Origin of the sequence: Bacillus sp. FSL R5-0576, assembly GCF_038004765.1 — a bacterium.
In the GTDB taxonomy this organism is placed as follows: Bacteria; Bacillota; Bacilli; order Bacillales; family Bacillaceae; genus Bacillus; species Bacillus subtilis.
In genome coordinates, this window is the sequence record NZ_JBBORU010000001.1 from 1,920,389 (window position 1) to 2,032,618 (window position 112,230).

129 protein-coding genes, 1 other RNA gene and 8 pseudogenes (1 of these 138 running past the window's edge) are annotated in these 112,230 nt (G+C 41.7%); 48 read left to right on the forward strand and 90 right to left on the reverse strand.

Going from position 1 to position 112,230, the window contains the following annotated elements; all coding sequences use genetic code 11:
* The 3 genes and pseudogenes from NX903_RS09495 to NX903_RS09505 form a co-directional block, all read left to right on the forward strand.
* Positions 1-34: the end of a DUF2975 domain-containing protein gene (locus NX903_RS09495; protein WP_077671332.1), read on the forward strand. Its footprint begins 449 nt before the window's first position; 34 of the gene's 483 nt are visible here — the last part of the coding sequence; its start codon lies beyond the left edge, outside the window; it ends in the stop codon at positions 32-34.
* A 9-nt stretch (positions 35-43) separates the two neighbouring features.
* Positions 44-300: pseudogene (locus NX903_RS09500) on the forward strand (helix-turn-helix domain-containing protein).
* Positions 301-405: 105 nt separating this feature from the next.
* The gene (locus NX903_RS09505; protein ID WP_086343922.1) at positions 406-1,200 is read left to right on the forward strand and encodes a DUF817 domain-containing protein; all 795 of its coding nucleotides are present in this window, start codon (positions 406-408) and stop codon (positions 1,198-1,200) included.
* Positions 1,201-1,308: 108 nt separating this feature from the next.
* Here NX903_RS09505 and NX903_RS09510 read toward each other — a convergent pair whose 3' ends face one another.
* The gene (locus NX903_RS09510) at positions 1,309-2,181 is read right to left on the reverse strand and encodes a LysR family transcriptional regulator (protein WP_144486655.1); all 873 of its coding nucleotides are present in this window, start codon (positions 2,179-2,181) and stop codon (positions 1,309-1,311) included.
* Between the two features lie 100 nt (positions 2,182-2,281).
* Between NX903_RS09510 and NX903_RS09515 the strand changes: the two genes are divergently transcribed.
* The gene (locus NX903_RS09515) at positions 2,282-3,160 is read left to right on the forward strand and encodes a DMT family transporter (RefSeq protein ID WP_086343924.1); all 879 of its coding nucleotides are present in this window, start codon (positions 2,282-2,284) and stop codon (positions 3,158-3,160) included.
* Positions 3,161-3,333: 173 nt separating this feature from the next.
* Here the strand turns inward: NX903_RS09515 and NX903_RS09520 are convergent, their stop codons facing one another.
* Both NX903_RS09520 and NX903_RS09525 read right to left on the reverse strand, forming a co-directional pair.
* Entirely contained in the window at positions 3,334-3,765 is a 432-nt protein-coding gene (locus tag NX903_RS09520; RefSeq protein WP_086343925.1) for a hypothetical protein, read from the reverse strand.
* Positions 3,766-4,009: 244 nt separating this feature from the next.
* A complete protein-coding gene (locus tag NX903_RS09525) occupies positions 4,010-4,642 on the reverse strand; it encodes a type 1 glutamine amidotransferase family protein (RefSeq protein WP_086343926.1) in 633 nt (210 codons plus the stop codon).
* A 264-nt stretch (positions 4,643-4,906) separates the two neighbouring features.
* Between NX903_RS09525 and bla the strand changes: the two genes are divergently transcribed.
* Entirely contained in the window at positions 4,907-5,827 is a 921-nt protein-coding gene (gene bla, locus NX903_RS09530; RefSeq protein WP_086343927.1) for a class A beta-lactamase, read from the forward strand.
* Between the two features lie 436 nt (positions 5,828-6,263).
* Here bla and NX903_RS09535 read toward each other — a convergent pair whose 3' ends face one another.
* Positions 6,264-6,614: a DUF3221 domain-containing protein gene (locus tag NX903_RS09535; RefSeq protein WP_131227491.1), complete on the reverse strand. Its 351-nt coding sequence runs from the start codon at positions 6,612-6,614 to the stop codon at positions 6,264-6,266.
* Between the two features lie 162 nt (positions 6,615-6,776).
* On the opposite strand from NX903_RS09535, the pseudogene NX903_RS09540 reads away from it, so the two are divergent.
* Positions 6,777-7,009, forward strand: a pseudogene (locus NX903_RS09540) (hypothetical protein).
* A 393-nt stretch (positions 7,010-7,402) separates the two neighbouring features.
* Positions 7,403-7,666, forward strand: coding sequence for a hypothetical protein (locus tag NX903_RS09545; protein ID WP_024571439.1), 264 nt, complete (start codon positions 7,403-7,405; stop codon positions 7,664-7,666).
* Between the two features lie 375 nt (positions 7,667-8,041).
* Here NX903_RS09545 and ppsA read toward each other — a convergent pair.
* The 3 genes and pseudogenes from ppsA to NX903_RS09560 all read right to left on the reverse strand — a co-directional run bounded on the left by ppsA (position 8,042) and on the right by NX903_RS09560 (position 12,825).
* Positions 8,042-10,643 (reverse strand): annotated as a pseudogene (gene ppsA, locus NX903_RS09550) (phosphoenolpyruvate synthase).
* A 670-nt stretch (positions 10,644-11,313) separates the two neighbouring features.
* Entirely contained in the window at positions 11,314-11,955 is a 642-nt protein-coding gene (gene xynA / locus NX903_RS09555) for an endo-1,4-beta-xylanase XynA (RefSeq protein ID WP_003231377.1), read from the reverse strand.
* A gap of 630 nt (positions 11,956-12,585) precedes the next feature.
* Positions 12,586-12,825, reverse strand: coding sequence for a TM2 domain-containing protein (locus NX903_RS09560; RefSeq protein WP_003231362.1), 240 nt, complete (start codon positions 12,823-12,825; stop codon positions 12,586-12,588).
* Positions 12,826-12,995: 170 nt separating this feature from the next.
* Here NX903_RS09560 and NX903_RS09565 point away from each other — a divergent pair, with 170 nt between their 5' ends.
* Positions 12,996-13,334 (forward strand): helix-turn-helix domain-containing protein, encoded by a 339-nt coding sequence (locus NX903_RS09565; protein WP_086343929.1) that lies wholly within the window; start codon positions 12,996-12,998, stop codon positions 13,332-13,334.
* 33 nt (positions 13,335-13,367) lie between these two features.
* Here NX903_RS09565 and NX903_RS09570 read toward each other — a convergent pair.
* Positions 13,368-13,731: pseudogene (locus NX903_RS09570) on the reverse strand (hypothetical protein).
* A 26-nt stretch (positions 13,732-13,757) separates the two neighbouring features.
* Between NX903_RS09570 and NX903_RS09575 the strand changes: the two are divergent.
* The 7 genes and pseudogenes from NX903_RS09575 to NX903_RS09605 form a co-directional block, all read left to right on the forward strand.
* Positions 13,758-13,889: pseudogene (locus tag NX903_RS09575) on the forward strand (SAR2788 family putative toxin); the annotation flags it as partial.
* 29 nt (positions 13,890-13,918) lie between these two features.
* Positions 13,919-14,284 carry a hypothetical protein gene (locus tag NX903_RS09580; RefSeq protein ID WP_086343930.1) on the forward strand — a complete coding sequence of 122 codons (366 nt, stop codon included), beginning with the start codon at positions 13,919-13,921 and terminating at the stop codon, positions 14,282-14,284.
* A gap of 180 nt (positions 14,285-14,464) precedes the next feature.
* A pseudogene (locus tag NX903_RS09585) lies at positions 14,465-14,761 on the forward strand (SOS response-associated peptidase family protein); the annotation flags it as partial.
* Between the two features lie 253 nt (positions 14,762-15,014).
* Positions 15,015-15,389 (forward strand): YoqO family protein, encoded by a 375-nt coding sequence (locus tag NX903_RS09590; RefSeq protein ID WP_144499921.1) that lies wholly within the window; start codon positions 15,015-15,017, stop codon positions 15,387-15,389.
* Between the two features lie 861 nt (positions 15,390-16,250).
* Entirely contained in the window at positions 16,251-16,328 is a 78-nt protein-coding gene (locus NX903_RS20975) for a phage holin (protein WP_227057947.1), read from the forward strand.
* A gap of 72 nt (positions 16,329-16,400) precedes the next feature.
* On the forward strand, positions 16,401-16,787 hold the full coding sequence (locus NX903_RS09600; RefSeq protein ID WP_250635016.1) for a hypothetical protein: 387 nt from the start codon (positions 16,401-16,403) through the stop codon (positions 16,785-16,787).
* The gene (locus NX903_RS09605) at positions 16,777-16,920 is read left to right on the forward strand and encodes a hypothetical protein (protein ID WP_153801665.1); all 144 of its coding nucleotides are present in this window, start codon (positions 16,777-16,779) and stop codon (positions 16,918-16,920) included. Before NX903_RS09600 ends, NX903_RS09605 begins: the two co-directional genes overlap by 11 nt.
* 153 nt (positions 16,921-17,073) lie before the next feature.
* On the opposite strand, the gene NX903_RS09610 is transcribed toward NX903_RS09605, so the two are convergent.
* The 4 genes and pseudogenes from NX903_RS09610 to NX903_RS09625 form a co-directional block, all read right to left on the reverse strand.
* On the reverse strand, positions 17,074-17,274 hold the full coding sequence (locus tag NX903_RS09610) for a hypothetical protein (protein WP_021481449.1): 201 nt from the start codon (positions 17,272-17,274) through the stop codon (positions 17,074-17,076).
* 221 nt (positions 17,275-17,495) lie between these two features.
* A pseudogene (locus tag NX903_RS09615) lies at positions 17,496-17,665 on the reverse strand (hypothetical protein); the annotation flags it as partial.
* Positions 17,663-17,818: pseudogene (locus tag NX903_RS09620) on the reverse strand (T7SS effector LXG polymorphic toxin); the annotation flags it as partial. The pseudogenes NX903_RS09615 and NX903_RS09620, both read right to left, overlap by 3 nt.
* A 100-nt stretch (positions 17,819-17,918) precedes the next feature.
* Positions 17,919-18,476, reverse strand: coding sequence for an SMI1/KNR4 family protein (locus NX903_RS09625; RefSeq protein WP_144486659.1), 558 nt, complete (start codon positions 18,474-18,476; stop codon positions 17,919-17,921).
* Positions 18,477-18,604: 128 nt separating this feature from the next.
* Here NX903_RS09625 and NX903_RS09630 point away from each other — a divergent pair, with 128 nt between their 5' ends.
* Positions 18,605-20,041, forward strand: coding sequence for a flavin monoamine oxidase family protein (locus NX903_RS09630; protein ID WP_144486661.1), 1,437 nt, complete (start codon positions 18,605-18,607; stop codon positions 20,039-20,041).
* Positions 20,042-20,288: 247 nt separating this feature from the next.
* Here the strand turns inward: NX903_RS09630 and csaA are convergent, their stop codons facing one another.
* From csaA to NX903_RS09665, 7 genes are all read right to left on the reverse strand, one after another.
* The gene (csaA, locus tag NX903_RS09635; protein ID WP_085187532.1) at positions 20,289-20,621 is read right to left on the reverse strand and encodes a chaperone CsaA; all 333 of its coding nucleotides are present in this window, start codon (positions 20,619-20,621) and stop codon (positions 20,289-20,291) included.
* A 64-nt stretch (positions 20,622-20,685) separates the two neighbouring features.
* Positions 20,686-21,411, reverse strand: a complete 726-nt coding sequence (locus NX903_RS09640) for an AraC family transcriptional regulator (RefSeq protein WP_085187529.1) — start codon at positions 21,409-21,411, stop codon at positions 20,686-20,688.
* Positions 21,412-21,425: 14 nt separating this feature from the next.
* On the reverse strand, positions 21,426-22,169 hold the full coding sequence (locus NX903_RS09645; RefSeq protein WP_033884020.1) for a GNAT family N-acetyltransferase: 744 nt from the start codon (positions 22,167-22,169) through the stop codon (positions 21,426-21,428).
* A 77-nt stretch (positions 22,170-22,246) separates the two neighbouring features.
* Complete coding sequence (locus NX903_RS09650; protein ID WP_086343934.1) at positions 22,247-22,822, reverse strand: TetR/AcrR family transcriptional regulator; 576 nt, start codon at positions 22,820-22,822, stop codon at positions 22,247-22,249.
* A gap of 6 nt (positions 22,823-22,828) precedes the next feature.
* The gene (locus tag NX903_RS09655; RefSeq protein ID WP_086343935.1) at positions 22,829-23,530 is read right to left on the reverse strand and encodes an MBL fold metallo-hydrolase; all 702 of its coding nucleotides are present in this window, start codon (positions 23,528-23,530) and stop codon (positions 22,829-22,831) included.
* A gap of 76 nt (positions 23,531-23,606) precedes the next feature.
* A complete protein-coding gene (locus NX903_RS09660) occupies positions 23,607-24,089 on the reverse strand; it encodes a GyrI-like domain-containing protein (protein ID WP_086343936.1) in 483 nt (160 codons plus the stop codon).
* A gap of 53 nt (positions 24,090-24,142) precedes the next feature.
* Complete coding sequence (locus tag NX903_RS09665) at positions 24,143-25,084, reverse strand: helix-turn-helix transcriptional regulator (protein ID WP_086343937.1); 942 nt, start codon at positions 25,082-25,084, stop codon at positions 24,143-24,145.
* A 206-nt stretch (positions 25,085-25,290) separates the two neighbouring features.
* On the opposite strand from NX903_RS09665, the gene csk22 reads away from it, so the two are divergent.
* Complete coding sequence (gene csk22 / locus NX903_RS09670; protein WP_042976022.1) at positions 25,291-25,836, forward strand: mother cell-specific sporulation protein Csk22; 546 nt, start codon at positions 25,291-25,293, stop codon at positions 25,834-25,836.
* Between the two features lie 26 nt (positions 25,837-25,862).
* Here csk22 and czrA read toward each other — a convergent pair whose 3' ends face one another.
* Positions 25,863-26,186, reverse strand: coding sequence for a Zn(II)-responsive metalloregulatory transcriptional repressor CzrA (czrA, locus tag NX903_RS09675; RefSeq protein ID WP_003231284.1), 324 nt, complete (start codon positions 26,184-26,186; stop codon positions 25,863-25,865).
* A gap of 193 nt (positions 26,187-26,379) precedes the next feature.
* Here czrA and NX903_RS09680 point away from each other — a divergent pair, with 193 nt between their 5' ends.
* Positions 26,380-27,057 (forward strand): lysozyme family protein, encoded by a 678-nt coding sequence (locus NX903_RS09680; protein WP_003231283.1) that lies wholly within the window; start codon positions 26,380-26,382, stop codon positions 27,055-27,057.
* An 89-nt stretch (positions 27,058-27,146) separates the two neighbouring features.
* Here NX903_RS09680 and NX903_RS09685 read toward each other — a convergent pair whose 3' ends face one another.
* Together NX903_RS09685 and NX903_RS09690 are read right to left on the reverse strand one after the other, a co-directional pair.
* On the reverse strand, positions 27,147-27,683 hold the full coding sequence (locus tag NX903_RS09685; RefSeq protein ID WP_003231280.1) for a DUF420 domain-containing protein: 537 nt from the start codon (positions 27,681-27,683) through the stop codon (positions 27,147-27,149).
* Between the two features lie 136 nt (positions 27,684-27,819).
* Positions 27,820-28,602 carry a VLRF1 family aeRF1-type release factor gene (locus NX903_RS09690; protein WP_086343938.1) on the reverse strand — a complete coding sequence of 261 codons (783 nt, stop codon included), beginning with the start codon at positions 28,600-28,602 and terminating at the stop codon, positions 27,820-27,822.
* 170 nt (positions 28,603-28,772) lie between these two features.
* Between NX903_RS09690 and NX903_RS09695 the strand changes: the two genes are divergently transcribed.
* The 5 genes from NX903_RS09695 (at position 28,773) to desR (ending at position 33,381) form a co-directional block, all read left to right on the forward strand.
* Positions 28,773-29,270 (forward strand): N-acetyltransferase, encoded by a 498-nt coding sequence (locus NX903_RS09695; protein ID WP_024573291.1) that lies wholly within the window; start codon positions 28,773-28,775, stop codon positions 29,268-29,270.
* A gap of 63 nt (positions 29,271-29,333) precedes the next feature.
* Entirely contained in the window at positions 29,334-30,311 is a 978-nt protein-coding gene (locus NX903_RS09700) for a S66 family peptidase (RefSeq protein WP_086343939.1), read from the forward strand.
* A gap of 161 nt (positions 30,312-30,472) precedes the next feature.
* Positions 30,473-31,531: a fatty acid desaturase DesE gene (gene desE / locus NX903_RS09705; protein ID WP_004399588.1), complete on the forward strand. Its 1,059-nt coding sequence runs from the start codon at positions 30,473-30,475 to the stop codon at positions 31,529-31,531.
* 119 nt (positions 31,532-31,650) lie between these two features.
* Positions 31,651-32,763 (forward strand): two-component sensor histidine kinase DesK, encoded by a 1,113-nt coding sequence (desK, locus tag NX903_RS09710; RefSeq protein WP_015251908.1) that lies wholly within the window; start codon positions 31,651-31,653, stop codon positions 32,761-32,763.
* Positions 32,764-32,781: 18 nt separating this feature from the next.
* Entirely contained in the window at positions 32,782-33,381 is a 600-nt protein-coding gene (gene desR / locus NX903_RS09715) for a two-component system response regulator DesR (protein WP_144486666.1), read from the forward strand.
* 601 nt (positions 33,382-33,982) lie between these two features.
* On the opposite strand, the gene NX903_RS09720 is transcribed toward desR, so the two are convergent.
* From NX903_RS09720 to NX903_RS09745, 6 genes are all read right to left on the reverse strand, one after another.
* The gene (locus NX903_RS09720) at positions 33,983-34,846 is read right to left on the reverse strand and encodes a LysM peptidoglycan-binding and 3D domain-containing protein (protein WP_003231267.1); all 864 of its coding nucleotides are present in this window, start codon (positions 34,844-34,846) and stop codon (positions 33,983-33,985) included.
* A 246-nt stretch (positions 34,847-35,092) separates the two neighbouring features.
* A complete protein-coding gene (recQ, locus tag NX903_RS09725) occupies positions 35,093-36,868 on the reverse strand; it encodes a DNA helicase RecQ (RefSeq protein WP_086343940.1) in 1,776 nt (591 codons plus the stop codon).
* Positions 36,869-37,009: 141 nt separating this feature from the next.
* Positions 37,010-37,196, reverse strand: a non-coding RNA gene (gene ssrS / locus NX903_RS09730) — 6S RNA.
* 236 nt (positions 37,197-37,432) lie between these two features.
* Positions 37,433-38,059 carry an FMN-dependent NADH-azoreductase AzoJ gene (gene azoJ / locus NX903_RS09735; protein ID WP_003231260.1) on the reverse strand — a complete coding sequence of 209 codons (627 nt, stop codon included), beginning with the start codon at positions 38,057-38,059 and terminating at the stop codon, positions 37,433-37,435.
* Positions 38,060-38,209: 150 nt separating this feature from the next.
* Positions 38,210-38,701: a TraR/DksA family transcriptional regulator gene (locus tag NX903_RS09740; RefSeq protein ID WP_003231259.1), complete on the reverse strand. Its 492-nt coding sequence runs from the start codon at positions 38,699-38,701 to the stop codon at positions 38,210-38,212.
* A gap of 74 nt (positions 38,702-38,775) precedes the next feature.
* A complete protein-coding gene (locus NX903_RS09745) occupies positions 38,776-39,108 on the reverse strand; it encodes a hypothetical protein (RefSeq protein WP_024573296.1) in 333 nt (110 codons plus the stop codon).
* A 77-nt stretch (positions 39,109-39,185) separates the two neighbouring features.
* Between NX903_RS09745 and NX903_RS09750 the strand changes: the two genes are divergently transcribed.
* Positions 39,186-39,413, forward strand: a complete 228-nt coding sequence (locus NX903_RS09750; protein WP_015383862.1) for a hypothetical protein — start codon at positions 39,186-39,188, stop codon at positions 39,411-39,413.
* Here the strand turns inward: NX903_RS09750 and yocM are convergent.
* Positions 39,400-39,876, reverse strand: coding sequence for a salt stress-responsive protein YocM (gene yocM / locus NX903_RS09755; RefSeq protein ID WP_042976035.1), 477 nt, complete (start codon positions 39,874-39,876; stop codon positions 39,400-39,402). The genes NX903_RS09750 and yocM overlap by 14 nt on opposite strands.
* 66 nt (positions 39,877-39,942) lie before the next feature.
* On the opposite strand from yocM, the gene NX903_RS09760 reads away from it, so the two are divergent.
* Together NX903_RS09760 and NX903_RS09765 are read left to right on the forward strand one after the other, a co-directional pair.
* On the forward strand, positions 39,943-40,206 hold the full coding sequence (locus NX903_RS09760) for a hypothetical protein (RefSeq protein WP_004399338.1): 264 nt from the start codon (positions 39,943-39,945) through the stop codon (positions 40,204-40,206).
* Between the two features lie 4 nt (positions 40,207-40,210).
* Positions 40,211-40,444: a hypothetical protein gene (locus NX903_RS09765; protein WP_003231251.1), complete on the forward strand. Its 234-nt coding sequence runs from the start codon at positions 40,211-40,213 to the stop codon at positions 40,442-40,444.
* A gap of 85 nt (positions 40,445-40,529) precedes the next feature.
* Here NX903_RS09765 and NX903_RS09770 read toward each other — a convergent pair whose 3' ends face one another.
* Entirely contained in the window at positions 40,530-40,874 is a 345-nt protein-coding gene (locus NX903_RS09770) for a PH domain-containing protein (RefSeq protein WP_003220141.1), read from the reverse strand.
* A 356-nt stretch (positions 40,875-41,230) separates the two neighbouring features.
* Positions 41,231-41,434, reverse strand: a complete 204-nt coding sequence (locus NX903_RS09775; RefSeq protein WP_003231245.1) for a DUF6501 family protein — start codon at positions 41,432-41,434, stop codon at positions 41,231-41,233.
* A 229-nt stretch (positions 41,435-41,663) separates the two neighbouring features.
* Here NX903_RS09775 and dhaS point away from each other — a divergent pair, with 229 nt between their 5' ends.
* From dhaS to NX903_RS09790, 3 genes are all read left to right on the forward strand, one after another.
* Positions 41,664-43,151 carry an aldehyde dehydrogenase DhaS gene (dhaS, locus tag NX903_RS09780; RefSeq protein WP_015714095.1) on the forward strand — a complete coding sequence of 496 codons (1,488 nt, stop codon included), beginning with the start codon at positions 41,664-41,666 and terminating at the stop codon, positions 43,149-43,151.
* Between the two features lie 100 nt (positions 43,152-43,251).
* Positions 43,252-45,150, forward strand: a complete 1,899-nt coding sequence (sqhC, locus tag NX903_RS09785; RefSeq protein ID WP_086343941.1) for a sporulenol synthase — start codon at positions 43,252-43,254, stop codon at positions 45,148-45,150.
* The gene (locus tag NX903_RS09790) at positions 45,140-45,985 is read left to right on the forward strand and encodes a superoxide dismutase (RefSeq protein WP_015251901.1); all 846 of its coding nucleotides are present in this window, start codon (positions 45,140-45,142) and stop codon (positions 45,983-45,985) included. Before sqhC ends, NX903_RS09790 begins: the two co-directional genes overlap by 11 nt.
* Before the next feature lie 32 nt (positions 45,986-46,017).
* On the opposite strand, the gene NX903_RS09795 is transcribed toward NX903_RS09790, so the two are convergent.
* Positions 46,018-47,355, reverse strand: a complete 1,338-nt coding sequence (locus NX903_RS09795) for a sodium-dependent transporter (protein WP_014480024.1) — start codon at positions 47,353-47,355, stop codon at positions 46,018-46,020.
* A 218-nt stretch (positions 47,356-47,573) separates the two neighbouring features.
* Between NX903_RS09795 and NX903_RS09800 the strand changes: the two genes are divergently transcribed.
* A complete protein-coding gene (locus NX903_RS09800) occupies positions 47,574-48,539 on the forward strand; it encodes a bile acid:sodium symporter family protein (protein WP_024572776.1) in 966 nt (321 codons plus the stop codon).
* Positions 48,540-48,588: 49 nt separating this feature from the next.
* On the opposite strand, the gene odhB is transcribed toward NX903_RS09800, so the two are convergent.
* The 8 genes from odhB to cdaS all read right to left on the reverse strand — a co-directional run bounded on the left by odhB (position 48,589) and on the right by cdaS (position 60,210).
* Positions 48,589-49,842 carry a 2-oxoglutarate dehydrogenase complex dihydrolipoyllysine-residue succinyltransferase gene (odhB, locus tag NX903_RS09805; protein WP_033884553.1) on the reverse strand — a complete coding sequence of 418 codons (1,254 nt, stop codon included), beginning with the start codon at positions 49,840-49,842 and terminating at the stop codon, positions 48,589-48,591.
* Positions 49,843-49,857: 15 nt separating this feature from the next.
* Positions 49,858-52,692 (reverse strand): 2-oxoglutarate dehydrogenase E1 component, encoded by a 2,835-nt coding sequence (sucA, locus tag NX903_RS09810; protein ID WP_086343942.1) that lies wholly within the window; start codon positions 52,690-52,692, stop codon positions 49,858-49,860.
* 228 nt (positions 52,693-52,920) lie between these two features.
* Positions 52,921-54,837 (reverse strand): nitric oxide reductase activation protein NorD, encoded by a 1,917-nt coding sequence (locus tag NX903_RS09815; RefSeq protein WP_086343943.1) that lies wholly within the window; start codon positions 54,835-54,837, stop codon positions 52,921-52,923.
* A gap of 10 nt (positions 54,838-54,847) precedes the next feature.
* Complete coding sequence (locus NX903_RS09820) at positions 54,848-55,762, reverse strand: AAA family ATPase (protein WP_010886530.1); 915 nt, start codon at positions 55,760-55,762, stop codon at positions 54,848-54,850.
* Between the two features lie 62 nt (positions 55,763-55,824).
* Positions 55,825-56,415, reverse strand: coding sequence for a superoxide dismutase family protein (locus tag NX903_RS09825; protein ID WP_015251895.1), 591 nt, complete (start codon positions 56,413-56,415; stop codon positions 55,825-55,827).
* 92 nt (positions 56,416-56,507) lie between these two features.
* Positions 56,508-57,752 (reverse strand): D-gamma-glutamyl-meso-diaminopimelic acid endopeptidase CwlS, encoded by a 1,245-nt coding sequence (gene cwlS / locus NX903_RS09830; protein ID WP_086343944.1) that lies wholly within the window; start codon positions 57,750-57,752, stop codon positions 56,508-56,510.
* A 381-nt stretch (positions 57,753-58,133) separates the two neighbouring features.
* Positions 58,134-59,351, reverse strand: a complete 1,218-nt coding sequence (locus NX903_RS09835) for a macrolide family glycosyltransferase (protein WP_086343945.1) — start codon at positions 59,349-59,351, stop codon at positions 58,134-58,136.
* A gap of 235 nt (positions 59,352-59,586) precedes the next feature.
* Positions 59,587-60,210, reverse strand: coding sequence for a cyclic di-AMP synthase CdaS (gene cdaS, locus NX903_RS09840; RefSeq protein ID WP_072174170.1), 624 nt, complete (start codon positions 60,208-60,210; stop codon positions 59,587-59,589).
* A 265-nt stretch (positions 60,211-60,475) separates the two neighbouring features.
* On the opposite strand from cdaS, the gene NX903_RS09845 reads away from it, so the two are divergent.
* Both NX903_RS09845 and rsbRC read left to right on the forward strand, forming a co-directional pair.
* On the forward strand, positions 60,476-61,834 hold the full coding sequence (locus NX903_RS09845; RefSeq protein WP_086343946.1) for an MATE family efflux transporter: 1,359 nt from the start codon (positions 60,476-60,478) through the stop codon (positions 61,832-61,834).
* Between the two features lie 15 nt (positions 61,835-61,849).
* Positions 61,850-62,698: an RsbT co-antagonist RsbRC gene (gene rsbRC / locus NX903_RS09850; RefSeq protein ID WP_085187497.1), complete on the forward strand. Its 849-nt coding sequence runs from the start codon at positions 61,850-61,852 to the stop codon at positions 62,696-62,698.
* Positions 62,699-62,723: 25 nt separating this feature from the next.
* Here rsbRC and bshB2 read toward each other — a convergent pair whose 3' ends face one another.
* The 4 genes from bshB2 to rarD all read right to left on the reverse strand — a co-directional run bounded on the left by bshB2 (position 62,724) and on the right by rarD (position 65,005).
* Positions 62,724-63,389 (reverse strand): bacillithiol biosynthesis deacetylase BshB2, encoded by a 666-nt coding sequence (gene bshB2 / locus NX903_RS09855; protein WP_003231215.1) that lies wholly within the window; start codon positions 63,387-63,389, stop codon positions 62,724-62,726.
* Between the two features lie 18 nt (positions 63,390-63,407).
* Complete coding sequence (locus NX903_RS09860; RefSeq protein WP_003231213.1) at positions 63,408-63,758, reverse strand: YojF family protein; 351 nt, start codon at positions 63,756-63,758, stop codon at positions 63,408-63,410.
* Positions 63,755-64,033: a hypothetical protein gene (locus NX903_RS09865; protein WP_003231211.1), complete on the reverse strand. Its 279-nt coding sequence runs from the start codon at positions 64,031-64,033 to the stop codon at positions 63,755-63,757. The genes NX903_RS09860 and NX903_RS09865 overlap by 4 nt, the downstream gene beginning before the upstream one ends.
* 75 nt (positions 64,034-64,108) lie before the next feature.
* Complete coding sequence (rarD, locus tag NX903_RS09870) at positions 64,109-65,005, reverse strand: EamA family transporter RarD (protein WP_041849928.1); 897 nt, start codon at positions 65,003-65,005, stop codon at positions 64,109-64,111.
* 98 nt (positions 65,006-65,103) lie between these two features.
* Here rarD and gerT point away from each other — a divergent pair, with 98 nt between their 5' ends.
* Positions 65,104-65,577, forward strand: a complete 474-nt coding sequence (gene gerT, locus NX903_RS09875; protein ID WP_015383878.1) for a spore germination protein GerT — start codon at positions 65,104-65,106, stop codon at positions 65,575-65,577.
* Positions 65,578-65,610: 33 nt separating this feature from the next.
* Here gerT and NX903_RS09880 read toward each other — a convergent pair whose 3' ends face one another.
* Both NX903_RS09880 and NX903_RS09885 read right to left on the reverse strand, forming a co-directional pair.
* On the reverse strand, positions 65,611-65,847 hold the full coding sequence (locus NX903_RS09880; protein ID WP_004399366.1) for a hypothetical protein: 237 nt from the start codon (positions 65,845-65,847) through the stop codon (positions 65,611-65,613).
* Between the two features lie 84 nt (positions 65,848-65,931).
* On the reverse strand, positions 65,932-67,266 hold the full coding sequence (locus NX903_RS09885; RefSeq protein WP_015251887.1) for a gluconate:H+ symporter: 1,335 nt from the start codon (positions 67,264-67,266) through the stop codon (positions 65,932-65,934).
* Positions 67,267-67,630: 364 nt separating this feature from the next.
* Between NX903_RS09885 and NX903_RS09890 the strand changes: the two genes are divergently transcribed.
* Complete coding sequence (locus NX903_RS09890) at positions 67,631-68,020, forward strand: tautomerase family protein (RefSeq protein WP_014477090.1); 390 nt, start codon at positions 67,631-67,633, stop codon at positions 68,018-68,020.
* Positions 68,021-68,398: 378 nt separating this feature from the next.
* On the opposite strand, the gene yodB is transcribed toward NX903_RS09890, so the two are convergent.
* The gene (yodB, locus tag NX903_RS09895; protein ID WP_004399427.1) at positions 68,399-68,737 is read right to left on the reverse strand and encodes a transcriptional regulator YodB; all 339 of its coding nucleotides are present in this window, start codon (positions 68,735-68,737) and stop codon (positions 68,399-68,401) included.
* Between the two features lie 129 nt (positions 68,738-68,866).
* Between yodB and NX903_RS09900 the strand changes: the two genes are divergently transcribed.
* Positions 68,867-69,475 (forward strand): nitroreductase family protein, encoded by a 609-nt coding sequence (locus tag NX903_RS09900; RefSeq protein ID WP_014477092.1) that lies wholly within the window; start codon positions 68,867-68,869, stop codon positions 69,473-69,475.
* Positions 69,476-69,517: 42 nt separating this feature from the next.
* Here the strand turns inward: NX903_RS09900 and NX903_RS09905 are convergent, their stop codons facing one another.
* Positions 69,518-70,120 (reverse strand): alpha/beta hydrolase, encoded by a 603-nt coding sequence (locus NX903_RS09905; protein ID WP_003231194.1) that lies wholly within the window; start codon positions 70,118-70,120, stop codon positions 69,518-69,520.
* A gap of 15 nt (positions 70,121-70,135) precedes the next feature.
* The gene (locus NX903_RS09910; RefSeq protein WP_086343947.1) at positions 70,136-71,047 is read right to left on the reverse strand and encodes a ring-cleaving dioxygenase; all 912 of its coding nucleotides are present in this window, start codon (positions 71,045-71,047) and stop codon (positions 70,136-70,138) included.
* Positions 71,048-71,230: 183 nt separating this feature from the next.
* Here NX903_RS09910 and NX903_RS09915 point away from each other — a divergent pair, with 183 nt between their 5' ends.
* Positions 71,231-71,431, forward strand: coding sequence for a DUF3311 domain-containing protein (locus NX903_RS09915; protein ID WP_003231189.1), 201 nt, complete (start codon positions 71,231-71,233; stop codon positions 71,429-71,431).
* Positions 71,431-72,135, forward strand: a complete 705-nt coding sequence (locus NX903_RS09920; RefSeq protein WP_144486670.1) for a sodium:solute symporter family transporter — start codon at positions 71,431-71,433, stop codon at positions 72,133-72,135. Before NX903_RS09915 ends, NX903_RS09920 begins: the two co-directional genes overlap by 1 nt.
* A gap of 34 nt (positions 72,136-72,169) precedes the next feature.
* Here NX903_RS09920 and ctpA read toward each other — a convergent pair whose 3' ends face one another.
* Positions 72,170-73,570: a carboxy-terminal processing protease CtpA gene (gene ctpA, locus NX903_RS09925; RefSeq protein WP_015714111.1), complete on the reverse strand. Its 1,401-nt coding sequence runs from the start codon at positions 73,568-73,570 to the stop codon at positions 72,170-72,172.
* A 152-nt stretch (positions 73,571-73,722) separates the two neighbouring features.
* Between ctpA and NX903_RS09930 the strand changes: the two genes are divergently transcribed.
* On the forward strand, positions 73,723-74,424 hold the full coding sequence (locus NX903_RS09930) for a class I SAM-dependent methyltransferase (protein ID WP_015714112.1): 702 nt from the start codon (positions 73,723-73,725) through the stop codon (positions 74,422-74,424).
* A gap of 87 nt (positions 74,425-74,511) precedes the next feature.
* Positions 74,512-74,763 (forward strand): hypothetical protein, encoded by a 252-nt coding sequence (locus tag NX903_RS09935; protein WP_014477099.1) that lies wholly within the window; start codon positions 74,512-74,514, stop codon positions 74,761-74,763.
* Between the two features lie 70 nt (positions 74,764-74,833).
* Here NX903_RS09935 and ldcB read toward each other — a convergent pair whose 3' ends face one another.
* On the reverse strand, positions 74,834-75,655 hold the full coding sequence (gene ldcB / locus NX903_RS09940) for an LD-carboxypeptidase LdcB (protein WP_014480046.1): 822 nt from the start codon (positions 75,653-75,655) through the stop codon (positions 74,834-74,836).
* 82 nt (positions 75,656-75,737) lie between these two features.
* A complete protein-coding gene (gene deoD / locus NX903_RS09945) occupies positions 75,738-76,439 on the reverse strand; it encodes a purine-nucleoside phosphorylase (RefSeq protein WP_047182754.1) in 702 nt (233 codons plus the stop codon).
* A gap of 201 nt (positions 76,440-76,640) precedes the next feature.
* Between deoD and NX903_RS09950 the strand changes: the two genes are divergently transcribed.
* Positions 76,641-76,766, forward strand: a complete 126-nt coding sequence (locus NX903_RS09950; RefSeq protein ID WP_003231174.1) for a hypothetical protein — start codon at positions 76,641-76,643, stop codon at positions 76,764-76,766.
* 39 nt (positions 76,767-76,805) lie between these two features.
* Here the strand turns inward: NX903_RS09950 and yodL are convergent, their stop codons facing one another.
* From yodL to NX903_RS09965, 3 genes are all read right to left on the reverse strand, one after another.
* The gene (gene yodL / locus NX903_RS09955; RefSeq protein WP_004399431.1) at positions 76,806-77,120 is read right to left on the reverse strand and encodes a shape determination protein YodL; all 315 of its coding nucleotides are present in this window, start codon (positions 77,118-77,120) and stop codon (positions 76,806-76,808) included.
* 60 nt (positions 77,121-77,180) lie between these two features.
* A complete protein-coding gene (pgpB, locus tag NX903_RS09960; protein WP_024572726.1) occupies positions 77,181-77,792 on the reverse strand; it encodes a phosphatidylglycerophosphatase PgpB in 612 nt (203 codons plus the stop codon).
* Positions 77,793-77,869: 77 nt separating this feature from the next.
* Positions 77,870-78,046 (reverse strand): YozD family protein, encoded by a 177-nt coding sequence (locus NX903_RS09965; protein WP_003231166.1) that lies wholly within the window; start codon positions 78,044-78,046, stop codon positions 77,870-77,872.
* A gap of 118 nt (positions 78,047-78,164) precedes the next feature.
* Between NX903_RS09965 and NX903_RS09970 the strand changes: the two genes are divergently transcribed.
* On the forward strand, positions 78,165-78,308 hold the full coding sequence (locus NX903_RS09970) for a hypothetical protein (RefSeq protein ID WP_003231164.1): 144 nt from the start codon (positions 78,165-78,167) through the stop codon (positions 78,306-78,308).
* On the opposite strand, the gene NX903_RS09975 is transcribed toward NX903_RS09970, so the two are convergent.
* The 14 genes from NX903_RS09975 to cgeC all read right to left on the reverse strand — a co-directional run bounded on the left by NX903_RS09975 (position 78,305) and on the right by cgeC (position 88,739).
* Positions 78,305-78,985, reverse strand: a complete 681-nt coding sequence (locus tag NX903_RS09975) for a hypothetical protein (RefSeq protein WP_014480050.1) — start codon at positions 78,983-78,985, stop codon at positions 78,305-78,307. The genes NX903_RS09970 and NX903_RS09975 overlap by 4 nt on opposite strands.
* 150 nt (positions 78,986-79,135) lie before the next feature.
* Entirely contained in the window at positions 79,136-79,360 is a 225-nt protein-coding gene (locus NX903_RS09980) for a YozE family protein (RefSeq protein ID WP_003231160.1), read from the reverse strand.
* Positions 79,361-79,446: 86 nt separating this feature from the next.
* Complete coding sequence (locus tag NX903_RS09985) at positions 79,447-79,725, reverse strand: YokU family protein (RefSeq protein WP_086343948.1); 279 nt, start codon at positions 79,723-79,725, stop codon at positions 79,447-79,449.
* On the reverse strand, positions 79,722-81,137 hold the full coding sequence (ablA, locus tag NX903_RS09990; protein WP_004399420.1) for a lysine 2,3-aminomutase: 1,416 nt from the start codon (positions 81,135-81,137) through the stop codon (positions 79,722-79,724). Before ablA ends, NX903_RS09985 begins: the two co-directional genes overlap by 4 nt.
* Positions 81,138-81,165: 28 nt before the next feature.
* Positions 81,166-81,993 (reverse strand): putative beta-lysine N-acetyltransferase, encoded by an 828-nt coding sequence (gene ablB, locus NX903_RS09995; protein WP_086343949.1) that lies wholly within the window; start codon positions 81,991-81,993, stop codon positions 81,166-81,168.
* A complete protein-coding gene (locus tag NX903_RS10000; protein ID WP_086343950.1) occupies positions 81,971-83,281 on the reverse strand; it encodes a peptidase in 1,311 nt (436 codons plus the stop codon). Before NX903_RS10000 ends, ablB begins: the two co-directional genes overlap by 23 nt.
* A gap of 8 nt (positions 83,282-83,289) precedes the next feature.
* On the reverse strand, positions 83,290-83,943 hold the full coding sequence (locus tag NX903_RS10005; protein WP_144486672.1) for a 3-oxoacid CoA-transferase subunit B: 654 nt from the start codon (positions 83,941-83,943) through the stop codon (positions 83,290-83,292).
* Positions 83,928-84,617, reverse strand: coding sequence for a CoA transferase subunit A (locus NX903_RS10010; RefSeq protein ID WP_003230839.1), 690 nt, complete (start codon positions 84,615-84,617; stop codon positions 83,928-83,930). Before NX903_RS10010 ends, NX903_RS10005 begins: the two co-directional genes overlap by 16 nt.
* Before the next feature lie 6 nt (positions 84,618-84,623).
* Positions 84,624-85,958: an aspartate aminotransferase family protein gene (locus NX903_RS10015; protein ID WP_086343951.1), complete on the reverse strand. Its 1,335-nt coding sequence runs from the start codon at positions 85,956-85,958 to the stop codon at positions 84,624-84,626.
* The gene (locus NX903_RS10020; RefSeq protein ID WP_015714119.1) at positions 85,939-86,094 is read right to left on the reverse strand and encodes a hypothetical protein; all 156 of its coding nucleotides are present in this window, start codon (positions 86,092-86,094) and stop codon (positions 85,939-85,941) included. The genes NX903_RS10015 and NX903_RS10020 overlap by 20 nt, the downstream gene beginning before the upstream one ends.
* Positions 86,088-86,237, reverse strand: coding sequence for a YjcZ family sporulation protein (locus NX903_RS10025; RefSeq protein WP_015251877.1), 150 nt, complete (start codon positions 86,235-86,237; stop codon positions 86,088-86,090). Before NX903_RS10025 ends, NX903_RS10020 begins: the two co-directional genes overlap by 7 nt.
* Before the next feature lie 43 nt (positions 86,238-86,280).
* Complete coding sequence (gene cgeE, locus NX903_RS10030; RefSeq protein ID WP_015383898.1) at positions 86,281-87,060, reverse strand: spore maturation N-acetyltransferase CgeE; 780 nt, start codon at positions 87,058-87,060, stop codon at positions 86,281-86,283.
* Positions 87,061-87,088: 28 nt separating this feature from the next.
* Complete coding sequence (gene cgeD / locus NX903_RS10035; RefSeq protein ID WP_086343952.1) at positions 87,089-88,369, reverse strand: spore maturation glycosyltransferase CgeD; 1,281 nt, start codon at positions 88,367-88,369, stop codon at positions 87,089-87,091.
* A gap of 64 nt (positions 88,370-88,433) precedes the next feature.
* Positions 88,434-88,739: a spore maturation protein CgeC gene (cgeC, locus tag NX903_RS10040; protein ID WP_003230826.1), complete on the reverse strand. Its 306-nt coding sequence runs from the start codon at positions 88,737-88,739 to the stop codon at positions 88,434-88,436.
* Between the two features lie 204 nt (positions 88,740-88,943).
* Between cgeC and cgeA the strand changes: the two genes are divergently transcribed.
* Positions 88,944-89,345: a spore crust protein CgeA gene (gene cgeA, locus NX903_RS10045; RefSeq protein ID WP_003230824.1), complete on the forward strand. Its 402-nt coding sequence runs from the start codon at positions 88,944-88,946 to the stop codon at positions 89,343-89,345.
* Between the two features lie 6 nt (positions 89,346-89,351).
* Positions 89,352-90,305 (forward strand): spore maturation protein CgeB, encoded by a 954-nt coding sequence (cgeB, locus tag NX903_RS10050; protein WP_024572013.1) that lies wholly within the window; start codon positions 89,352-89,354, stop codon positions 90,303-90,305.
* 70 nt (positions 90,306-90,375) lie between these two features.
* Here the strand turns inward: cgeB and NX903_RS10055 are convergent, their stop codons facing one another.
* On the reverse strand, positions 90,376-91,524 hold the full coding sequence (locus NX903_RS10055; RefSeq protein WP_024572012.1) for a phytase: 1,149 nt from the start codon (positions 91,522-91,524) through the stop codon (positions 90,376-90,378).
* 370 nt (positions 91,525-91,894) lie between these two features.
* Between NX903_RS10055 and NX903_RS10060 the strand changes: the two genes are divergently transcribed.
* Entirely contained in the window at positions 91,895-92,920 is a 1,026-nt protein-coding gene (locus tag NX903_RS10060; RefSeq protein WP_042976315.1) for an SDR family NAD(P)-dependent oxidoreductase, read from the forward strand.
* A gap of 43 nt (positions 92,921-92,963) precedes the next feature.
* Here the strand turns inward: NX903_RS10060 and msrB are convergent, their stop codons facing one another.
* Both msrB and msrA read right to left on the reverse strand, forming a co-directional pair.
* On the reverse strand, positions 92,964-93,398 hold the full coding sequence (gene msrB / locus NX903_RS10065; RefSeq protein WP_024572009.1) for a peptide-methionine (R)-S-oxide reductase MsrB: 435 nt from the start codon (positions 93,396-93,398) through the stop codon (positions 92,964-92,966).
* On the reverse strand, positions 93,399-93,932 hold the full coding sequence (gene msrA, locus NX903_RS10070; RefSeq protein ID WP_042976318.1) for a peptide-methionine (S)-S-oxide reductase MsrA: 534 nt from the start codon (positions 93,930-93,932) through the stop codon (positions 93,399-93,401). It abuts the gene before it with no gap.
* Positions 93,933-94,063: 131 nt separating this feature from the next.
* Here msrA and NX903_RS10075 point away from each other — a divergent pair, with 131 nt between their 5' ends.
* Positions 94,064-94,489, forward strand: a complete 426-nt coding sequence (locus NX903_RS10075) for a MarR family transcriptional regulator (protein ID WP_004398634.1) — start codon at positions 94,064-94,066, stop codon at positions 94,487-94,489.
* Positions 94,490-94,538: 49 nt separating this feature from the next.
* Here the strand turns inward: NX903_RS10075 and NX903_RS10080 are convergent, their stop codons facing one another.
* The 7 genes from NX903_RS10080 to ilvA form a co-directional block, all read right to left on the reverse strand.
* Positions 94,539-95,876, reverse strand: a complete 1,338-nt coding sequence (locus tag NX903_RS10080; RefSeq protein ID WP_024572007.1) for an MATE family efflux transporter — start codon at positions 95,874-95,876, stop codon at positions 94,539-94,541.
* Between the two features lie 71 nt (positions 95,877-95,947).
* Positions 95,948-96,142 (reverse strand): protein YpmT, encoded by a 195-nt coding sequence (ypmT, locus tag NX903_RS10085; RefSeq protein WP_017696912.1) that lies wholly within the window; start codon positions 96,140-96,142, stop codon positions 95,948-95,950.
* Positions 96,143-96,154: 12 nt separating this feature from the next.
* Complete coding sequence (locus NX903_RS10090; protein WP_015251867.1) at positions 96,155-96,718, reverse strand: YpmS family protein; 564 nt, start codon at positions 96,716-96,718, stop codon at positions 96,155-96,157.
* Positions 96,719-96,727: 9 nt separating this feature from the next.
* Complete coding sequence (locus tag NX903_RS10095; protein WP_003245956.1) at positions 96,728-97,495, reverse strand: SGNH/GDSL hydrolase family protein; 768 nt, start codon at positions 97,493-97,495, stop codon at positions 96,728-96,730.
* A gap of 77 nt (positions 97,496-97,572) precedes the next feature.
* Entirely contained in the window at positions 97,573-98,154 is a 582-nt protein-coding gene (gene scuA, locus NX903_RS10100) for a cytochrome c oxidase assembly accessory protein ScuA (protein WP_076458040.1), read from the reverse strand.
* A 147-nt stretch (positions 98,155-98,301) separates the two neighbouring features.
* Complete coding sequence (locus NX903_RS10105) at positions 98,302-98,553, reverse strand: YpmP family protein (protein WP_046381123.1); 252 nt, start codon at positions 98,551-98,553, stop codon at positions 98,302-98,304.
* An 85-nt stretch (positions 98,554-98,638) separates the two neighbouring features.
* The gene (gene ilvA / locus NX903_RS10110; RefSeq protein WP_086343993.1) at positions 98,639-99,907 is read right to left on the reverse strand and encodes a threonine ammonia-lyase IlvA; all 1,269 of its coding nucleotides are present in this window, start codon (positions 99,905-99,907) and stop codon (positions 98,639-98,641) included.
* Between the two features lie 248 nt (positions 99,908-100,155).
* On the opposite strand from ilvA, the gene NX903_RS10115 reads away from it, so the two are divergent.
* A complete protein-coding gene (locus NX903_RS10115; RefSeq protein ID WP_033884735.1) occupies positions 100,156-101,151 on the forward strand; it encodes a sigma 54-interacting transcriptional regulator in 996 nt (331 codons plus the stop codon).
* A gap of 20 nt (positions 101,152-101,171) precedes the next feature.
* A complete protein-coding gene (trhA, locus tag NX903_RS10120; RefSeq protein ID WP_004398522.1) occupies positions 101,172-101,813 on the forward strand; it encodes a PAQR family membrane homeostasis protein TrhA in 642 nt (213 codons plus the stop codon).
* Between the two features lie 38 nt (positions 101,814-101,851).
* Here the strand turns inward: trhA and NX903_RS10125 are convergent, their stop codons facing one another.
* From NX903_RS10125 to NX903_RS10175, 11 genes are all read right to left on the reverse strand, one after another.
* Complete coding sequence (locus NX903_RS10125; RefSeq protein WP_024572094.1) at positions 101,852-102,472, reverse strand: lysophospholipid acyltransferase family protein; 621 nt, start codon at positions 102,470-102,472, stop codon at positions 101,852-101,854.
* Positions 102,473-102,979: a dihydrofolate reductase DfrA gene (dfrA, locus tag NX903_RS10130; protein ID WP_042976322.1), complete on the reverse strand. Its 507-nt coding sequence runs from the start codon at positions 102,977-102,979 to the stop codon at positions 102,473-102,475.
* Positions 102,976-103,770 carry a thymidylate synthase gene (locus NX903_RS10135; protein WP_024572096.1) on the reverse strand — a complete coding sequence of 265 codons (795 nt, stop codon included), beginning with the start codon at positions 103,768-103,770 and terminating at the stop codon, positions 102,976-102,978. Before NX903_RS10135 ends, dfrA begins: the two co-directional genes overlap by 4 nt.
* A gap of 83 nt (positions 103,771-103,853) precedes the next feature.
* Positions 103,854-104,387 (reverse strand): phosphatidylglycerophosphatase A family protein, encoded by a 534-nt coding sequence (locus NX903_RS10140; RefSeq protein WP_086343994.1) that lies wholly within the window; start codon positions 104,385-104,387, stop codon positions 103,854-103,856.
* A 17-nt stretch (positions 104,388-104,404) separates the two neighbouring features.
* Entirely contained in the window at positions 104,405-105,016 is a 612-nt protein-coding gene (locus NX903_RS10145; protein ID WP_080529448.1) for a YpjP family protein, read from the reverse strand.
* 259 nt (positions 105,017-105,275) lie between these two features.
* Complete coding sequence (locus NX903_RS10150) at positions 105,276-106,049, reverse strand: class I SAM-dependent methyltransferase (RefSeq protein WP_086343995.1); 774 nt, start codon at positions 106,047-106,049, stop codon at positions 105,276-105,278.
* A gap of 41 nt (positions 106,050-106,090) precedes the next feature.
* Positions 106,091-106,525 carry a bacilliredoxin BrxA gene (gene brxA / locus NX903_RS10155; protein ID WP_003230794.1) on the reverse strand — a complete coding sequence of 145 codons (435 nt, stop codon included), beginning with the start codon at positions 106,523-106,525 and terminating at the stop codon, positions 106,091-106,093.
* Between the two features lie 108 nt (positions 106,526-106,633).
* Positions 106,634-108,310 (reverse strand): dihydroxy-acid dehydratase, encoded by a 1,677-nt coding sequence (gene ilvD / locus NX903_RS10160; protein WP_009967560.1) that lies wholly within the window; start codon positions 108,308-108,310, stop codon positions 106,634-106,636.
* A gap of 288 nt (positions 108,311-108,598) precedes the next feature.
* On the reverse strand, positions 108,599-109,732 hold the full coding sequence (locus NX903_RS10165; protein WP_086343996.1) for a conserved virulence factor C family protein: 1,134 nt from the start codon (positions 109,730-109,732) through the stop codon (positions 108,599-108,601).
* Positions 109,733-109,791: 59 nt separating this feature from the next.
* Entirely contained in the window at positions 109,792-110,409 is a 618-nt protein-coding gene (gene hdhQ, locus NX903_RS10170; RefSeq protein ID WP_086343997.1) for an Mn(2+)-dependent (deoxy)ribonucleoside pyrophosphohydrolase, read from the reverse strand.
* Between the two features lie 15 nt (positions 110,410-110,424).
* Positions 110,425-110,907, reverse strand: a complete 483-nt coding sequence (locus NX903_RS10175) for a glutathione peroxidase (RefSeq protein WP_015383916.1) — start codon at positions 110,905-110,907, stop codon at positions 110,425-110,427.
* Positions 110,908-111,249: 342 nt separating this feature from the next.
* Here NX903_RS10175 and metA point away from each other — a divergent pair, with 342 nt between their 5' ends.
* Positions 111,250-112,155 (forward strand): homoserine O-acetyltransferase MetA, encoded by a 906-nt coding sequence (gene metA, locus NX903_RS10180; RefSeq protein WP_024572336.1) that lies wholly within the window; start codon positions 111,250-111,252, stop codon positions 112,153-112,155.
* The last annotated feature ends 75 nt before the right edge of the window (positions 112,156-112,230 follow it).

The window sequence follows — 112,230 nt, forward strand, 5'->3', positions numbered from 1 at the left end:
AGATATAAAATCAGAAAATGACTTAACGGTCTGAGGTGATGACATGGCGATTATTATCAATATTGATGTGATGCTAGCTAAGAGGAAAATGAGCGTAACAGAGCTTTCAGAGAGAGTTGGCATCACCATGGCTAATCTTTCGATATTGAAAAACGGAAAAGCAAAAGCTATTCGATTATCAACTTTAGAAGCGATTTGCAAGGCTTTAGAATGTCAGCCCGGGGATATATTGGAATACCGAAGTGATGAAGACACACAGGATTCGTAAAGAAAAAATATGTAGGATCAACAGAAAAATAAAGTGATTGGCGGTGAGCTTATGGACATAAACTTATATCCATCTAGCTGCTATACTAAGCGTCCCTTTCATACACGAAGAACACAACTATGGAGGAGGCATGCATCATGAGAGCAATAAAACAAATCGTTCATTTTGGCTGGGAACAAGCCCTTTCATGTTTGTTTCCTGCCGTTATTTTTGCCTCTTTGGCTATTACGCAAATCATCCCACTGCCCTTCTTGCCGCGGTATGACTGGCTGCTCATTATCTGCGTTCTCATGCAATTGTGGATGGTGCGTTCCGGTCTTGAAACACGGGATGAATTAAAAGTGATCACATTATTCCACCTTATTGGGCTTGCTCTGGAACTTTTTAAAGTCCATATGGGCTCCTGGTCTTACCCAGAAGAAGGATACTCCAAAATATTTGGAGTACCTTTGTATAGCGGCTTTATGTACGCAAGTGTAGCCAGTTATTTGTGCCAGGCATGGAGAAGGCTTAAGGTTGAACTGGTTAAGTGGCCGCCTTTTTTTGCAGTTGTTCCGCTTGCCGCAGTGATTTATTTGAATTTTTTCACCCACCATTTTTCTATAGACATTCGATGGTGGTTATCTGGGCTTGTCATCATTGTCTTTTGGCAAACATGGGTTACATACGAGGTGAATGGAGCTCGTTACCGTATGCCGCTCGCACTTTCTTTTGTACTCATCGGATTTTTTATATGGATAGCGGAAAATATCGCTACGTTTTTTGGAGCTTGGAAATATCCAAACCAAATCGATACATGGAGTCTCGTACACCTTGGAAAGGTAAGTTCATGGCTCTTGCTAGTGATTGTTAGCTTTCTTATAGTAGCATCATTAAAACAAGTTAAGGAGCAGAATCCCACAAAGGCAGAGATTGGTGAATCTTTTTCTTAGCATTCAAGTCCCAAATAGAGTGAAAAGCAACGTTCAAATGGTTGCTTTTTTCTACTCTGCCGCTGAGTATTCATCTTCTTCAAATTTCATCGCACCACGATAACTGATTCAGATTACAACTGCTTTCAACACCTTGACAAACTCATGCGCCGCCGGCGTTATCTCTTCAATTGAATGTGCGATGACGCCAATATCGCGTGTGACCCTAGGAAAGATGTCCTTTTTAATCAATTGATGCGGGACGGATGAAAGTGTAAAGTTTGAAATGATGCCGATACCCAAGTTATTTTTGACCATATTAATCAAGGTTTCGGCATTTTGCACAGTTAAGCTTTCCTTTAATTCGATGTTGTATTGCGAAAATGCGTTTGACATCGCGATTTCATGACCGCCTTTACAAAAAATTAGGTCATCTTGATATGTTTCAAGGTCGACATGCTTTTCAAGTTTTAATTCGTCACGCTGCGGCGGGATGACGGCCACCATATAGTCGTTACACAATAGCTGATTTTCAAACGGTTCAAATGGAGATGCTGCGATCCCGATATCAACCGTCCGATCCTCAACCCATCCTTTTATTTGGTCAGAGGTTCCTTCGATCAATTCTATGCGGATCAGCGGGTAGTTTGATCTGAATGCCGCAATCGCCTGTGGCATAATATTTGTTGAAACTGCAGGAAATGAACCAATTTTCACCTTCCCGTTTAACAGCTTGTTTTCCCGGTTGGCTACTTGATATATTTTGCTTTCAATTCCCTTCATTTGCCTCGCCAGCAGCAAAATTTCTTTTCCGATGTCAGTCAGCATTAAACCATGATGTTTATCCCTGATCAATAATTTGAGCTGCAGTGAGCTCTCCAGGTTTTTTATCGCTTTACTTACCGCCGGCTGAGAGATGAACAATTCTTTTGCCGCTTCTGTAATATTCAATTTCTCCCCGACTTTTACAAATATGTGAAGATGGTTCATGTTCATAACCATTTGGTTATACCCCCAATAATAAAAATGTATTTCAGTTATACATAAATGTAACATATGATAGAAACCAGCACGATATTTAAACAAGAAAGGCGGCTTCATTATGGTAAAAGTTATGCTGGGAATCATATCTGTCACACTTATTTGGGGTTATACTTGGGTTGCGATGAAAGTAGGAATTCATGACATCCCCCCGCTTTTATTTTCGGGTTTGCGCCTGTTCATCGGAGCGGTTCCTTTATTTCTCATTCTCTTCATCCAAAGAAAAAAGCTTTCAATTAAAAAAGAACATCTCAAAAGCTATATCATCATGAGCCTCTTGATGGGGCTGGGCTATATGGGGATCTTGACGTATGGAATGCAGTTTGTCGATTCAGGGAAAACCTCTGTTTTGGTATATACAATGCCTATATTTGTTACGGTGATCAGCCATTTTACATTAAACGAGAAAATGAATGTGTATAAAACGATGGGACTGGTCTGCGGCCTCTTCGGACTGTTATTTATATTTGGAAAGGAAATGCTCAATATCGATAAAAGCGCTTTATTTGGGGAGCTGTGCGTCCTTGCGGCAGCGCTTAGCTGGGGAATCGCGAATGTGTTCAGCAAGCTACAATTCAAGCATATCAATATTATTCACATGAATGCCTGGCACCTTATGATGGGAGCCGTCATGTTATTGGTGTTTTCCTTTATATTTGAGCCGGTCCCTTCAGCCGAGTGGACATATCAAGCGGTGTGGTCATTGCTGTTTAATGGCTTGCTTTCCACCGGCTTTACCTTTGTCGTATGGTTTTGGGTGCTCAATCAAATCGAAGCGTCAAAAGCATCCATGGCATTAATGTTTATTCCCTTATTAGCCCTATTCTTTGGATGGCTGCAATTGCACGAACAGATCACCATCAACATTATCCTCGGCGCACTGCTGATATGCTGCGGGATTTTTATGAAAACATTTACATTTTCACGACGGAAAGTGTGAATGATATACATTTCCCCTGTCATTTGGGCTTCATGTGACAGGAGACGACTATTATGAGAAAGTCTTCTAGAATCCTGACGACAGCCTATTAAACAATGAAAAAAGCTAGTGTCTGCATGTGAGACATTAGCTTGGCTGGCGTTTAGGCCGGTGAGAATCTAGATTCTTTTTTATTACCATTCTGGCTGATCAAACTGAAAACCGTATAGACCTTTTACTATAACATCTCCGCAATCTGGATCTTTTGTCAAAATCAAATAATGAGTCTTATAAGGCATCGTCTCAACTCGATCAGTTGCACTCAAATCAAAATGATCCCCTGAAAAGTTTTTTTCACTAACGGTTATTTCATATCCTGACAAAGTCATTCGCATGATTCTTGCATTAATTGTACATCCTTCAGTATCGAAAATGGTGAATCTGTACTCAAAGTGAGATGTCCAATGGTTTGAATTTAGGTCATCAGACTTCATAAACCATTTTTCATTTTCTGTCATTGTAAAACTCACTTTCTCCTCATCTTTGACGATAACGGCCGAAGCTTCCCCTACATGGATAGTCAAAGCCAAAAGAAATGTAAAAGCTAACATCAACATCTTTTTCAAAAGAGTTCCTCCCGATATCTTTTTACTTCAATATATTGGAAGGGTCTTTTCTGATCAAGACAGTCTTCTCCAAATGAATCTTTAGCACCATGAAATGAGCCTTAATAAGAACAGTTTTAACCCAAATCAAACTCTATTCGAATTCTTTTTTAGAGTTTCTGCATTTCTTTATTTAGCTCCTAGACACATATAAAAAATGCTCCTATAAGTTCAGGAGCATTACAAAAAACTGCTAAAGTGTTTTCTATCGATTTATTGTATTCATTAGCTCAAAGAAGTATTCAGGCTTTTGAGTCTTATTTAGCTTATACCATGAACGCAATGTATCTGGTGCAAATACATCTAATTTTTTCAATACTTCTACCGCAAATTCCAGAGGAGCAATTCCTGATGCAGTAACCAAATTTTCATCAGATACTGCAGGCCCGTTTTCATATAATGTTTCTCCTTTGTAATTAGGGCAGACCATTTTCATATACTCTAGGTCATTGCTTGTGTGCTTTCTCGAATCTAAGTATCCTTCATTCGCGAGGCCCAAGGTTGCACCACAAATTGCAGCAATAGTCGTGCCAAGCTTTAAAGCGTCGTCAACTTTTTTTAAGATTGGCTGATGAATATCTTCTCCCCAAGTGTTTCCTCCGGGTAAAATGATAAGATCTTGACTCTCAAGAGTACACTCATCAAGAGAAATATCTGGTTTTATGCTTAGTCCTCCCAACGTAGTTATCATTTCTTTATTAGCCCCTACTGTAACTACTTTTAAAGATGCTGCATCCTGTTTAAAATATCTCCCTGAGTTTAGTTCAGCAATTAAATATCCATATTCCCAGTCTGACATTGTGTGAAATACGTAGAGATAAACTTTTCTCGTTTGCATCCAATAACACTCCAATCACAATTGATAAAGCCTTCTAATAGATGACCTCGCTGACAGCCATTTTCAGCTTTTTTGTTGTTTCATATGTAATCGCCTATTCTTATATAATACCATGTAGGTGGGCAATTGCCCCTTGTTCTCCCAACTTATTAAAAATATAAGATAAATTGATTCTATGTTTACTAGCGCAAAGGGGTTTGTTACACTAACTGTCATGGGAAACATTTCAAAGGTAATACAAAATCATTTGAATGAGGAGGCCTGATGAAGTTGAAAAATAAAGCGTCAATAAAATTCGGAATATGTGTTGGGCTTTTATGTTTAAGCATTACTGGTTTCACACCTTTTTACAGCTCAACACATGCCGAAGCAAAATCCATAGAAGACACAAACATGGCAAGCTGTATAACGAATAAAAAATTTGTTCAACTCGAGAAAAAATTTGATGCCAGGCTTGGTGTTTATGCCATTGATACAGGTTCAAACAAGACAATCGCCTATCGGCCGAATGAGCGATTTGCTTACGCATCAACCTATAAAGTTCTAGCCGCAGCTGCTGTCCTGAAGAAAAACTCAATTGAAAAACTTAATGAAGTCATCCACTACAGCAAGGACGATCTTGTTACATATTCTCCAATCACAGAGAAACACCTGGATACAGGCATGAGCCTAAAAGAAATCTCGGAAGCGGCTATCCGTTACAGCGATAATACCGCTGGGAACATCTTGTTGCAACAGCTTGGCGGCCCTAAAGGTTTTGAAAAGTCACTGAAACAGATTGGGGATCATGTAACGAAAGCTAAACGATTCGAGACGGATCTAAACTCTGCGATTCCTGGTGATATTCGTGACACCAGCACCGCAAAAGCACTGGCAACCGATCTTAAAGCTTTCACTTTAGATAACACGCTCACGACTGACAAACGCACGATCTTAACCGATTGGATGCGAGGCAATGCTACTGGTGACGAACTGATTCGGGCAGGCGCTCCAATAGGATGGGAAGTTGGCGATAAATCCGGAGCCGGAAGTTACGGGACACGAAACGACATTGCTATCGTTTGGCCGCCTAACAGAGCTCCTATTGTTTTGGCAATTCTGTCAAACCGCTTTACGAAAGATGCTAATTATGATAATGCTCTTATCGCTGAGGCTGCAAAAGTCGTCCTTAACGATCTCAAATAATATGTTTAGCCTTTTGCCACAAAGGAAAAGACATTACTTTTTTAACCCCTACCGTTCATTTTTTGATGAACGGTTCTTTCATAGGACCTCTAGAATCATATATTTAAACACCACAAAATTAAACGTTATTATAATTAACGGCAAGTTTTCATTTTATGGAACAAGTAAAGTTTGACCTGACAAGAATTAAGATTAAGCACCCTAAAATCCGTTTTCTTTCCTTCCAAGAATATACTCCTTAGTGCAAGCTATTATAAAGAAGTGAACATACAATGCAGACAACTCCCTTAAGTCTCTTATTCTGTGACCAATTTGTAATACTCATAAATATCCGGACTCACTTCCAATATTTCGTCTCGAAGACACTAACATATCAAACCACTTGAATTGGTCTTGTTGACTCAGAGGTTATCTATATGAGAATTCAACAATTTTTTTATAATAATTCATATTTTTGTATCGTTGCACTTGGTGGATTTGACTCTTTTAATGTATGGAACCACACTTTTATTTTTTCACCTCTTTTGAGATCATCTGTGTTATCAATCTCACTTAATCCTACAATTACTATGTTATTTTTAAACTTGTTCATAAGTTGTCCTTCAGAAAGATCGTAATCTTCTTTTACTGGAGCTTTTGTATCGGTAATGAGAATTGCCCTTTCATTGTCTTTAAGCACGACATAGCCTACTAGGCTCTGCATCTTTGTTTCTTCTCCGTGTTGTTCATTTTTGCAGCCTGCAAGGAAAATAATGAGCACTATCAAGCTTACTCCGATTTTAGGCAACTTTCTCCCTCCCGTCATGTTAAACAATCTCACTCCATAACTGCATATCAATAAACTGTAGTGTAAATCTATCCAGAAACTTCTTCATTTTCTCATATTGAATCTTTTACAAGCTGTTAATACACAGACTAAATCGGGTAAAAATTCGTAGAGGTGATTTCTTTGAATGATGATCATAAAGTAACTCATTACTCTTCATTTATTTTTTCAACAATCATGGTATGGCGGTCGCCACCTTTCCACAATACACTTCTTGGTTTGTAACAGTTTTCTTCTTGGGTTTTGCACTTATCTATACATACGAAAAACATAAAACAAGTTCTTCAAAAACAATATCTTATATCCCGTATTTTTTATTCATTGTTTCATTGACTTACACTTTAGTTAATATGTAATAGTAATCCTCCCTTTGTGGGAGGATTATTTGTTTAAGCTTATTTCTAGGCTGCTTTTGGGCCACCTCTATCTATAATGATAAAACTATCTGAACCATTTTTTTCTTCCGATCTTTGTCTTCGTAAATAGCAACATTTTGGCGTGTCATTAATGTAATACCGGCCATTTTAAACTCTTTTTGATCTTTAAAATAAACAACAGGGACATTCACCAAACGGATCTACTTCTTTTTGTTCTTTCTCAAATGTTTGTATGTGGTTGTCTTCGAACCATACCCTTACTCTTATTCCGCTAAAATCGAGATTTTTACTTTTTATGATCCATTATTCACTTCTAAAAAACTTCCAATTACAACATAATATATGTATAAATTGTAAATGGAGTTGATATAATTGAAGATTAGGAAAATCTTATTGAGTTCTGCTTTATCCTTTGGCATGCTAATATCCGCGGTTCCCGCATTGGCTGCTGGCACTTCGTCTGAGGTTGCAGTAAAAAATGAAGAATATGATTACGATACTATATACCGCATTAGTCCTCTGCCAATGGACCTCCAGCCAACAATAGAATACAACGGTTATACTTATACGCTTACACGTCATTATTTTGATTACTCAATCGGGTTTTACACGGCTATTTATACAAAAGTTGTTTAAACTTATAAAGGAGCTTTTTAGCTCCTTTTTCTCTTGTTTTAAGCAAGGTATTTCTTTCTATGTCGTCCCCTATCAAATACAATATCAACATTCTCCAGTTCTCTTTGACACGAACAAAATCTAAAGTTTGGTTTTAAATGCTGGTAATAAAAAATTCATTTTAAAGAAGTGCCGCCCGCAAAATGCGGCTTTTGTACACTACGCCAATTTTATATAGAAAAGCCAGACCTCCTCCAAGAGGTTCCAGCTTTTCTTAATGTGCTATCGATCTTCGTTAGTTCAACGGAACTTTATCATTCGGTACAATTGCAGCCTCCCGACTTCTAGTTAGGGCTGATGGGGGGATATCTGATGGCTCTCTACACACATCAGACATTATAAGATTTCAATGTAGCCTTCTGTACCGTGAACGCGAATTCGTTGCCCATCTTTTATCAGCTTGGCAGCATTTTCAACGCCAACAACTGCAGGTAAGCCATATTCACGGGCTATAACAGCTCCATGGGTCATCAGACCCCCAACTTCGGTGACTAGGCCTTTTATGGATACAAACAATGGTGTCCAGCTTGGATCGGTAAAGGAGGTAACTAATATATCTCCATCTTCTAAATCAGCATCTTCCATGTTTAAAATGACACGCGCTCGCCCCTCTATAACTCCGGAGGAAACAGGTAGACCTACAATCGCTCCGGCTGGGAGATTTTCTCGTTTATACTCACCTGTAACGATTTCACCATCAGACGTGATAACACGTGGTGGAGATAGTTTTTCATATAATGTGTACTCGTCTTTTCGTGTACTGATGATTTGATAATCCAGTTTATGTGTGCGCACGACTTCGTGAAGTTCTTCAAAAGTGAGATAGTATATATCTTCTTTTTCATGAATAACGCCCGCTTCTATGAGTTGTTCGGCTTCTTTCAGTAAAGCCTGCTTATAAACGAAGTATCGATTAACCATGCCGTATTTTGGATATTCCCTAAACCCGCTGAAATTCCGGATGATATCTATCATTCGTTTTGTTTCTTTGGCTTTTTGTTCACCATCCGGTAATTGCTTCAATCGATCTAATAACTCTTGTTCTTTCTTCAAAGCTTCCTGTCGCCCTTGCTCAAATTTCCGATGGCCGACATTAGGCTCAAAATTTTTAATATTATTAAGAATCATTGGGACAAGTGTAGTTGGTTTTTCGCTCCATCGAGTTCTTGTGATATCAATTTCTCCGGTACATCGCATTCCGTATTTGCTGAGATAATCATAGATCGCGTCTCGGGTTTTGCTTCCGCCATCAAACTTAGCCAGTTCATCCAAAAAATTATCATCTTTTACATGTTGTAAGTAATCAATTACCTCTGGATAAGGACGAATCACATCTGCGACGTCTAATAGCGCAAGACCCATTTCTGAAGTAATATTATGGGGTACAGATTGAGAAAGCGTATCTGCTGCGTTTTTTTTCACCTAACCACTTGTTCATTTTTTCGTTAATCCATAATGAAGCATTCATAGCAGTTCGAATCACAACCGAACTTTCGGGGTTAAATAAAATCTTCTTTAATTCCTGGATATCTTCCAGAATAAAACGAAATAAATCTGATCCTGATTTCGTGTGGATGTTTTGTTTTAACTCTTCTATCGATATTTGACTGCTCTTAATCAAATCAGACACGATTGTCGGATCGTTTTCAACTTGAGCCGGCATATCTGCATTGCCTCTGCTGGGATTTGGTGCTGTTTTATCATTTGGTATCGACTTTATGAAATCTCGTCGCTTTATTATGGTCATAAGTGCGTCTTTTAAGAGCTGATCGTGCTGCCCCATGCCTTTTAAGAAAACTTCTCTGCTGTCAGGGGATGCCAGATGATGTGTGACATCAACAAATAGCCTTCCACCGGCTTTACGCATGGGTGCAGCAGTCGTCAACAGAAAAAAAGACAATCCCAGTGGTTTTATGGGATCCGTCATCATTTGTTGATGACCAACAGAAATATAGACGTGATTTTCTTGGTCACTCGCTTCAGGGATGGGGAATAAAGTAGTGATTGGACGACTCTGTACAATATAAAAAGTATCGCGGGCCAAACACCATTCGATATCTTGAGGCTGGCCGAAATGAGCTTCGATCTGTCTTCCAATGCGTGCCAGCTGTAAAATTTGTTCATTAGTCAGTGTTTGAGCCTTTTGCTGATCAGAATCGATCTGCTGTGTTTCTGTTCCGCCTTCTTTTCGTCCGTAGATAGCCATTTTTTTAGTTGCTATTCTCTTATCGATGATTTGCCCATCCTGTACTTTATAACAATCGGCAGATACCAAGCCGGAAACCAGTGCTTCTCCAAGTCCAAAACCGGCATCGATGGATAACACCTTTCGGCTTGAGGTAATCGGATCAGCGGTAAATAAAATCCCCGAAGCCTGAGGGAAAACCATCCTTTGAACGATAACGGATAAATAGACTTGGCTGTGGCCAAATCCATTTTGCATACGGTAAATAACCGCGCGATCCGTAAATAGGGACGCCCAGCATTTACTGATATGCTGCAAGATTGCATCGACGCCGATAATATTTAAATAGGTGTCTTGTTGACCGGCAAAAGAAGCATGTGGTAAATCTTCAGCAGTTGCACTAGAACGCACGGCATAGGCATGTTCCTCGCCGAACTGGGAGAGATAGTGAGCCACTGCTTTCACAACATCGGAAGGAATGTCTACTTCCATAATGATTTGCCGAATCTTCCGGCTGATGTTACCAATCTGATCTCGGTCCTCAACTTTTAGCATCGCCAACTGATCCAACAACACTTGTAACGTTTCGTTTTGTTCGATGGCTTTTTGATATCCTACTGTTGTGACACAAAATCCTTCTGGTACTTGTATACCTTGAACTTTTGATAATTCCCCTAAATGTAACCCTTTTCCTCCAACGAGCGAAAGCTGTGTTTTTTCAATTTCATGTAAACCGAGAACCAAAGAACTCATTCTACACCTCCCCTTCAAAAAATAAATATTGACAAGAGCTTCCCAGCAGGATATAATAAAATTATAAGATGGGTATCTATAACTTTTTAACCAGGAAGCGCACGTAGTATGATTATATCACCGTGTCTGTTTTTGTGCAATATAAAAAGAACCTGGGCAATTTCACCAGGTTCTTTTCTTAATTTCCGTAACTAGTCACATTAAAAAACTTGGTTCGAGATGATTCAATCCTCTTAGGAAATCCTAAAGTTGGGTTCTTTTTGGAACTAACCTGCTTTATTCGTAGATCCCCATTTATAAATTAGACTTTTTGTTTTTAACAGTCCCACCTTTAACTAGTATAAAGTTATGAGGATCTGGTTAACTACCAGATATTTTTATTTTGAAAAAGGCTTATGTTTGATAAAGAAGGGTTATGTAAAGGTATCTGTTGGGAGCAAGCGCTGACTACAAAAAATTGATAGCATTCTCATTTAAATACCATTCTATTAACCTATAGGGAAAGTTTTAAAACCAGATGGAGAATACCCTACCTCCAGCAATTCCAAGGCCGTTCACCTAGTAGAAAACAACCTTTAACCATTACTAACGATTTTAATAATCATTGATTATAAAACTTCTCAAGGAACGATCAGCAGCCCGTTAGCTACCCCTGATTAAGGATGATCTGCTACCACACTGTTACGTTAGAACTTCCACTACTTTGATATCCTTCTGTCGCCATGACTTGGTAAGCCCAATTACTGCCCAGATTCATTCCATGGCTCTTCCATGCGTTAACATGATTGCTGAAAGTGATTGTAGCGTTGCTTCCGGTTGGTCTCTTCGACTGGCGAACACTCCAGTACTGCGTAAAAGTAGTGCGATCGCCATCAATGGAAGGTGCGTTATAACGTGTAGTTGTATATATGTCATATGTACCCCCATCACTTTTTACAGTACCCTTATACGTTCCAGTAGGTCTATAAGTACCCCATGAATCCACTACATAATATTCTATGAGCGGTGATCTCGTCCAACCATATAAAGTTAAATATCCATTGCCATTCGGTGCCCAAACTCCGGCATTATAGTTTATCGTCCTAAATGGCGAACCTGTAGTCCAACCTTTACCAACAACAAAATTTCCGGTATTAGACCAATTAACACTGTAATTCCCGCCAGACCCATTGACAGCGTTTACTATACCGCCCCCATCAGTCCAATTTTGCCAGTAGTCTGTGCTAGCTGCAGAGGCGGTTGCCGAAAACAAGCTAATACTCATTAAAGCTGCCGATAATCCAACTAAGAAATTCTTTTTAAACTTAAACATATGTTACCTCCTATAATATTTTTTTCCGACTTTGAGGTAGCACTCGTATATATTTAAAACATTCTTAATTACTAACGCCAAAGCTTTTGATCGTCCTCTTCAGTATAATAACACGAATTCACGAGCGAATATTAAAAGTATTTGTAATTTAATTACAAATACCTAGAAACACATTATAAGTGGTCTTCTTCCACCATATCCTGATCCTTTTTTCGCAGGATCACAATTCTTGTTTCTAATTCAGATGGAGTAATATCTGTAATGAATTCCCATTGAATCTTTTCGTATAAAGGAGATATATATTAGAGATTGTGAAGTCATTGTTGCTGCCGCTTGTCTAATGAAGGGAAGCAAATTTATGAAGAATATGAAGAACTGAAGAAGAAAACAATTAAGGTTATACTAAGAAAGAATCGCTCAATTAGAATTATTGACCAAAAATTTGAGGATGATAGCTTAGGTCAGTTTTACAAAGAAGTTGCAAGATTGTTATTTGAAAGGGCTCTGAAAAAGAAAAATAAGAATTGACAATCAGGGTAACTGTGGAATGTAACCGAGCCTCCAATTCAAAATAAATTTCTTTAAAATACTTATTTTATTTAAAGAGGGACTGTATATCCCTCTTTAAAATTAAGCTTTAGATTGCTGCTGAAAGTAATAAAAATTGTACTTTTGATCAAACCCTTCTTCGCTACCACAAAGAAAAATAATGAATTCAATAAATGCGATAATAGAGGGGATACCAGTCCAGCAAAACAAAATATATAGAATACCTTGTCCTACTCTTCCCAAATAAAACTTATGTATTCCCAGACCCCCGAAGAAAAATGCTAATAATGCCGCTACAATTTTGTTCTTCTTGCTTACCATGACTTCCTCCTAGTTCATTGCTACCGTTTTTAAAGTAACGCTTTCATATTATAATGCATTTCCACCAGAAATCGTGAAAATTTTGAAATTCTTTTGAGATATTTTTATTTTATTGAGAAATGAAAACTCATATAATTGAACTAGATGGTTTTGGGAGGCGTTTATTCAAAATGTATGGCCAAAGATTACGTCAATTACGAAAGGCACACAAATTAACAATGGAACAGTTAGCTGAGAAAATTGGAATTGCAAAATCAAGTTACGGCGGGGATGAAGCTGAAAGCAAAAAACCACCATTGGACAAGTTGGTTATTTTAGCTAGACTATATGATGTTTCAGTTGATTACATACTTGGGTTAACAGATGATCCTGATCCTAAAGTGAAAAGAAAGAATCTAAAAGAGTTTTTAGAAAAACCCGATATTCACTGGGATGGATATAAACTTACCCCTGAAATATTAGATCCTATACGAAAAATTTTGAAGATGGTTACTACAAACAACAATTAGTAAAGTCCGCATAAGGGCTTTTGCATAAAACAATTATTTTATTGAATTTTCTGGCTCATTTTAAGAAGTTTATTCATGATGATAGCTAAACTTTCACCAGCTTTTTGTGGCTTCTCACCTGTTTTTATCAGAGTAATTAAAGCACTTAAAAAGTCCACTAAGCTATTTTGATTTATTTCAACTGTTTCTTTATAAGCTTTGTAAGCTTCCTCAAACTAATCAAATTGCACACCCTTCATAGCAGCAACAGCAAATTTATTGAAATATTTCCATATGACTCTGTTAAACTAAAAAATCTTTTGACATTGATTAGTAAGACAATGCACTTTAAATAATCGTACCCCAGACCAATATGTAAATTGCCTGCAGCAAACCAAAACTGTGTACGGTTCACCATTCCTTGCAACTGTCTCAATCCCTTTGTATAAGTATAATAAAAAGACAAATGAATTTTTATCTGTGGAACGCTCAGGTAATAAGGACACTATAATAACTTACTTTAAGCCAAAACATCCAAATAAAAAGGCTGGTTATAATTATTATAAAAATCAATAGGAACTATAAATATATAAAGAGGGATTGCTATGCCAAAATTATATACATGTTTAATTTGCGGATATAAAGGATTAAGTGAAAACCCAATAAACAATGATGGTGAGTATCAAAAAACATTTGAAATCTGCCCTTGTTGCGATTTTGAATACGGCTACAGTGAAGATCATGAAGTAAGCTTAGGTTTTATTGTAACGCCAGATTACTTAATTGAAGCTGCAATTCAGTTATACCGAAAACAATGGATTGAGAATGACATGAAAATTGCAAATCCTAAATATATTCCAGATGAATTAAGAAACGGTGACTGCTTAAAATTTGAGGTGTTGTTAAAGCAATTGAATAGCCTAAATCTCGATACAGAAAACTTTGAAATCAAGGGATTTAATGGTTATTAGGCAGCTTCAAGCCCCCGGTATGGGGGCTTTCTTATTATTGTAAAGACTATCAGAAGACTATTTAAGTATTAATATCATTGATTATTCTTTCTCCATATTCCCCTGACCAACACTTCAACTTCTTTAACCTCAACTGTTTGCTGCATCACATCCCTCCTTTTTGTTTTTCGTGTATCAAGCTTGTACAATGACATCATCAAGCAATTCAACATAGATCAATTCTTACCTGAAGGTGAATATCACCCAAACTATAATGTCGCTCCTTCACAGAACATCCTGACAATCATTAACGATGGATCCAATAACCGTCTGGGCAAGCTTAGATGGGGCCTTATCCCTCCTTGGGCTAAAGATGAAAAGATCGGATACAAGATGATTAATGCTCGTGCCGAAACACTGGCCGAGAAACCAAGCTTTCGAAAGCCACTTGTCAGCAAACGTTGTATCATACCCGCTGGCAGGTATACAGAATACCGTTCTGCATTTTCTTCCCGAGCTTCCACCCACTCATAGTCACCCACCGTCCAGAAACGCGGTGAAGCTTGACCGTCTCTGTCTTGATATTTCAACTCTTGCTGAAGTTCTTTTAAAAACTGAATATCTTGATTCATTCATTTCCTCCTATCTGTTTAAAATCTCGATTTTAAGGTAACTTTAAAGTACATGGTCTTGAGAAATTCCCCTTTAATTGGTAAGCTGGCACCTAGGATCATACAAAGCAGGTGATACCTTGAAAAAAATAATCGGAATAATTGGATTAATTGCTTCCTTAATTGTGCAAGGATTTTCAGCAAGCGGTTCGTTGACTCATGAGATTGCTATGGCTTGTCTATTTGTATTTCTAATAATTTATAATTTTGAACATGCTAAGGATTTCTCTAAAAAATCTCTAATTGTTTTAGGAGCAATCTTTATAGCTCTAATGCTAGGTATTTATCAACTCATTTCCTTTAGCGGTGATTACTTTGATAGGCTTGACTTAAATATTGGACTTATCATCTTACTTGAAATCGCTTTGATTATTGTTTTGGTATCTATTGCAGTAAATTTAATGAAACTTATTGCGAATCGGTTAAGGAAAACACCTCATGGTAAAGAGTTTTAACTCATTGCCTTGTGGTCTCTTATGTATGAAATCAAATGCTTTCCCTAATTCCTTCTCTTCTGTTACGCTGAGTAATAACAATTACTTGCCATATCTTATATTGCATAATACGGTTAATCAGTCGAGATCATTGAGGGATCAAAATATGGCCAAATAAAAAACGATGGATGCTCCATTTCCATTAAAAAGACAAGGTTGAATATGTAGTACTTCACTCAGAACATTTGGCTTATTAAGGATATAATAAGTGTTCTTATTAATTTTCCCTGTTACGATAACGATCAAAAACAGAGTTATCTATCCCATTTCAAGCCAGAAATTATTCTGCTTTTTTAAAATGTTCTTGATTTTCACTTTTATATATATCCATAAAGCATTCGGACATAACCATTATATGTAACTGAAATGCAGGTATAAGACTTATTATATAGAGATTTAACTACCAATATGTGGGGTCTATTAACATCCAAATACTCAAAAGCAAGAACAAATGTACTCATAGCCTTCCATTTCCACACCTTATCCAAATTTTCATTTTCCTAATTTCATTTTAAATCGCCCTATTTCACATCGTAATCGCTATCGTAAAAGCCTATATTATCAACGTTTTTCCTCCTGAAAAATTTCCCTTTTTTATCAATATCTCCTTAAAACAACCACTTTTCCCTACTCCCACTTACGTTTTATCGTTTACCCCCTATTCACTAATTAAAGTATCAAAAATCCTTATGTTTACTGTCTTTTTTAACTCATTATAAATTTTTACGATAAGCATGTTATTCGTGTACGTTATACGACTTGACTGTATTTGGTGACGATTTAACAGAGAAATTTAATGCACTTCTAACTTTTTAAACTGCAATGGGTATCATTGTTGACTCAACAACTCAAGGTATTTCTGATAGTAAACAAGCAATGGATTATGATTCACCGAGATAAAACCCCTACCCTTCTCTTAATCGAGTGAGAGAGTATGACAAAGCTGCTGAATATATTGAACAAGCAGTCTCATTGTACGAAAACGATAAATGTGACCTTCTCCCTCATACGTTATTTACACTGACACAAATTTACTTCAAAATGAAGGATATTGAAAAAGCCTTTATTCTTTATAAAAAAGGAATCGAGAAAGCACAAGCCATTAACGATGATGTCTTAGTTGCTGAGTTTAATTACTTAAAGGCTTTATATATCGACTCTATAGATAAACGCACAGTTTTCCGAACTTTTTCTGTACTTAAAGATAATGTAATGTATCCAGATTTAGAGGAATTAGCACTCGACACGGCTAATTATTGTAAGGAGATAGGGCAATTTGAAAACTCAACCACCTTTTTTGACGTCATGGTGGATGCCCGAATCCAAATACAAAGAGGAGAGTGTTTATATGAAATTTAAACTTGCATTAGCCACCTTGTCAGTTGTCGTTGGATTAGCAATTTTTAGTGGCTTTTCATCCTCGAATGACAAAGAGTTCCATGAAGCTAAAAGGAATATTACTTCTATTCAACCGACCAAGTTTTTTGTTTAATATTTAACCCATTAGAAACATTACCGAGCAATGGGTGCTACTAATTTGTCAACTCTTGATTAATCATTAGCTAATTAAACTAAAAAGACCGCACTACGAAATACAGTCAGTGTGGTCTTTTGTCTTCAAAATAAAATTTTAATGGAAAGTTTGTTACCACATATGCAAAGCAAGAAACGAAAGCCCCCATGCTAATATGCCGAACATTACGAAGAACCTAAGAAAAGTTTCATATTTTGTAAGTCTTCGTTCTCTTTTTATTTTACTCAATCTCCAATAAAAGGCGTAGCCGGAGAACAATAAAATTATTTGTCCCAGTTGTGACACAGATTCTAAAAATTCTATCCCATTCATTGATTTTCACCTCGTTTATTTATGAGAAAAGCAGGTTTTATTACTCAGATGAAAAAACCATTTCCAACTGTTTAAGTAAAAATAAGTAAGCCATACTATGTCTAATGGTATAAGAAAAGATGTCCTCTGTGTCTAGTAAAACCATAGTGTATGGTGGCAGAATACGTTATGTTTCTCTATTAAAATAAGCAAATTAACATTGCAGTTTTATCATCTTAACTTTATGATGTATGTCCACAAGTCAGCCCTGCTCTGTGAAGCGCAGTACCAGCAGATGTATAAGAAACTGCTCTAAGAATCGCTTTCGAATTGTTTTGGCTCGGTGAAATCCACCACCAAGATCATCTTTACTGTATCCAATACCCAGGCTGATTGTTCGACCAGCTTTGTTGTCTGCACCCTTACCGGAAAACTCGGTGTCATCTAGGTCAGCTACAGACTTAAACGCTTTTTTAAGCTTCACCATTTGCGACCTTAGTTCCTTAAACTCTTTGGTTCTTTTATCGGCCTCAAAGAGTAATGAATCAGCCTCAAATACCTTCATATCATTCTCCTTCCTAGACTACTCTATGTAAATTTTACCACAGTAATCTATTTGAATAACAGAAAAAGACAGCCAAAATGACTGTCTTATACATCACACACTATCTTGTTCTATAATCATTTTCTGCGGTATAGTAGCGCCAATCCCAAAAAGGTTCCCCATTGGCCAATATATACCGGTCTAAAAATATTTCAAAGTTTACATTTAATGGATTATATTCTAAACCACTTTCAAATATATAGAGATAGTTGGGATCACCTTCGTTCACTTTATCTTTATCGATCATTAAATGGCATTCTTCCAATAAGTAGCCAATTGGAATACCATTGATATCTTCAAACAAATCCTCATATTTTAACTCCTCTTCAATCTCTTCAAGGCTAAATAGCTGAAGTCCTCCACCTATATTCTCCCCATCAGAAAGAATCTCAAAAATTTTCGCGCCGTTATGCAGTGTCATGAACTTCTGATAATCCTCTGGAAGGGTAATCTGATGTTTAGCTTCAAAGCTTTGAATGTCGTTAAGGGTTGCTTTGTCCGGTGAAAAAGTAACAAGGCATTCCATGGTATCTCCTTCAGAACAAAACAATTGAATGGCTCCTTTTTCATCTAAAAGACTTTTCAAGCCATTTACCGTCTTATGAACAAAGTTAGTCACATACATCACCCCTTTATTTCCTTTTAACAATAACCCTTTCAAACTCCAAAAGTTGTGGACAGATCGTGATAGGCGCTCTTTTCAATGAATATAATGCAATAAATTCTAAAAAGAGGTGCCTCCAAAAATTGAATTCTCTAATGAATGATGACATGGTAAAGATCATTAGAAATGGCCTTAGCGCATCCCAGCATCCAAAGCATATTCTTGTTGTAGGAGCTGGATTGTCCGGGCTTGTATCAGCATCTTTGCTGAAAAATGCCGGTCACAGAGTAACGATTCTCGAAGCGAGCGGCAGAGCGGGCGGCCGTGTCTGCACTTTGAGAGCTCCCTTTAGTGATGATTTGTATTTTAACGCTGGCCCGATGCGCATACCGAATAACCATTCGTTAACCTTAGAATATATAAAAAAATTCAAATTGCCAACAAATGTATTTATCAATAGAACCCCTATGGACATCATTTATGCAAATGGAATCAAAACACGTCTCCAAGTTTTTGAACGAGCTCCTGGAATATTGAGATACCCAGTTGCACCACATGAACAAGGGAAAACGTCTGAAGAGCTGATGCTTTCTTTACTGCAGCCTATTCTAAATTTTATCAATCAAAATCCAGCGAGAAATTGGCGGATTGTCGAAGAACAATACAAAAATTATTCGTTAAGCTCTTTTTTAAACACGTATTTTTCATATGGCGCGATCGATATGATCGGTGTACTTTTGGATATGGAAGCGTATATGGGGATGTCCCTTGTTGAAGTATTGCGGGAATCTATCTTTTTTTCATCGCCCGCTCACTTCTATGAGATAACCGGCGGCATGGATCTGCTGCCTCACGCGTTTCTTCCTCAATTAAAAACAAACATTCTATACCATCAAAAAATGATGAAAATGTCTCAGGGTGAAAATAGTGTTACGATCCATTGTCAGCATCAACAAACGGCAGAATTCACATCATTCACAGCTGATCTCGCTATTGTAACCATTCCTTTTTCAACATTGCGATTTGTAAAAGTCGAACCATACCATTCATTCTCGTACTATAAACGGAGGGCAATCCGTGAGCTAAACTATATCAGTGCAACAAAAATCGGCATAGAGTTTAAAAGCCGATTTTGGGAAAAAGCCGGGCAGCGCGGCGGCAAATCTATTACTGATCTACCGATTCGTTTTTCGTATTATCCAAGCAGAAATATTGGAGCAAATGGACATGCCGTCATTCTGGCCAGTTATACTTGGGCTGATGAGGCACTGATATGGGACAGTCTTTCAGAAGGAGAGCGAATCCAGTATACTTTACTGAATTTATCTGAAATCTATGGTGATATTGTGTGGTCTGAATTTGTGTCTGGCACTTCTTTTAGCTGGAGCCAGTACCCGTATTCTGCGGGAGGTTTTACAGCTTTCGAACCAGGACAAGAATTAGAGCTGTATCCCTATATTCCTGTCCCTGAGGGCAGAGTTCATTTCGCCGGAGAACACGCCTCACTCACTCATGCGTGGATGCAAGGCGCGATTGAATCTGGAATACGTGTTGCTTATGAGGTCAATCGCTTACCTTAGATCATGCTCACCTTCTGTACTAAAAGATTATTACATTTCATATAATAAGATCTTGATTAGACGGACAAATTCAATCACAAAAACAAAGTAATCCTTGCATTCCTTCGCCCTCCATGCTATATTCATATAGCGATGAGCTGAATTGTGTAAGCCGATGTACACGCCTTTATGGCACACACGAATGTGGCGTGTGGTGCATCGCCTCAATACGCAAAGACGTTTGCCTTAGGCAAACGTCTTTTTTGTGTTATCCGATTTTTGTGCCGTTTGAAACAGGCTGATCCGGCTGCAAAAGGACGACATCGCCCTGGCCGGGTATGCCGCCGAGGACCAAGACTTCCGATTTAAATCCGGCGATCCGGCGGGGCGGAAAGTTCACGACTGCTATGACTTGCTTGTTGACGAGACCTTCCGGCTGATAACGCTTCGTGATCTGCGCGCTCGATTGTTTTATGCCGATTTCAGTCCCAAAATCTATTACAAGCTTGATTGCCGGTACTCTTGCTTCAGGAAATTCTTCCGCTTTTACAATTGTTCCCGTTCTGATATCCAATTTCTCAAAGTTTTCAATGACTGCCATATCAATAACTCCTTTTTCTCCTATTGTAAAGGAGATATTCAAGATTCGTTTAACCAAATAGCCATTATTTTTTATCTGAATATAAGGTGTTTCGATACAGGCGGGGCGGCATTCCTGTCCTTTTTGTGAACCATCTGGTAAAAGAAGAAAGGTTTTGAAAGCCCAGCGCCCCGCTCACGAAGGTAAGGGTTTCATTTCTCTCCATCAGCATTCGTTTTGCTTCCTCAAGGCGAAGGTCGGCAATATAGTTCTGCGGGGACTTCCCTGTCTGTTTTTTGAACCAGCTTGAATAGTAAGCTGGGTGATAATGCTCGATTTCTGCCAGCTTCTTAATCGTCAGCCGCTCAAATAAATGGCTGTGAATGTATGCAATTGAGGCATAGCTATGGGATTGAAGCTTTTCTTTTATGTATTGTACTAGCATATGAAGCGAGTTGGCTGTTCCGGCCTTTGCTTCCTCTGTCAGCAAGTACCTGATCGAAGACCAGAAAGGATCGAGTGCAGCTTCAATTCCCGATCCTGCACGAAACTCATCAATTTTCATTGCATGAAGCGGAACATCCAGTACAAGACATTCATTTCTTCCGATAGAACGGAAGCGATGCTCGCACTGCGGCGGAATATATAAAAAATGATCCGGATTTAATTTCACCTGGCGCCCCTCAGTCTCAAGATCTATACTCCCTTCAAGCGGAAAAAGAAATTGGCTGTACGCGTGCTTATGTGAATGATATAGGCGTGTGTATGTCCGTTTTTCGCAAATCATCTCTTGAAGCGAATCCATCAGCAACCCCCTTCCTTTGGTCATCTTTTAATCCGGTAATGGTGTTCCGATATAGGCGAAAATCCGATTTTTTCATATAAAGAAACTGCCGCCAGATTTTCTTTCATCACTTGTAAAAACATGCGTTCCGCTCCGTTGTTTTTTGCCCATTCAGTCAACACCCTGATCACTTGGGTTCCTGCCCCTTTTCCTCTGTGCTCCTCAGCTACAACGATATTACTAAGTCCGCCATAACCATCAATGACAGAAACCGTGCCAAGCGCTGTCAGGCTTTCTTTGTCATACATCTTGAAAAAAGTTTTACACGGCGGCATGCGTTCGAAAATGTGTTTGTAACCTTTGTGACGCTCGGGTGAAAACCCTTCTAATTGAATAAATTCATCTATCCAAACAGATGATGGCTCTTGTTCCCACTTGTATGTAAATCGGCTGTTGTCATTTGTTCGGCTCATAATTGACCGGCACAACGCTGTCATCTGGAAGCACTCGTCTACCTTTTCATAACGGCTGTCTGCCAATGCGTCATCAAGCCCTTTCGGTGATGCGTTGCTAATATGAAAACAAACAGGTAAGCCTAAACTTTGATAAAAAAGTTCGGCCTCTAGCTGAAAATCCCCTTCAGGCATATCCGCAGACGTCCATACGCTATTTGCCCTTTTGGTTACGCCAAAATTCGCTCTGAGAAGCCATTGCCCTATGCTTTTTTGAAAATAAGCCGGCCATGAAGCTGCCGCTAATCGTTCAATCTTGTGAATGTCATCCATTGCATAATGCCTCTCCCCTATGTATACTCCCTTGATATTATACAATATTCAGAAATATAAGACATCCATTTATTTGTTTACATAATATTTTTATTGTTTATTAATAATCCTGACAAAAATGTCCTAATTGAAAATGACAGGCTTTCTAAAATGTCCTCCTCACGTTCAAATGCTTCTTTTGCGATTAAAGCAGTAAAGCCATGCAGCAGGCTTCTGAGCCCCCTTGTCGCATGAATGGCAGTCTTTTCACTTGCATAGCCGTTTTCAATGAACAGCTTCGTCACAAGACAGACAATTTGGTCAGAGACGATTTCCGCCCTTTTGTCCTGAACCTTAAGCAGAGCCGCTTCATAATATCCGGGATTTTCAATTGCAAAATCAACATATGCATGAGCTAAAGAAAGCATAGCGGAATCTCCCTTTCGTTCGGTTACGGAGTCCGCCATTTGATCAAAAAGCTTTGTCAGTCCTCTGACAGCAAGTTCTGCTCTGATCGCTTGCAGCCCGTTGATATGGTTATACAATGACGGGGGGCGCACATTCATTTTTTTAGAAAGTGCCGCAAGTGAGACACCATTTACCCCTTCCTGATCGGCAATCTCCGCTGCAGTGTCTACAATCATTTTTTTGGTCAAACCTATTCTCGGTGACATTGCTCATCATCCTTTCTTTGCTTTTTGGATCGCCTGTCTCATCCGCTCTGAAGGTGATCGCAGGAATTTTCCATGTCCGACAGCGAGACAGGAAGGCGCCTTATCGGCGAGCAATTGTGCGCTTTTGATGGCCTCCTCCTTATTCCATGTAGCGAAAGCGGGAAAAGGAAACGTCCATTTTATCTGGCCTGAAACAGCGATTCCTCCGCGCAACTGAAACGCATCTCCTGCTATTAAAGTGCCGTTTCTTGTATCAAGAAATGACATGCTGCCCGGTGTATGGCCCGGTGTTGGAATGGCAAGCAGGGAACCAATTGTTTCACCGCCCGTCAGCAGTTGGTGAGGCTTTGTTTGTATGTGTTTCGGAATACCTCCTTTTATAGGCGTCTGCGGCTCATCTTGCCGCAAGGATGTGTCACCTTGAAGCAAGAATGAATCCCGTTCCGAGATCATGACCTTTGCATGCGGAAATGTTTGTGCCAATGTATCCAGTGATCCGACATGGTCCCCATGTGCATGAGTCAGTAAAATATGCTGAAGCGGTTTTCCAAGCTGATTCACAGCTTGAATAATCCCTTTATAGCTGCCTGGCAGTGCGGCATCAATAAGGGTGACTTCGTTTTCTTCCTCTACTAAATAGCAATTAACCGGAAACAATGCTGGAAAAAAAGTCAGCTGCCAAACCGTTTGGTACTGAGTAATTCTCATCTTTTTATTCCTCCTAACAAAAACTAATGGTGTTAGTTTTATTATTAACTAACACCATTAGTTTATCAAGAGTTTATTATTTTTTTATCGCTACATAAATGTTAACTTGTGCTCGCTGTGGCACTGCGGCACTTTGATCATACATCTCAAAGTCACCTGTAAACGTGCGCAGATGCCGCTTATCCCAAGTCCAAATTTCCTTCCACGTTTCAAGCACAATCTCTTCAATAGGGCCGATTCTGGAAGTGAAAACGGCGTAAGCGGAAGCCGGCAAATTAATGTTTTCATATGGTTCCGGAAGAGTACTGCTGTGTTCCTGAAACGTTCCGACTGAAAACGTATAAAACCCATTCGTCTCTTGTTCATAATTCGAATATAAGGCAATAATGCTCTTGTCTTTTTCAGCCTGTGATAAAAGAGCGCTCATATCCTGCTTCCAGAATTGATCCCACAGTGCCGGAATCCTCCTTTCTTCCGTCATTTCCAGTGCGTTGCTTGTCCGTTGTGACAGTCCGGCAAATCGTTTCCGGTCTAAGTGTGTTATATGTGAAAAGCCCATACGATCTCCTCCTTTTGTTAAGATTATAGACAAAGAAACCTGACAGCAGTGTGTCAGGTTTCATATATTTTTTGCATGTGATGAATGGTTTCTTTTACTTTATCCCGTATATGAAGAGGCTGCAGAACCTCAATATCCTTTCCGAACTGGAGCAAAAAACCGATCAGCCATTGATCTTCTGGAAGTGAAATCACTGCCCGGCAGATTTCATCTTCCTCACAACAGTGAAGGACATCATATCCGAACCATTCACCTATACGCTGACGTGCTGCCGGCTGAACAAGAATAACCAGTTCAGTTAAACGGCCCTTCTGGTACCAATTCTTATCCCATGGCAAAGTATCCAGCTGAATGTCTTTTCTGATAAAGGTTTGATGTAAGATGGCCAGATCTTTCATCCGGTTCAGTTTAAATAAGCGAAAATCATTTCTCACCAAGCAATAAGCGTATAAATACCAGTGCCCCGCCTTGCAAACCAATGTATAAGGTTCAGTTTCACGAAGAAGTGTTTCCCCGCTTGCGCTTGTATATGTAAAAGATATCGTTGACAACCGATCGATGGCAGCGCTTATTTTCTCGCGCAGCGTCTTTTGATCCTCAGTATGGCCCCAAGCCGTCATGTCAATAAACCATTTTTCTGTTTGGTGCTTAAATGCTTGAGCAGATTGCTCAGGTATAAGGTGTTTGATTTTTTGATAGGCTGTGCTGTGAGAAACGGGTTCATACATAGATGAAACGCTCTGCAACGCGGAAGCAATTGCAAACAATTCCTCCTCCTTCAGCCACTCTCTTTCAAGCCGATACGTTTCCATGATGCCAATTCCGCCCCCGGAACCCTGTGAGGTCACAATCGGAATACCAGCCCTATTGATCGTCTCAATATCACGGTAAATTGTTCTGACAGATACTTCAAACAGCTCAGCAAGCTCTGCAGCCTGCACTTGTTTTTTGCTGATCAATAATACAACCATCGCTAACAAACGTTCCAGTTTCATTCTGCGCACCTTTTCTTCTTGTATTTTCCAACAAAACAATCATAACATTTTGATAAAGCTTGGGCATATCTATTATGCGGCGGAATACACCTCGCATATGCTATGAAAACAGGGGTTTCCCCTTCTTTTTTGTGTTCAGTATTTTATTTCAGCTACTATTTCCAACCGGATAAGCATACACTTCTCAACGGAGGGGATTTCACATCATGCATCTTACTTTTCAGAGCGTTTATCCTGCCATGATCATCATCTTTTTTCTGTATAAAAAAATTAAAAGGTCCATCGGATACCAGCCGCTGAAGCCCCGCTGGCTGTTCACCCGCGTCATTCTTTTCTCGCTGTTTGCTTTTGGCCTTTCAATCTTCAGCGCCATTCACCCTTTTTTATATGGATATCTCATTTTGGGCATTCTTGGCGGATGGCTCCTTGTCTTTTTCGCTAAGAAAAACATCTCCTTTGAAAAACGCAGAGGAAAGATCTATTTTCGGACTCATATTTGGGTAGAAATGATTCTCTTAACCTTATTCCTGTCAAGATTTCTATATCGAGTGACAGAGCTTTATCTTACCTCGCCTGATCTAAACAGCCTTGGATCTTACAGTCAGTCAATCGGAACGGACCCTCTGACAATAGGCGTCTTTTTTCTGATAGCCGTTTATTATATCGGTTTTTCTTCTTTTGTCATCAAGCTCAGCAGAAACGAACTCGAACAGCACGGACACAATAAAGAAAAAGACATCCTTGCCCGCTAGCAGCGAGTTAAGCAAGGATGTCTTTTTCAATCATGCTGTGTATGATGGATCATTTGCTGAAGAACATCTAAAACATGTTCATCCTCCGGAGAGTAATAAATCGATGTTCCTTCTCTGCGCGATTTGACAAGTCGAAGATTTTTTAAAAATCTAAGTTGGTGGGACACGGTGGATTGCAGTAAATTCAGCTTTTCTGCAATTCCGTTTACTGCATGCTCACCCTGGGACAATAAATGGAGAATCCTGATTCGGGTAGGATCAGAAAGCGCTTTGAATGTTTGCGCGACTAGAAACAGCGTCTCCTCGTCCAGATCAGCAGCCGATTGTTCCGTTTCTCTAAATTCAGTCATATGTATCACCTTTCTTTATTCATAGTTTTATCTTATAACAAATGCGCTTGAGTGCAAACCAGCCTGCTTGTATTCCATTTCAATCTCATAGTTTAAATTTATGTTTCAAATCAGGTTTTTACTTGGTCTGATATACCGTCTTATGTCATAATAAAAAAGGTCATACTGCTCCAAACATTGAGGGTGAAACACAGTGAAGAAAAAGAGAAAAGGCTGTTTCGCTGCTGCGGGTTTTATGATGATTTTTGTCTTTGTCATCGCCTCTTTTTTATTGGTCCTGCTTTTTTTCAACCGGGATTTAATCAAAAAACTTCCGATCGATACGAAAACGATTGTTTTAGAACGTTTAACCGATTACAAACCCTTGGTGGAAGAAGAGCTTGAAAGCCAAGGACTCTCTAATTATACATCACTCATATTAGGCATGATGTATCAGGAGTCAAAAGGAAAAGGCAATGATCCCATGCAGTCCTCTGAATCTCTGGGGTTAAAACGCAATGAGATAACAGACCCTCAACTCAGTGTTAAACAAGGCATCAAGCAATTTACCCTCATGTACAAGACCGGTAAGGAAAAAGGCGTGGATTTGGATACCATTATTCAAAGCTACAACATGGGGGCAGGTTACATTGATTTTGTAGCTGAACATGGAGGAACGCATACTGAGGAATTGGCAAAACAATACTCCGAGCAGCAAGTCAAAAAAAATCCTGATCTGTATACTTGCGGGGGAAATGCGAAAAATTTCCGCTATCCGTATTGCTACGGTGATTATACGTATGCAGAAAAAGTAAAAGAAAAAACAAAAACTGTTGAAGAATCTTTGCAGGTTGCAACACTTGAAACCATGGAATCCAAGGCTCATGAATAAGAGTCTATCAATTTACTGACAAAAGCCCAAAAATGAATTTGGGCTTTTGCCATGTTTACACGTAAAAAAAGCCATACTGAGTATGGCTTTTAATAATACGGTGAAATCATCAAATATACAATAACGCCTGTAAGGCTTACATACAGCCATAGAGGCATTGTCCATCTCGCAATTTTTTTGTGGCGCTCTACCTGCATGCTGAAGCCTCTGATCAGCGTAAACAGCGCAAGCGGCACAATAATTGCAGAAAGGCAGATATGTGTAATTAAAATAAAGAAATAAATCGGGCGCATAATTCCTTCTCCGCCATAAAGCGTGTTTTCCGCAATCGAGTGGTACGTCACATAGCAAATCAAAAATAGTAAAGTTGTTGTGAATGCGGCCAAAATAAAGCGTTTGTGAGCTTTGATATTTTTCTGTTTAATCATAATCAGCGCGGCCAATAAGAAGATAAACGTAAAGCTGTTGAATATCGCATTCAGCATTGGCAAAATGTGAATATTCGCATGGCTGAACTGATCTAATTTAGGCATAAAAAACAGCACTGCGATTAAACCGTTAATCAGAACTGTCAGCGTAAGGACAATTCCCGTGTAATTTTTCGGTTTATTTTCTGTTTGGTTCATTTGGTGACCTCTCCTAATTTGTACTGGCTATCCAAATCGTATGCAAATTCAAAGAAGATGTCAACGGTTTCGATTGCTTCGTCAGAAATTAGACACACTTCAAAGGCCGGAGGCTATTAGCCCCGGCCTGTTAGGTTTACGCCTCTTTTATCAAATGTTCAATGACCTTATGTTCATTTTCATTCAGCAGGTTCTTTTGAATTTTCGAATGAATGGGTTTATTCATATGCTGATCCAAGATATCGGCCGTTTCTTTATCCCCGGCGATAACCATTCGTTCCCATCTTTTCGCGGCAGCTTTTTGATCAAGGCTGGCAGCCAGCCGCTTATACAGTCTCGATTGGTTCTCTGTTACATGTTCCCTCATCCGGTTCTCTTCAAATCGTGCCGCTTTGTCTACAGCTGAATGGCAATTCTTCCAAGATTCATTGATCATATCATACTCATAACACTCCACCGCCTCAATTTTCCCTAAAACGGTTTCAATAATTTTCACTTCATGCTGCTGAGTTAAAATAAACGCCGTACTTGGGTATGTCTGGCGCAAACCCTTTAGCTGATCCAGGACAGCTGTTTCTTCCCAGTAAAATCTTGTATCTACAGGGACTTGAAGCTTAATAGGCTCCCATATGCCGCTGTCGGAAACAAAAAACACGAGACTGCGGGGCATGTCTTTTCCTATTGCATTCAAGTATTGATTCATTTTAGCCCTGATTCCATCCAGACACTTTTCCTCCTCTGGATCACTAACTGCCAAATACTCTTTTAATCGGCTGAATCCTGACTTTAGGGCAATCTTCCATTCTCCCCCCTGCTGCTCTGGATCTCTCATGTCTGTATTGAGATACAGGGAGAGAATTTTATCCGGCGGTTCCAATTGGACATACTGTAATTTGTTAATCAATGAATCAATCGCCATTCTGATTCCTCCTTTTTCACAGGTTAGTTTTCTTTTTCCTCTCTTAAAAACGATCAAACCTGACTTTCCGCTAATTTCTAGTAATAATGGAATTGTTGTTTACAATACGCCTCTCTTCTAATACAATTGGTAACTGTGTTTCTAAGCTGATTTTTGAAAGGAGTTTGATCTTGTTTACTATTAAAGAAAAAAATCGTCAAGAGCTTGAAGAGGAATTAAATGATTTAGAATTTCAAATTTATCGCATGCAGGAGAATATGAAGGATTTATCTAAAGATGCCAAAGTGCTTGGTATTGATCAATCGAACAATGAAGAATGGATGATTGTTTCCTCGATTGATGATGGCCAAACATGCAAAATTATGCTAACTGATTGTAAAACGGCTTACCGAGGAAAAGGCTGTTTTTCACTTGTAGCGTCTTACAAGGACGATGCCATTCATATAGGCGATATAAAAGGCCCTCCGAATCACGGGTTTGGTTCCATTTGCATGAAATATTTAAAAGATATAGCAAGAGACCACAATATACCGAAAGTCACAGGAGACATCGCCAAACGGGATTGGAATCATGTAGACCGGCTGATTCACTTTTATGAAAAACATCAATTCAAAGTATGTATCGATCATGATACCCAATCCGGCAGCATTAAGTGGGTTGATTTGTAAAAAAGTCTGGAAGAAAGAGCCAAGATATGCTGTAATGGTATAAAACCATTGATGGAGGGTTCTATGTACGCCTCAAAACTGAAAATGGGAGACGAAATCCGGATCGTGTCTCCCGCGACCAGCATGTCTATATTATCAAATGAAGCAAAAATCCAAGCAAAAACGGCGTTAGAACGCTTAGGTTATCGGGTAACCATCGCTGAACACGCAAATGAATGTAACGAATTTGATTCATCCTCTATCGAGTCAAGAGTCCAAGATCTGCACGCTGCCTTTTTTGATCCAGGCGTCAAAGCGATTTTAACGACACTCGGAGGATTTAATTCAAATCAGCTGCTGCGTTATCTTGATTACGAGAAAATCAAACGACATCCAAAAATTCTGTGCGGCTATTCCGATATAACCGCTCTTTGCAACGCTATTTATCAAAAAACGGGTCTTGTTACGTATTCAGGTCCCCACTTCTCAACATTTGCAATGAAAAAAGGACTCGATTATACAGAGGAGTATTTTCTTTCTTGCTGCGCTTCGGACGACCCGTTTGAAATTCTTCCTTCAAGTGAGTGGAGCGATGACCGCTGGTTTTTGGATCAAGAAAACAGGCGTTTTTATCCTAATAACGGCCCTGTTGTAATCCAAGAAGGTTATGCGGAAGGCACTTTAATTGGCGGAAACTTATGCACGCTTAATTTGCTGCAGGGAACGGAGTATTTTCCTGAAACAGAACATACTATTTTATTGATTGAAGATGATTATATGTCAGACATCCACATGTTTGACCGCGATCTGCAATCACTCATCCACCTCCCCGCTTTTTCACATGTAAAGGCGATTTTGATCGGCAGATTTCAGAAAGCATCAAACGTATCAATGGATCTTGTAAAAGCCATGATCGAAACAAAAAAAGAATTATCCGGCATCCCGATCATCGCAAATATAAATGCCGGACATACCTCGCCAATTGCCACGTTCCCTATAGGAGGAACATGCAGGATTGAAGCTATTTCGGGCACATCACGAATATGGATTGATAAGCATTAATCAGCTTGTAAATTTTTTTACAAGCTTTTTTAGCGCAATCGGTTATGCATGCCGCACGAGACATGACAAATGTCATATAGGAGGCATGATGTGTGCTACTACAAAAGACTTCTCTCATTAGCGTATACTGAACCGAGACACACAATGAGAGGATACTTACTATGACTGAACAAACCATTGCACATAAACAAAAACAGCTGACAAAGCAAGTCGCTGCATTTGCTCAGCCTGAAACAAAAAACAGCCTGATTCAGCTTTTGAACACGTTTATCCCATTCTTCGGCCTGTGGTTTCTTGCTTATCTCAGCCTCGATGTCTCCTATCTTCTTACGTTAGCATTAACGGTGATTGCCGCAGGTTTTCTAACAAGAATTTTTATCATCTTCCATGACTGCTGCCATCAATCTTTTTTCAAACAAAAACGCTATAACCACATTCTCGGTTTTCTGACAGGTGTCCTGACTTTATTCCCGTATCTTCAATGGCAGCACAGCCATTCGATTCATCATGCAACTAGCAGCAATCTGGATAAACGCGGAACAGGAGACATCTGGATGTTAACAGTAAACGAATATAAAGCTGCATCCAGACGAACAAAGCTTGCATACAGACTTTATAGAAACCCGTTTATCATGTTTATTCTCGGACCGATTTATGTTTTTCTGATCACGAACCGTTTTAACAAAAAAGGCGCAAGACGCAAGGAACGTGTAAACACATACCTTACGAATCTGGCAATTGTCGCGTTGGCTGCCGCTTGCTGTCTGATCTTTGGCTGGCAATCGTTTTTACTGGTGCAAGGCCCGATATTTCTGATTTCAGGTTCAATCGGTGTTTGGCTGTTTTATGTGCAGCATACCTTTGAAGATTCTTATTTTGAAGCGGATGAAAACTGGAGCTACGTTCAGGCTGCTGTTGAAGGCAGTTCATTTTATAAACTCCCGAAACTGCTTCAATGGCTAACAGGCAATATCGGTTACCACCACGTTCATCATTTGAGTCCAAAGGTGCCTAACTATAAGCTTGAAGTTGCTCATGAACATCACGAACCATTAAAAAACGTACCGACAATCACCTTAAAAACAAGCCTGCAATCACTCGCGTTCCGTCTATGGGATGAAGATAACAAACAGTTTGTGTCATTTCGGGCTATAAAACATATACCTGTAAGCCTTCCGCCTGATTCACCAGAAAAACAGAAGCTGCGGAAGAATGCCTGATGATAAAGGAGGTCTTCTAATATACTAGAAGGCTTCCTTTTTATTGTTGGAGGGTGCATTCTGGCTTTCACAATGATAAAGTTACAAGTAAGATGAAAAGCTGAAAATGAGGTAAGATCATGATTAAAAATCATTTTACATTTCAAAAACTAAACGGGATTACGCCCTATATATGGACGATATTTTTCATCCTCCCCTTCTACTTTATATGGAAATCATCATCTACATTTGTTATTATTGTCGGCATCATTTTGACGCTTTTATTTTTTTCGGTATATCGATTTGCTTTTGTCTCAAAAGGCTGGACCATTTATTTGTGGGGATTTTTATTAATTGGCATTTCAACCGCCTCCATTACCCTGTTCAGTTATATTTATTTTGCTTTTTTTATCGCGTATTTTATTGGAAACATTAAGGAACGCGTCCCTTTTCATATTTTATATTATGTCCATTTAATAAGCGCAGCCGTCGCAGCCAATTTCAGTCTCGTATTAAAAAAGGAATTCTTTCTGACACAAATTCCTTTTGTCGTCATTACCCTCATCAGCGCAATTTTATTGCCCTTTAGTATAAGAAGCCGCAAGGAGCGCGAACGGCTTGAAGAAAAGCTCGAGGATGCAAATGAACGGATTGCAGAACTGGTAAAATTAGAAGAGCGTCAGCGAATTGCCCGCGATCTCCATGATACGCTTGGGCAAAAGCTTTCTCTTATCGGGTTAAAAAGCGACTTAGCAAGAAAATTGATTTACAAAGATCCCGAACAAGCAGCTCGTGAACTGAAAAGCGTTCAGCAAACAGCGCGAACTTCTTTAAATGAAGTAAGAAAAATCGTTTCCTCTATGAAGGGCATCCGGCTCAAGGATGAACTGATCAACATCAAACAAATTCTCGAAGCAGCTGACATTATGTTTATCTATGAAGAAGAGAAATGGCCTGAAAATATCTCATTGCTGAATGAAAACATTTTGAGCATGTGCTTAAAGGAAGCTGTCACAAATGTCGTCAAACACAGCCAGGCTAAAACTTGCCGAGTAGACATTCAGCAGCTCTGGAAGGAAGTTGTGATTACAGTGTCTGACGATGGAACATTCAAAGGAGAAGAAAATTCCTTTTCAAAAGGACATGGCTTACTCGGGATGAGAGAACGGCTTGAGTTTGCAAACGGAAGCCTTCACATCGATACCGAAAACGGAACCAAGCTTACCATGGCAATTCCTAATAATTCAAAATAAACATAAAGGATGGCTTATATGATTAGTATATTTATTGCAGAAGATCAGCAAATGCTGCTGGGCGCTTTAGGATCACTTTTAAACCTAGAAGACGATATGGAAGTCGTAGGCAAAGGTACAACCGGCCTAGATGCTGTTGATTTTGTCAAAAAACGCCAGCCTGATGTATGTATTATGGACATTGAAATGCCCGGAAAAACAGGGCTTGAAGCTGCTGAGGAGCTAAAAGATACAGGCTGCAAAATTATCATCTTAACCACCTTCGCCAGACCCGGTTACTTTCAGAGAGCTATTAAAGCTGGCGTTAAAGGCTATTTGTTAAAAGACAGTCCTAGTGAAGAGCTGGCCAACGCCATCCGTAGCGTCATGAATGGAAAACGCATCTATGCACCTGAGCTGATGGAGGACTTATACAGCGAAGCTAACCCTCTTACAGATAGAGAAAAAGAAGTGCTTGAACTTGTGGCTGACGGTAAAAACACAAAAGAAATCGCTCAGGAACTCAGCATCAAAAGCGGGACGGTGCGGAATTATATCTCAATGATTCTAGAAAAGCTTGAAGTGAAAAATCGAATTGAAGCCATTACCCGGTCAAAGGAAAAAGGCTGGTTTAAATAAAAAAGGATCTTGGCATCTGCCAGGATCCTTTTTGTTAACCTGAAATTCCCGTTTGAGAACCTCGCCGCAACCAGAATTAAATTGATCGATATCCTCGCTCCTATACCCGCTGAACGATTGCTTGGTTAACAGCCCAATAAAAGACTGGATTGAATGATATCCCTGTTAAAATGGTCGGCCATTGCACATCAGCAGAATTTCTGATATTGATTATTTTGTATTTTCAGTATGACAAAGTTGTGCCACTTCGCTCCCGAAGCTGCCATGCCCAACTGCAAGAGCCTAATATCACAATAAAAAACCGTCTGAAATCAATCCGATTCCGTTCCGTAAATGGCATCTGCTACATCCAACTGCTTATTATCTGCCAAAAACACCAGCTCGTTTCGCTGATCAAAGATATTAACAACCAGCTATAAATGTCATGATGCCGAATGTCTCTGTAATGTGGAATCAATCATTTAACCCGAGAGCCCCTGAATCGCACATAAAGAGAAAAACGGGACCACTTTCTTTTATCAGCATATGATATAAACAGCTCTAAGCAGAACAAAAAAAGACACAAGCCAAAAGCTCATGTCTTTTATCACAATCTATATTATTAGTTTAAGACTTTAACACTTACAGTTTTGACGCCCCAATTAGAAGCATCACTTTTACTTGGTACAAATACGTCGATTTTATTTCCTTTAATAGCGCCGCCAGTGTCTGCTGCTGTTGCTTCCCCGTAGCCTTCAACATAGACTTTAGAACCTAGCGGAATTACATTAGGATCAACCGCAATAACTTTCGCGTTCGGGTTCTTATTTAAGTCAATGCCTGTAGCTGTAACGCCGGAAATGCCGCCGTCGTTAGCAGTGTAAGCAGTAGCAGTAACTGTTAGTTCTTTTGAAGCTTCTTGATTATTTGTATTTGATTGAACAGCCTTCTCCTCTGTGTTAACAGAAGTTTCTGCCTCAGCCTTTGTTTCTTGTTTAGGTTGCTGTTGTACAGCTTCTTGTTTAGGTTGCTCTTTTTGCACAGCCTCTTGTTTTGGCGCAGCTTGAGGTGCGTTTGTTTGCGCATTCTCAGTAGCTGTGTTTGCTGCTGTTGCCTGACCTTTTACTGAAAGAGTTGATCCAGCATAGATCATGTCAGAGCTTAAGTTATTCCAAACTTTCAGGTTGTTGACTGTCGTGCCGAATTTTTGAGCAATCTTAGAAAGCGTATCTCCCGCTTTAATTGTATATTGCCCAGTCGTGGTTGTTTCTTCTGAAGAAATGGTCAGTTTTTCTCCTGCAATAATTTTATCAGAAGTTAACTTGTTCCATTCTTTTAAGTCCTTTAGGTTCACTCCATTTTTCTGAGAGATTCCCCAGAGCGTATCACCCTTTTGCACCGTAATTTCTTTTGCAGAAGCGTGAGCTCCGAATGCAGTTGTTGAAAGTGCAGCAACTGCCACAAAGGACATAATCGTCTTCTTCATAAGTAAATCCTCCCTTGTTAGCTTTTTATTGGCGGCTAACAGGTGATATCGTAACACACGTAAATGTCAAATCAATAACAAAAAGATATGATTTAGATTACAGTTCCTTTACATGAAGGATTTCTCTCTGATGGAAAGACTTGCTGAACCCTTGATATAATAGGCTTCGCAGGTCTTTTTATTTTGAGGCAAAACAGAGAAAATAAAATGTGTTTTTTATAGAAAAAAAGATTGTTTTTCTGTTTTTTAGTCTGTCATCCTTGCATAAGCTTGTATTTCTTGTAAAAAAAGCCGGCCGTATTTTGCTCTTTTTTGTTCTCCGACTCCTTTTATAGACAAAAGTTCATCATCATTTACGGGCTGTTTTCCTGACATTTCTTTTAACGTTTGGTCAGAGAAAACAACAAATGGCGGAACACCCTGCTCAGCCGCAATTTCTTTCCGAACCATGCGCAATCGTTCAAATAGCTCGTCATTTTCAGTAATCGCTGCCGCTTTTAACGCTTCTTTTCTCGCTACTGATAATTCTCCTTTCAGCACATTCCTTCCTTTACTGCTGACAAAAAGAGTCGGAAACGTTCCGTCTGACATCCTGATGAAGTCGTCAGAAATAAGAAATTCGATAAAATCACTGATTTCGCCAACGGATTGGTGTTTTAATATCCCGTATGTTGAAAGGTCTGAAAAGCCATTTTCAAGAACTTTTTTATTTTTGGAGCCGGCAAGCACCTGGGCAACCATCGTCTTGCCAAACCGTTCTTTCATGCGAATGATACAGGATAAGACCATTTGCGCCTCCCGCGTCACGTCATGGGCCGCTCTTGTATCGGTACAGTTTCCGCACTGTCCGCACGCATCAGGCTCCTTTTCTCCGAAATACATAAGGATAAAACGCTGCAGACAATCTTCCGTATGACAGTAGTCGACCATTTGTCTCAGTTTTTTTAAATCCTGCTTTTGTTTCTCTTCATGTTCTGATTGCTCAATTAAGAAGCGCTGCACCATAATATCCTGCGGTGAAAACAGGAGAACACATTCACTGGCAAGACCGTCCCGTCCAGCTCGTCCTGCCTCTTGATAATAGCTTTCCATATCTTTCGGAATTTGTGCATGCAGAACAAATCTGATATTTGATTTATCAATACCCATTCCAAAAGCAGAGGTTGCCACCATCACTTGAAGCTCATCATTAAGAAACCTTTCCTGCTGCTCTTTTCTCTCATCATCAGCCATACCTCCATGATACCGGCCTGCCCTGACCTGATTTCGTTTCAATCTCTCATATATCCGATCAGCTTCTTTTCTGGTCGCTGTATAGACAATTCCTGCTTCATGCCTGTTGTTTTGCACATATTCGTCTATAAACCGATCTTTATTTTCTCCTTTTACTACTTTAAAGGTTAAATTCTCTCGGGAAAATCCGGTATATACCGTGTTTTCTTTTTGAATATGCAGCTGTTTGCAAATATCATCATGAACCTCGGGTGTGGCTGTTGCTGTTAACGCCATGATGACAGGCTTGTCGTGTAATTCACGGAACAAGATTTCAATATTCCTGTAGCTTGGCCTGAAATCATGGCCCCATTGAGAAATACAGTGCGCCTCGTCTATTGCGACCAAAGGAACATCTATGCCCTGCAAAATCCGGATAAATTCTGTGGACGTTAGTCGCTCTGGTGTAATGTAAAAAAGCTTATAAGCCCCTTCTTTGAGTCCGTTCAGCCTCTCATATATTTCCTGATTGGATTGTGTGCTGTTAATGTAGGCGGCGTTAATCCCCGCTTCTTCTAACGCATCAACTTGATCCTTCATCAAGGAAATCAACGGTGAAATGACGATCGTCGTCCCTTCAAACATTAGTGCCGGAATTTGATAGCAAATCGATTTGCCGCCTCCCGTCGGCATAATGCAGGCCGTATTTCGCCTCGCTTCCGTCACCAAGCGGATCGCTTCATCTTGGCCGCTCCGAAACTTCTCATAACCAAAATAATGAGCCAGAAGGGATTGGGCTCTATGTAACATAACGTGTAAACCTCGCTTTTCCTTGAATTTCTCCCATCATATCATAAAAAAGCGGCCTTCATTTCTTTCACACAAAAATGGAATATTCACTATACCAAACCTTTTTAGATAAAATAAAAAGCCATTTCCGAAAAGGAAATGGCTTTCGCTACGTCTTGCCGTATGCAAGTAAGAAAGTTTTAAACCACCACTCCTCAAAGTGGGTGTTTGCAGAAACGTTCCTGTCGTCCTCTGCAATGGAGGCATGACATTCCGGCTTCGATATAAAACTCCCTATTACAGCTTAAAGGTTAAAACTTAATTAACAATACGCACAAAGTAGCTTCTTTAATATAGTACACCATCAGGCGGTTTTAATCAAGAGGTCAGAACAATTGTTTAGAAAAACTTTTTCCAGTGAATAAAACTGCTTTTTCTCCAAAATACCTGACAATTCGACAAACAAAAAATATATTACAATAAAAAAAACAGCCTTTTTCGCTAAAAGTGAATGATTATTTTCTTCTATATTAATGTGTATATACAAAAAGACTCCTATTTGTAACGATAGGAGTCTTGGCTTTATTAGAATTTTGCAGCAAGATCTTTTGCTTCTTGTAAACCTTTTTCAACGATTTCTTGCGCTTGATCAGGTGCTGCGTTATGTCCTTCGATGACAACTGTGTGCAAGTCTTGAACACCCCAGAAACCAAGAACTGTTTTCATGAAGTTTAATGACATTTCAAGTGCAGCCATTGGTCCTTCTGAGTAGACACCGCCGCGAGCGTTAAGAAGCGCAACTTTTTTGCCTCCCATTAAACCGACTGGTCCTTCTTGTGTGTATTTGAATGTAACGCCTGCGCGAGACAGATAATCAACATAAGTATGAAGCACTGCTGGCACTGTGAAGTTCCAAAGCGGGAATGCGAAAACAACTTTGTCAGCTTTTACAAACTGGTTCAGATATTTGTCAGCAATTGCTGCTTGTTTTTTCTCATCTTCTGTCATTTCCATTCCTTGACCTGCTTTAAATGTTCCGTTAATCATATCTCTGCCAAGGTAAGGAAGGTTTTCCTTATGAAGATCTAATTCAACCACTTCATCATTAGGGTTGTTTTCTTTATAAGCAGCTAAGAAAGCTTCGTAAAGTTTAGTTGAAACGCCTTCTTCAGCTGTACGGTCGCTTGATTTTACAAATAAAACTGTAGACATTTGTATTCCTCCCGGTAAACTTTTTATATTTACTTACAAATAGTATGTTACTTTCTTTTTTACGCAAAGTCAATCACTTTATTTTGAATATGAGATTTTTTTTCAAAAAAAAGCAAGTACATCTAATATCGGTGTACTTGCTTGCCATTTTTACTTCGAATCTTGTTCACGATCTAAGATTTCATACGTCTGCGAGCTTTTTTGATCAATTGTTTCTTTGTTGGATAAGTCTTTTACCTGTTCATGAAACTCTCTTTCATAAGAAGGAGCATCTGTCTCCAGATCATCCTCCACATCAGCTTGGGCCTCAACTGTCATTCTTGCATAAGGAACAGCTTCAAGTCTTTCGTAAGGAATCTCTTGACCGGTTTTTTCACACACGCCATAAGTTCCATCTTTCATCTTTTGTAATGCACGGTTGACCTCCTCTAACAGCTCCCGGTCAATCTCTTTCACTGTTTGGTCTGTCATCCGGTCTGTGACGAGCGTCCCGTGATCTGCCATATGGTTGTCAACCCCATTGGAAAGCTCCCCCACTTCTTCCGTCATTGATTCTGTTTCCTTTTTCTCGCCAGACAATTCTTTTTGCATATCGAGCAATTTATGATAGAGATGCTGTGTTTGTTCTTTTGTCAGTGCCATGTATATCCTCTCCTTTCTATCCTGTTTCCCGTTTTGCCTTCTGTCAAACATGGGAACATCGATGGAAAGATGAGCTACTGCCTTTTTGAACGGATCGTGACCGCTGGCGTCGATGGTGCTTCGGGTTTTCGTTGGCACTTTTTGTTCTTCTCTTCTGGCGGTATATAATAGGTTGCGCCTATATTTAATCTGCCGCTCAGTTCATCAATGGTCAGCTCGCCGAATTCAAGATGATAGTCAATTTTTTCGACATTCAGCGTTTCAATATGTATATAGGTTTCTTCAGATTCCTGTTTGCTGCTTTGTTTCTGTTTCTCAAGCACTGAAAGTCTTTCTTCACATTCACGCAGTTTGTCAAGTTCTGGTTTCAAGCAATGCCTGATCAGCGACCGGAACATTTTTTTCATGACATCACGACCCTTTGCATACTCCTCTTTCGTCTACATATATAATGAGGTATATCCCATAGAAAGGAGAGGTTTTCATGCTTCCGACTAACATCAATATTTCTCATCTCAAGACTAACTCGATAGGCACCGGCTCATCCCTTACCTTTGGTTCTGCGGAGTTAAGGAACAGGTGCTCTGCTATCAAAAGAAATAACGGTTTTGGGGAACAAAATGCAGATGTTATTGTTATGGTCATTCCGATTGAATCAATTGATGACCGTGATGGGGCAGATGCACTCAGTATGAAAATCAATCATCAATAACAATGGTTTTCGCTTGACCTTCGTCTTTTTGAATGGTGATGTATAGGATTCCGTCTTTAAAAATGGCATTCATCTTTCCATGAAGATGGTCGGAAAGCGGAATTTTCTTTTCAAAACTTCCGTATTTCCCTTCTTTTTGGCGAAAGTCCTGTTCATTAAAATAGGAAAAGCGCTGCCCCTTCACCACTAAATAATCTCCGTACGATAATATGTGAACGTCTTGTTTACGGTAGCCTGGAAGATAAATTAAAAACTGCACTTCCGTAACGGTATCTACAATATCCATGCTCGGAAATGAAGCATCTCCTTTCCCTCGCTGATCTTGCTGCGCAAACGGAAACGGAGATTGGCCATTTGTCATAAAAGGGGTTTTTTGGTCTTCATCAAATACCTGTTTCCAAAAGTCACCGCCATACATCTGCTGTGCGAATTCCATCCACTGCTTCATCTTTTCGAAATCCATTTGAAGCCCCCTGTCTTAACATACTTTATAACCGCCAGCATACAACTATAGAAAGGAGGTTTGCCTGTGGTTCAACCAACTCCGTATATCAATATTAATATTTTCATGCTGAAAATTAATTCCTTTGAAAATGCTTCAGCGGTTAACGTAGGACAAAATTTATTGGCAGAATGGCAAAATTCAGATAAAAAAAATCAAGGCTACGGACAGAATTTTGGAGATGCGAGCGGATTTATGGGCACGAGAAGCCATGTGGATGACAGAGACCAAATTGATTCTCCGGCCTCTTTTGAAAGTGAAGCGGTTAACTCCTCAATCAAAAGGAAGTGATGAGATGTTCTTTTCACCCTCCGTCGTGAATGTCGGCGGATTTAAAATCAATACGATGGACCGTGGTTCCTCTTTAACACTCGGTCCGTATCAGCAGGTCGATTACTTTTTATCAGCTAAAATAAATCAAGGGTTTGGGGAAGAAAATGGCGACTTTACTCCTCTTGTCGTACCGATTTCAAATGTATTAGATGCAGATCTTGTTGATTCGAACTCAGCGAAAAACAGTGTGGTGTAATAAGAACAGGGCGCACATGCCCTGTTCTTGTTTTTATATATAAAAAAAGCCTAACCATTTTTTGAACGGCTGGCTCATCAAATATTCAGCTGCACAAATGCTTTGTCAGCACCGCCTGAACCTCGCTTAAATCGGTGTCTTTCGCAAATTCTAATTCGAACGTTTTGCTTCTTGTCATCAATAAAAGCCCAGTGTCCGGATCAAACATTCCCGCTTCTTGGATGGCAAAGCTTTCAATTGTTTTATATGGAAGAAATACACGAACCTTCTTTTTAGAAAACATTTTATTGTCAAAGAAAATGATCCGCTTATTTGTAAAGCAAATTTGGTCCACTCGGAGCTTATAAATCGATTCTATTCTTTCCCCTTCAACGAGCAAAGCCTCAAGCTTCTTTGCATCCGTTGATCTGCTAACAGAAAAAATACCCAATGAAGAACCCCTCTTTCTGCATTTATCTATTTGTTTTATCATTCACTACATAAAAATAAGTCCTTTATCCCTATATAAGAATACGACATAGAAGACATTTAAACCATTACGAACAGATTACATTTTTCAAATTTTTGATTTGTTTTTTGGCTTTTAAGCTGTTGTCATCAAGTAATACGCACATATAGAGAAAAAAGTTTCAATATTCAGCAATGTTTTTATAAAAAAGTGGTTTTTAATGATTTTTTTAATTTTGTTTTATATTTCCTGTTTTAACCACAAAAAAACCGCAGCTGAGCTGCGGTTTTATGTATCGACTGCTTTTAACAAAATCTGTTTGATGCTTCAAGGAAGCATTACATCTCTTCGAAGTATTCTTTATAATAGCCGCCGACTTTATTCGTATTGTCGACCACAAAGAGAAACTCCTCTGTTTCATTTTTTACTTCATATTCTTTTCCCGGCGTTAAAACGCGGTTTACGATATATTTTTTTGCGTTTGTCTGCACACACTTTACTTTTTTAATTGTTTCTTTTTCAAGCCAATTTTTATGAATCATGATGAAATCTCCTTTTCTTATCTATAAGTTTATTGTAGCTTTTTTCTTTTGTAAATTGCAATATCGGTTATTCATTGATTTTGCCTTGATTTCTATTATAGAATGTTTGTATACGCTTACGTTTGAAGCAACTATCACAGCTTATTTCTGCTATTCAATCCAGGAATCAATGTGCTATCACCAAGAATCTCAGAACAGACCATAAAAAATGACTGGAGGTTTGTTACGGATGAGTTCTTTAACGATGCAAGTGACGAAAAGGCTGGAGACATTTTTACAGGGAACAAAGAAGCTTTATATTGACGGAAAGTTTGTTCCGAGTGCCTCAGGGGCAACCTTTGACACTCCAAACCCGGCGACCGGCGAAACCTTGATGACGCTGTATGAAGCCCAGGCTGCGGATGTGGACAAAGCTGTTAAAGCTGCCCGGAAAGCCTTTGACCAAGGTGAATGGAGAACAATGTCTCCAGCTTCGAGAAGCAGACTGATGTATAAGCTGGCAGACTTAATGGAAGAGCATAAAACTGAGCTTGCTCAGCTTGAAACACTTGATAATGGGAAACCGATCAATGAAACGACTAATGGAGATATTCCGCTGGCTATTGAGCATATGCGCTATTACGCCGGCTGGTGTACAAAAATAACAGGACAGACGATTCCGGTTTCCGGCGCTTATTTTAATTATACGCGTCATGAGCCTGTCGGTGTCGTCGGCCAGATCATTCCATGGAATTTCCCGCTCCTGATGGCGATGTGGAAAATGGGCGCGGCACTTGCAACAGGCTGTACAATCGTCCTCAAACCGGCTGAACAAACACCGCTTTCAGCTCTTTATTTGGCAGAATTAATTGACCAAGCCGGTTTCCCTGCCGGTGTAATCAACATCATCCCAGGATTCGGTGAAGATGCGGGAGAAGCGCTGACGAACCACGAAGCGGTTGATAAAATTGCCTTTACCGGTTCCACTGAAATCGGAAAGAAAATCATGTCCACCGCAGCGAAAAGCATTAAGCGTGTGACATTGGAGCTGGGCGGAAAATCGCCTAATATTCTTCTGCCGGATGCGAATTTGAAAAAAGCCATCCCGGGCGCTTTAAACGGTGTGATGTTTAACCAGGGTCAAGTCTGCTGTGCGGGCTCACGTGTCTTCATTCATAAAGACCAATATGATGAAGTTGTTGATGAAATGGCATCCTATGCTGAGTCACTCCGCCAAGGAGCGGGACTTCATAAAGATACTCAAATCGGGCCTCTCGTAAGCAAGGAACAGCATGAGCGCGTTCTTTCCTATATTCAAAAAGGAAAAGATGAAGGAGCAAAAGCAGTGACCGGCGGAAGCTGTCCTTTTGAAGCAGGATACTTTGTCGCACCGACTGTGTTTGCGAATGTTGAAGACGAAATGACCATCGCAAAAGAAGAAATTTTCGGACCCGTGCTGACTGCAATTCCGTACGAAACAGTCGATGAAGTTATTGAACGGGCAAACCATTCAGAATATGGGCTTGCGGCCGGACTATGGACAGAGAACGTCAAGCAGGCACACTATATCGCGGACCGACTTCAAGCCGGAACCGTTTGGGTGAACTGCTATAATGTGTTTGACGCGGCGTCTCCATTTGGCGGTTATAAACAGTCAGGACTCGGACGAGAAATGGGATCATATGCCTTGGATAATTACACAGAAGTCAAAAGTGTATGGATAAACCTTGAAGACTAACATGTATGTTTAAAAAACTGCTGCCTGCCAGCAGTTTTTTTCTTTCTGTAATGGCAGTAAAAGACGCTGAATATATATGCTTCTGAAGGAGTTGAGCGTGATGGGCACACTTCAGGAGAAAGTGAGGCGTTTCCAAAAGAAAACCATTACGGAGTTAAGAGACAGGCAAAATGCTGATGGTTCATGGACATTTTGCTTTGAAGGACCAATCATGACAAATTCCTTTTTTATTTTGCTCCTTACCTCACTAGATGAAGGCGAAAACGAAAAAGAACTGATATCAGCCCTTGCAGCCGGCATTCATGCAAAACAGCAGCCCGACGGCACATTTATCAACTATCCCGATGAAACGCGCGGAAATCTAACGGCTACCGTCCAAGGATATGTCGGGATGCTGGCTTCAGGATGTTTTCACAGATCTGAGCCGCACATGAAGAAAGCTGAACAATTTATCATCTCACATGGCGGTTTGAGACATGTTCATTTTATGACAAAATGGATGCTTGCCGCGAACGGGCTTTATCCTTGGCCTGCTTTGTATTTACCATTATCACTCATGGCGCTCCCCCCAACATTGCCGATTCATTTCTATCAGTTCAGCTCATATGCCCGTATTCATTTTGCTCCTATGGCTGTAACACTCAATCAGCGATTTGTCCTTATTAACCGCAATATTTCATCTCTTCGCCATCTCGATCCGCACATGACAAAAAATCCTTTCACTTGGCTTCGGTCTGATGCTTTCGAAGAAAGAGAACTCACGTCTATTTTGTCACATTGGAAACGCGTTTTTCATGCACCATTTGCTTTTCAGCAGCTGGGCCTACAGACAGCTAAAACGTATATGCTGGACCGGATTGAAAAAGACGGAACATTATACAGCTATGCGAGCGCAACCATATTTATGGTTTACAGCCTTCTGTCACTTGGTGTGTCACGCTATTCTCCTATTATCAGGAGGGCGATTACCGGCATTAAATCACTGGTGACTAAATGCAACGGGATTCCTTATCTGGAAAACTCTACTTCAACTGTTTGGGATACATCTCTAATCAGCTATGCCCTTCAAAAAAATGGTGTGACCGAAACGGATGGCTCTGTTACAAAAGCAGCCGACTTTTTGCTAGAACGCCAGCATACCAAAACAGCAGATTGGTCTGTCAAAAATCCAAATTCAGTTCCTGGCGGCTGGGGGTTTTCAAACATTAATACAAATAACCCTGACTGTGACGACACTGCAGCCGTTTTAAAGGCGATTCCCCGCAATCATTCTCCTGCAGCATGGGAGCGAGGGGTATCTTGGCTTTTATCGATGCAAAACAATGACGGCGGATTTTCTGCTTTCGAAAAAAACGTGAACCACCCACTGATCCGCCTTCTGCCGCTTGAATCCGCCGAGGACGCTGCAGTTGACCCTTCAACCGCCGACCTCACTGGACGTGTACTGCACTTTTTAGGCGAGAAAGTTGGCTTCACAGAAAAACATCAACATATTCGACGCGCAGTGAAGTGGCTTTTCGAACATCAGGAACAAAATGGGTCTTGGTACGGCAGATGGGGTGTTTGCTACATTTACGGCACTTGGGCTGCTCTTACTGGTATGCATGCATGCGGGGTTGACCGAAAGCATCCCGGTATACAAAAGGCTCTGCGTTGGCTCAAATCCATACAAAATGATGACGGAAGCTGGGGAGAATCCTGCAAAAGCGCCGAAATCAAAACATATGTACCGCTTCATAGAGGAACCATTGTACAAACGGCCTGGGCTTTAGACGCTTTGCTCACATATGAAAATTCCGAACACCCGTCAGTTGTGAAAGGCATGCAATACCTTACCGACAGCAGTTCGCATAGCGCCGATAGCCTCGCGTATCCAGCAGGGATCGGATTGCCGAAGCAATTTTATATTCGCTACCACAGTTATCCATATGTATTCTCTTTGCTGACTGTCGGAAAGTATTTAGATTCTATTGAAAAGGAGACAGCAAATGAAACGTGAATCTTATCAAACGGAGATGTTCAATTGGTGTGAAGCCCTGAAAGATCAGATTCAAAAGCGAGGTCAGCTTGACCAGTTTGAAGATCAAATCGACAAGATGATTGAGGCTCTGGAAGATGACCAAACTACAGAAGAAGATTGGTATAAACAGGCCGCTGCCCTTTATCGGGATATTACAGAATCAGATGATACAAGTGAAAGACGCGCTTATGTCCCTATAGGGAAACACGTGCTGCCAAAGCTTCCTTACAAATACTCCGCCTTAGAACCTTATATTTCACGCGATATTATGGTCCTTCATCATACAAAACATCATCAAAGCTATGTCGATGGCCTGAACAAAGCAGAATCAGAGCTTAAAAAAGCGAGAGCAACAAAGAATTATGACTTAATCACTCATTGGGAAAGAGAGCTTGCGTTCCATGGAGCAGGCCATTATTTGCACAGTATTTTTTGGTTTTCTATGCATCCAAACGGAAAGCGGCGTCCTACAGGAGCATTGTTCCAAATGATAGACCTTTCATTTGGAAGCTATTCCGCTTTTAAAGAACATTTTACCCAAGCCGCTAAAAAAGTGGAAGGCGTCGGCTGGGCCATTCTGGTCTGGGCACCTCGATCAGGACGGCTGGAGATTTTAACGGCAGAAAAACACCAGCTCTTCAGCCAATGGGATGTAATCCCCCTTTTACCGCTTGACGTATGGGAGCATGCCTACTATTTGCAATATAAAAATGACCGGGCCAGCTATGTAGACCACTGGTGGAATGTCGTGGATTGGCGCGAGGCAGAAAAACGTTTTGAGCAGGCAAAAGAAGTCGTTTGGAAGCTCTATTAAAAAAAGCCCCCTTTCCCCGGGGGCTTCGTGTTTTAAAAAATCCCTACCACATGCAAAAACACGATGATAATGGCAACAGGAGATAGATATCGAATGAGCAGCAGCCAAACAGCAAACCACTTTCGTTTGAGATTGGAACCGCTTTTCAGCTCGTCAAACAAATCCTGTTTCGGTATTTTTAGCGGGACAAAAATCGAAATCAGTAACGCACCTAACGGCATTAAAATATTGCTCACAAGATAGTCGGCGGCATCAAAAATAGACAGATGAAATATAGAGACGTCACTTAAGACGCCGTATGATAATGCAGACGGCACACCGACAATAAAAATAGCAATTCCGCCTAACCAAGCGAATCGTTTTCTCTTATTGACATCGCCTTTCGAAAGTACTGCGACCAAAATTTCCAGCATTGAAAAAGCAGATGTCAATGCAGCAAATAAAAATAGAAGTAAAAATGCTAATAAAAAGATAATTCCGAACGGCATTTGATTAAACACAGTCGGCAGCACGTTAAATAACAGAACCGGGCCTTGGTCTGGTTTGAGGCCGAATGAAAAGACAGCTGGAAAAATCGCAATTCCGGCCATTACAGCAACAAGCATGTTCATAACAGTTACAGATACAGCGGACTGTACCAGATTTTCCTGTTTCTCTAAATAAGCGCTATACGTTACCATGACAGATACACCGACACTTAATAAGAAAAAGGATTGTCCCATTGCATATAAAATGGTATTGGCATCAATTGCAGTTAAATCAGGCATCAGGAAAAATTTAATTCCTTCCATCGCGCCATCAAGTGTAACCGAACGCACCATTAAAATGATGAATAATAGAAAAAGCGCTGGCATTAATACTTGGCTTGCTTTTTCAATTCCGCTGCTTACCCCTTTTGCAACAACTAAAATTGTTACCACCATAAAGAGCAGCTGGCCTCCCACAGCCAAATAAGGATTTGAAATGGTACTTGCAAATATCGTATCAAAACCAGATGTTTGCGATAAACCGCCAGTGAAGCCTTTTATAATATAAATTAAAATCCATCCGCCTACGACACTGTAGAAAGATAGAAGAATAAAGCACGTCACCATGCCTAAATAACCGATCCAATGCCACTTCGTTCCTGGAGCAAGTGTTTTATAGGACTGAACGGCATCTTTCTGTGTTCTTCTACCTATGATGAATTCACCTAACAATAAAGGCAGTCCGATTAAAACCGTAAATAAAATAAAAATAAGTAAAAATGCGCCTCCTCCACTGGTTCCGGCAACATATGGGAATTTCCATATCGCACCAAGCCCGATAGCTGATCCTGCCGCGGCTAAAATAAAGCCGAGCTTCGAAGACCATTGATTTGCTTCCTTCACCGTATCACTCCTATTTGATCTAACCATTATAAAGGTTCATTGTAAGAATATCTTCCTATATAGTCAAGAACATTTTAATTAGTTTACATCATATATCTATAGACATCTGCCAAAAACTAATATTGAATTATTCAGAAAATTATTTATAATAAGAGAATGTTATGAAATTTGTAAGAATTTCTGCTGAAGTTCTTGATAAGTGTGTTAGGAGTGTTTTTATGGACATCATTAGAAAAATAAGTCATTTTGCAGGACAAACCTTTGGCATATGGGTCATTGTTTTTGCAGTGCTGGGATTTTCTTTCCCATCTTTATTTACGTGGATCAGTTCTTATATTACGATTTTTCTTGGCATTATCATGTTTGGGATGGGCCTTACACTGCAAGCCGATGATTTCAAAGAGCTGGTCAGAAAGCCTTGGCAAGTTATTATTGGAGTAATAGCTCAGTATACGATCATGCCGCTCGTTGCTTTCGGCCTCGCATTTGGGCTTCATCTTCCAGCTGAAATCGCAGTTGGTGTTATTCTTGTCGGCTGCTGTCCCGGGGGAACTGCATCTAATGTTATGACATTCTTAGCAAAAGGAAATACTGCCCTTTCTGTTGCGGTTACAACCATTTCTACCTTATTGGCACCTGTTGTAACACCGTTGTTGATTATGCTGTTTGCCAAAGAATGGCTTCCTGTCTCGCCGGGGTCTTTGTTTATCTCAATTTTACAGGCGGTTTTATTTCCGATCATTGCAGGTCTGATTGTCAAAATGTTTTTCAGAAAACAAGTGGCAAAAGCCGTACATGCCCTTCCGCTTGTTTCTGTCATTGGCATCGTTGCGATTGTCTCAGCTGTCGTCAGCGGCAATCGGGAAAATCTGCTTCAATCGGGGTTGCTCATTTTTTCAGTTGTTATCCTGCATAACGGTATCGGTTATTTACTTGGTTTTTTTTGTGCAAAGCTTTTAAAAATGGATTACCCGTCTCAAAAAGCGATTGCAATCGAAGTCGGCATGCAAAACTCCGGGCTTGGGGCTGCACTTGCCACGGCTCATTTCTCACCGCTATCGGCCGTACCAAGCGCAATATTCAGTGTGTGGCATAACCTTTCAGGTTCTATGCTTGCAACATATTGGTCAAAAAAAGTGAAAAAGAAACAAGCTGGATCCAAAAGCAGCAATCTATCACTTTAAATATGCATCAAAAAAGGTACATCACTTTATCGTGACGTACCCTTTTTTATTATCCTTCTAATAAAAGCTGTTCAGGATCTTCCAGTAAATTTTTGATTGTCACGAGGAAGCCAACCGCTTCTTTACCGTCTACAATCCGGTGATCATAAGATAAAGCGAGATACATCATCGGACGGTTTTCGAAACGCTCTTCATCAATTGCTACTGGGCGCAGCTGAATCTTATGCATGCCCAGTATACCGACTTGAGGGCTGTTTAAGATCGGAGTTGACATCAGTGAACCGAAAGTCCCTCCGTTGGTAATCGTGAAGGAACCTCCCTGAAGCTCGCTAAGGGTTAATTTATTGTTTCTTGCTTTTTTCGCAAGCTCGCCGATCTCTTTTTCGATTCCTGCAAATGTCAGGCGGTCCGCATCTCGTACTACCGGTACGACAAGGCCTTCATCAGCCGCAACAGCGATACCGATATCATAGAATTTCTTAACGATCAACTCATCGCCCTGAATTTCCGCATTCAACAGCGGATATTTTTTCAATGCAGCCACGACCGCTTTCGTGAAGAAAGACATAAAGCCGAGCTTCACTTCGTTTTGCTCAAAGAATTGATCTTTGCGGCGTTTTCTGAGATTCATAACAGCCGTCATGTCCACTTCATTAAATGTAGTCAGCATCGCCGATGTTTGCTGCACCTCTACAAGGCGTTTTGCAATCGTTTGTCTGCGGCGTGACATTTTTTGCACTTCGACCGGTTTATCAAAGCTTTGCTGTGCTTTTGGAGCCTGAGGCTGCTGCTTTTGCTGAGGAGCCGGTTTTGATGCCGGTTTTTCGTACGCTTCGACATCCTGCTTGCGCACTCTTCCAAGCGGATCTCCAGTTGGAACTTGAGACAGGTCAATTCCTTTTTCTCTCGCCAGCTTACGGGCCGACGGAGAAGCGATCGTTCTTGATTTTGCTTCAGATTGTGCTTCCTCGCTCACCTCTTGTGCAGCTGGTTCAGCCTGTTTCTCTTCTTTCACGCTTTCCTTGCTTTCTGCTTTCTCTGTAGGAGCAGGGGCAGAACTTTCACCCGCGCCTTCTGAAATCGTACCGATAATTTCTCCGACCTGGACGGTATCACCCGAATCTTTCAATACCTCTTGAAGTACACCCGATTCTTCTGCTGTCAATTCAACATTCACTTTATCCGTTTCTAGTTCAAGCAGATATTCACCCTGTTCTACATAGTCACCAGGCTGCTTTAACCATTGGGCTATTGTTCCTTCTGAGATTGATTCTGCTAATTCAGGTACCTTAATTTCCGCCATTTTTTCATTTCCCCCTTAGTTTTTGCGAGTCAAGCTATCAGATACAATACGTTCCTGTTCTTTTTTATGAACTGTCGGATCTCCCTCTGCAGGGCTGGATCGTCTTCTTCGTCCAATATATTGAACGCTTACTCCCTCTGGTGCAATCTCTGTCAAATACGGGCTGATATAACCCCAAGCCCCCATGTTCTGCGGCTCTTCCTGCACCCAAACGATTTCTTTCAGGTTCGGAAGTTTTGCAAATAACTCTTTGACTCCTTTTGCCGGGAATGGATACAACTGTTCAATTCTCGCAATGTGAAGCCACTCTTTACCGTCTTCTAACTTATTAAAATGATCACTGATGTCTATAGACACTTTACCGCTGGATAATACAAGTCTGGTTACTTTTTCATAGTCATGAGAAAGTCCCGACTGTTCATAAACAGGCTGGAAGCGGCTTTCGCTGAGCTCCTGCACTTCTGACACCGTATTTGGGTTGCGAAGAAGGCTCTTCGGCGTCATAATGACGAGCGGTCTGATTTCTTCACGAAGCAGCATTTTAGCCTGTCTTCTTAAAATATGGAAATACTGTGCCGCGCTTGTCAGGTTGGCAACCGTCCAGTTGTTTTCTGCTGCAAGCTGCAAGAATCGCTCGATTCTTCCGCTTGAGTGCTCAGGCCCCTGTCCCTCGTAACCGTGCGGAAGCAGCATGACTAATCCGGATTTTTGGCCCCATTTCGCGCGTCCGGCAGAAATAAATTGGTCAAAATACACTTGAGCAGCGTTGGCAAAATCTCCGTACTGTGCTTCCCACAAAACAAGCGTTTCCGGTGAATGCACGTTATAGCCGTATTCAAAACCGAGAACCGATCCTTCAGACAGCGGGCTGTTATGAACAGCAAATGATGTGCTGCAGTCAGATAAGTGATGAAGCGGCACAAATTCTTCGCCCGTCTCACTGTCATGAAGCACAAGGTTTCTTTGGGCGAACGTTCCGCGCTCGGAATCCTGTCCTGTTAAACGAATCGGTGTTCCGTCTTTCAAAATTGAAGCAAACGCGAGTGATTCTGCCAAAGACCATTCCACTTTTCTGTCATCATCGAACGCCTTGGCGCGTCTTTCTAAAATGCGCTTTAGCTTGCCGAAAACATTAAATGACTCCGGCCAGTTGATCAATTCGCCATTCAGCTTGCGGAGCACATCAAAATCAATCGAAGTGTCCACATCTGGGAAACCGTTTGATACAGGCTCTGGAAGTTCAATTTCACAGGCAGTGTGTTCCTTTTTAGACGGAACTTTCTGATATGCATCTTCAATGCGCTTCGTTACCGATTTTTCGATGTTTTGAACAACTTCCTCGGTAAGTACGCCTTCTTTTACCAGCTTTTCAGCGAAAATTTGTTTGACGGTCGGATGCTTTCTGACAGCATCATACAGCATTGGCTGAGTGGTTGACGGTTCATCCATTTCGTTGTGTCCATAGCGTCTGTACCCGATCAAATCAATCAGAAAATCCTTGTTGAATGTTTTTCGGTATTCGACCGCAAACTTAACAGCTGAAAGACAAGCTTCAGGATCGTCCGCATTCACGTGAACAATCGGAATTTCATAACCCTTGGCCAGGTCGCTGGCATATTTTGTCGATCTGGATTCAGCGCTTTCTGTTGTAAATCCGATCATGTTATTGGCGATAATATGAATCGCACCGCCTACTTGATACCCTTTTAAAGAACTTAAATTCAATGTTTCAGCTACAATTCCTTCCCCAGGGAATGCAGCGTCTCCATGGATTAAAATGGCCAGCGATTTTGTTTCATCTTGTACCGGGTATCCGCTTTGTGTTCGCGTTTCCTGTGCCGCTCTTGTGCTGCCTTCAACAATCGGATTGATAAATTCCAAGTGGCTCGGGTTGTTCGCTAACGTAATGCGCGCTGATTTTGTTTCAGCGTCTTGAAGCTCCCGATTCGCCCCCAAATGGTATTTGACATCCCCTGTCCATCCGTAGCTGATTCCAATGGATCCCTCAGACGGTACAAGATCTTTGTTCGGCGCATGCTGGAATTCAGAGAAGATGATTTCATACGGTTTGCCGAGCACATGTGCCAAGACATTCAGGCGTCCCCTGTGCGCCATCCCGATGTTGACACTTGTCGTGCCTGATTTGACAGATTGTGCAATAATGTCATCAAGCACTGGAACAAGAGCGTCCAGACCCTCAATGGAAAAGCGCTTCTGCCCGACGAATGTGCGGTGCAAAAACTGCTCAAAGCCCTCTACTTCAGTCAGTCTTTCCAGCACAGCCGACAGTTTTTCAGCTGAGTTCTTCTGGAACAGCTCGCCAGATTCAATCTTTCTTGTCAGCCACTCGCGCTCTTTGAAGTCATGCACATGGTCAAATTCAAAAGAGATGGTTCTTTTATACGTATTTCGTAAATACTGAATGGCTTCTAAACCGTTCGTAATGTTTTTAGGAGCGTCTTTGCAGATGACAGACGCAGGTATTGCTTTTATTTCCTCTTCTGTTAGCCCGTAATCGGATAATGGAAAAAGTTCGCTCTTTTTCCCATCCTTTCTGAGCGGATTGACGGAAGCGTTCAAATGGCCATAGGTTCGGATATCTTCTGCAAGTCTGACTGCGGATGCGATCTTTTGAATCAGATCGGCTGTAACACGTCCCTTTTCTTTTGTTCCCGAGGCCTCTTTTATATCGCTTGGCGGAGCACCGAGCTCGTCGAACATTTCCTTCAAATCCGGGTCAATGCTGTTCGGATCCTGGGTATACTGATCGTAAAGCTCCAGCGCATAGCCGAGGTTCGGACCGTAAAAATCTTCCCAATTCATTCGTTGTTTCATACTATTTTGAAACATTTGAATATTACCCCCAACTTAAATAATCAAGTGATTGATTCACTATCTTGAAATAACTTTCGAACGCTGTGTCCAAAATTATGTAATAAAAACGCTTCCAACGATATTTTACCACTGTTTGCAATTTGATTCTACCTTGATTGTTCACAAAATAGTAAAAAACCTTTATAAAAAACAAAAAATTTAATCATTCGAAAAAACAAACGCCAAAAAGCATAGGATTAAGGGCTATCCTATGCTTTTATGAAGCAGTTTTTTCAGCAGCGGATACAAAACATCCGGTAGCTGATCAACATCCGGGACAAATATACTGAATTTTCCGTACATATCCTGGATCGTCTTCATTTGCGATTCTTCTATTTCTGAGTTGGAGAGAAAAACATTTATCACTTCTATTCCTCTTTTTCGGGCTTCGATAACCGCCTCACTTGTATCAACGATCCCATTTTGTTCGTAGCCAAATGCGGCCGGCTCTCCATCTGAGAAAACAATTAAGAACTTTTGCGCCTCGCTGCGATGCAGCATTTTTTTCGTCATCTGCCTAATTGCGTACCCGTCACGGTTATCTTCTTCTGGCTCAAGCTGCATAATGGCCGGTCCAGACTCTTGTCTTAATGATGATTGGAAGGGAATAACCGTATTGAAATAGTTTGGCTGGCTTGTTTCGGTTGCATCATTTGTGTCCTCCCAGAACCCGACAATCTGATGCGGAACCGCTACCGATTTCAACGCTTCGTGAAACAGCACGATTCCTCGTTTTGTTTCGTCCATTTTGTCGAACATGCTGGCTGAACAATCGACCAGCAATGTAAAAACTGCGTCGATTTCTGAAGATGGTTCTTGCTTTTTGTAGAACAGGCGCGGATTTCGCTCAGTGAAGTAGCGAAGAAGCTTATTGTTCAGTCTCCCGGCATGAAGATCTGTTCTCGGCAATGTTTTTTTATGTTCAAGCGTTTTTTGAATCATTTGTTTCAAACGCTTTTGATACGATTCAATCGTTTTTGCCTGCTGTTTATAAGAAAGCTCTTCTTCACTGGTTGCCGGCTGCGGTTCTTTATAAATTGGAAATGCATATTTATTTTCTTTGCCGTCAGCCATCCCCGCTCCGTTCGGCTGGTCTTTTTGGGACTCCAGCGCTTCCAGCTTGGAATAGTCTTTCCGTTTCGTTTGTCTGGCTGATCCTTGAACAGAGCCAAGGGCCTGATCTCCATCGTCGCCTTCCCTTGAAGCATCTTTTCCTAAATCTGATTTTGCGCCGTGTTCAATATCAAATTGAAGGAAGCTTTTGGACGGTGCTTCTGTTTCCCGGTGCCATGTCGGCATTTCTTCTTCATGGATATCCTCATCACCGTCTGATTGTTTTGGAAGCGTGATGTCATCACTCAGCTTCGGCGCTTTTTTCTCTTCTTCAAATAACGGCTGTTCTGCAGCTTTTGCGTAGTCAAGCTCAGGCAAAAAGAAGTAGGTGTTCAACATGTCTTTATCGAGCACCTCTTCAAGCCCGTCCATGAGGTCCTCAACAATTTTCAGAACCTGCCGTGTCGAATCTGCTTCATACACACGCAAGAGCTGCTGCTCAATAAACGGGCGCATCAGATCGATATCTTCACGCATGGACGGAAGGGTCTCAAGCGGCGATTCCGCTGTGAGCTTGACATAGATCGCGCAAAAGAGCGCATCGGTAAAAATGCTTCGTTCCAAATTTAAGGTCAGCTGAGTTGAGAAATGTTTTCTGTACATGTCTTTTCGCTTCGCAAATACATGTTTCGTACCCGGACGCTCATGTTTGATGCGTTCTTCGATTCTAATGTCTTCAAGCAGCATAAAGAGCTGCTTGGCAAAACTTTTAAACGTAAGATGGCGATGGATATCATTCAAAAAGTTCGCAAACTCATGCAGCGAGCTATATCTTGTTCCGACTGAACGCAGGTAGACGTCGCTTTTCAGACCCGCTTCCATGTCCTCAGCTGCCCTGTCTTTCCAAAAGTGGCTCATATAGATTTTCTTTTCAAATGGATTGTAATAGGACTGAACGCCATACTCCACTTCTACCGCTTCACTCTTGGTGAGTGTTTTGGCCAAATCAGTCAGCATCATAAATAAAAATGAATCAATTGTGCTGTCGTTAAATTTGATAAATTTCATCGCAGCCCCCTCATTCAAACAGAGTTTCCGCAATATTTCGGACGGCCGCTTTTTCCCGATCATCATCAAGCTTTTCTACAATTCCCCGCTCAATGGCACGACGCGGCGGAATATAAGCAGCTAAATCACATGTATCGATTAAAGCTCTGATGGATGCCGCTTCTTCAGACACCTGTCCGTTATTGGCCTGAACGATCAAGTCAGAGGAAAGCGTGATAAATCTGTCAATCAATTTCTCGTCTTTCAAGGCTGACTGAGACATGAGCACTTGTTTCAGCAGCTCGCCTTTAATATAAGGCACATCAATGATGACAAAACGGTTTTTCAACGCTTCATTCAGAGGAACAGTTCCGACATAGCCTTCATTGATGGCTGCAATGACCCCGAAACCGCTTTTAGCCCGTATGACCTCGCCTGTAAACGGATTTGTCATCATTTTTCTGTAATCTAATACACCGTTTAAAATAGGCAGTGTTTCCGGCTTCGCCATATTGATTTCATCTATATAAAGAAAATGTCCTTCCTTCATTGCCTTTGTAACAGGTCCTGAAACAAACTCGATTGTTGCCTGGCCAGATTGATTTTCAATCGTTTTATAACCGACCAATGCCTCAGCGTCCAAGTCGACTGAACAGTTGACGCTGTGCATCGGTTTATGAAAATAGCTGGACAATGTTTCTGCCAACTTTGTTTTTCCTGAACCTGTAGGCCCTTTCAGCAGGACATTTTTCCCCATGGCTAATGCAATAATGGCGTCAAATAAAATGGCTTCATCCTCCGCCTCATAGCCTGATGTTCCTATAAGCGATTGAAACTCTGGGGAAATGGGCTGCTCTTTATATGATAAAAGCTTTTGTTGTATATCTTCCGGCAATGTTAAGTGCTGTAGTTGTGTTGTCATAGACAGATTCCCTTTCCTATTCATATTCCTTAACGAGTATACTAAAAAAGCCCCTGTATGCTCAATACAAAAGGGCTTGGATGATATTACTGCTTCTCGTTATTTCCCAAAAGGGCTCCGCAGACAATACGCGCACCGGAATTGCCGCTTGGGTTTGTCAGATAATCGTCCGCTTGTTCATGAATAATAAATGCACTTCCGTCCTCGTCGAGAATATTTAGTTTACTTCCTTTTTTCAGTGAAGTGTCAGGCGCATTCATTATGACATCTACCTTTCCATCAGCACCGACTTCAAGGTTCGGCAGATCTCCGGCATGATGCCCCATCGGATTATTGAAGCCGTGTTCTTTGTTCAGTGGATTAAAGGGACCGCCCGCTGATTCAAAATCCGGCCTGACACAAGAACCTTTCTCATAAATATGAAAACCGAGAGAAGCACCTGGACGCAGGCTGTTTGCGGAAATATGAATATCGAGGCCTTCATCATCTGATTCTTTGATCTCTATAAAGCCGACTGCTTTCCCTTCACGATTGACCAACTGGACATGATGACCAAACGCTGACGTTTCAACCACTTTTTTTTCCGGCACCCTGTTAGGAGGGTCTGGAGGTTTTTTTTGTCCGCATCCGGCAACTCCCAGTGCCGTCAGCATCATCAACAGCAAGAGACGGTACATACTGTCTCCCCCTTGTTTTTTCTAACAGTGTGGTCAATCATTGTCTGGTATAAACAAAAAAGCCTATAAAAGGCTTTTTGTCATACTCATTTTTAAAAATAACTTCTTGCGCCCAAGTACCGCTGTTTCCAATACGAATTGCTGAGATTGGAAATGTCGACGCCCGATGAGCTTGCATGAATAAAATCACCGCCGCCTAGATAAATCCCCATGTGAGACGGGCCGGATTTATATGTGGTAAAGAAGACAAAGTCTCCTACTGACGGCTGGCTGACCTTCTGCATGACATTCCAATATCCTGCCGTACTCAATCTTGATATAGATGATACATTATTAATGAGGTAATAAATGAAGCCGCTGCAATCAAAACCGGCAGGCGTGTTTCCGCCCCATCGGTAAGGCACTCCAACATATTTTTTCGCTTCCGTTATCATTCTGTCAATCTTCGAGCCTATTTGAATGTTTGACCCTGAGTTATCTTTTGGCTTTGTTGGCTTTGTCGGATTTGAAGGATTAGATTTTGATGCTCCCGAAATAGTCAGAACCTGCCCGATTTGCAACACATCCGATGATAAATTGTTTTTATCACGGATGCTTTGGACAGTGACTCCGAGCCGATTTGCAATTTTCCACAGCGAATCGCCTGCTTTTACCTTGTACGTCGTTGTTTTTGAGGGATTGGAGTTTGACGGCTTTTTGGAACCGCTGTTTCCGTTCTTAGGTGAGCTGCTTCCTTTTATTTTGAGCACCTGTTTAGGATAAAGTGTATCTGATGTTAAGCCATTTAAGGTTTTTAATTCGGCTACAGTCATATTTAAGCTGTTTGCGATTTTCCACAGTGAGTCACCAAGCTTGACCGTATATGTACTTTTTGAAGAACCTGAAGAATTGGAACCGCTGTTTTTCTTTGATCCATTTGATCCGCTTGAACTGCTTGTCCCTTTGATCTTAAGCTTTTGCCCCGGACGAATCAGGTCACTGCTCAGGCTGTTTAAGCTTTTAAGCTCAGAAACACTCATTTTATGATTTTTAGCAATCATCCATAGGGAATCACCATATGCAACTGTGTATGTTGATGTTTTGCTTGAATTAGATGAGGATGTCGTGCTTTTTTTGCTGCTTTCAGGAACCTTAAGACTTTGTCCGACATAAAGCACCGTTGATTTCAATTTGTTTTCGGATTTCAGAGCTGATATTGTCGTATCATACTGGCGGGAAAGTTTCCAAAGAGAGTCACCGCTTTTTACTTTTATCGTTTTTGCTTCCGCGGGTGCTGCGGCCATCGACGACCCAACAACTGCAGAAACAGCCAAGCCGGCTACAATCTTCTTTTTCATTCATTCAACCTCCTAAACTGTTTTTTTGCAAAAACAGCTAGTATTTCGTTTCCAAAAATGGCACACAACTGTTTTATCGTCAATTTTTCAGCAAGTTAAACCCTTTTCAAACATTTGGCGCAGCATTTTCAGCATCGTTCGACCTTTAAACCTTCAAATAAACATCTAACATTTTACATAAGCACGATATGTTTTTCGAAAGTCTAAGGAACTATTTAAGCGAGGGTAAAAATGATGGTTTTCTATTGATGAACGAAGCAGTTTCTCCTCCTTTCTTGTCTATTTTTCTAATCAATTCTCTATCGGCATGTCAAATCCCTTCCTCTGCATTCTTATGAAATGGCAAAAAGCCTGTTCTTTCGATAAGAACAGGCTTTTACACTATGCATTTGCTGATTGAGTTTTTTGTTTTACAGCTTCAAGAATGCTGTCGGCTGCTTTTTTAGAGCCGCCTGCCGCTTTCAGTGATTGTCCAATTTCTTTTGCCTTTTCAGCATACGAACGATTATTCATTACTTCTTGTATCGTCTCTTTCAGTAGGCTTTCAGACAATTCTTCCTTTTTAATTACTTTTCCTGCGCCGACTTTTTCTACCTGATCTGCGACAACAAATTGGTCGCCTCCCATCGGAATGACAACGAGCGGGGTTTCAAAATACAAACCTTCACTTGTGCTGTTCATTCCGCCGTGGGTCACAAATAAGCTGGCTCTTTTCAAGATCTCAAGCTGAGGGACATACGGGCGTACAATGAAATTCTCCGGAATGTCGTTTAACTCACTTGTTTTAATATGCTTGCCGATGGAAAGCACAACTTTACCGTCAAAGTCCTTACACACTTCAAGGCATTGATTAAAAAACTGCTTTTGATTGTTAAAAATGGTTCCCATTGAAATAAACAGCACGTTTTCATTGTCAATCTGATCAAATGGGAAATCATTGTTTCCGGCTCTTTCTGTAATGGAAGGACCGACAAATACATATCGCTCGCCAAATTGCTCATCCAGTGGCTGAAATCCCCTTGATGTAAAGATGATTGTCAAGTCACCATCAGCTAAAAAAACATCAAATGGCTTCTTGATCTCTGCTTGAAAATCAGCATTTAAAGTTTCTGCAAGCTGCTGGTATGATTCATAATGAGGCGAATCTTCAAGTGATCCTTTCATGTACGCTCCCATCATTTCCTTAGCAAATTCCTCATTCATCGCAAAGGTTGTACACAATGAAAATCTTGGCAGCTTCAGCATGTTGGCAATGACTTTACCCGCGAGAAGATGGTGATCATATATGACATAATCATACGATTCATGTTTGACTTCCTCATAAATATGAGTCGCGATATCCTTACAGGCTTTCAAAAAAGCGCAGAGCATTTCTGTGAAATCTCTTTCTTCATCGCCGGTTGCGTTTTTCCCGAAGTAATCTCCTCTGAAATCATGATACTCACGAAACTCTATATCAAGAGCTGTGATTTTTTCTTTATATTCCTTCACTGCGTAGTACGTAATGTTTTCTCCCCGGGATTTCAGCTCCTTCATCACACCGATAGAGGGATTAATATGCCCTTCACCGGGGAAACCGATCATTAATACATTAGCCATGCGGCAGCACCCTTCCTTTGAAAATTTATGTAATATTTTATACGGTACTATAAATACATAAACAGGTAAAGTATTTCACTTAATTAATATTCATTACATATAACTTTTCTACCAGTTTATATTTCCTGTCTTCAAGACAAAAAGCATTCAGCTTGAAGCGAATGCTTTAATAAAGATGCGAATTCAGTCATTTTGTCTCATGATAGGATTCTTAATCAGGCCCTTTTTATTATTTTTACGTTCTTGGTGAAATTAACGGATATAATACACCGTCTTTGGCAAACGACATCTTCCCTGTTTCCTCTGAAACCACGAGCACCAGTGCATCCGTATATCCCGACATACCGAGAGCCGCCCGGTGCCGGGTTCCCAAATGGATATCCACTTCCTTCGTCGTCAGCGGGAGCACATTGGCTGCTGACACGAGTTTGTTTTCCCTCACTAATAAAGCGCCGTCATGAAGAGGGTTTCCGGGAAAAAAGATGCTTTCAATTAATGAAGAGCTGATCTCGGCGTGTAGGGAGGTGCCTTTTTGAATAAAATGTTCAACCGGGTCTGCTCTTTCAATCACAATTAAAGCTCCATGCTTATGTTCCGATAAGGCTTTAATCGCCTTGGCCAGCTCAATAAATGCCGGCGTAAATTCCTCAATGTATGATTGCAAATAAAAGGAGGATGCAATCCCCTGCATGTCCTGAAAAATGTGCCCTAATTCATCTAATTCACAAAGAAGACACTGGTCTTTTTCGTGAAGCGTTTTCAGGATTAGAGATGCATCACCTAATATTTGCTCTAGGTACACCTGTATTTTCCCCTTGAACGCATTTTCTGATATCTGCTCATAGCGCATAATCTTCATCTCCTGTTCAAATTTCCAACTTTTCACGAATGCTTATCTTATTGATGCACATTCTATTGGTAAAGGAGGGATGTAAAGAATGGAAATCGAAAGAATCATTCAGTATATTTGCACCTTTTTAGGCGTGATTTCGCTTTCTTTTATTTATGCCCAAATGTTTAGAAAAACGAAACCGACAAAAAAAGAATAGGCCCGGCGTTCATTGCTTTTTATACATAAAATGTTATAATTTCTCTCGTTATGAAAAAGAAACGGAGATCAATGTATGAAAGAAACTCAAAATGCCCGGGAAAAAATCAAACAGCTCTTGCACATTTTAATACCGATATTCATTACCCAGGCGGGGCTTTCTCTAATGACTTTTCTAGATACGGTGATGTCAGGGAAAGTCAGCCCCGCTGATTTAGCGGGTGTCGCGATTGGCTCAAGCCTTTGGACCCCTGTTTACACAGGACTTGCAGGTATATTAATGGCGGTCACCCCGATTGTCGCTCAGTTATTAGGTGCAGAGAAAAAACAGAAGATCCCCTTTACTGTTTTACAGGCTGTATACGTGGCCGCGCTTCTTAGCATCGCCGTTTTAGTGATTGGATATGCTGCAGTTGACCTTATTCTTGGCCGATTGAACCTTGATATTCACGTGCATCAGATTGCTAAACACTTTTTAGGCTTTTTATCACTGGGAATTTTCCCTTTATTTGTTTACACCGTGTTGAGATCATTCATCGACTCATTAGGAAAAACGAGAGTCACCATGATGATTACACTCAGTTCTCTTCCAATCAATTTTGTATTGAATTATGTATTTATCTTCGGGAAGTTCGGAATGCCGGCACTTGGGGGTGTAGGCGCGGGGCTGGCATCCGCGTTAACTTATTGGTGTATCTGCATCATCAGTTTTTTCATTATTCATAAAAACGCACCGTTTTCTGAATACGGGATTTTTCTTACCATGTATAAGTTCTCTTGGAAAGCATGCAAAAATTTGCTCAAAATCGGGCTGCCTATTGGGTTCGCCGTGTTTTTTGAAACGAGCATTTTCGCAGCTGTCACGCTTCTAATGAGCCATTTTCATACAGTGACCATCGCGTCCCACCAGGCAGCCATGAATTTTGCGTCTCTTTTATATATGCTGCCGCTTAGCGTGTCCATGGCTCTAACAATTGTTGTCGGGTTTGAAGCTGGTGCAGCCCGTTTTAAGGATGCACGCTCATATAGCTTAATCGGCATCATGATGGCGATCGGCTTTTCTTTGTTCACTGCCGCCTTTATCCTTTTATTCAGAGAGCAAATTGCGGGCATGTACACTTCTGACCCCGATGTGCTCCGGCTGACACAGCACTTTTTAATTTATGCGCTATTTTTTCAGCTTTCCGATGCTGTTGCCGCACCGATCCAGGGAGCACTCAGAGGGTACAAAGATGTGAACTATACGCTTGCGGCCGCTTTTGTCTCTTACTGGGTCATTGGCCTTCCGGTCGGTTATATGGTCGGTACGTTTACAAGCCTCGGTGCATTCGGCTATTGGATTGGATTAATAGCGGGACTCGCCGCCGGAGCAGTTGGGCTGTTTTTCAGGCTGGCAAAACTGCAAAAACGTTATTCGCAAAAACAACACATTTAAAAGAGGTGATCAATCATGGCAAAAAACAAAAAATTATTCGAGTATCTTTCCCAGCATGCGGAAACCATCAGTTCAACATGGTATGAAACAATCGAGGAGACTGATCCCAATTCCATTTATGCCTCAACAGACCCTGTTGTCATTCACAATTTAAAGAGCCAGAATCTTGCCTTTAACTATAAAATAAACCGTATTTTTATAGATGATGAGGACATATACTTGCCTATACTGAAAGAATGGGCCTTTGAAGTCACACAGGATCAAGAGCATTTAAAAACTCCTATCCACTATATTATTCGGGAGTTTGTCAGAGTGAGAGATTTATATGTTTCTTATGTGAAAGAATTTGTCCATCTCAATCAGGATACTGTGAAAAGCGAAGAAGCCGAAGACCTGTATCACGCCCTTATAAAAGCGTTTGATCTTGTGATTCATATTTTTATAGAAGAAATGTACAAAAACACAAGCCTTCAGCTTCAGGCCCAAAAAGATATGATTACTGAATTGAGCGCTCCGGTCATCGTGCTGTTTCACAGCGTCGGACTGCTGCCTTTAATCGGAGATATTGATACAGTCCGCGCCAAGCTGATTATGGAAAACACACTGCATCAATGTGCGAAAAAAAAGGTGACACAACTGTATATTGATTTGTCAGGAGTAGCTGTGATTGATACGATGGTTGCCCATCAGCTGTTCAGTCTGATTGAGGCGCTTCGTTTAATCGGTGTTTCTTCAACTTTGTCTGGAATCCGTCCGGAAATCGCGCAAACAGCGGTTCAGCTAGGTTTGTCTTTCGAAGGTATTTCCTTGAGATCCACTCTCGCTTCAGCAATTGCATCGGACTTAAAATTAAAAAAGGTATAAGGCTTAAGGCCTTATACCTTTTTGATTAATCATTCCATTGATACGTCCAATATATTTCTTCTTCAAACCATGTTGCCATAACAGGTTCATTATTTTTCAATTTCTCTTCAAGCTCTCTGAGCATGCCTTCTGTTTGTGTGCGGTGAGCTCTTAACGCATTCATTTTAATATCAGCTACTTCTTTGATATCAAGCACGACATCAGCTTCGCCGAGAACCTCTTCTCTGTTGCGGGTAATGGCCATGCAGATTGTACGCGGACGGTCTTCTTTCTTTTTGCGGTACAATGCACGGATAACCGCTTCCCCGCATGCATCATGGTCAGGGTGCACACCGTGTCCGGGATAAAATGTGACAATTAAACTTGGTTTTACATCATCTATGATCTCTTCCATGATATCAGCTAGATACTCATCGTCTTCAAATTCGAGCGTTTTGTCACGGAGTCCAAGCATACGAAGGTCATTGATATCCATTTCTTTGCAGGCATTGATGAGCTCTTGTTTTCTTAATAGCGGCAACGTTTCACGATTCGCGAAAAATGGATCGCCCATATTTCTGCCCATTTCACCTAAAGTGGCGCAGGCATACGTAACGGGAATGTCTTTTTTTCTGTTTAAGGCAATGAGGCCTGCCACTCCATATGATTCATCATCAGGGTGAGGCAGGATTACTAGTACATGTTCTTTCATTATTATTCACCCTTTTCTTTAAACTGTGAACGGTTTTTCGCTGATTTGCAGAGAAATAGCCAGTTTACCGCCCGGCAGATGTCCCGCCATTAATAAACGGTTTTCTTCATCTACCGTGTATTCAGTCAAGCCTTCAGCATAAATCCAGCCTTCTTCTGTTTTCAAGCCAACGCGGTAAGGTCCGTTGCCTTTGATTTTTGCCTGATGATAAGTGACTTTTGCATTGCGGATATACGCAACAACCGTCATGTTCTTTTCATTTAAGTGCGCTGAATAAGAACCTGTGGTGGTTTCTAAATGGATATATACAGGGCGGTCCGCATATCGTTCTAAAGATGCTTGCACATCTTCTTTTATGATCGCTTTCATGATTGCTCCCCTCTTTCTTCTTTTAAATACTCTGCACGTTCTGTATGTAATTTGACCAGCTGATATTTCACAGCCGGTTCGAGCTGTGAATTCACAATGCGCTGAATCGCGGCAAAATATTTTTCCAGCATCGGTTTTCGGAGTCTTGGATGTGTTCGTTTATCCAAGAGCTCAAGATCAATCGCCTCTGCTACCGCTTCTGCGTCATCATGTGCGAGAGATCGGTTATTCCAAAGTGAAGCATAGGCTTTCACTATCTCTTTATCATTGTCCATCGTCTTGCTCCTTTATGTCTTACATACATGAAATGATTATACATAATATATGCATCAGCTGAAAAGCCAAAGGCCTCAATGGCTTTTTGACGCCCGTTTCCACTTCACTTGTGAAAACGTAAACAAGAGCAGCGCAGCCCATATACAGCTGAATGTAAAAGCCTTCGAGCTTGAAAATGGCTCATGGTAAACAAACAGCCCGATCAGCAGGGTAATGGTCGGCGCAATATATTGTAAGATACCGACTTGATACAGTGGTAGCCGTTTCGCTCCTTCCGCAAACAATAAGAGCGGCAAAGCCGTAAACACACCGGCCAAAAAGAGAAGCAGCCACGTCCCTCCGCTTTCTGCACCCGCTGGCTGATCATGTCCACTGAACAGCAAATACCCCAATGCAATGGGCATAATCATGAATGTTTCCAGCGTTAATCCGATGGCGCTCGGCAGGCTTGTTCTTTTTTTGCTTAACCCGTACAGCCCAAAGCTGAATGCAAGCAGAAGCGCAACATAAGGAATGGAGCCGTATTGGAACGCCGAGATGATGACACCGGCTGCCGCAATCGAAACGGCCACTAATTGCAGGCGATTCAGCTTTTCCTTTAAAAATAAAATCCCAAGGAGCACTGATACAAGCGGATTAATGTAATAGCCAAGACTAGCCTCAAGCAAAAAGCCATGGTTGACAGCCCATATGTATACAAACCAGTTGATCGAAATCAGGATAGAAGCAAGAAATAAAGAGAGGATCCCTCCGTTCTTTTTCAGAGAGCGCAGCTCCTGCCATCCTATTTTCCATTGCCGCAAGAAAAAAAGTACGATACACATAAAAACAAAAGACCATATAATACGATGAGCCAAAATATCAAGAGCCGGCAGCTGTTCGAGAAGCTTCCAATAGAGTGGAAACAGGCCCCACATGATAAAGGAAACGGCTGTGTAAATAACGCCTTTTTTTGTTTCTGAATATTGCATTTATATCCCTGCCTTTCTTTAGAGCATCTTATATTATATCACGTGAAAGATCTGGCGGGCATATACTATTTTGTCCGTGAAGAAAGGATGTGAAGACAATGTTTGAGTGGAACAAGTACTTTCCTTTCCACAATCAATTTTCTAAAGAAGCATTAAAAAAAGCTGATCCGAAAGAAGTTGAAACGTATGTCAATCGTGTGATGGAAAGTGTGTTCGGCAGTGATTATGCGGCTCAATTTCCTTTCCGCGATCCTCTCCCCCAAAAAGAACAGCCCGCCAAACCTGATGCAAAACCTGATGTCAAACCTGATATTGATATATTCGAAACTGCAGACCATGTGTTTGTAAAGGTGCCAATCAGCGAAGAATGGCTGGAACAAGTGAGAATCAAACACACATCTCACGAATTATGGTTGGAAAACTTCCCAAGAGCAGATCATCCGAAAAAAGTAAACCTTCCTTGTTTAGTCAAACGCAAAGGAACAAAAGCCGTCTATAAGGATGGCCTTCTGGAAGTCATGTTTCAAAAGCAGCAAGACTACAATATGTCCGAGGTAGAAATCATCCGATAAAAAACGGCCTGCAATCGATGCAGGCCGTTTTTATTAATAGAAGCCGGGATATCCCCCGTATGGCACGCCGGCACCAAAACCGTACGGTCCGCCTCCATATCCATAAGGGCCAGGAGGATAGGCATAGGGACGAGAATAGTTAAACAGCGCACTCCCGAGAAAACCGCCTAATAAACCGCCGACTAGAGGAGCGCCAAACAAAAAAGGACTACGCGCCGGATATCCGGCTGGACCTGGGATTCCGCGTAAATACGAATGATGAGGGTACATGATTTTTTCCTCCTTTATGTCTGCCTATACGTAAAGTATTCAGCAAGGAAGAAAAACGATTGGGCTACGGACTGTCTATGATTGTTACATCACAAGCCCTGCCAATAACACACAGCCGAGTCCTGTAACCGAAAGAACTGTTGTAAGCAACGTCCAGGTTTGAAATGTTTCTTTCATGCTCAAGCCGAAAAATTCCTTTACCATCCAAAATCCTGCATCATTTACATGACACGCAATGACACTGCCGGCTCCTGTTGCAAGCACCATTAACGCAGGGTTTACACTGCCAGCCTCCATAAGCGGAGCTGCCATTCCCGCTGTGGTAAGCGCAGCCACGGTAGCAGAGCCTAGACACAGACGCAGAACCGCGGCGATGGTCCATGCAACGAATAGCGGCGACATGTTTGTTTGACGGAAAAAATCAGCGACATAATCGCCGACTCCGCCGGCAATCAGCACCTGTTTAAACGCTCCTCCCCCTCCTATGATGAGCAGCATCATCGCAATTTGCGAAATTGATTCTGAAATAGATCTGCTGATTTCCTGCATAGATATTTTACGGGCATATCCCATCGTATAGAGTGCAAGCAACAGCGAAATGAGCATTGCCGTTCCCGGAGTGCCGATAAATTCTATAATGTCTTTTCCTTTTGAATGTTCACTCAATAATAAAGAAAAAATTGTTGCCATTGCCATAAAGATAACCGGGAATAAAGACGTGACAGCACTGATCGCAAAGCCCGGTGTTTCATCCAGCTGAAATTCTTTCCTTGGTCCTAACCCCGATAGGTTTCCATGCTTTTGATACGCACCAGGAAACCGTTTCATCGCAAATTTATTAAATAATGGCCCGGCAATCACAGTTGTCGGAACAGCGATGATGATTCCAAAAAGCAGCACCTGGCCAATATGGGCACCGTATGCAACTGAGATAGCAGTTGGAGCAGGATGCGGGGGCAAAAATCCGTGAGTAACATTTAAGGCGGCGGCCATCGGGATTCCCAGATACAGAAAAGGCATTTTTAATTCTTTAGCAATCGCGTAAACAATCGGTATCAACAGAACAAGACCCACTTCAAAAAACAGCGCAATACCGATGATAAAAGAGGCAACTACAACCGCCGCCTGTATTCGTTTCCTCCCGAATTTGTCAATCAGCGTAATGGCGATCCGATAGCCGCCCCCAGCATCTGAGACAAGCCTCCCAAGCATCGCGCCAAGTCCAAACACTAAAGCTAAATGCCCCAGCTGCCCGCCAATTCCAGCCTCAATTGAAAGAACAATTTTATTGATATCCATTCCAAGTCCGATGGCAACTAAAAATGAAACGACAATCAGTGAGACAAAGGTATTTAATTTTACTTTAATAATGAGAAATAACAGAATCAGCACTCCGACAGCTACAATTAAAATCGGCATGGTACCCCTCCAAAAGTGTTTTATATGATTCTCGCGACAATGTTTTGGCGCTTTTCATGCCTAGATGAACAGAAAGCGCTTTCATTAATAACTAAAAACGTCTTGGTTATATGATTGTTATCTTTTGATCAACTAATATGTTCATACTAATCTCCTAATCAATGACTGTCAATCGTTTTTATGAGCTTGTCTCGATTACCTACCACCTAACTCAATGATTTATTAGTTATATGTTGATTAACTTTTGGTTATATGTTATGTTTTTTAAAGTTGACTGCCAATCATTATATCTCTCCATTGTCTGGAAGCAAATGAGACAATATGAGAACAGACGGATAACAACTTCACAAGAGGAGGAGTACACATGCCATTATTGCGTTTTGATGTAATTGAAGGCCGTGACGAAAAATCGCTGCAATTGTTATTAGATACTGCTCACCAAGCGATGGTTGAAGCGTTTGGTGTTCCGGAAAGAGACCGTTATCAAATTGTCCATCAGCATCCCGCAAACGAGCTTATAATCCAGGATACGGGATTAGGGTTTCAGAGAACCAAGGATCTGGTCATCATTAGCATGACAAGCAAAGCAAGAACCGAAAGCCAAAAGGAAAAATTGTATGCTCTGCTTGCTGAAAGGTTAGAAGAAAAATGCGGAATTTCCCCTGAAGACCTCATGGTATCTATTACTGAGAATGGTGACGCAGACTGGAGTTTCGGTCTCGGTGAGGCGCAATTTTTGAATGGAAAACTATAAGATTTCGTCTCCCCATAAAAAAAAGAGAGAGCTCCAAAGAAGCTCTCTCTTTTTTTCATAAATGCGGAAGTCATCAGTATAGAAGCATCCAGCAATACGAAAAACCTGGATCTCCTTTTAGATTCGGTTTAAATGCCAATTGGAAGCTGACTTTGGCCGAAAATATAAAATTTTGCTGATTTGCATAATAAGATAACTCATAATCCCCATTTACAACAGGTTGGATGCTATAACTTATTGATCATTTCCATGAACATGACACTTTTGCCAATCCGGAAATGTCAGTCTGACAAATATAAAAAGTCATGTAAACGGGTGTGAACCGTACTTACATGACTCACCATGGAAACAAAGGCTCTTTTTCAGGTGCCGCTTTCCTTATTTCTCTTCTTCACACACTGTGTCACCAGGCTCGCAAAATTGATCGGCCCATGCCTGCATTTCTTGAAATACAGCTTGAAGCGCTGTTCCTTTTTCAGTTAGCGTGTAGATGACTTTGACCGGCGTTTCAGGGAGAACCTGCCGTTCGACAATCTCGTTTTGTTCAAGCTCCTTCAAGCGCTCTGCCAACATTTTTTGGCTGATCATCGGTATTGTTTCCGTTATCTCTTTAAACCGTTTCGGCCCATCCATTAGCACATGGATGATCAGACCGTTCCATCGTTTTCCCAGCAATGAGAATGCGGATTCCATTTTAGGGCACATCGTATTTCCCACAAGTCTTCATCCCTTCATCTATTGATTGACATGTATTCAATGATCCATTACAATAATCTTTCAAGTTACATTTAGTAAGCTTCTAACTTTTCTATTATCATACCACGTTTATCCGAAGGAGGAAACACTATGACGAATACTCTGGATGTTTTAAAAGCACGTGCATCTGTAAAGGAATATGATACAAATGCCCCGATCTCTAAGGAGGAGCTGACTGAGCTATTAGACCTTGCCGCTAAAGCGCCTTCTGCTTGGAACCTTCAGCATTGGCATTTTACAGTATTCCACAGCGATGAATCAAAAGCGGAGCTTCTTCCTGTAGCGTATAATCAAAAACAAATCGTTGAGTCTTCTGCTGTTGTTGCCATTTTAGGCGATTTAAAGGCAAATGAAAACGGTGAAGAAGTTTATGCTGAATTAGCAAGCCAAGGCTATATTACGGATGAAATCAAACAAACATTGCTCGGCCAAATCAACGGTGCTTACCAAAGCGAGCAATTCGCACGTGATTCCGCTTTCTTAAATGCTTCTTTAGCTGCTATGCAGCTTATGATTGCCGCAAAAGCAAAAGGTTATGACACTTGCGCAATTGGCGGATTTAACAAAGAGCAGTTCCAAAAGCAATTTGATATCAGTGAGCGCTATGTTCCGGTTATGCTTATTTCAATCGGCAAAGCAGTGAAGCCTGCCCATCAAAGCAACCGCCTGCCACTTTCAAAAGTATCAACTTGGCTGTAAGGATATGAAAAACCTTAGTCCGAAATCCGGACTAAGGTTTTTTTATACAATCGCCTCTTTGTACCATTCACGAGCTTGTTCAGCTTCATGCTGAGTCAGCTGATGGCCCCCGTCCTGCCAGTAAACGGAGGCTGATGCCCCGCTGTCACGTAAATAGCGGTAAAGCTCTTCTGATTCTTCCTTCGTGCAGAGAGGGTCGTATTTCCCGGCACCGATAAAAACAGGGAGCCCCGCCATATCAGGCAGCTCGATACCTCGAATCGGAACCATTGGGTGATGCAGAATAGCCCCTTTTAACACATCTTTATAATGAAAAAGCAGGCTTGCCGCAATGTTTGCGCCGTTTGAATAACCGACTGCAATCACTCGGCCGCGATTAAACTGATGCGTTTCTGCAGCCTCGTCGATAAAATCTTTCAATTCTCTTGTCCGCACCACAAGATCCTTTTCATCAAAAACTCCTTCACTCAGACGTTTGAAAAATCGCGGCATTCCATTTTCAAGCACCGATCCTCTGACACCAAGCAAATGGGCATCAGGGTCTATAAACCGCCCCAATGAAAGCAGATCGTGTTCATTACCGCCCGTGCCATGCAACAGCAAAAGTACGTTGTCAGATGTTCCTTTTTCATAAATATGCTTCATTATAAATTCCCCCTATTAAAGTTCAGGTAAAATGTCTGTAATTTGTTGTCTATGTTTCTCCAGCCATTCAGGCAGTTTTAAGGAAGTCCCTAGCTCAGCAAACGTTTCATCTGTCATAAAGCCTGGTTCATCTGTGGCAATTTCAAATAAGATACCGCCTTTCTCCCTGAAATAAACTGATGTAAAGTATTCCCTGTCGAGAATTTCTGACGAAGGCAGATGGTTTTCAGCAATAATCGGCAGCCATTTCGCCTGTTCGTTTTTCTTTGTCCGAAACGCTACATGGTGTACCGTACCATACCCTCCGACTCCTCTTTTTTCAGGATGTAAATGGACATCAATGACACCGCCGACGGCCGCTGAGGATGCCAGTCTGACAATCTGGTCTTCTTCGGCCACTTTGGTGTATCCAAAGCTTTCCGTTAACAATTGTATGGTCGCCTGCGGGTCGTAGGAATATAGCAGCACACCTTTCATTCCCGTAATTGCTTCATTTGTTGTGATCCCGTCAGGCGTCCACTCGCTTTTGCCGCTTTTCGCATCCTCCATGATCGCCAGCGGAAGGTCTTCTGTATCATCAAAAATAAGACCTTTTTCACCAAACAACGTTTTTTCCTCTAGGCTCAGCCCGCTTTTCTCAAGACGCTCCTTCCAAAAAAACAGGGAGCCTGAGGGAACTGAAAAGTACACCCGGCCCGCTTGGCCTTTTCCTACCGTTCCCTGTCCGCTTCCTTGGAACGGAAAAAAGGTCATTATTGTACCGGGATCTCCGTTTTGATTCCCAAAGTAAAAATGATACGTTCCGGGATCATCAAAGTTTACTGTTTTTTTAACAAGCCTGAGCCCAAGCACTTCTGTATAAAATCGCAAGTTTTCTTGCGGATCTCTGGCGAATGCTGTGACATGGTGCAATCCTTCTGTTTTCATTTTCTCACTCCTATTTATCTCGATTTCAAGATATTTATTATTTTAAACCTTTATTGAAAAGGATGCAAACCATGTGTTTTGATTAAATAATTGAAAAAATCATTTTTTTCTAATAATTATCTTGTGATCTTTTCTTACAACTGCTATTATAGTGAGCATTATCATGTTTCAGGAGGAAAGTAAATGGTTAAAAAAGCACTTATTGTTATTCTCATTCTTTTGCCATTCGTTCAGCTCGCGCTTTTGCCGCTTGTGAATCGAATAGAACCGATTATGTTCGGCCTGCCGTTTTTCCACTTTTGGCTGCTGCTGTGGATTATTGTTACGCCGTTATGCTCGTTTGGCATTTATCAGATGCAAAAAAAAGATGGAGGACTTGAATAATGCAAGGGAATCTGACTGCACTTCTCATTACTGCTATTATTGTTTTAACCGTTGTCTGTATCGGCTTTCTTGCCGGAAGAGACAAATCCTCACGCACTTCTGTGGAAGAATGGTCTGTCGGCGGCAGACGCTTCGGCGGTCTTCTCGTCTGGTTTTTAGTAGGCGCTGACCTTTATACGGCCTATACTTTCTTAGGGTTGACCAGTACTGCTTTTACAGGCGGAAGTGTTGCATTTTTCGCCATTCCTTATTCTGTGTTGGCCTACTTTATCGCCTACTTCTTCTTGCCAAAACTTTGGAAAGTTGCGAAAATTCATAAATTAACAACACTCGCGGATTATGCCCGGGAACGTTTTAACAGTAAGCTTTTGGCAAGCCTCGTTGCCATCGTCGGGGTACTCATGCTTATTCCGTACATATGCCTTCAGCTGAGTGGCATTCAAGACACGCTTCAGGTTGCCGGCACCGGATATATTAAAGAAGCAACGGTTATCGGATTATTAGCCGGCCTAGCGGTAACGTTTATTGTGTATATCACTCAATCCGCACATGGCATTTATGAAGGATTCTGGGGATTGGCCGCCAACATGATCGCTGTGGTTATCCTGAATCCGCTGTTCGTTAAAAACGCGGGATCCAATCCTGTCATTGAAGGTTTATTTGGCAAAAAACAAGACGCTAATCCAAATCAAAAGGGTGCATAAAAAAACCATACGCGGCAGCCGCGTATGGTTTTTTTTACATTTCTTTTTTCAGTGTTTCAATTGCCTTTTCCATTTGCGTATCATTATCAGACAGCTTCTTTTGAAGTTCTATCATTAATTTCGTTGTTGTATCGCCAGTCAGTATGCCTGTTTCATTCAGCTTCTCTTTTTTCTGGAACTGTTTGACGACAGATACAAAATCCTGGTCATACGTACTGTTAACCTTTACCTTGTAACCAAGTGCTTTGAGCATTTTCTGAGCCACTTTGACGTTTGTGCCTGTATCACCTGATTTGTACGTTTTATCTGCGTCCAAATACGGCAGCTTCGCGTAATCAGGCAGCTCTGCTTTCACTTGAGGCTTGATGCCTTTTTTGTGAATCCATTCGCCGTCAGCAGTCAGCCATTTGGCAACTGTCAGTTTGACGGTAGAGCCATCATCATATTCTTTTGCCGTTTGTACTGTACCTTTGCCGAATGTCGTCTCGCCGATTAACGGTACGTCTGACGATTCATGAAGGGCAGCGGCCATAATCTCGGCTGCGCTTGCTGTACCGTCATTTACTAAAACGACGGTCGGCTTGGTCACTTTCCGTTCTTTTTCGGCCTTCATGACTTCTTTTGAACCGTTTTTGTATTCAACCTGCATGATGTTTTTCCCTTTATCAATGAACAGGTTGCTCATCGTAATCGCCTGTTCCATTAAGCCGCCCGGGTTGCCTCTCAAATCTAAAATATAGCCTTTGGCGCCTTTTTTCTCTAAACTGTCAATCGCATCTGTCAGCTCTTTAGCTGTTGTTTCAGAGAAAGAAGTGATTTGAATTTCTCCGATGTTGTTGTCTTTCATCTCTGAATAGACAGTCTCTACAGGAATGGTATCGCGCTTAATGGAAAGATCGATATTCCCCACTCCCGCTCTGTTCAGTTCAAGCTTCACCTTTGTGCCCTTTTTGCCTCGGATTAAAGCGACGGCTTCATTTACATTCATGCCTTTTACGCTTTTTCCATTCACCTTAATGATTTGGTCTCTCGGTTTGATACCGGCTTTTTCAGCAGGTGAACCTTTAATTGGGGATACAATAAGGATTTCTCCGTCTTTCTCCTCTACTTGGGCTCCGATTCCTTCAAAAGATGCTGAAATCGTCTCGTCGAATGATTTCGCTTGCTCTTGATCCATATATGTAGAGTACGGATCATCCAGTGATTGAATCATTCCTTTAATTGCTCCGTCTACTAATTTGTCATCATCTGTTTTTTGGTAATAATCACTTTTGATTTGCTCATACGCTTTATTTAATTTGTCGAACTTACTGTCTCCTGTGCTTGCTGATTTTTGGCCCAGGATACTGGAATTGCCCGTAATAAATAAAGTAAGCGCCGAAGCGACAACTGCAGTGATCAGCACAATAAAAAACAGTTTTAATTGCCGTTTCAATTAAACACCACCTTTTTCTTCTTACATTATTATCATGGACGAATTCTTATTCGTCAACTCGGAGCAGAAATGAAAGAGAAACGCCCTTCTTTTGCTTTTCATAAACCTATGTCTTTATACGACATATGATAAGGAAAAAGGAGGATTCGATATTGAGCCGATATTTAGAAATGCTGTCCTTATTCGGTGTCGCAGGGGCGCACCCAGGCGGGCTGGCTTTTTCAAAAGCGGTCTTGCAAAAGGCTGCGCCCTCCCCGGATCAGCCGATTCTTGATGCCGGATGCGGAACAGGGCAAACGGCGGCTTATTTAGGACATTTGCTGTATCCTGTAACAGTCGTTGATAAAGATCCTATTATGCTTGAGAAAGCGAAAAAAAGATTTGCGAATGAAGGGCTTGCCATCCCTGCATATCAGGCGGAGCTGGAACATCTCCCGTTTTCTTCTGAGTCCTTTTCCTGCGTCCTGTCAGAATCGGTCCTCAGTTTTTCACGCCTGACATCCTCTCTTCAAGAAATTTCAAGAGTTTTAAAACCCGGCGGGATGCTGATTGGTATCGAAGCTGCTTTAAAAAAACCGATGCCCCCTGCAGAAAAGAAGCAAATGATGGATTTTTACGGATTTACTTGCTTACATGAAGAAAGCGAATGGCATAAACTCCTAAGATCCTATGGCTTTCAAAAAACAGAAGCGATGACACTTCTTCCGGAAGACATGGAATTTGAACCAACCACAGAAATGGATTTATCGCAAACGATTGATCCCATCTATTACGATACGCTTCAAACACATTATCAGCTCATGCAGTTATATAGTGAGTACATGGGTCATTGTATTTTTATCGCGTACAAGTAAAACGGCGTATCGCCCCCTGTTTTCGTCCAACCTTTTTTTCCTATCTATCATATGCTGATAGAAAGTCAGGATAGGAGGGGAACAATATTGGAGAGATATTATCATCTTTGCAAAAACCATCAAGGTAAAGTCGTCAGAATTACAGAGAGAGGCGGGAGAGTTCACGTCGGCAGAATTACCCGTGTAACAAGAGACAGAGTTTTTATAGCTCCGACCGGCGGAGGGCCAAGAGGTTTCGGTTACGGATATTGGGGCGGTTATTGGGGATACGGAGCAGCTTACGGTATTTCCCTCGGTTTAATTACAGGGGTCGCTCTTGCTGGTTTATTCTTCTGGTAAGCATAGAACAAATGCTAGATTCACCAGACACAATGAAGCCCGCTTATCTAGTGTAAGCGGGCTTTTCATTTTAAATTTTCTTCACTTTTTCAAAGTACTCTTCAAGCGTTAAATCATTATCTTGGATGACCTTTGCGGCTTTTTTGCCTACATAGCGCAGATGCCATGGCTCATATTCATATTTCGTGATATCTTCTTTATTTTTCGGATAGCGAATGATAAAGCCATATTTATAAGCATTGTCCTGCACCCATTTCCCGTCTGCCGTGCTTCCGAACGCTTCATTTAGCTCAAAGCCATTGCTCCGGCTCGAAATGTCCATCGCGAGGCCTGTTTGGTGCTCGCTTTCACCCGGGTAAGCAACCGCTTCCTTTGCCTTCTTTTCCCCTTTTAGGCTTACTTCATTGTCAAAAATGACTTTCTGTCTGTCATACGAACGGTACCCTGAGACAGCTGCCAGTTCATAGCCTTCCTTTTTGGCAGCATCGAACATTGTTTTTAATGCGTCGGCCGCTTCTTTTCTGATGTAACGTTTTTGAATCTTTTCTTCAAAAGAAAACTCTACATCTGGTATGACAAGATCGCTAGGTTCATAGTTTCCGGGCAGTGCATATTGTTTATTGACAAGCGCGAGTATATTTTCTGGATTTTGAATGGTTTCCAGACCATCGACTTTTTTAATATCATTGAAATACTGGCTTTCCAAGGAAAACTCACTGTTTTGAGTGTTTGATTTTTTGCTGTCAGCTGTTTTTTGTTCTGTTTGCTTTGTTTCTGCTGTGGTTTTCGTATCCTTTTGAGCATCTCCGTTCGACATGCTGCAGCCGGCTCCGACTATTGCCGTTACACTCAGAGCGGCAGCCAGTGAGAACCATTTACCTGACTTTTTCATATTACATTACCTTCCTTTTATCAATCGTTTCCGCATTCATAAAGAAGAGGCTGCCGGCACCCAGCACGCCTCTTGATATATTTTATTGTGATACGGAATGTAAAGCCACTTCTATCATATCATGAAATGTCGTTTGACGCTCTTCCGCTGTCGTTTCTTCTCCTGTTAATACGTGATCACTCACGGTGAGAATTGACAGGGCTTTTCTTCCGTGCTTCGCTGCTAATGTATACAATGCAGTTGTTTCCATTTCAACGCCAAGCACACCGTATTTTGCAAGTTTTTCAATTTGTGAATCGTCGTTGTAGAACTGGTCAGCTGTAAATACGCTTCCTACAGTCACCGGCACACCTTTATCCTTTGAGGCATCATAGGCATTTTTTAAAAGCTCGAAATCTGCGCAAGGCGCAAAATCAATGCTTCCAAAAGCGACTCTGTTCATTTGTGAATCAGTTGAGGAGGTCATCGCCAAAATGACGTCTCGCACTTTGACATCTTTACGAATAGCGCCGCAAGAACCGACTCTTATTAGATTTTGCACATCGTAGCTTTGAATTAATTCATTCACATAAATTGAAATAGACGGAACACCCATTCCCGTGCCTTGTACTGAGATTTTTTTACCTTTATATGTACCCGTAAATCCATACATGCCTCTGACTTCATTGTAGCATTCTACATTTTCAAGATACGTTTCTGCAATAAATTTTGCTCTGAGAGGATCTCCCGGCAAAAGCACTGTATCCGCAATTTGTCCTTTTTCAGCACCTATATGTACACTCATCTCATATCCTCCTGTAAATCAAAATTATCATCCAGCCCGTCCATTTTACAACGAATGTCATGATGAAACAAACTTCAGCATTGATTATAAAGGAATATGTCGAAAAAAGAAATGTTCGAGGATCTGTTAGGCACTTCCTCAGAAAAACGGATAATCGGGGTGTTAATTTGAAAACCTAACCGCAGGAAGGAGGGGTGGGACATGGGTAAAAAACATCGTAACCGGATCACCGGCCAAAAAAAGAACAATCATATACCTGAAAAAGATATCATTGCAGCTGAAGAAGCACACGGGAAAGAATATTCTGCTGCCAAACGCAAGCCTTAAAACTGCAGAAAACTGCGGGTTTCCGCAGTTTTCTTTTCATTATGTCGTTTGTACAATCAGACGATTGATTTTCCTCCAGCCGGCGGGAAGCAGTTGATAATATGTTTTCCCTTTTCTGCCTTCATCAATCAGGATCACGTCCCCTGTGGCCATGAATCTTGCATCATAATCACTCGGAACAGTGTCGAATACATTAAACAAAGAGAATGCTCTTTTCAGCACGTCTTGATGATCGCTCCCGTTCAGTTCAGTTCGATAGACGGCTCTGTAGCCCTTTTTTTCGCCAAACCGGGGTGTCTGAAATATTGTCACGTCATAGGAACAAGACTTCTTTTTAAACACGGATAACATCATCAAGATCCCCTCCCTTTTATTTCTTTAACATATTGGCGTTTTTGCTGTGTTTTCCTCTCTCTATTTTTGTCGAAACCGCTTAATCTTTTCGTCAAAACCTTTTACTAGGAAAAACAGAAGCAAGCCGAGGCTAAAGCCTCCTAACACGTCTGTCACAAAATGAACCCCCAGATACACTCTGCTTATGCCGACTAAAACAGCAATTACACCGGCTATGATATATACCATTTTTTTATGCTTGGACAAAAACGGGAGGTGTTTCACTAAAAAGTAAGCAATAACAGGATAGACACAAGCAGCATTCATGGAATGGCCGCTCGGAAAACTGAAGGATGATTCATGAACCAGCGGTGCAAAATCAGGCCTCACTCTTTCGATCCATTCTTTTAAGACTTTGTTTAACAGCCGATCTGTGCCGAATATCAAGAGCATCAACAGGCCGTCCCATGTTTTTCTGTAGAAAAACAGGCCTGCTCCAATGATGACAATTAGAGGGAGCAGAAAAGAAGAAGCACCAAGATGCGTGATCCCCGTCATGACTTCATTAAGCCATGGCTGACGGATCAAAACAGCTGCCTTGCTTATTGCTTCATCTGCAGATTGAACAGCATTTGTATGAATGGCCGCAGCTAGAATGAGAAAGAAAAGAAACAAACTAACGGGCTTGTACAATTTTAACCACCTCAATTTTCACAGAAGTCATAGAACATGAATAATAAAACCGGAGCTGACCGCTCCGGTTTTAAGCCTCACTCATCTTCATCCAGCTCTTCATCTATCATACATTTTTCTATCAAATAATCAAAGGTAATATCAGCGATTTCAAACAGCTCATCCTCACTCGGTATGTAGCCCCGTCTTGCAAGCTCTCTGTAAAAAAATTCAGCGATTTCTTCCGTATCAATCACAAGATCTATTTCTTTCATCTCCGTACCGCCTCCTTTTTTATGTTTTATGAAAAAACAGGCTGAATTATACCCGGTGTTCTAAACAATTCTTTCAGTCATATATTGAATAAAAAACGAGCCATGGGAGGCTGACGCTATGATTGCTAAAATGATGGAAGCACTGGACGGAGAAAGATTTGATATCATAATGGAAAAAACGCTCAAAGGAATGACGCGTGTGATGATTTGGGGCTGTCTGCCATATTTTTTATATGTCTTGATCCGTATGTTCACAAACTAACTGAAATGCTCTTTTAAACTTTCCAAAACAAACATCATCATGTCTTTATATTCTTCATCATGAAACATTTCGTACAGAATTTTGTAGTCATTATAAATATCCAGAAGCTCATCAACAATTGACACAGCAAGGATGTGAAGGGTATCTTGATCTTCATCATCGCCTTCAAACTGAAGAAGAGCAGACGATGCGATATCTTCGCCGATCTCATGGCCAGTTTCTCCGACATAATGGACAAACAACAGCTGATGCACAAACTGGTCCATTTCATATTTTCTAAGCACCAGCGTGAGATCCTCTTCCTCCGTTTCAAGCCACTCTCCATCCTTTAAACGGGTCAGCTCATAAATGATATCTTCCCAGCCATCTTCTAAATATCTCCAAATTTCTGTTCTATGGCCGATAATGCGAAAGAGTTCTTTTCCATAATCTTTTACATAAACAACGTCCCCAATAAGGAATTCATATTCAATATCAAGCTTCTCCATGTCGACAATGACACCCTCATAATCTTTATAAAGCTGAATAGATGATTCAAAGTATAAAACTTCGTTATGATTGACTTCATAAAGATAGTGTTTATCAATTTGGTGTACTTTTGTGATGGTGCCGACTGTTCCATACATAATGACGACTACGATATCCCCTACTTGGAATTTCGGTTTGTTTTGCTTCATGGTGTCTCCCCCTCGCCGCAACATTTCTCATACGCTATCGTATGCCGGGTGAAGCCAATTCGCATGGGCATGAAAACCAAAGGAAATATCCAATTATGGTATGGGTATGGACATAAAAAAATCCGCAGTGATCTGCGGATGAAACAGCTATTATCTGCCGTGCACTTCAGACTCGTATTGATCCCAAGCTTCATCAAACGTCGCCATCGTGTGAAGGTAATCAGCATTCAGCTCCAAATATGAACTGATTTCATGATAATCGGTTGATGTTTTTGGAAAGCTGTGATCCTCATACGCCTGATTGGCAAATTCACTGATGCTGTCCTTCGGCTTAGGGTGTCTGTATTTCAATAAATAGTGATAAAAGGATTTCATGGGTTTCCCCTCCTGGTGTCTGTCTTTTGTTGTTCTATTATACAGTTCAAGTGTAAAATTACAACAAAAGAATACTGAAACATGACTCAGGAGAAGTCAAAATAGTTGCGTTTCAAAATTCTTTCTGTCTCCATGATCTGCTGATATGTCAGGCTTTCAAGCAGTTTTTTTGTTTGAATTAAAAGAAGCTGATCCTCAATCTCCTTAACCGTGTTTTCCTCTTGATAGGTCATACCGCAGGAAGAACATACCATGGCAGGAGTGTCTGTCAGTTCTATAGCCCTCGTTCCATCAGGAAGCTCCCAGTACACCGTGTTCCTGCCGGGCACTGCTTCAAGCTCGCCGCACCATTCGCATGTTTTCATGAAGAATCCCCTCCGCATTCAGTCTCTTTCTGCTTTTTCTGCTGCGCCAAAAATTTCTTTTCTTTGAGCTGATCTCTTTTCTCACGACGGTCTTTTAATGTTTCATGCTCCGGATTTGCGATGTATGCCTCTCTCCTTTTGATTCTGTCTACATTTTCAGGTGTAAACGAAACTTCTTTGTCAGCAAAAATGGCACTCAGCCCGATCGGCTCCTTTTTGTCAGCGGTTTCAGGAAAAACGGACTCAAAATAGGCGTCTGCCTGATTGGGGATATAATTCTCTGGTTCCGGATATGACGTAATCACACCTTCAAAATTTCTTAAGATCACTTTGTCAGGACTTTGTGACAGGACATAGTTTGGCTGCAGGGCGATTTTACCTCCTCCGCCTGGTGCGTCAACGACAAAGGTAGGAACCGCATAGCCTGAGGTATGACCTCTCAGCCCTTCAATGATCTCCAAACCTTTGGAAACAGGAGCTCTGAAATGCCCGATTCCCTCTGACAGATCACATTGGTAAATATAATAAGGACGGACTCTGATTTTTACCAAGTCATGCATGAGCTTTTTCATAATTGGAACCGAATCATTAATACCTGCTAATACGACAGCCTGATTTCCGACCGGCACTCCCGCGTTCACCAGCTTTTCACATGCCTCAACGGATTCTTCTGTCATTTCGATGCTTGTGTTAAAATGGGTATTCAGCCAGACCGGATGATATTTTTTCAATATCTCGCACAGATGATCGGTAATGCGCTGCGGAAAGACAACGGGCGCTCTTGTTCCGATTCTGATGACTTCCAGATGCGGAATGCTGCGCAGCTCTTTTAAAATATATTCTAAAATTTGGTCGTTGATGAGCAGCCCATCACCGCCTGAAATTAAACAATCGCGGATTTCGGGTGTTTCCCGGATATAAGCAATTGCAGCATCAAGCTGTTTTTTGGGGACGCCCATTCCGATTTGTCCGGAAAAGCGCCTTCTTGTGCAGTAGCGGCAGTACATGGAACATTGATTCGTGACAAGAAACAGCACACGGTCGGGATAGCGGTGTGTCAGACCGGGTACCGGTGAATCTTCATCCTCATGAAGCGGGTCTTCCAGATCGTATTTTGTTTTGTGCATTTCTTCAGAAAGCGGCACAGACTGCATGCGTACCGGGCATCTCGGATTGTCGGGGTCCATTAAAGAAGCATAGTAAGGTGTAATATTTAAGGGGATCGTTTTGGTAGAAATTCTGACGCCTTCCTCTTCATCCTCGGTCAGATTGATGACTTTCTTTAAATCATCTAACGTTCTTACAGTGTGTGTCAGCTGCCAAAGCCAATCGTTCCATTTCTCTTCCGGAACGTCCTTCCATAACTCGATCTCCTTCCAATGCCGTTTCGGTTTATACCATTTGTTTTTCAAACGAACTCCTCCTCGCGCATATTTTGACTTACAGTTGCTTGCACCAAATATTCATGTTTTCAAGGCCTTCGGCTATAAAGCAATTATTGATCAGCCTTCCGCCATACTGATAACCTGAATGGTACAACACAGCATTCATCCCAAAAGACGAAGCACGGGCGAGAGAAAATACATGAAAGATATCCTTTCCAGCCATTTCTTTTTCTAACGCCTCGATTAAAAAGCTTGTTAACGAATGGCCGCGATATTCCGGCAGCACAGCGCAATCGGTTATTTCTGCATGCCCAAGCTCTGGATTGATTTCTGCGCTTGCTGCGCTGATCAGGCGGTCATGATCAAGCATGATATAATACACCGTATTTGCATTCATCGTCTTTTCAATATAAGCGGGGTCAAATACCGGTGTTGGGTACGTGCGGAATACTTTTTTATACAGCATCGATAGCTGGTACATGTCGTTTGTTTCTGCTTTTCTCATCGTAAAAACGGGTGTACTGTCGTTGCGAAGACGGGGCGCTGTGCGATATATGGCTTCGATGATCTCCTGTTCCTCTGTATAAGAATCTGTTTGTCTCCGGCTTTCTGAAAGGTAACGTACCATGACACAAGCCGAATAGCCGAGATAATAGCCCTTTAGATAGCCCTCCGGCGCAAATAATTGTTTGGCAAGGATCGGCTCATCATGCTGCTTCGCATAGACGATGATTTTTTCTGCATTCTCTTCTTTTGCCGCTGCCACGATATCCGGCAGGGCCTTCTCAATAGCTCCGTCATAACGGACCACTCTGATTCGTTTATTAAAGCCGTCATGGTCCAAAACTGCTGTGACACCGCTACTCTTTATTGACTTGAGCATCCGCATCCTCCCCATCTGTATGAAGCCCGCACCAATCCATGACAAAAAGTGCAATAATTTTAGCAGATTCTATCATGGCTTCAACCTCAATGTATTCATTGGCCTGATGAGCCGTTTTTGTTTCCCCCGGCCCGAAAACGATCACTGGTGTATCTCCTGCATGGTACAAAAGCCCTCCATCCGTTCCCCACGGGGAAGCCTCAATAATCGGCTCTGTCTGTTTCATTTTTTGATAGGCTGATTGCAGCACAGAAATTAAAGGGTGATCATCAGGTAAATCATTCGGCAGCCATTGAGCGCCAAACCATTCGACTTGTACGGGATGGCGTTTAAACCATTCGTCATAGTATTCTAAATCCTTCAGCCAGTTTTCCAATTCAAGTTTTACAGCTTCTGGTTTCTCATGGGGAGCAATTCCGCATCTCCCTTCTATGACGACACGGTCTGCAACTGAAGATGGCCAGGCACCGCCCGAGATGGTGCCGATATTCACCGGTACCGGTATTGGGATATTGTCATACAGCGGATCTGAAATTCTCGCATTGCGGACTTTCTCCAGCTCTTGTATCGCTGTGATAACGTGCATGCTTTTTTCAATCGCGCTTACCCCTTCGTAGCGTGTGCCCCCATGTGCGGATAATCCCTTCACAGTGATCCGAAACCACATCGAACCCTGCTGCTTAATAAATAGTTTCATATTTGTCGGTTCAGGAATCAGCGCCCCGTCAGCACGATAGCCTCTCATGATGGCGGACAGTGTACCGGCGCCGCCGCACTCTTCATCTACAACACTCTGAAACAATACATCTCCCTTCAGTTTGACATCGCAGGCGTGCAGGGCTTCTAAAGCAAAAAGAAGGGCTGTATTGCCTCCCTTCATATCCGTTGAGCCGCGGCCGTATATTTTACCGTTTTCTTCGACAGCTTGATACGGTTCATACTTCCAATCCTTTACGCTTCCTTCAGGCACAACATCGATATGACCGTTCAAAATCAGGGACCTGCCTCCGCCGGCTCCCGTTTTTTTAGCCACGATATTCGGGCTCTCATGAAAATCGGATCGGTTAGATTTAAAGTAGGGATGCTGTTTTAATTGCTTTATGCTTGGCTCCCATACATCAATGTCCATCTGAAATTGCCGCAGCTTTTCAAGCACAACAGCTTGGGCGTTAAACTCTGACCCCAATGTGCTTTTTTCCCCAATCAGCCTTTTGAGAAGACGAATGGCTTTGGCCGAATGCTGACCAAGCCACCCGATTACTTTTCTTTCAATGTCTTGCATCCTCATTCCCCCTCTTAAGAAAAAGACATATCTATTTTGATTTCAGCTTCTGTCAGCCTCGTCACCTCATCGATTGTCGAGCCATTCATCAGCTCTTTTAAAATGAAGTGATGGCTATCGACCTCAAGAACCGCTTTTTCGGTAATAATCAAATCTACACAGCCTGCAGCAGTTAATGGCAGCGTACATCTTTCTGTTAATTTAGGCCTTCCCTTTTGATCTGTATGACTCATGACGACAACCACTTTTTTCGCTTTTTGGGCAAGCTCCATCGCCCCGCCCATACCAGGCACCTTTTTTCCCGGAACAAGCCAATTTGCCAAATCTCCTGATTGGCTCACCTGCAGGGCGCCTAAAATCGTAATATCAATTTTGCCTTTTCTGATCATCGCAAAAGACATGGTTGTATCAAAATAAGACGCCCCTTTTACAGCGCGGACAGGATAGCCCGCGGCGTTGCATAAATGCGCATCCTCTTCTCCCTTTTCGGGACTTTCTCCAATGCCAAGGACACCGTTTTCCGCTTGAAACATGACCTGCATGTCAGGCGGCAAAAAGTTCGGTACCAAGGATGGGATACCGATACCGAGATTCACAATCATGCCCTGCTTAATTTCAGTAGCAGCCCGTTTTGCAATCTGTTCTCTTTCTGCTACTCCCAAGCCCATTTCCACTTCACTCCCTCGCTTCGTACAACTCCCTCAACAAAAACCCCCGGTGTGACAATCATTTCTTCAGAAATCTCACCCATCGGAACGATACGCTCAGCTTCGGCAAAGGTTCTCCTGGCGGCCATTGCCATAAGCGGATTCATATTGCGCGCGGTTTTGTCATACGTTAGATTGCCGAATTCATCTGCAATGTAAGCATTGATGAAAGCAAAATCAGCCGTCAGCGCCTCTTCAATCAAGTATCGTTTTCCCGCCACTGTTACGATGTCCTTTTTTTCGCAAACCATTTGATTATCAATGCCCACATCGGTTAAAATACCGCCAAGCCCCGCTCCGCCGGCGCGAATCCGTTCCGCAAGCGTTCCCTGAGGTGAAAATTGAACCTCTAACGTCCCCTCTGTCATCTGTTTTCCGGCTACAGGATTGGAACCGATATGCGAGGCGATCAGGGTTTTGACCCGTTGATTAACAATAAGCGGGCCGATCCCGATATCCGGGAAACCGGCGTCATTGCAAATCACAGTTAAATCCGTTACACCGCTGTCCAATATCGCTTCAATCAATGAAGGAGGCGACCCGACTCCCCCAAAACCGCCAAACATCAGAACCGATCCATCCCGAACATCTGCAATTGCTGTGTCAATGCTGATTGCTTTTTGAAATGGCGCCATTTAATGTCAATCCTTTTTTAAGTTTTTTTCGACCGCTGCAACTGTTTCTGAAAAAATAGAGATAAGCTCTTCCACTTCACCGTCTGAAATAGTAAAAGGAGGAGCAATAATGACAGCATCTCCTTCTCCACTGTCTATTCCAGCTTTGGAAGGATAAACAATCAGCCCGCATTTTTTCGCCTCGCTGACAATAAGCTGGGTTACCGCCTGCTCTTGCGGAAACACTTTCTTCGTTTTTTGGTCTGCCACAAATTCAACGCCTAATAGCAGTCCTTTTCCGCGCACATCACCTATAATGCCGCTTTGAGATGCCGCCTCATCAAGCTTTTTCTTCAGCACAGCGCCCTTTTTTTCTGATTGTTTGATCAAGCCGTGCTTTAACACATATCGCAAAACTTCAAGAGCAGCTTTGGCTGAATAGGGATGTGCACTATATGTGTGACCGCTCATAATCACACCTGACCCTTGTTTTATCGTTTCAATAATAGAATCAGATACGACGGCAGCAGCAATAGGCGCATACCCCGCACCGAGTCCCTTCCCCAGTACAGCAATATCAGGTACGGTGTCCCAATGCTCTGTCGCGAGCATCCTTCCTGTTCTCCCAAGCCCCGTCATCACTTCATCTGCAATAAAAAGCACATCGTGTGTGCGGCATACCTCACTTAATCTCTCATAATATCCCGGAGGCGGAGTAATCGCTGCTCCTGCAGCACCAATAATAGGCTCAGCCACAAAGCCGGCGATGAATTGGCTTCCGATTCTTTTGATCATAGTGTCCAGTTCATCAGCTGCAGTCTGAACAAAGTCTTCTTCTGTCTCGTGATTCAGCCGATAAATATGTGGAGCTGAGATAGCTGGATACCGCTCAATGAGATGGGTGAACCGGTATCTCCTTTCATAAAAACCAGACAATGAAAGCGCTCCCAAAGTTATTCCGTGGTAACTGCTCCATCGAGACAAAAAGATGGATTTTTGTGTTTGCTTTTTTTCCTGCCAATACTGAATGGCGATTTTCATAGCTGTTTCTATCGCTTCTGATCCGCTGTTGACAAAAAAAGACCAATTCACATCTCCGGGCAGCTCCTGTGCCAAGAGAGCGGCTAATTGCTCGGCGGGCTCACTCGTAAACTGTGAGCGGTAAGCAAAAGACACCTGATCAAGCTGTTCTTTCAGCTTCTCAGTCACATCACGAACTCCGTGGCCGATATTACATGTCACCGCACCTGACGAGCCGTCGAGATATTTTTTTCCGGTCTGATCATAAACATATGAACCCTTCGCATAACTGACAACCGGATAGGCCGAGCTAAGTTCTGGCTTAATCAAATAACTGCTCATGCTCCCACCTCAAAACCCCTTTTACCATATTGTATGAGTGTCCAAATGGCGGCATGACGTTCCCCGCAAAAACTTTTTCACATAAAAAGAGCCTTCCTAATAGGGAAGGCTCTTTTGGAATTTCAGCATCTAGCAAATAAAAGCGGCTCCAACAATAATTAATAAAATGAACAAGACAACAATTAACACAAATGTATTTGTCCCGCAGCCAAATCCGTAACCGTACCCAGAGTATCCATACATGCTGTTTTCATCCTTTCTTATCACGATATACGGCATTTTATGCGGGCCAAGTCCCAAATGGTTTGTGCAAACGCCTATTTCATGTAAGGAAATAATGAAATACAGTATGCACCCGCTCATATTTTTTAAACGTCAGCTTTTCGTAAAACTGAGTTGCACCGTCAGTGCTTGCAGCAACTAAGTAGGCTGCTTCCATTCCTAGTGATTTGGCGATGGACAGCATTTCTTTCACTAAGATACTGCCGTAGCCCTTCCTTTGAAACTGATCTAAAATTGCCACTTCTTCGATTTTAGCCGTTTTCTCTTGATGATCGATAAACAGCTCGCCGCACCCAATGGGAACTTTCTGTGCCTGGTCGCTGTAACAAACAACAAGAATGATTATACCTGCTTCATAGAAAGGATATTTTCTTTTTAATTTTTGTTCAGCGATTGCTTCTCCAATATAAATGGAATCGTAAATTTTCATAATAGAAGATCCGTCGCTAAGACTTTTCGCCGTCCCCCATGCGGTTAAAGGATGTCCCATCTGCCCCTTCCAGTCACTAAGCTTCATGTCATATAGTAGCTCATCCTCGACGACAAAACCGCTTTTTACAAGCGACTGCTTCAAGCCGAGCGGAAAAACATGCTGCGGCGACGCTTTTAAATGGAGATAATTCGCATCAAGCAGCTTTGGTACGGAGGGTAAAAAGTTAAGTAACCGCTCCAATGGAAACGTATCATGAAGCTGAACAAAGTTATGAGAAAAAATTTGTGGAAGCTGCGGATCTCTGTATACGCTGTAATGATCAAACGATGCCGATTCAGACGTTAACAATATATATTGATGTTCCGTTTTTGAATAATGTCCTGTCATGAACGTCTCCTTTTTATGACCTATACCTTTACTCTGTTGCAATATTCAATTTCTTTATAATCTCATCGTACACCGGATAAAACGGCTTTCCAATTGGAAATTGCTGAATATTTCGGAAAGAAGCGGAGATTGGCTTCTGATGTAAAAAAAACTTCCTTGCTACTTGTTCACTAATCGGGTGAAAGACGCCGTTTAGAAACAAAAACGGCTCGCGTTCGATGAAAAACACCCGTCGGCCAGGCGGATTTATGATCAATTCAGATCGTTTCCACGTAATCGGCGGTCCTTCCGGAAGCATCTCCATCTCTTCTTTTCCAATTGTCACTATGTCTTTTCTTTGAAATTGATAAAATTGAAACGCATACTGGTCCACAATTCGCCTTTTTTTTCCGGCTTCGATATAAAATATTGCAGGATGGTCAGCTTCCTTTACTAAAATATAATTCGGAATGTTTAAAATTTTGCCAATCCTATATTGGAATAAATATGGGTCTGGAACAGCGACAGTCCGATTTAGATACAAAAAACCCCACTTTTCTCCAACAGGATGCCTTACACCCTGATCAAAAAAATACACATTTTGATCTGAACCTTTTACAAAAGAGCCGTCAATCAAATCGGCGGGCAGAAACCGATATGCATTTTGAAATGAATCTGGGGTTTTATAGGTTGTGTCTAATACTTCATTTATCGGCAGAAATGGGGTAAAGTTGTTGAGTCTCGCCCAAAAAATTGCGTCGCCATGATTCCAATGCTTCATATCATCATCCCAGTAGCCTCCAAATTTATGGTGGATGAGATTAAGTAACGAACGGCGATGCATAACGGAGCAATGATCAACTTGAAAAGCGGCCTGATCAAGCACTGCATTGGCATTTCTGTAGAAATGTGAGATTTCCTCTCCCCTTTCGTTTACATGTACTACTTTTTGTTTTGAATAGACCGCCTGCGCTTCAGGCTTATGTGAAAACTCTTGCACCATACGGCTCAGCCGCTCAGGATGATAAACAGTGTCGTCAGTAAGATAGGAAATGTAATCGCCGTCTGCAAATGGGAGCGCACTGTTAATTAATGTGGCATAACGGGCTGTTTTTAATCGATCTGCAGGATACACGAAACTGTTATGATATTGAATGCGCCGGTCATAGAGATACTTGTGAATCACCGCAGTTGTTTCTGCATTCGAATGATCATCCATGATAAAAAGCTCCCAAAGATCATGCGTTTGCTGTATCACGCTTTCGATCGCTTTTTGCAAATAATCGGGTTTGTTGTAACTTGTTAAAATAATAGACACTTTCTCTCCCATCTATACCGCCTCCCGCCGTCAAACATAAAAACGGCTCCGCAGCAAGCAGAGCCTCTGTCATCATTTAAAAAGCACCCCAGCTTACAACACTTGAGAGTGAAACATGAGATCTCGTGTTATTTAACGGGTTTTGGAAAATAACCAAATCAGTCAGAACTTCTTTTACGATGACATTTTGAAGTGTATCTCCGTTGATCAAATTGACTTTTGAAACCGGTACGCCCAGCTCTTTTGCAAAAACAAGCTGGCGTCTGAGGTCAGATGGATTTCCTTCAGAAGACGATTGACGTATAAGCAGAATCAGCAAAAGCAAAATAAAATGCAGATCATCTTGGTTTTCTTCTCGATCCACTTGTTTCTCTAAATCCAAATCATCCCTCTCCCTTATCCTTATCTCTGTTTCACAATATGTGCGACTTCGATTTATGGTATAGGCTATGTCCACTCCATTAAAAAATCAGCATTTTCCTTAAATAGATGAAAAATAGATCAGGTACGGCGTTCGACTCATACCAAATAACAGCCGGAAGAATATGAATAACGTGAGTTCACTATCGAATAGGAGGTGTGTGTAATGAGCTCTGAAAATGCACAGTTAAAAAAGGATTTAATTAAAGCCGTTTTAAGCCCTTTATTTCCAACTGCAACAGAAGGAGGAGAAAATATGGATAGTAATCTTAAAGCCTTGCTTGATGCTGCCATCGATCAAAAAGTAGATGAAAGTGAAACGGTTACGGCAGAATCTATTTTAGACCCTTCTCTTCCGGCAAGATGGATTTTTGCCAGAATTACGCCAGGCACGACAATCAGCATTGTAACCGATTCGGGAGACATGATCGGGCCGGTTGTCTTCGTTGCTTTCGATCAGGTTCACGGGATCGTCTTTGTAACACAGGAAAGTTCCGTCACTCCAGCAGGCCAAGCTACAACATTAATTGATGTAGACAAAGTAGAAAGCGTTACGTTTTTTTCATAACATCCGATGAAAGTGTTGTATATCCAGTCGGGATACGGAGGAATATACAGTTATTTTGATCGCTGGGCTGAAGAATGTTTTCAGAACACTCATACAGAGTATATGATTGCAGATAAACCTGAAGCAGAATCTTTGATGAAGATCGAAGCGTTTCAGCCGGACTTCACACTTATGATGGTTGGAGACCGCGTTCCTCACGACTGGCTGACCTGGTTAAAGGGTAAGGATATCCCCGTGTATGTTTGGCTGACCGAAGACCCATTTTATATGGATATCAGCCTTCAGGTAATTAAGCTTGCTGACGCCATATTAACGATAGAACAAAATGCAGCTCTCTACTATCAAGAGCTCGGCTACCAGAACGTCTATTATGTTCCGATACCAGTTAACCATCGGCTGTTTAAAAAAATGGGCACCGAACATTCCTATCATTCAAATCTGTTAATCATCGGCTATCCTTACCCTAATCGGGTTCAGCTTATGAAAGAAGCGGTCCATCTGCCATTCACGGTTCGGGTAATCGGTAAGGAATGGGGAAAATATCTGCCTAAAAAAGTGCTCAAACAGCCGCATATTGATGTCGTCAGCACATGGGTTCCACCCGAACAGGCCGTTCATTATTATAATGGGGCAGACATCGTAATTAATGCGCATCGTCCCTATCATTTTGCTTTCAACCAAAATACTATGCGCATCAAAAATGCCAGTTTTAATAACCGAACGTTTGATATCGCTGCATGCGAAGCATTTCAATTAACAGATTTACCCGCGGCGCATCCTTTTTCATCCTTTATTTCTTATCACGGCATGAACGACTTTAAGGAAAAAGCCGCTTTCTATATCAACCACCCTGAAGAACGGCAAAAAGCTGCAGCAGCCAATTATAAAGAGATCGTACCCGCATTTACGTTTGATGAGCTTCCTGCAAAACTAAAAGCGATTCATCTGGCGCTCTCATGAAAAATCGTTCATTGCTATGAACGATTTTTTTATTAATAGAAAAAAGCAGCTGCACAAGCTGCTTTCAATTCTAGCCGTCAGAACGGTCTTTCAGCTTCCTCGGATTTACCTGTTTATGAAGATCAGGCATTTCGCCGAGATGCTGTGCAATTTGTTCCCACGATACAATTTTGAAATTTTGATTGACGGCTTGTCCGTTATCGATATTTTCGCCATCCTGCGCCACAAAAATCCCGTACGGATATTTTGGGCCAAGTCCGAAACCGAGAACATCAATACCATCCGTGTCACTAGTACCGTCTATCTTCTCGCCATCTGTAATCTCAAAATTGGCTACATAACGATTTTTCCCCTGCCGTTCATACATTGCATAGCTGTTATTTCCTTGACTTGAAGCCATGAGATATCCTTTGCCATTTGGTGCATAATAGATTGTCAGTCCTTCAATATCAGCTGTCAAATGATCTCCTGTCGCACGGTCAACTACCTGCCCCTTTGATCCTCCGCCGGGCTCAGCGTTAAATTTCCAGATGGCCTCATCTTCCTCTGCTATGTATAGGTTTCCGTACTCATCATCCGCAACAAGGCCTTCGGTCTGAGTATTCAACTTAAATTCACGCACCTTTTTCCCTGTTACATAACCCTTTCCACCATCAACAATTTCATACTGCTCAAATTCCCCTTGTTTGCCTGTCACTAATGCGTAAAATGCTCCTGTTTTCTGGCTGTGATACAAGCTGAATCCATAAACCTCAGAAATATTGGTGGAAATAGGATGTTTCGGATCTGTAATGCTTTTCAATTTTCCTTTATCCCCATCTATTGCATATACTTCAATTGTATTTTTTCCTTCGGACCGATTGGATGCGGCAGCAATATCAATTTTTTCGCCGTTCAATGGAAAATCATAGCGCAGATCGACATTATTGAGCTTGCCAAACTCATAAGAATGAAGCTGTTTTCCGTCTAAATCATACACGACGAGCCCTGACTTCTTATTTGTCGTAATCAACTTGCTTTTTTCCGGGTGTTTTTCATGAACCCAAATGGCCGGGTCATCTGCTGCGTCATCGCCAGATGCGACCGGATCTGTCTCCGTGTGTGCAGTCACTTTGAAATGATGTTCCTCATTCACATAATGAGCCGACACAGAGGTTGCTGTCAGGCTAAGCAATAAACCCGCGGCAGTGCTTAGCAGCATTGTTTTTGAAACCTTCATTTGGTACCCTCCTCTTTTATCACTATCACTACTATTGTAAAATATATACAGGTGATTACCGTGAGGAAAATGAACCTTTTTTTATAGGGTTTCTGACTCATAAACAACTTTTCCCCAAAGAGGTACGTGAGATGGACTTTGCCAGATTTCCTTTTGCGGAGCGAAATAAAAATATGTTGAATATTTAGTACATTGTTTATTTAGGTTTGTTGTTCCCTAGTTACGTCCGTTTTTCCATTTTCTATTAAAAAAGAACACTTTGTGACATGATCATTCCCCTAAATTTTGTTTTATTGGTTGCTTTCATTAATTCGATTACAAAGTTGAACATATGATGCATGGTAGAGAAACGAGAGTTGGAGGATAAGCCATGCCTAAACAGCAAACAGCAGAACTAAAACCATTTTTCCATAACAAAACAGTTTTAGTCACTGGCGGAACGGGTTCAATCGGGAGTCAAATTGTCAAACGCCTTTTGCTGCTTACACCTAAACAGGTGATTGTATTCAGCAAAGACGACAGTAAACAGTATGTCATGAGCCAAAAGTATGCGGAGGATAAGCGGCTATTATTTGTACTCGGAGATATACGCGATCACAGAAGGGTGAATCAGGTGATGAAAGGCGTCGATATCGTCTTTCACGCGGCTGCGCTGAAACAGGTTCCGACATGTGAGGACCATCCATTTGAAGCGATCCAGACCAATCTCATCGGCGGACAAAATGTGGTGGAAGCTGCCCTTTCACACCGAGTGCAGCATGTCATTAATATCAGTACAGATAAAGCTGTATCTCCTGTGAACACAATGGGTGCCACCAAGCTGTTATCTGAAAAGCTGTTTCATCAAGCAAACCGCCACGTCCAAAACAAAGGAACCTTGTTTTGTTCGGTACGCTTTGGAAATGTTCTCGGTTCCAGAGGTTCGGTCATCCCGATATTATTTGAACAGATGATGGAGGGTGAACCTCTGACCATCACAGACAAAAACATGACCAGATTTTTCATGTCAATAGACGATGCAGCTACATTGACATTGCAATCAGCTGCTATTACAAAAGGCGGAGAAACCTTTATTTTCAAAATGGAATCACTGAAACTTGAAGAACTGATTCATGGGTTTGAAGAATATGCATCGCAGCACGGGCTCTCGCGGCCGGCTGCAGTAGAAGTGGGCAAGCGTCCAGGTGAAAAGCTTCACGAAGAATTAACATCTCCACATGAAATTGAATCACTGTATGAATGGGGCAACCTTTATGCGATCCTTCCAGAGCCGGAAAAACATCCTGACTTTCGCAAAGTCAATCTGCCTGGGTATCAATCAGATCAAGCCCCGCTCATTACGAAAGAAAGGATTGCTCAGATTATTGAAGAATTGCATCAAGAGAAAAAGGCATAAAAACAAGCCTGTCTATCCATTAGGCAGGCCTGTTTTTAACACTTTATTTATTAAAGAGATGCAGATAGCTTTCGTATCCTTCTTCTTTCAGCTTATGCTTCGGAACAAACCGCAGCGCTGCTGAATTTATGCAGTAACGAAGTCCGTTTGGCCCCGGTCCGTCATTAAATACGTGGCCAAGATGAGAATCAGCAGTTCGGCTTCTTACTTCTGTGCGAATCATGCCGTGGCTCGTGTCCAGTTTTTCTTCCACTTCTTCTTCTTCAATCGGCTTTGTAAAGCTTGGCCAGCCGCAGTGGGAATCAAATTTATCCTTGGATGTAAACAATGGCTTGCCTGACACAATGTCTACATACAACCCTTCTTCCTTATGATCCCAATATTCATTTTGAAATGGCGGCTCCGTGCCGTTATTTTGCGTTACTTCATATTGCATGCGATTTAATGACTTCAATTTTTCTTCTTTATTGTACGCCATTTATTTAGCCCCCCAATGCTCGCTGATAAATCCCGCTCGTCCGGAACCTGTCCGGTAGCGCTGATAATGTGCTGGATTCTTTTTATAAAAATGCTGATGGTAGCCTTCCGCTTCATAGAAAGGTTCAGCTTTTAAAATGTCCGTTACAATCGGATCTTTAAAGATGCCGCTTTCCGCCAGACGTTGCTTGGAAGCTTCCGCAAGCTCCTTTTGTTTTTCATTATGATAAAAAATGGCTGCGCGATAGGAACTGCCGCGATCAGCAAACTGCCCCCCGGCATCTGTCGGATCGATTTGCTGCCAAAATAATTCAAGCAGTTTTTCATAAGGGAATACATCAGGATTAAACGTGATTTGAACGGCTTCACGATGTCCCGTCGTTTCACTGCACACCTCTTCATACGTAGGGTTTTCAGTATGGCCGCCTGTATACCCGGACACCACTTTTTCAATTCCCGGCTGTTCGTCAAAAGGTTTAACCATACACCAAAAACAGCCTCCTGCAAATGTGGCGATTTCTTTTTTTTCAGACATACTGGTGCCTCCTTTGTTAATACGTGGTATTATTATATTATAGCATGTAAAAATAGAATGAAAATGATTCTGCTTTTCAATAAAATCTATAGGTTTTAAGCAATATGCTTATGTAATGGAGGTTCACAAATTTGAAAGTAAGAACACAGATGATGTACGATATGGAAACTTTACTCCGTAAAGTCTTTAAACAAATACGCAATGAAATCAATGAAATTTTAGATAAAGAGCTGTCGCGGAATGAATTCACCATTCTTCGGATCCTCAGTGAACAAGGGCCTAAAAAAGTCACTGAATTTGCGCCTATTTTAGAGGTATCGGCAAGCCACATTACGGCTGTGACCGATGCGCTGGTAGAAAAGGAATGGATTACGAGAATCAGATCGAAGGAAGACAGACGCATCATCCGCATTCATATCACTGAAGCGGGCGAAAAAGTCCTTCAGCACTTTAACGAGAAAAAAACGGAATATTTCTTTAAACGCTTTGACTGCTACACTGATGCTGAACTTGCCACGTTAATCGAGCTCTTCAGCAAACTTGATAAAAAACGGTGAAAAAAAGCACATACCGATATATAGGTATGTGCTTTTCGCAGTGCTTCACTTATTTTTCAGTAAACAGCTTCATTGCTTTCCAGCGGCCATATCTATAATACAAAAATGCCGCGCAGCTGCTAAATAAAAAACTCATTCCGATTCCAAGCCCGATTCCTTTTTGTCCAAGCCAAGCTGAAAATAGAGCTGTGAAAGGATATCTCAACACCCAAAACGAGATTAAATTTAATACCAGAACCTGCAGCATCGCTCCCGCGGCCCTGACGATTCCGTTCAGCACAAAATTAATCCCAATAAAAGGGTAGAAAAACGCGATCCACTTCAAATATTGTTCACCAAATGCGACCGCATCGGGCTCACTGATAAATAACCTTATGAGATATTTACCAAATACCCAAATCATAACCGCAATCACCAGCATGCAGGAAATAACAGCTATCACACCCAGCCTTGCAATTGTTCCCACTCTTTTTTCGTTTCCGATTCCAATATTTTGCCCTGCCATACTGTTGACGGCCGTACCGGCAGCCATTGCTGGAAGCGTGATGATGCTATCAAGCCGCTGCACCGCGCCAAAGCCTGATACCACGTGATCTCCGTATGAGTTGACAACACTCATAATCGCCATCATACCGCCTGTAATCACCATCATCTGCAGACCTGCCGGAATCCCGAGTTTCAAAATCAGCGCGGACTCTTCCCACTTGGGCATTCTCGGAATCGAGAATGGCACAAGCTTGTGTTTGATGACATAAAACAACCCATACAGAAACGCAATGCCCTGTGACAAAATCGTTGAATAAGCCGCTCCCGCTATTCCCATGCGGAACACAGAAATAAAGAGCGGCGCAAGCACTGTATTCAGTACAACAGCAAACGCAATAAACCGGAGAGGTGTCTTGCTGTCACCCAGCGCACGAAGCACAGTACTGATAAAGTTATAACCAAACAAAAATAAAATGCCGATAAATTGAATCTGTAAATACGTCTCAGCAAGCGGAATCATTGACTCCGGCGTTTTTAGAAGACGCAGCAAAAGCTCTGAGAGAAAAAAACCGGCAACGCCGAATCCGATGCTTAGGCCTGTTAATAAAACAACAAAAGCGTTAATATACGACGCCATTCCTTTTACATCATCTTTTCCTTTTTGCTGAGATAAAATGGTTAACGTCGCATTGTTAAGGCCCAAAATAAAAGACAGCACGGTCAAAACAATCGTGCTTGATACCGCGGCTGCTCCAAGGGCCTTTGCCCCCAGTAAATTGCCGATCCACAAGCTGTCTATAAATTGAAAGGAAACCTGTAATGCGTTTCCGAGCATAATAGGCATTGAAAACAGTACAAGCTGTTTCAGCACGTTCCCCTGTGTAAAATCGTATGCTTTCATCTTTTCTCCTTGTGTTCTCAAATTTTCTTCGGACCGCACGAAAAAAGAGACGTTGTTTCATGTCTCTTTTTTCATGACTTATCGGTTTTTTTTCGGTCTCGCATACCGAATGTAAACACCATCACACTTAGGAACAAGGCACAATAGGAAACATTCAAATACATTTGATCCATGTCTTCAGCAGTCAGATGATGATAAGCAAGCCAGCCGAAGTACAGGGAAAATGTAAAAGATAATAAACTGAAATACTGGTAAATCCGTTTCATTTTCAGTCACCTCTATTGTTTGGGATGGTAATAGGAAAACTCAATTTCATCTTTTTCTAAATTTATCTTATCCGCTTTGACATACATTCCATTCGTTAAAGGCATTTCTGACAAACGCACTTCAATGCTTTTATCTCCGGGGTGAACATGGACAAATGACGGCAATTCATAAAAGCTGTCCATATAATTTAACACAAAGCTAATTGGTATACTCAATTTCCCTAACGAAAATTTCGTGACATTCAGCTCTACATCACCGTTTTTTTTCACGGTCGGCTCAAAAGCGATAAACGCATCAATAGACGTGGAAAATGCCTTGATTTTCCCTGCGACATGAACATCATCATCAATCTCTACTTTATAATCAAGCTTGTTTGATGCTTTGTCGTTTAAATATGAGTTAACAAACGCAGCTAATGATTCTTTTGTGCTTGTCACTTGAAATCCATACTCGCTCTCAGATGAATCCTTCACCTGAGCCTGTTCCCCCGGGAGCAAAACAAGTGCCACAAACCCGGCGGCGAGGATAAAATTGATTGCAAGCAATATAAAAAACAGTCGCTTCCACTTATTCATGCTGTCACCCTACTCTTTCGGTAATCCTTCTTTTTTAATGGCTTGATAGACGCGCTTTGCGATAAGAGAATAACCCGTACCATTAGGATGAAAATCATCTTCCTCAGAAATTCGGCTGCTGTCACTTTTTTGATTGAACAAATCTTCGATATGAACGATTTTTGCATGTTTATCTTTTTTCAGCTCTTTTTCAGCAATATGGTTCCAATCCGTGACGACACCATTTATTTCATTTAGTTCTGATAATGTAAACGTAAACGGATTGTACATGCTAACATAAATCAGCTCAGCGTGATCATTCAGCTCGCGAATTTCAGAAATGATTTTTTCAAAGCGCTTTTCGTACGGTTTTTCCGCTTCCTGAAACGGTTCAACGGTTAATTGCAGAAAGTTTTGGCGAAGGATTTTCATCAAATCATTACCGCCAATTGTAAAAAAGACATAATCTGCGTCCTTTATGCCTTTTTGAACCTTTTTATCTTTTAGTTTTTCTAATAAATCATCCGAACGGTTCCCTTTTACGGCATAATTTTTCACGTCGACCGTTTTGACTTGTTTATCTGACCGGATAGAATCCGCCACCTTGCCGACATATCCCTTTCCGTCGGGATCTCCGACTCCTTCTGTCAGCGAATCTCCGACAGCCGCTATGACAATGTGTTCTTTTGTTTTCGTTTCATGGGCTTTTTGTTTTCCCTCAGATGATGTACGTATGCTCGTACACGCAGTAAGAAGCAAAATCAAACTGGCCATGATTGAAAAAATGCGCAGCTTCAATCTTGTTGCTCCTTCCCATTCTACTAGTGGAAAGTGTATCATGTTTTAGAAGATTTGCAAATGCCTAGTCTCTTAGCTTACTTGAGTGTACTGGCTGACTTCACATCGGAAATGATATCATCGTACGGTGTATTCTCCACTCCATTGTAATCTTTCAGCACCTTACCGTCCGGACCTACCAAATAAAAAGAAGATTGATGAATCACTTGGTCCTCTCCCTCCGGCTTCTTTACGATCGCTTTAAAGCTCTTAAGTGCGAACTCCTCAATCTCACTCTGGCTGTATCCCGTGAGAAAATCCCAGTTATCAAAAGATAATGGATAATTTGCGGCAAATTTCTTCAGCTGTTTCGGCTTATCGTTTTCTGGGTCAACACTAAATGATATGATGCGGACGTCTATATTTTCAGCTTTCAGTTTTTTTTGCAGATCGGTCATATGAGCGGTCATCGGCGGACATACAGTTTCACAATTGGTAAAAATAAAATCCGCCAGCCATACTTCTCCTTTTAAACTCTCTAAAGAAACGTTCTTGCCGTCTTGGTTTTGAAATGTAAAAGGCTCCACCTCGTAATTGAGCGGATTTTTAATCTGCTGTCCTCCGCATGCACACAAAAACAGAAAAAACAGCCCAGCCGTTAACCCCTTGATAACCTTCATGACATCCACCCTTTCCAGCCAGCATAAAAACGCTTTCTAAAACTGTCCTTACTGTCCAATGTTTGTATTCGATACTGAGCAAAAAAAATCCTGCATGCCTCCCCATTAACGATTACAAAGGAGGACATACAGGTAAAAAACGGCATGTTACGCGTTGTGCTTTAACATCTCTTGATGAAATACAGCCTGATAATCTGCCCACTTCATCCGGCGCTTCATATAATGTCGGAAAGAATACACTTTTGCCCTGCTGTTTGATGAAAACACTTCTTTTAAGTAGAATTGCAAATGGTGATGTAACATAAAGAAATAGTGCTCATCTTCCTTTAATACAGGTATTTCTGTCACTTTCACCTGAATCCCGTCACCGCGTTTGAACTCTAGGCTTTTGAGTAACAAGCTATCAATCCTCTTTTTTGTTTTTCTTCTATTATATATGATGCCAGCCGGGCTGTCTGTCATTTTGCGCGGTTGTGTAAAAAAATTAGATCAGCAAATGGAACAAGTCCTCATCCTTGTTCACCTCTACATAATGAAACGGTTTTTTGTTCATCCGTTCAATCAGCGGCCCATAATCGGCTTTGTTCTGCAGCTCGATGCCGACAAGAGCAGGTCCGTTGCTTTTATTATTTTTCTTCGTATATTCAAATCTTGTAATGTCATCATTCGGCCCGAGGACTTCGTCAAGAAATTCGCGGAGCGCCCCCGCTCTTTGCGGAAAGTTGATGATAAAATAATGCTGAAGACCTTCAAAAATCAAGGAACGCTCCTTCATTTCCTGCATTCTTCCGATATCGTTATTCCCCCCGCTGACCACACACACCACATTTTTTCCTTTGATTTCATCCTTGTACAAATCAAGCGCTGCGACAGAAAGAGCTCCGGCCGGTTCAGCAACAATCGCACATTCGTTATATAATTCAAGAATGGATGTACATACTTTTCCTTCAGGCACAAGGAGAATGTCATCAACGACAGTTTCCAGCGTCTGGAAGGTTTCCTCGCCAATTTTTTTAACAGCCGCCCCATCTACAAACTTGTCAATTTTATCAAGTGTGACGACATGCCCAGCTTTGTTTGATTCAAAGTAGGATGCCGCTCCCGCCGGCTCAACAGCAATTACCTTTGTATCAGGAGACACGTTTTTCAAATATGTACCTGCCCCAGAGAGAAGGCCGCCGCCTCCGACACTTGCAAAAAGAAAATGCGGTTCTGCATCAATGTCGTTTAAAATCTCGACTGCGAGCGTCCCCTGTCCGGCCATCACATCCGGATCATCGAACGGATGGATAAACGTCCGAGATTCAGCCTCACAGCACTCAACGGCGCTTTTATACGCGTCGTCAAACGTATCACCTGTCAAAATAATATCGATAAATCCTTTTCCGAATAGTTCAACTTGAGATACTTTTTGTCTCGGTGTAGTAGACGGCATAAAAATTTTCCCGTGAATGCCAAGATGTTTACACGAAAATGCCACACCTTGAGCGTGGTTTCCGGCACTTGCACACACAACTCCGTTCTCTGTCTGCTCGCTGGAAAGCTGTTTCATTTTATGATAAGCCCCTCTGAGCTTAAAAGATCTGACAACTTGCAAGTCTTCACGTTTTAAATAGATATTGCATTCATATCTCTCAGAAAGTCTGTCATTCCTCTGCAAAGGTGTGTGAATGACAACGTCCTTTACGTTTTGGTGAGCCTTCAAAATGTCTTTCACTTGGATGAGAGAGTTTTCTTTCAACAACGGTTTCATGTACAGATTCCTTTCTTGTTTTAAATCCCTATTTAATATGCCATTATAACATGAATATTCAAAAAATAAGACAATTATTTTTATTTAATAATTAAAAAAATACAGACTATGTCCACCACATCTTGTGGTAACTTCTGTTCAACCATTATCCTGCAGAGCCAAGAAAAAAGATGATCGTAAAATAAAGGGTGTTTTCAACCAAAAGGCATGATATAATGAAACCAATTAGAACCAAAAGGAGCCAATTGATGAATAGTGCACCAAAACTCAATACATTTCAACATCTAATCGGAGAACATCAAACTTTCCTGGAAGCGAAGCGAATCGCCAAGCAGTTCTCGTTATCGGAGCTTCCTGTCTTAATAACAGGAAAAATCGGAACAGGCAAAAATCACTTCGCACATGCCATACACTTGGAATCTTCGAGAAGCAATGAACCGTTTATAAGCGTCAATTGCAGCACCCATTCGGAAGAAACCCTTATTCATGAGCTTTTTGGCCCTAACGGAAACACAGGTGTTTTTCAAAAAGCAGTACGAGGAACCCTTTTTCTTGATGATGTATGGCGCATGCCTGCTTCTGTACAAGCTCAGCTGTTAAAAGCGCTTGATTCAGACACGGAGAAACCGCGAATGATCTGTGCTTCTGCAGACCGATCCGTGGAACATACCTTCAGGCAAGACTTATTCTACAGACTGAACATTTTAACGCTCACACTGCCCGAATTATCGGAACGAAAAAGCGATATTCCGCTTTTGACACAGCATTTTCTCTCAAATTCCGGTCAGCAATTGTTAATCGATCCCTCCGTTTTTCCCGTGCTTGAGAAGCATGCATTTGAAGGCAATGTCAGGGAATTAAAAAACGCTGCAGATTATATGGCGGCAGTATCAAGCGGAGGAACGATTCAGCCATATGACCTGCCGCCATATATTAGAGGCGCGATAGACGGAAAAACGTCGAAGAAAAAAGCGAAGCTGCTGACTTTAATGGAAAAAGCTGAGTTTTTGTTTATTTTGGAAACAATAAAAGTATTGAACGAAAAAGGAGAACCTGCCAGCAGACGGATCATTTCTGAACACAGCAAAAATACCCAAACCTCGTTAACTCCTCAGCAGGTCAGAAGCCGTCTCGACTATTTGGAGAAAAAAGATTATGTCACCAAAAGCCGCGGACGCGCAGGCACAAAAATTACCTTTGAGGGCTTGAGCTTTATAGAGACGTTAAAAAATCAAATGATCTAGCGATCGAAAGGAGAATGTACTTGTTTACAATCAAAGAAGAGATCGCCAATGCGATTACACACGGCATCGGTGTCCTCTTATCCATCCCAGCATTAGTGTTTCTAATCATATTTGCGGCTAATTACGGGTCTGCATGGGACATTGTCAGCTTTACAATATTCGGTGTCTCTATGCTGCTGTTATATTTGAGCTCCACCCTGCTTCACAGCATCACACATAAAAAAACGAAGGACATTTTGGAGATTATTGATCATAGCGCGATTTATGTACTCATCGCCGGAACCTACACGCCTTTTTTGCTTGGGCCGCTGAAAGGCACACTCGGCTTTACCCTGTTGGTTATCGTATGGTCACTTGCCCTAGGCGGAATCGTTTTTAAAATTTTCTTTGTGAAACGGTTTATCCTATTGTCAACCTTCGTGTATTTAGTCATGGGGTGGCTGATGATTATTGCAGTTAAACCTTTATATGCTTCACTGAGCGGAGCGGGATTCAGCCTCCTTTTTCTCGGCGGCATTTTATACTCTGTCGGAACCATCTTTTACATTTGGAAAAAGATCCCCTTCCATCACGCCATTTGGCACAGCTTTGTATTGGGCGGGAGCGCTGCCATGTTTTTCTGCGTGCTCTTCTATTGTGTAAAGGTGCCGTTCCTTTCGTAGCAGTAACAGAAAAGCGCAGTCTTCACGACTGCGCTTTTTTATGCACGTAATTGTTTTTCATTGGCAGGTATATAAGCTTTTGAAAAGGACAATTCAATGTCTGCCGGTTTTAAGCGTTTAAAAAACGAGCCCTTTTGCATGTTATCTGTTCCTTTCGTTTCCACCATCACCAACGGAAGATGATAGCGGGCCGCAAGTTCTATAGGATCAATAGAACCATCTAGTGAAAGAATCAGGCTTTGTCCCTTTTCCAGCTGTTTTGTCACATCTTCATATACCTTTTCTGAATCACCGTCTGAAATCACATCCATCCGATCCAGCCATTGCCCGATAAAAGGCAAGCGGAACACTTTTGGGTTGGCGATAAAGCCGGCCGGTTCCTCAATATATCCAGCAATTAAGGCCAGTTCAGCCAAACGCAAACGGGGATGCACATACAAAACAGGACCGTGTGGTATTGGCTCTGGCTGATGGATTGTCACAACTGAACCGGAGATGCCGATACAGCCTTCCAAAAACGCCTTTGGCTGTTCGTACACAAGAGTCATCTGTTTTTTGTATGACAGACGGGGATCGAGCATTGTTTGATTAAATAATTGTTTCATATTTTTTAACAGCATATACACAATATAAACCACTAGAAGGCTGTAGCGAACCAATTAAAATCCTCCCGCTTTAGAAGAATTCTTTTTTTCATACATTAGAAATTCGTAATCATACGGGTTTTTTTCGTCTTTGATCCCCTGCTCAGAAGAAACCAGCTTCCAATTGGATTCATCAAATTCAGGGAAATGACGGTCACCCTCAAACTCGTGATGAATTTTCGTCATATACAGTCTGTCCGCATAAGGGAACAGGTCCGTATAGAGCTGAGCCCCTCCGATCACAAAGCATTCTTCAGGGCCTGAACAAATGTCCAGTACATCCTTTAATGAACTGACAACCGTGCATCCCGGAAATTCTGAATCCGGCGCTGAGGTAACGACAATATTTTTCCGATTTGGAAGCGGACGTCCGATCGATTCAAATGTTTTCCGGCCCATAATGATTGAATGGCCCGATGTTATTTTCTTAAAGTATGCAAGATCATTGGGCAAATGCCACGGCAAATCATTGTCTTTGCCGATAAGCCTGTTGGCATCCATCGCAAAAATGAATGAAATCATACGCTGACCGCCCCTTTTATATGAGGATGCGGATCATAATCCTCGATGATAAAGTCCTCAAATGCAAAGTTGAAAATAGAATCAACCTTTCTGGCGAAACGAAGCTGTGGAAGCGGTCTAACATCTCTTTCCAGCTGCAAATTGACTTGTTCAATATGATTTTGATAAATATGAACATCACCAAACGTATGGATGAACTCGCCCGGTTCAAGCCCAGTCACATGAGCAATCATCATGGTTAGCAGGGCATAAGATGCAATATTAAACGGCACACCTAAGAAAACATCGGCAGAGCGCTGATACAGCTGACAGGACAGCTTGCCGTCAGACACATAGAATTGGAACAGGCAATGGCACGGCGGCAACGCCATTTTATCAATTTCACCAACATTCCAGGCGCTGACGATTAAGCGTCTGGAGTTCGGATTTGTCTTAATATCTTCAATAAGACGGGAAATTTGATCAATGGTTTCTCCATCAGCTCCCCGCCAAGAACGCCATTGGGAGCCATATACAGGTCCAAGTTCACCGTTTTCATCAGCCCACTCATTCCAGATTCGCACTCCGTTTTCCTGCAAATAGCGTACATTCGTATCTCCTTTTAAGAACCACAGCAGTTCATGCGCAATTGATTTAAAGTGGAGTTTTTTAGTGGTGAGCATCGGAAAGCCTTCCCGTAAATTAAATCTCATTTGATATCCGAAAGTGCTGATTGTTCCGGTCCCTGTCCGGTCTCCCTTTTTCTCACCATGCTCTAAAACATGTCTGCATAAATCCTTATACTGTTTCATTTTTTTCATCCTTTAAAAGTAGTCTTCTAGTAGTGTAACACAATAAAAAATCATTTCTGAACCCAGAAATGATTTTTTTATAGTCAGCTGACGACAGGCTTTTCATCCTGTTCTTTTTCTTCATCTTGCAGATCCTGATGCGTATGTGCAATTCTGCTCGCCGCTGCTGCAGCAAGAGCTGCCACAATATCATCCAAAAAGGTGTGAATACCGTCTGGACTTTCATCAAGTTCCTTAATAATTCCAATCTTCTCTTTATCCAAATAACCGAAATTGGTCAAACCGATCGACCCGTACACATTAACGATTGAAAGCGGGATAATTTCATCTATGCCGTAAAGCGGTTCATCCGTTTCAACAAGGTGCTGCAGCGGTTCGGGGAGAAGCTTCTGTTCTGCAAGCTGATCGAGTGCAAGTCCTGTCAAAACAGCATGAATAATTTCACGTTTGTTCAGGACTTTTTCTACATTCTCCATGCAAACACTGAGCGGCAGATTTGGATTGTATTTTCCCTGAAGTTTTTGAACAATCCGCGCAATATCTTCTATCATAACGCCCCGTTTGTTCAGCATATCCTTTGTTATATCGACCATTTCATTCATTGTGTACTTTTTCATGTCTAATGGCATCTCCTTTAGGCACTCATCCAGTTGGGAGGCGTGTTGCGGTCCCAGTAAATGCTCCCAAGCTCATGATGTGATTGAAATCCATCTTCTGCTGTATGATAATGAAAATTAAACCAGTAGCCGTCATGCGGCGGATGGTCTCTTCGCACATGGAATCTGAGAAGATCTTCTCCAGTTGTCCGATTGTAAACGTTGAAAATTTTTTCCGTTTTGCCCGCTGAAGGCATGCTTGAGATCACAACATCTTGGTACGCCTCATCATCTTGCAATGTCGCTAAATATTCACTAATCACATTTTCGATTTTTGGCAGGATCTCTTTCCGATAGTCATCCTCAATGACCGGAGCGATTCTGCTGCCGAATTTTAAAAAGGACTGATCCTCAGCGCTGTCAAGGAGCTGTTCCTTGTACGATTGAAAAAGCAGTTCAGGATTTTGCCTGTCATCCGACTCATCATCGTACAGGTCATGCTCATCATAAAAAGCGGTGTAATCATTCTGCTCAAGACTGCTCGGCTGTCCGGAAGGCTTGTCCGCCATAAGGGCAGCCGGAGGAGATACGAGCCCGAACGTTACAATGGTAAATAAAACCACAAGGGTCTTTCTCATCCACAATTTCATGACTGCTTATTCCTCTCTATTTTATTGTCATGTTTCTCTTATTTTAGCACATCCAAAACATGCAAGTCATGTACTATATGAAACTGATATGCAAATTAGGAGATTCGTTGCTATGCACTTTGTGTAAAAACGCTTACAATATTCCATGAAAGGAGGCTTTCCGCATGATTGACGCTCTGTTTGCCACAGTTTCACTCTTAACATTATTATACTTTGTCGTCATGGAGGTCACCGATTAACAGAAAGCCCGTGATATGAATCACGGGCTTGTTTGAATGACGCCATAATGGAACAGTGCTGTTTTTCTTTTCATGACGTTAAAACCAAACTGTTCAAACCGCGGGCTTTTCCAGTGGTCTTTTAGCACAACGCTTTTTCTGGCGACTCGTACCGCTTCATTGATACATCCTTCGTGTAAAACTGAATCCTCTGCCAAATCACGTAAAGGCGCGATGCCGTCAGAGGTCTCTACAGGTTCATGAAACATTGGATCGAAATAAACCACATCAACAGAGTTGTCAGGAAGCTGTTTGATGAATTCTAAGCAATCACCATTCTTCACCTGGATTCTTCTCATCGCAGCTTGAAGCTCTTCTATACCCGTTTCCCATGAATGCAGCCCCATCCTCACTAAAACAGACACAAGATGGTTTTTTTCAATCCCAACAACAGAACCCGTTTCGCCTACTGCCATACTTGCGATAATGGCATCTGACCCCAGCCCGAGTGTGCAATCTAAAAACGTATCCCCTTCAGATAAGCCGGCAGCCCGAAGCATAGGCTCTTGCTCTCCCTGTAAGAAGCGTTTGGCTCTAAACATCGCTGTATTCGGATGAAAAAAGAATTTGGCACCTTGTTTCGTATACAGCTCAAACCGCTCTTTGCCGACCACAAGCAAATCACGTTCAGCTGACCTCAGCAGGTGTTCAACCGTTTGTTTATTCCGGCCGCAGTATGGCATATTTAGCTCTTTAGAAAGCTGCTTTGCGGTTTTTATGGTGTGTTCAGACGGTCTATAGCTTGTTGTTATCATCTTCTGTACTCCCAAAAAGAAAATGCCCGGAAAACGGGCATTTAGCAGTGCGCATCGAAGGCAGCAGTCAGATTTTTCATGATTTCTTCCATATCGTGTCCTTCAATTTCATGACGCGGAATAAAATGTACGACTTCTTTGCCTTTCAAAAGAGCCATTGATGGTGAAGAAGGCTCCTGGCCAGTAAAATACTCACGCATTTTCGCAGTAGCTTCTTTATCTTGGCCCGCAAAAACAGTCACCGTATTGTCAGGTGTTTTGTCATTCTGGAGGACTGCCTGTGTAGCCGCAGGACGCGCAAGGCCTGCCGCGCAGCCGCATACAGAGTTAACGACTACAAGAGTTGTGCCCTCTGCCTTTTCCATAAAGTTTTCTACTTCTTCTGCTGTTGTTAGCTCTTCAAAACCTGCTCCAGTCAGCTCGCGGCGCATCGGTACGACAAGCTGGCGCATGTATTCTTCATAAGCCATTGACATAAAAAAAGCCCCCTCTAGTATCCTTCATCTGAAGTAAAGGATACTATAGAGAGGGCCGGATTTCAAATGTTCACGCCTTAAAATATAGAAGTAAGTGTCCCCAGCTGTCTAGATTTTCATAATACCGCCGGTGTTGGCACTTGTCACAAGTTTAGAATAACGTGCCAGGTAGCCGGTTTTCACTTTCGGTTCAAAACCTTTCCAGTTCGCTTTTCGTTTTTCCCACTCTTCTTCTGGCACTTGTACATCCAAGATACGTTTTTCAATATCAACGATAATATGGTCTCCGTTTTCAACAAAGGCAAGTGGCCCGCCCTCAGCGGCCTCAGGTGATACGTGGCCGATTGAGAGGCCACGGGAGGCTCCGGAAAAACGTCCGTCCGTAATCAATGCCACTTTTGGTCCGAGTCCCATTCCAACGATTTGGGATGTTGGCGCCAGCATTTCCGGCATGCCAGGTCCGCCTTTTGGCCCTTCGTATCTGATGATGACAACGTCGCCTTCTTTTACTTTTCGGTTGATAATGCCGTCAAGCGCCTCGTCCTGAGAATCGAATACGACAGCCGGCCCTTCGTGTCTTGTAATCCCATTCTGTACGCCGCCTGTTTTAATGATAGCGCCGTCCGGAGCTAGATTACCGAATAAAACAGCAAGGCCTCCCTTTTCAGTGAATGGTTGATCCAGCGGGTGAATGACGTCATAATCCTTTACTTCATGTCCGGCAATGGTTTCTCCAAGAGTTTTTCCTGTAACAGTCAGCGCGTCTAAATGAAGCGCTCCTTCTTTCTTGGAAAGCTCATTCAGAGCCGCTGACACGCCGCCCGCTTCATGAAGATCTTCAATAAACACATCCGATGCAGGCGCCAGCTTGGCCAAGTGCGGCACGCGCTCAGCGACTTCGTTAATGCGTTCTAAAGAGTATTCAACGCCGGCTTCGTTTGCAAGGGCAAGGGTATGAAGAACGGTATTTGTAGAACCTCCGAGCGCCATATCGAGTGCAAACGCGTTATCAATCGCTTTTACTGTAACGATATCACGCGGTTTGATATCTTTGCGAATCGTTTCCATTAATTGCGCAGCCGATTTTCTCACAAACTCTTTGCGTTCCGGAGATGTCGCCAGAATGGTTCCATTACCCGGCAAAGCAAGACCAAGTGCTTCTGACAGACAGTTCATTGAGTTCGCCGTAAACATGCCTGAGCAAGATCCGCACGTTGGGCATCCGAACTGCTCTAGTTCTTGAAGCTCGTTTTCGTTGATTTTCCCTGCTTGATAGGCGCCTACCCCTTCGAATACTGAGGAAAGGGAGATTTTTCGCCCGTCACTTGTTCTTCCTGCCGCCATCGGTCCGCCGCTGACAAAAATCGTCGGAATGTTGATGCGCATTGCCGCCATAAGCATTCCCGGTGTGATTTTGTCGCAGTTCGGAATACAGACCATTCCGTCAAACCAGTGTGCGGATACAACCGTTTCCACAGAGTCTGCGATAATTTCACGGCTTGGCAGCGAATATCTCATACCGATATGCCCCATTGCGATGCCATCATCTACCCCAATGGTATTAAATTCAAACGGCACGCCCCCTGCTTCTCTGATTGCTTCTTTTACGATTTTCCCAAACTCCTGCAAGTGAACATGACCGGGAACGATATCAATGTATGAATTACACACCGCAATAAACGGCTTGCCGAAATCCTCTTCTTTTACTCCTGCTGCACGAAGCAAACTGCGGTGCGGAGCTCTATCGATTCCTTGTGTGATCATATTACTGCGTAATTCTGCCATGGTGATCCTCCTAAATTCTTTCAATTGTTTGATTGGATTTTATTTTGACAATTTTCAGTTTATTTATGAGCTGTTTTTGCAAATAAGATAAATTCAGGCCGCCCTCACCTTGTTTTGTTCTTTCGTGTTTTTATATTTATATAGCTTTCTTTCGATTTGAACCCTCCAACTATTAATATTGTTACTTACTATAAATAGTTTTCGGATATTTTTCAACAATATTCGAAATAATTTTTATAAAAAGTGAATTCACATAAAAAAGGTGCATGATCTGCACCTTTTTTATTTCTATTCGCCTTTTTTTCTGCTTTCCGTCATTTGTTTCCAAACAGAACCTTTTGCTTCTTCTCCATGCTCAATACGTTCAAGCGCCATTTTGACTTGAAGGCTGACCTCAAATTCGGGATCATCTTCGGCAGCGCGCAAAGCTTCAATTGCACTTTCATCGCCGACTTCGTACAGGAACATGGCCGCACGCCAGCGAACAAGCTTGCTGGAGTCGCTTAACGACTTGATCATAGCAGGAATGGCTTGAGGATCGCCGATATCAGACAGGCAGTCTCCGGCCGTTCTTCTGACTGATACAGCTTTGTCCTCAAGTGCTTTATACAATAGAGGAAGAACATCAGGTGTTTCAATCATTCCTAAGTACACAACAGCCTGTCTTCTGATGGACACCTTTGGATCATCCAATGCCTTCTGTAAAACCGGGATATCCTCTTCTTTCGGATCCATCTGTTCCAAGTGTGCATAACGCTTTTTCCAGTCCTCATCATCCAGCATGTCAAGCGTTACTTTATACGCTTTGCGCTGTACAGCTTGTTTTGCTTCGCCCTTTCCTTGAGCGGCTGCTTCAGTCAGTCGTTTCAGCCGTTCATCACTGTATGCCGCCTGAAGCTCTTCTGTCACGTCATGGCCGATTTCATCAAAGTCACCGAATCTGACACCCTGTTCTTTCCAAGCCCGCTCAAACACAACATTGGAAGCTTCAGATCTAAGTTTTAAGATCGCCTGCTGAAAGCGTTCAGGTAAGCCGAAGCGTTCTTCCCGCTCTCCATCGGTTAATTTAACTTGCATAGGAATGCCGCTGAACATCTGCACAAAAACTTTTACCTCTCCAAAAGATTCTTGATCAGAACGATTTTCTTCTGCGCTTTCAGCACTTTCCATCCCAAATGCAGTGCGGACTTGCGGTAAAATGTCTTTCCAGTCGTATCTTGCATTCCGTTCAACAGCAAGAAAATCTGCGACGTGATAGACCCCTTTAACTCCATCTATTTTAAGGATTTCCGCTATAACAGGCGGTGCGCCTTCTGCTTGCTCAAGTTTATAGTTATTGCTTTTGCCCGCCGGAAGCTCTTCCGTTAAGATGACTTTCATTGTATTCGGGCTTGGTGTAGGTTCAATTGATTTTATCTTCATGATCGTCCTCCTATAGCATATCTGTGACTTATTCTATCATAGTCGCTCCAAGCCTTCTATTACGACGTTTTGGCATCAATCCCGGGTATGTCTTTTTCTAATTGGCGGACAAATTGAAGCATAAAATTGTGTCTTTCTTCTGCCAGTTCCCGTGCAGTGTCTGTATTCATCATATCTTTCAGCCGCAGCAGCTTATGAAAAAAATGAGCGTAGGCGCTTTGATCATCTCCATAAAGGCCATGCCCGTTTGCGCCCGCAAACATGAGAACTCGCGCAATGCCGACAGCACCAATCGCATCAAGTCTGTCAGCATCCTGTACGGCTTTTCCCTCAATTGAGAGCGGCTCCTTCGCCAGCTTTTCCCTGTCTCGAAAGGACATCCTTGTTATAATATGAATCACCCTGTCAGCATTCTCTTTTCCTACTCCGAAAAAAACGAGCTGATCATATACTTCGCTCACAGAAAGCCTGACCGTGTCAGGCAGCTTCACATCAATTAAATCATGAACCAAAGCCGCCGTTTCAACAATGAACAAATCCGCTTTTTCCTTTTCTCCAATATACGCTGCAATATCTGCTACTCTTGATACATGATGCCAGTCATGTCCAGAGCTTTCGTCAGTCAGGATAGATTGAACCCATGTCCTGATTTGCTCTGCCTGCTTCAATTCCTTCACAAAAACACCCTCTTTTTATTGCTCTAATAGCTTCACGATATCGTCTTCCAGCTCTTTCGGATTTGTATTTGGTGAATAACGGCCAACGATTTCTCCATTTCTATCCACTATAAATTTCGTGAAATTCCACTTGATCGCCTTAGTTCCCAGCATCCCTTTCGCATGTTCTGTCAAATATACAAACAGCGGGTGGGCATTTTTCCCGTTTACATCCACTTTTGAAAACATAGGAAATGTAACACCGTAATTTGTTTCACAAAATTCCTGTATGTCAGCCTCTTCACCAGGCTCTTGGTTCATGAATTGATTGCAGGGGAACCCTAAGATCTCCAGCCCCTCCTGCTGATATGTATCATATAATTCCTGCAGCTGCTTTAATTGGGGAGTAAAACCGCACTTACTTGCTGTATTCACGATCATCAGTACCTTTCCCGCGAAAGGCTGAAGTGTCATGTCTTTCCCTGTGATTGTACGTACCTTCATATGATAAATAGACATGTAAGCCCCTCCTATGTCCCTGGTGCTGATTATTTTACCTTTTTTAAATCGCAATTCAAAATGTAAACATCAATTAAGAACTCATAAGAAACTTAACAATATGAAACGTCCGTTCATTATCAATTCATATGGCTCATTTTTTATCTTATCATTCTATAAAACATTACAATCCCCTCTGACATCATGGAAAATCATTTTACTGTGAAACCAAAAGGCGTGTCAGTGCGTTTTATTTAAAGAGTTTTCTGTTGTTTCCCCCTCAACACGCATAGATAGATTGAAAATTGGCGTGAAAATTCCTATAATGAAGAAAATTAACGGGGAAATAATGGAGGTGGCACGTTGCCTATTAATATACCAACACACCTGCCGGCAAAACAGGTGCTTGAAAGTGAACAGATATTTGTAATGGATGAAAGCAGAGCATTTCATCAGGATATCCGGCCGCAAAAAATTATTATATTAAATTTGATGCCGAAAAAAATCCAAACAGAGACTCAGCTTCTCAGATTGCTTGGAAATTCGCCTTTACAGGTTCATTTCACATTTTTAATCCCAAGCACACACACGCCGAAAAATACTGCGAGAGAACACCTTGACGAATTTTACACGACTTTTTCCAATATCCGTCACAAGAGGTTTGACGGCATGATTATCACCGGTGCGCCGATCGAGCATTTGGCGTTTGAAGAGGTTTCATATTGGGAAGAGCTCAAGGAAATCATGGAGTGGAGCAAAACAAATGTCACTTCAACCTTGCATATTTGCTGGGGCGCTCAAGCAGGTTTGTATTACCATTACGGTGTGGAAAAAATTCAAATGCCGAAAAAAATCTTCGGTGTGTTCGAACATACCGTTCTTTCAAAACACGAAAGATTGGTAAGAGGTTTTGACGAGCTATACTACGTGCCGCATTCCCGGCATACAGATATAAATATGGAACAGCTTCAAGCAGTGCCCGAGTTAAACATTCTTACCGCATCAAAGGAAGCCGGGGTTTGCTTAATTGTGTCTAAAGACGAAAAACAAGTCTTTTTGACAGGGCACCCTGAATATGATACAAATACGCTTCTTCAAGAGTATGAAAGAGATTTGGAACGAAACCTTTCTACTGTCGAGGCGCCTAAACATTATTTTGCAAAAGGCAGCAACGAGCCAGTGAATCGCTGGAAAGCGCATGCCACATTATTGTTTATGAATTGGCTGAATTATTACGTTTACCAGGAAACTCCTTATGAATGGGACTAATTTTTCTTTTTTTAGTGATACGCTGAGCAAAAAATATGATAAAATACATCTGATTCAGTCTGCGTATAACAAAAA

Coding starts and splice junctions, on each gene's coding strand:
- NX903_RS09505 (WP_086343922.1), top strand. CDS start 406: ATGAGAGCAATAAAACAAATCGTTCATTTTGGCTGGGAACAAGCCCTT.
- NX903_RS09510 (WP_144486655.1), bottom strand. CDS start 2,181: ATGGTTATGAACATGAACCATCTTCACATATTTGTAAAAGTCGGGGAG.
- NX903_RS09515 (WP_086343924.1), top strand. CDS start 2,282: ATGGTAAAAGTTATGCTGGGAATCATATCTGTCACACTTATTTGGGGT.
- NX903_RS09525 (WP_086343926.1), bottom strand. CDS start 4,642: ATGCAAACGAGAAAAGTTTATCTCTACGTATTTCACACAATGTCAGAC.
- bla (WP_086343927.1), top strand. CDS start 4,907: ATGAAGTTGAAAAATAAAGCGTCAATAAAATTCGGAATATGTGTTGGG.
- xynA (WP_003231377.1), bottom strand. CDS start 11,955: ATGTTTAAGTTTAAAAAGAATTTCTTAGTTGGATTATCGGCAGCTTTA.
- NX903_RS09560 (WP_003231362.1), bottom strand. CDS start 12,825: ATGGTAAGCAAGAAGAACAAAATTGTAGCGGCATTATTAGCATTTTTC.
- NX903_RS09565 (WP_086343929.1), top strand. CDS start 12,996: ATGTATGGCCAAAGATTACGTCAATTACGAAAGGCACACAAATTAACA.
- NX903_RS09580 (WP_086343930.1), top strand. CDS start 13,919: ATGCCAAAATTATATACATGTTTAATTTGCGGATATAAAGGATTAAGT.
- NX903_RS20975 (WP_227057947.1), top strand. CDS start 16,251: ATGGGTATCATTGTTGACTCAACAACTCAAGGTATTTCTGATAGTAAA.
- NX903_RS09605 (WP_153801665.1), top strand. CDS start 16,777: ATGAAATTTAAACTTGCATTAGCCACCTTGTCAGTTGTCGTTGGATTA.
- NX903_RS09610 (WP_021481449.1), bottom strand. CDS start 17,274: ATGAATGGGATAGAATTTTTAGAATCTGTGTCACAACTGGGACAAATA.
- csaA (WP_085187532.1), bottom strand. CDS start 20,621: ATGGCAGTCATTGAAAACTTTGAGAAATTGGATATCAGAACGGGAACA.
- NX903_RS09645 (WP_033884020.1), bottom strand. CDS start 22,169: ATGGATGACATTCACAAGATTGAACGATTAGCGGCAGCTTCATGGCCG.
- NX903_RS09650 (WP_086343934.1), bottom strand. CDS start 22,822: ATGTCACCGAGAATAGGTTTGACCAAAAAAATGATTGTAGACACTGCA.
- NX903_RS09655 (WP_086343935.1), bottom strand. CDS start 23,530: ATGAGAATTACTCAGTACCAAACGGTTTGGCAGCTGACTTTTTTTCCA.
- NX903_RS09660 (WP_086343936.1), bottom strand. CDS start 24,089: ATGGGCTTTTCACATATAACACACTTAGACCGGAAACGATTTGCCGGA.
- NX903_RS09665 (WP_086343937.1), bottom strand. CDS start 25,084: ATGAAACTGGAACGTTTGTTAGCGATGGTTGTATTATTGATCAGCAAA.
- csk22 (WP_042976022.1), top strand. CDS start 25,291: ATGCATCTTACTTTTCAGAGCGTTTATCCTGCCATGATCATCATCTTT.
- czrA (WP_003231284.1), bottom strand. CDS start 26,186: ATGACTGAATTTAGAGAAACGGAACAATCGGCTGCTGATCTGGACGAG.
- NX903_RS09685 (WP_003231280.1), bottom strand. CDS start 27,683: ATGAACCAAACAGAAAATAAACCGAAAAATTACACGGGAATTGTCCTT.
- NX903_RS09690 (WP_086343938.1), bottom strand. CDS start 28,602: ATGGCGATTGATTCATTGATTAACAAATTACAGTATGTCCAATTGGAA.
- NX903_RS09700 (WP_086343939.1), top strand. CDS start 29,334: ATGTACGCCTCAAAACTGAAAATGGGAGACGAAATCCGGATCGTGTCT.
- desE (WP_004399588.1), top strand. CDS start 30,473: ATGACTGAACAAACCATTGCACATAAACAAAAACAGCTGACAAAGCAA.
- desK (WP_015251908.1), top strand. CDS start 31,651: ATGATTAAAAATCATTTTACATTTCAAAAACTAAACGGGATTACGCCC.
- desR (WP_144486666.1), top strand. CDS start 32,782: ATGATTAGTATATTTATTGCAGAAGATCAGCAAATGCTGCTGGGCGCT.
- NX903_RS09720 (WP_003231267.1), bottom strand. CDS start 34,846: ATGAAGAAGACGATTATGTCCTTTGTGGCAGTTGCTGCACTTTCAACA.
- recQ (WP_086343940.1), bottom strand. CDS start 36,868: ATGTTACATAGAGCCCAATCCCTTCTGGCTCATTATTTTGGTTATGAG.
- azoJ (WP_003231260.1), bottom strand. CDS start 38,059: ATGTCTACAGTTTTATTTGTAAAATCAAGCGACCGTACAGCTGAAGAA.
- NX903_RS09740 (WP_003231259.1), bottom strand. CDS start 38,701: ATGGCACTGACAAAAGAACAAACACAGCATCTCTATCATAAATTGCTC.
- NX903_RS09745 (WP_024573296.1), bottom strand. CDS start 39,108: ATGAAAAAAATGTTCCGGTCGCTGATCAGGCATTGCTTGAAACCAGAA.
- NX903_RS09750 (WP_015383862.1), top strand. CDS start 39,186: ATGCTTCCGACTAACATCAATATTTCTCATCTCAAGACTAACTCGATA.
- yocM (WP_042976035.1), bottom strand. CDS start 39,876: ATGGATTTCGAAAAGATGAAGCAGTGGATGGAATTCGCACAGCAGATG.
- NX903_RS09765 (WP_003231251.1), top strand. CDS start 40,211: ATGTTCTTTTCACCCTCCGTCGTGAATGTCGGCGGATTTAAAATCAAT.
- NX903_RS09775 (WP_003231245.1), bottom strand. CDS start 41,434: ATGATTCATAAAAATTGGCTTGAAAAAGAAACAATTAAAAAAGTAAAG.
- dhaS (WP_015714095.1), top strand. CDS start 41,664: ATGAGTTCTTTAACGATGCAAGTGACGAAAAGGCTGGAGACATTTTTA.
- sqhC (WP_086343941.1), top strand. CDS start 43,252: ATGGGCACACTTCAGGAGAAAGTGAGGCGTTTCCAAAAGAAAACCATT.
- NX903_RS09790 (WP_015251901.1), top strand. CDS start 45,140: ATGAAACGTGAATCTTATCAAACGGAGATGTTCAATTGGTGTGAAGCC.
- NX903_RS09800 (WP_024572776.1), top strand. CDS start 47,574: ATGGACATCATTAGAAAAATAAGTCATTTTGCAGGACAAACCTTTGGC.
- odhB (WP_033884553.1), bottom strand. CDS start 49,842: ATGGCGGAAATTAAGGTACCTGAATTAGCAGAATCAATCTCAGAAGGA.
- sucA (WP_086343942.1), bottom strand. CDS start 52,692: ATGTTTCAAAATAGTATGAAACAACGAATGAATTGGGAAGATTTTTAC.
- NX903_RS09815 (WP_086343943.1), bottom strand. CDS start 54,837: ATGAAATTTATCAAATTTAACGACAGCACAATTGATTCATTTTTATTT.
- NX903_RS09820 (WP_010886530.1), bottom strand. CDS start 55,762: ATGAATAGGAAAGGGAATCTGTCTATGACAACACAACTACAGCACTTA.
- NX903_RS09825 (WP_015251895.1), bottom strand. CDS start 56,415: ATGTACCGTCTCTTGCTGTTGATGATGCTGACGGCACTGGGAGTTGCC.
- cwlS (WP_086343944.1), bottom strand. CDS start 57,752: ATGAAAAAGAAGATTGTAGCCGGCTTGGCTGTTTCTGCAGTTGTTGGG.
- NX903_RS09835 (WP_086343945.1), bottom strand. CDS start 59,351: ATGGCTAATGTATTAATGATCGGTTTCCCCGGTGAAGGGCATATTAAT.
- cdaS (WP_072174170.1), bottom strand. CDS start 60,210: ATGAAGATTATGCGCTATGAGCAGATATCAGAAAATGCGTTCAAGGGG.
- NX903_RS09845 (WP_086343946.1), top strand. CDS start 60,476: ATGAAAGAAACTCAAAATGCCCGGGAAAAAATCAAACAGCTCTTGCAC.
- rsbRC (WP_085187497.1), top strand. CDS start 61,850: ATGGCAAAAAACAAAAAATTATTCGAGTATCTTTCCCAGCATGCGGAA.
- bshB2 (WP_003231215.1), bottom strand. CDS start 63,389: ATGAAAGAACATGTACTAGTAATCCTGCCTCACCCTGATGATGAATCA.
- NX903_RS09860 (WP_003231213.1), bottom strand. CDS start 63,758: ATGAAAGCGATCATAAAAGAAGATGTGCAAGCATCTTTAGAACGATAT.
- NX903_RS09865 (WP_003231211.1), bottom strand. CDS start 64,033: ATGGACAATGATAAAGAGATAGTGAAAGCCTATGCTTCACTTTGGAAT.
- rarD (WP_041849928.1), bottom strand. CDS start 65,005: ATGCAATATTCAGAAACAAAAAAAGGCGTTATTTACACAGCCGTTTCC.
- gerT (WP_015383878.1), top strand. CDS start 65,104: ATGTTTGAGTGGAACAAGTACTTTCCTTTCCACAATCAATTTTCTAAA.
- NX903_RS09880 (WP_004399366.1), bottom strand. CDS start 65,847: ATGTACCCTCATCATTCGTATTTACGCGGAATCCCAGGTCCAGCCGGA.
- NX903_RS09885 (WP_015251887.1), bottom strand. CDS start 67,266: ATGCCGATTTTAATTGTAGCTGTCGGAGTGCTGATTCTGTTATTTCTC.
- NX903_RS09890 (WP_014477090.1), top strand. CDS start 67,631: ATGCCATTATTGCGTTTTGATGTAATTGAAGGCCGTGACGAAAAATCG.
- NX903_RS09900 (WP_014477092.1), top strand. CDS start 68,867: ATGACGAATACTCTGGATGTTTTAAAAGCACGTGCATCTGTAAAGGAA.
- NX903_RS09905 (WP_003231194.1), bottom strand. CDS start 70,120: ATGAAGCATATTTATGAAAAAGGAACATCTGACAACGTACTTTTGCTG.
- NX903_RS09910 (WP_086343947.1), bottom strand. CDS start 71,047: ATGAAAACAGAAGGATTGCACCATGTCACAGCATTCGCCAGAGATCCG.
- NX903_RS09915 (WP_003231189.1), top strand. CDS start 71,231: ATGGTTAAAAAAGCACTTATTGTTATTCTCATTCTTTTGCCATTCGTT.
- NX903_RS09920 (WP_144486670.1), top strand. CDS start 71,431: ATGCAAGGGAATCTGACTGCACTTCTCATTACTGCTATTATTGTTTTA.
- ldcB (WP_014480046.1), bottom strand. CDS start 75,655: ATGAAAAAGTCAGGTAAATGGTTCTCACTGGCTGCCGCTCTGAGTGTA.
- deoD (WP_047182754.1), bottom strand. CDS start 76,439: ATGAGTGTACATATAGGTGCTGAAAAAGGACAAATTGCGGATACAGTG.
- NX903_RS09950 (WP_003231174.1), top strand. CDS start 76,641: ATGGGTAAAAAACATCGTAACCGGATCACCGGCCAAAAAAAGAACAAT.
- yodL (WP_004399431.1), bottom strand. CDS start 77,120: ATGATGTTATCCGTGTTTAAAAAGAAGTCTTGTTCCTATGACGTGACA.
- NX903_RS09965 (WP_003231166.1), bottom strand. CDS start 78,046: ATGAAAGAAATAGATCTTGTGATTGATACGGAAGAAATCGCTGAATTT.
- NX903_RS09970 (WP_003231164.1), top strand. CDS start 78,165: ATGATTGCTAAAATGATGGAAGCACTGGACGGAGAAAGATTTGATATC.
- NX903_RS09975 (WP_014480050.1), bottom strand. CDS start 78,985: ATGAAGCAAAACAAACCGAAATTCCAAGTAGGGGATATCGTAGTCGTC.
- NX903_RS09980 (WP_003231160.1), bottom strand. CDS start 79,360: ATGAAATCCTTTTATCACTATTTATTGAAATACAGACACCCTAAGCCG.
- NX903_RS09985 (WP_086343948.1), bottom strand. CDS start 79,725: ATGAAAACATGCGAATGGTGCGGCGAGCTTGAAGCAGTGCCCGGCAGG.
- ablB (WP_086343949.1), bottom strand. CDS start 81,993: ATGCTCAAGTCAATAAAGAGTAGCGGTGTCACAGCAGTTTTGGACCAT.
- NX903_RS10000 (WP_086343950.1), bottom strand. CDS start 83,281: ATGAGGATGCAAGACATTGAAAGAAAAGTAATCGGGTGGCTTGGTCAG.
- NX903_RS10005 (WP_144486672.1), bottom strand. CDS start 83,943: ATGGGCTTGGGAGTAGCAGAAAGAGAACAGATTGCAAAACGGGCTGCT.
- NX903_RS10010 (WP_003230839.1), bottom strand. CDS start 84,617: ATGGCGCCATTTCAAAAAGCAATCAGCATTGACACAGCAATTGCAGAT.
- NX903_RS10015 (WP_086343951.1), bottom strand. CDS start 85,958: ATGAGCAGTTATTTGATTAAGCCAGAACTTAGCTCGGCCTATCCGGTT.
- NX903_RS10025 (WP_015251877.1), bottom strand. CDS start 86,237: ATGCCGTATATCGTGATAAGAAAGGATGAAAACAGCATGTATGGATAC.
- cgeE (WP_015383898.1), bottom strand. CDS start 87,060: ATGACAGGACATTATTCAAAAACGGAACATCAATATATATTGTTAACG.
- cgeD (WP_086343952.1), bottom strand. CDS start 88,369: ATGGGAGAGAAAGTGTCTATTATTTTAACAAGTTACAACAAACCCGAT.
- cgeA (WP_003230824.1), top strand. CDS start 88,944: ATGAGCTCTGAAAATGCACAGTTAAAAAAGGATTTAATTAAAGCCGTT.
- cgeB (WP_024572013.1), top strand. CDS start 89,352: ATGAAAGTGTTGTATATCCAGTCGGGATACGGAGGAATATACAGTTAT.
- NX903_RS10055 (WP_024572012.1), bottom strand. CDS start 91,524: ATGAAGGTTTCAAAAACAATGCTGCTAAGCACTGCCGCGGGTTTATTG.
- NX903_RS10060 (WP_042976315.1), top strand. CDS start 91,895: ATGCCTAAACAGCAAACAGCAGAACTAAAACCATTTTTCCATAACAAA.
- msrB (WP_024572009.1), bottom strand. CDS start 93,398: ATGGCGTACAATAAAGAAGAAAAATTGAAGTCATTAAATCGCATGCAA.
- msrA (WP_042976318.1), bottom strand. CDS start 93,932: ATGTCTGAAAAAAAAGAAATCGCCACATTTGCAGGAGGCTGTTTTTGG.
- NX903_RS10080 (WP_024572007.1), bottom strand. CDS start 95,876: ATGAAAGCATACGATTTTACACAGGGGAACGTGCTGAAACAGCTTGTA.
- ypmT (WP_017696912.1), bottom strand. CDS start 96,142: ATGAAACGGATTTACCAGTATTTCAGTTTATTATCTTTTACATTTTCC.
- NX903_RS10090 (WP_015251867.1), bottom strand. CDS start 96,718: ATGAATAAGTGGAAGCGACTGTTTTTTATATTGCTTGCAATCAATTTT.
- scuA (WP_076458040.1), bottom strand. CDS start 98,154: ATGAAGGTTATCAAGGGGTTAACGGCTGGGCTGTTTTTTCTGTTTTTG.
- ilvA (WP_086343993.1), bottom strand. CDS start 99,907: ATGAAACCGTTGTTGAAAGAAAACTCTCTCATCCAAGTGAAAGACATT.
- NX903_RS10115 (WP_033884735.1), top strand. CDS start 100,156: ATGAATAGTGCACCAAAACTCAATACATTTCAACATCTAATCGGAGAA.
- dfrA (WP_042976322.1), bottom strand. CDS start 102,979: ATGATTTCATTCATTTTTGCGATGGATGCCAACAGGCTTATCGGCAAA.
- NX903_RS10135 (WP_024572096.1), bottom strand. CDS start 103,770: ATGAAACAGTATAAGGATTTATGCAGACATGTTTTAGAGCATGGTGAG.
- NX903_RS10140 (WP_086343994.1), bottom strand. CDS start 104,387: ATGAAAAAGTACACAATGAATGAAATGGTCGATATAACAAAGGATATG.
- NX903_RS10145 (WP_080529448.1), bottom strand. CDS start 105,016: ATGAAATTGTGGATGAGAAAGACCCTTGTGGTTTTATTTACCATTGTA.
- NX903_RS10150 (WP_086343995.1), bottom strand. CDS start 106,049: ATGATAACAACAAGCTATAGACCGTCTGAACACACCATAAAAACCGCA.
- brxA (WP_003230794.1), bottom strand. CDS start 106,525: ATGTCAATGGCTTATGAAGAATACATGCGCCAGCTTGTCGTACCGATG.
- ilvD (WP_009967560.1), bottom strand. CDS start 108,310: ATGGCAGAATTACGCAGTAATATGATCACACAAGGAATCGATAGAGCT.
- NX903_RS10165 (WP_086343996.1), bottom strand. CDS start 109,732: ATGAAGATAAAATCAATTGAACCTACACCAAGCCCGAATACAATGAAA.
- NX903_RS10175 (WP_015383916.1), bottom strand. CDS start 110,907: ATGTCTATTTATCATATGAAGGTACGTACAATCACAGGGAAAGACATG.